The organism is Pseudomonas sp. PDM30 (genome assembly GCF_019218985.1).
GTDB classification, from domain to species: domain Bacteria; phylum Pseudomonadota; class Gammaproteobacteria; order Pseudomonadales; family Pseudomonadaceae; genus Aquipseudomonas; species Aquipseudomonas jessenii.
The window spans coordinates 228,874-343,620 of sequence record NZ_JAHUWM010000003.1 but is presented as its reverse complement, the minus strand read 5'-3'; the positions used below and the strand labels follow the sequence as shown (position 1 = coordinate 343,620).

The 114,747-nt window shown below is 60.1% G+C and carries 108 protein-coding genes, 1 tRNA gene and 1 pseudogene (2 of these 110 cut by a window edge); 36 read left to right on the top strand and 74 right to left on the bottom strand.

Going from position 1 to position 114,747, the window contains the following annotated elements; all coding sequences use genetic code 11:
* The 5 genes from rnc to lptF all read right to left on the bottom strand — a co-directional run.
* Nucleotides 1-510, bottom strand: partial view of a ribonuclease III gene (gene rnc, locus KW840_RS08975; RefSeq protein ID WP_008053221.1) — the 5' portion only. Its footprint begins 180 nt before the window's first position; 510 of the gene's 690 nt are visible here — the first part of the coding sequence; its start codon is at nt 508-510; its stop codon lies off the left edge, out of view.
* Nucleotides 511-694: 184 nt separating this feature from the next.
* Nucleotides 695-1,549, bottom strand: a complete 855-nt coding sequence (gene lepB, locus KW840_RS08970) for a signal peptidase I (protein WP_057716283.1) — start codon at nt 1,547-1,549, stop codon at nt 695-697.
* A gap of 5 nt (nt 1,550-1,554) precedes the next feature.
* Entirely contained in the window at nt 1,555-3,354 is a 1,800-nt protein-coding gene (gene lepA / locus KW840_RS08965) for a translation elongation factor 4 (RefSeq protein WP_008053223.1), read from the bottom strand.
* 171 nt (nt 3,355-3,525) lie between these two features.
* On the bottom strand, nt 3,526-4,587 hold the full coding sequence (gene lptG, locus KW840_RS08960) for an LPS export ABC transporter permease LptG (protein WP_057716284.1): 1,062 nt from the start codon (nt 4,585-4,587) through the stop codon (nt 3,526-3,528).
* Complete coding sequence (gene lptF, locus KW840_RS08955; protein ID WP_057716285.1) at nt 4,580-5,698, bottom strand: LPS export ABC transporter permease LptF; 1,119 nt, start codon at nt 5,696-5,698, stop codon at nt 4,580-4,582. The genes lptG and lptF overlap by 8 nt, the downstream gene beginning before the upstream one ends.
* Nucleotides 5,699-6,091: 393 nt before the next feature.
* Here lptF and KW840_RS08950 point away from each other — a divergent pair, with 393 nt between their 5' ends.
* The 3 genes from KW840_RS08950 to KW840_RS08940 are packed head-to-tail and all read left to right on the top strand — an operon-like array spanning nt 6,092 to nt 8,487.
* Nucleotides 6,092-7,582, top strand: a complete 1,491-nt coding sequence (locus KW840_RS08950) for a leucyl aminopeptidase (protein WP_090457748.1) — start codon at nt 6,092-6,094, stop codon at nt 7,580-7,582.
* A gap of 60 nt (nt 7,583-7,642) precedes the next feature.
* Entirely contained in the window at nt 7,643-8,071 is a 429-nt protein-coding gene (locus tag KW840_RS08945) for a DNA polymerase III subunit chi (protein WP_218494989.1), read from the top strand.
* 8 nt (nt 8,072-8,079) lie between these two features.
* Nucleotides 8,080-8,487 (top strand): DNA polymerase III subunit chi, encoded by a 408-nt coding sequence (locus tag KW840_RS08940; RefSeq protein ID WP_218494988.1) that lies wholly within the window; start codon nt 8,080-8,082, stop codon nt 8,485-8,487.
* A 140-nt stretch (nt 8,488-8,627) separates the two neighbouring features.
* On the opposite strand, the gene KW840_RS08935 is transcribed toward KW840_RS08940, so the two are convergent.
* Nucleotides 8,628-9,395, bottom strand: a complete 768-nt coding sequence (locus tag KW840_RS08935; protein ID WP_218494987.1) for a sulfite exporter TauE/SafE family protein — start codon at nt 9,393-9,395, stop codon at nt 8,628-8,630.
* 99 nt (nt 9,396-9,494) lie between these two features.
* Between KW840_RS08935 and KW840_RS08930 the strand changes: the two genes are divergently transcribed.
* The 4 genes from KW840_RS08930 (at nt 9,495) to leuA (ending at nt 14,764) form a co-directional block, all read left to right on the top strand.
* Nucleotides 9,495-10,385, top strand: coding sequence for a LysR family transcriptional regulator (locus KW840_RS08930; RefSeq protein ID WP_102670184.1), 891 nt, complete (start codon nt 9,495-9,497; stop codon nt 10,383-10,385).
* A 42-nt stretch (nt 10,386-10,427) separates the two neighbouring features.
* A complete protein-coding gene (gene xseA, locus KW840_RS08925) occupies nt 10,428-11,807 on the top strand; it encodes an exodeoxyribonuclease VII large subunit (RefSeq protein ID WP_218494986.1) in 1,380 nt (459 codons plus the stop codon).
* Nucleotides 11,808-11,810: 3 nt separating this feature from the next.
* The gene (locus KW840_RS08920) at nt 11,811-12,632 is read left to right on the top strand and encodes a peptidoglycan DD-metalloendopeptidase family protein (RefSeq protein ID WP_102670186.1); all 822 of its coding nucleotides are present in this window, start codon (nt 11,811-11,813) and stop codon (nt 12,630-12,632) included.
* A gap of 452 nt (nt 12,633-13,084) precedes the next feature.
* Entirely contained in the window at nt 13,085-14,764 is a 1,680-nt protein-coding gene (gene leuA / locus KW840_RS08915; RefSeq protein ID WP_057716291.1) for a 2-isopropylmalate synthase, read from the top strand.
* Nucleotides 14,765-14,950: 186 nt separating this feature from the next.
* On the opposite strand, the gene KW840_RS08910 is transcribed toward leuA, so the two are convergent.
* The 21 genes from KW840_RS08910 to trmJ all read right to left on the bottom strand — a co-directional run bounded on the left by KW840_RS08910 (nt 14,951) and on the right by trmJ (nt 34,040).
* Entirely contained in the window at nt 14,951-15,742 is a 792-nt protein-coding gene (locus tag KW840_RS08910; protein WP_057716292.1) for an amidohydrolase, read from the bottom strand.
* Nucleotides 15,730-16,878 (bottom strand): pyridoxal phosphate-dependent aminotransferase, encoded by a 1,149-nt coding sequence (locus KW840_RS08905; RefSeq protein ID WP_218494985.1) that lies wholly within the window; start codon nt 16,876-16,878, stop codon nt 15,730-15,732. The genes KW840_RS08910 and KW840_RS08905 overlap by 13 nt, the downstream gene beginning before the upstream one ends.
* A 291-nt stretch (nt 16,879-17,169) precedes the next feature.
* Nucleotides 17,170-18,639: a ribosome biogenesis GTPase Der gene (gene der, locus KW840_RS08900; RefSeq protein WP_057716294.1), complete on the bottom strand. Its 1,470-nt coding sequence runs from the start codon at nt 18,637-18,639 to the stop codon at nt 17,170-17,172.
* A gap of 240 nt (nt 18,640-18,879) precedes the next feature.
* A complete protein-coding gene (gene bamB, locus KW840_RS08895) occupies nt 18,880-20,031 on the bottom strand; it encodes an outer membrane protein assembly factor BamB (protein ID WP_057716296.1) in 1,152 nt (383 codons plus the stop codon).
* Nucleotides 20,024-20,665: a tetratricopeptide repeat protein gene (locus tag KW840_RS08890; RefSeq protein ID WP_057716297.1), complete on the bottom strand. Its 642-nt coding sequence runs from the start codon at nt 20,663-20,665 to the stop codon at nt 20,024-20,026. The genes bamB and KW840_RS08890 overlap by 8 nt, the downstream gene beginning before the upstream one ends.
* 41 nt (nt 20,666-20,706) lie before the next feature.
* Nucleotides 20,707-21,996: a histidine--tRNA ligase gene (gene hisS, locus KW840_RS08885; RefSeq protein ID WP_008053247.1), complete on the bottom strand. Its 1,290-nt coding sequence runs from the start codon at nt 21,994-21,996 to the stop codon at nt 20,707-20,709.
* Between the two features lie 38 nt (nt 21,997-22,034).
* Nucleotides 22,035-23,144 carry a flavodoxin-dependent (E)-4-hydroxy-3-methylbut-2-enyl-diphosphate synthase gene (gene ispG / locus KW840_RS08880; RefSeq protein WP_008057743.1) on the bottom strand — a complete coding sequence of 370 codons (1,110 nt, stop codon included), beginning with the start codon at nt 23,142-23,144 and terminating at the stop codon, nt 22,035-22,037.
* A 3-nt stretch (nt 23,145-23,147) separates the two neighbouring features.
* Nucleotides 23,148-24,170 (bottom strand): RodZ family helix-turn-helix domain-containing protein, encoded by a 1,023-nt coding sequence (locus tag KW840_RS08875; RefSeq protein ID WP_218494984.1) that lies wholly within the window; start codon nt 24,168-24,170, stop codon nt 23,148-23,150.
* Nucleotides 24,170-24,928: a type IV pilus biogenesis/stability protein PilW gene (gene pilW / locus KW840_RS08870; protein WP_218494983.1), complete on the bottom strand. Its 759-nt coding sequence runs from the start codon at nt 24,926-24,928 to the stop codon at nt 24,170-24,172. The genes KW840_RS08875 and pilW overlap by 1 nt, the downstream gene beginning before the upstream one ends.
* Before the next feature lie 16 nt (nt 24,929-24,944).
* Complete coding sequence (gene rlmN, locus KW840_RS08865) at nt 24,945-26,087, bottom strand: 23S rRNA (adenine(2503)-C(2))-methyltransferase RlmN (RefSeq protein WP_046040918.1); 1,143 nt, start codon at nt 26,085-26,087, stop codon at nt 24,945-24,947.
* A 28-nt stretch (nt 26,088-26,115) separates the two neighbouring features.
* Nucleotides 26,116-26,541 (bottom strand): nucleoside-diphosphate kinase, encoded by a 426-nt coding sequence (gene ndk / locus KW840_RS08860; RefSeq protein WP_007903599.1) that lies wholly within the window; start codon nt 26,539-26,541, stop codon nt 26,116-26,118.
* Nucleotides 26,542-26,630: 89 nt separating this feature from the next.
* Complete coding sequence (gene iscX, locus KW840_RS08855; RefSeq protein WP_008070969.1) at nt 26,631-26,831, bottom strand: Fe-S cluster assembly protein IscX; 201 nt, start codon at nt 26,829-26,831, stop codon at nt 26,631-26,633.
* Nucleotides 26,832-26,845: 14 nt separating this feature from the next.
* Nucleotides 26,846-27,187 carry an ISC system 2Fe-2S type ferredoxin gene (gene fdx, locus KW840_RS08850; RefSeq protein ID WP_007998670.1) on the bottom strand — a complete coding sequence of 114 codons (342 nt, stop codon included), beginning with the start codon at nt 27,185-27,187 and terminating at the stop codon, nt 26,846-26,848.
* A 2-nt stretch (nt 27,188-27,189) separates the two neighbouring features.
* The gene (gene hscA, locus KW840_RS08845; protein WP_057716301.1) at nt 27,190-29,052 is read right to left on the bottom strand and encodes a Fe-S protein assembly chaperone HscA; all 1,863 of its coding nucleotides are present in this window, start codon (nt 29,050-29,052) and stop codon (nt 27,190-27,192) included.
* A gap of 51 nt (nt 29,053-29,103) precedes the next feature.
* Nucleotides 29,104-29,625 (bottom strand): co-chaperone HscB, encoded by a 522-nt coding sequence (gene hscB / locus KW840_RS08840; RefSeq protein WP_057716302.1) that lies wholly within the window; start codon nt 29,623-29,625, stop codon nt 29,104-29,106.
* Between the two features lie 8 nt (nt 29,626-29,633).
* The gene (iscA, locus tag KW840_RS08835; protein ID WP_003227904.1) at nt 29,634-29,957 is read right to left on the bottom strand and encodes an iron-sulfur cluster assembly protein IscA; all 324 of its coding nucleotides are present in this window, start codon (nt 29,955-29,957) and stop codon (nt 29,634-29,636) included.
* 34 nt (nt 29,958-29,991) lie between these two features.
* Entirely contained in the window at nt 29,992-30,378 is a 387-nt protein-coding gene (gene iscU / locus KW840_RS08830; protein WP_028620148.1) for a Fe-S cluster assembly scaffold IscU, read from the bottom strand.
* A 101-nt stretch (nt 30,379-30,479) separates the two neighbouring features.
* Complete coding sequence (locus KW840_RS08825; RefSeq protein ID WP_057716303.1) at nt 30,480-31,694, bottom strand: IscS subfamily cysteine desulfurase; 1,215 nt, start codon at nt 31,692-31,694, stop codon at nt 30,480-30,482.
* A 50-nt stretch (nt 31,695-31,744) separates the two neighbouring features.
* On the bottom strand, nt 31,745-32,236 hold the full coding sequence (gene iscR / locus KW840_RS08820; RefSeq protein ID WP_007903581.1) for a Fe-S cluster assembly transcriptional regulator IscR: 492 nt from the start codon (nt 32,234-32,236) through the stop codon (nt 31,745-31,747).
* Nucleotides 32,237-32,490: 254 nt separating this feature from the next.
* Entirely contained in the window at nt 32,491-33,267 is a 777-nt protein-coding gene (gene cysE, locus KW840_RS08815; protein WP_007982740.1) for a serine O-acetyltransferase, read from the bottom strand.
* Between the two features lie 2 nt (nt 33,268-33,269).
* On the bottom strand, nt 33,270-34,040 hold the full coding sequence (gene trmJ, locus KW840_RS08810; protein WP_008053257.1) for a tRNA (cytosine(32)/uridine(32)-2'-O)-methyltransferase TrmJ: 771 nt from the start codon (nt 34,038-34,040) through the stop codon (nt 33,270-33,272).
* Between the two features lie 146 nt (nt 34,041-34,186).
* Here trmJ and suhB point away from each other — a divergent pair, with 146 nt between their 5' ends.
* Nucleotides 34,187-35,005, top strand: coding sequence for an inositol-phosphate phosphatase (suhB, locus tag KW840_RS08805; RefSeq protein WP_008053258.1), 819 nt, complete (start codon nt 34,187-34,189; stop codon nt 35,003-35,005).
* Between the two features lie 253 nt (nt 35,006-35,258).
* Here suhB and KW840_RS08800 read toward each other — a convergent pair whose 3' ends face one another.
* From KW840_RS08800 to queA, 6 genes are all read right to left on the bottom strand, one after another.
* Nucleotides 35,259-35,807 carry a glycine zipper 2TM domain-containing protein gene (locus KW840_RS08800; RefSeq protein WP_057716304.1) on the bottom strand — a complete coding sequence of 183 codons (549 nt, stop codon included), beginning with the start codon at nt 35,805-35,807 and terminating at the stop codon, nt 35,259-35,261.
* Nucleotides 35,808-35,928: 121 nt separating this feature from the next.
* The gene (secF, locus tag KW840_RS08795) at nt 35,929-36,843 is read right to left on the bottom strand and encodes a protein translocase subunit SecF (protein ID WP_218494982.1); all 915 of its coding nucleotides are present in this window, start codon (nt 36,841-36,843) and stop codon (nt 35,929-35,931) included.
* Between the two features lie 9 nt (nt 36,844-36,852).
* Nucleotides 36,853-38,721: a protein translocase subunit SecD gene (secD, locus tag KW840_RS08790; protein ID WP_057716306.1), complete on the bottom strand. Its 1,869-nt coding sequence runs from the start codon at nt 38,719-38,721 to the stop codon at nt 36,853-36,855.
* Between the two features lie 64 nt (nt 38,722-38,785).
* On the bottom strand, nt 38,786-39,121 hold the full coding sequence (yajC, locus tag KW840_RS08785; RefSeq protein WP_007956696.1) for a preprotein translocase subunit YajC: 336 nt from the start codon (nt 39,119-39,121) through the stop codon (nt 38,786-38,788).
* Nucleotides 39,122-39,164: 43 nt separating this feature from the next.
* Nucleotides 39,165-40,280 carry a tRNA guanosine(34) transglycosylase Tgt gene (tgt, locus tag KW840_RS08780; protein ID WP_162130301.1) on the bottom strand — a complete coding sequence of 372 codons (1,116 nt, stop codon included), beginning with the start codon at nt 40,278-40,280 and terminating at the stop codon, nt 39,165-39,167.
* Nucleotides 40,281-40,294: 14 nt separating this feature from the next.
* Nucleotides 40,295-41,359 (bottom strand): tRNA preQ1(34) S-adenosylmethionine ribosyltransferase-isomerase QueA, encoded by a 1,065-nt coding sequence (queA, locus tag KW840_RS08775; protein WP_056721282.1) that lies wholly within the window; start codon nt 41,357-41,359, stop codon nt 40,295-40,297.
* Between the two features lie 107 nt (nt 41,360-41,466).
* Between queA and KW840_RS08770 the strand changes: the two genes are divergently transcribed.
* From KW840_RS08770 to KW840_RS08740, 7 genes and pseudogenes are all read left to right on the top strand, one after another.
* Nucleotides 41,467-41,551: transfer RNA gene (locus KW840_RS08770), tRNA-Leu, on the top strand.
* Nucleotides 41,552-41,715: 164 nt separating this feature from the next.
* Nucleotides 41,716-42,957 (top strand): tyrosine-type recombinase/integrase, encoded by a 1,242-nt coding sequence (locus KW840_RS08765; RefSeq protein ID WP_218494981.1) that lies wholly within the window; start codon nt 41,716-41,718, stop codon nt 42,955-42,957.
* A gap of 93 nt (nt 42,958-43,050) precedes the next feature.
* Nucleotides 43,051-43,296: pseudogene (locus tag KW840_RS08760) on the top strand (DUF3077 domain-containing protein); the annotation flags it as partial.
* Nucleotides 43,297-44,044: 748 nt separating this feature from the next.
* Nucleotides 44,045-44,521, top strand: a complete 477-nt coding sequence (locus KW840_RS08755) for a formate dehydrogenase subunit gamma (RefSeq protein WP_218494980.1) — start codon at nt 44,045-44,047, stop codon at nt 44,519-44,521.
* Complete coding sequence (locus KW840_RS08750; protein WP_218494979.1) at nt 44,518-46,080, top strand: NADH-quinone oxidoreductase subunit NuoF; 1,563 nt, start codon at nt 44,518-44,520, stop codon at nt 46,078-46,080. The genes KW840_RS08755 and KW840_RS08750 overlap by 4 nt, the downstream gene beginning before the upstream one ends.
* Nucleotides 46,077-48,953: a formate dehydrogenase subunit alpha gene (fdhF, locus tag KW840_RS08745; protein ID WP_218494978.1), complete on the top strand. Its 2,877-nt coding sequence runs from the start codon at nt 46,077-46,079 to the stop codon at nt 48,951-48,953. The genes KW840_RS08750 and fdhF overlap by 4 nt, the downstream gene beginning before the upstream one ends.
* Nucleotides 48,950-49,171 carry a formate dehydrogenase subunit delta gene (locus KW840_RS08740; protein WP_057716316.1) on the top strand — a complete coding sequence of 74 codons (222 nt, stop codon included), beginning with the start codon at nt 48,950-48,952 and terminating at the stop codon, nt 49,169-49,171. Before fdhF ends, KW840_RS08740 begins: the two co-directional genes overlap by 4 nt.
* A 154-nt stretch (nt 49,172-49,325) precedes the next feature.
* Here KW840_RS08740 and KW840_RS08735 read toward each other — a convergent pair whose 3' ends face one another.
* The 8 genes from KW840_RS08735 to KW840_RS08700 form a co-directional block, all read right to left on the bottom strand.
* Nucleotides 49,326-49,667: a potassium channel family protein gene (locus tag KW840_RS08735; RefSeq protein WP_057716317.1), complete on the bottom strand. Its 342-nt coding sequence runs from the start codon at nt 49,665-49,667 to the stop codon at nt 49,326-49,328.
* Between the two features lie 293 nt (nt 49,668-49,960).
* The gene (locus tag KW840_RS08730) at nt 49,961-51,604 is read right to left on the bottom strand and encodes a fatty acid--CoA ligase (protein WP_218494977.1); all 1,644 of its coding nucleotides are present in this window, start codon (nt 51,602-51,604) and stop codon (nt 49,961-49,963) included.
* Between the two features lie 24 nt (nt 51,605-51,628).
* Nucleotides 51,629-53,407: an acyl-CoA dehydrogenase C-terminal domain-containing protein gene (locus KW840_RS08725; RefSeq protein ID WP_218494976.1), complete on the bottom strand. Its 1,779-nt coding sequence runs from the start codon at nt 53,405-53,407 to the stop codon at nt 51,629-51,631.
* Between the two features lie 6 nt (nt 53,408-53,413).
* Nucleotides 53,414-55,933: an RND family transporter gene (locus tag KW840_RS08720; RefSeq protein ID WP_218494975.1), complete on the bottom strand. Its 2,520-nt coding sequence runs from the start codon at nt 55,931-55,933 to the stop codon at nt 53,414-53,416.
* 16 nt (nt 55,934-55,949) lie between these two features.
* Nucleotides 55,950-57,041, bottom strand: a complete 1,092-nt coding sequence (locus KW840_RS08715; protein WP_218494974.1) for a YCF48-related protein — start codon at nt 57,039-57,041, stop codon at nt 55,950-55,952.
* A 247-nt stretch (nt 57,042-57,288) separates the two neighbouring features.
* Nucleotides 57,289-58,647, bottom strand: coding sequence for a DUF1329 domain-containing protein (locus KW840_RS08710; protein WP_218494973.1), 1,359 nt, complete (start codon nt 58,645-58,647; stop codon nt 57,289-57,291).
* A gap of 41 nt (nt 58,648-58,688) precedes the next feature.
* Nucleotides 58,689-60,692 (bottom strand): DUF1302 domain-containing protein, encoded by a 2,004-nt coding sequence (locus KW840_RS08705; RefSeq protein WP_102669165.1) that lies wholly within the window; start codon nt 60,690-60,692, stop codon nt 58,689-58,691.
* 124 nt (nt 60,693-60,816) lie between these two features.
* The gene (locus KW840_RS08700) at nt 60,817-61,383 is read right to left on the bottom strand and encodes an alpha/beta hydrolase (protein WP_057716669.1); all 567 of its coding nucleotides are present in this window, start codon (nt 61,381-61,383) and stop codon (nt 60,817-60,819) included.
* A gap of 356 nt (nt 61,384-61,739) precedes the next feature.
* Between KW840_RS08700 and KW840_RS08695 the strand changes: the two genes are divergently transcribed.
* A complete protein-coding gene (locus KW840_RS08695) occupies nt 61,740-62,756 on the top strand; it encodes an AraC family transcriptional regulator (RefSeq protein ID WP_150815013.1) in 1,017 nt (338 codons plus the stop codon).
* A gap of 179 nt (nt 62,757-62,935) precedes the next feature.
* Here the strand turns inward: KW840_RS08695 and KW840_RS08690 are convergent, their stop codons facing one another.
* The 7 genes from KW840_RS08690 to KW840_RS08660 all read right to left on the bottom strand — a co-directional run bounded on the left by KW840_RS08690 (nt 62,936) and on the right by KW840_RS08660 (nt 69,359).
* Entirely contained in the window at nt 62,936-63,946 is a 1,011-nt protein-coding gene (locus tag KW840_RS08690; RefSeq protein WP_057716325.1) for a YeiH family protein, read from the bottom strand.
* Nucleotides 63,943-64,269 carry a Rieske 2Fe-2S domain-containing protein gene (locus KW840_RS08685; protein ID WP_218494972.1) on the bottom strand — a complete coding sequence of 109 codons (327 nt, stop codon included), beginning with the start codon at nt 64,267-64,269 and terminating at the stop codon, nt 63,943-63,945. The genes KW840_RS08690 and KW840_RS08685 overlap by 4 nt, the downstream gene beginning before the upstream one ends.
* Nucleotides 64,266-64,928, bottom strand: coding sequence for a DsbA family oxidoreductase (locus tag KW840_RS08680; protein WP_218494971.1), 663 nt, complete (start codon nt 64,926-64,928; stop codon nt 64,266-64,268). Before KW840_RS08680 ends, KW840_RS08685 begins: the two co-directional genes overlap by 4 nt.
* Nucleotides 64,925-66,256: an MFS transporter gene (locus tag KW840_RS08675; protein ID WP_090453203.1), complete on the bottom strand. Its 1,332-nt coding sequence runs from the start codon at nt 66,254-66,256 to the stop codon at nt 64,925-64,927. Before KW840_RS08675 ends, KW840_RS08680 begins: the two co-directional genes overlap by 4 nt.
* Before the next feature lie 92 nt (nt 66,257-66,348).
* Entirely contained in the window at nt 66,349-67,401 is a 1,053-nt protein-coding gene (locus KW840_RS08670; RefSeq protein WP_090453201.1) for a 3-keto-5-aminohexanoate cleavage protein, read from the bottom strand.
* 115 nt (nt 67,402-67,516) lie between these two features.
* Nucleotides 67,517-68,365, bottom strand: a complete 849-nt coding sequence (locus KW840_RS08665) for a TauD/TfdA family dioxygenase (RefSeq protein WP_057716330.1) — start codon at nt 68,363-68,365, stop codon at nt 67,517-67,519.
* Nucleotides 68,366-68,378: 13 nt separating this feature from the next.
* A complete protein-coding gene (locus KW840_RS08660) occupies nt 68,379-69,359 on the bottom strand; it encodes a quinone oxidoreductase (RefSeq protein ID WP_008050013.1) in 981 nt (326 codons plus the stop codon).
* Between the two features lie 204 nt (nt 69,360-69,563).
* Between KW840_RS08660 and KW840_RS08655 the strand changes: the two genes are divergently transcribed.
* On the top strand, nt 69,564-71,486 hold the full coding sequence (locus tag KW840_RS08655; protein WP_218494970.1) for an alkaline phosphatase D family protein: 1,923 nt from the start codon (nt 69,564-69,566) through the stop codon (nt 71,484-71,486).
* A 209-nt stretch (nt 71,487-71,695) separates the two neighbouring features.
* Here the strand turns inward: KW840_RS08655 and KW840_RS08650 are convergent, their stop codons facing one another.
* Entirely contained in the window at nt 71,696-72,844 is a 1,149-nt protein-coding gene (locus KW840_RS08650; RefSeq protein WP_057716332.1) for a hypothetical protein, read from the bottom strand.
* A 469-nt stretch (nt 72,845-73,313) separates the two neighbouring features.
* Here KW840_RS08650 and KW840_RS08645 point away from each other — a divergent pair, with 469 nt between their 5' ends.
* The 4 genes from KW840_RS08645 to KW840_RS08630 all read left to right on the top strand — a co-directional run bounded on the left by KW840_RS08645 (nt 73,314) and on the right by KW840_RS08630 (nt 75,698).
* Entirely contained in the window at nt 73,314-74,240 is a 927-nt protein-coding gene (locus KW840_RS08645) for a hypothetical protein (RefSeq protein ID WP_218494969.1), read from the top strand.
* A gap of 252 nt (nt 74,241-74,492) precedes the next feature.
* Nucleotides 74,493-74,984, top strand: coding sequence for an adenylate kinase (locus KW840_RS08640; protein ID WP_218494968.1), 492 nt, complete (start codon nt 74,493-74,495; stop codon nt 74,982-74,984).
* Nucleotides 74,985-75,192: 208 nt separating this feature from the next.
* Nucleotides 75,193-75,447: a type II toxin-antitoxin system prevent-host-death family antitoxin gene (locus KW840_RS08635; protein WP_057716335.1), complete on the top strand. Its 255-nt coding sequence runs from the start codon at nt 75,193-75,195 to the stop codon at nt 75,445-75,447.
* The gene (locus KW840_RS08630) at nt 75,444-75,698 is read left to right on the top strand and encodes a Txe/YoeB family addiction module toxin (protein WP_057716336.1); all 255 of its coding nucleotides are present in this window, start codon (nt 75,444-75,446) and stop codon (nt 75,696-75,698) included. The genes KW840_RS08635 and KW840_RS08630 overlap by 4 nt, the downstream gene beginning before the upstream one ends.
* A gap of 8 nt (nt 75,699-75,706) precedes the next feature.
* Here KW840_RS08630 and KW840_RS08625 read toward each other — a convergent pair whose 3' ends face one another.
* Nucleotides 75,707-76,882 (bottom strand): aspartate aminotransferase family protein, encoded by a 1,176-nt coding sequence (locus tag KW840_RS08625; RefSeq protein ID WP_218494967.1) that lies wholly within the window; start codon nt 76,880-76,882, stop codon nt 75,707-75,709.
* Nucleotides 76,883-76,984: 102 nt separating this feature from the next.
* Here KW840_RS08625 and KW840_RS08620 point away from each other — a divergent pair, with 102 nt between their 5' ends.
* The gene (locus KW840_RS08620) at nt 76,985-77,890 is read left to right on the top strand and encodes a LysR family transcriptional regulator (RefSeq protein WP_154861652.1); all 906 of its coding nucleotides are present in this window, start codon (nt 76,985-76,987) and stop codon (nt 77,888-77,890) included.
* A 46-nt stretch (nt 77,891-77,936) separates the two neighbouring features.
* Here the strand turns inward: KW840_RS08620 and msrA are convergent, their stop codons facing one another.
* The 3 genes from msrA to msrB are packed head-to-tail and all read right to left on the bottom strand — an operon-like array spanning nt 77,937 to nt 81,002.
* On the bottom strand, nt 77,937-78,644 hold the full coding sequence (gene msrA / locus KW840_RS08615) for a peptide-methionine (S)-S-oxide reductase MsrA (RefSeq protein ID WP_218494966.1): 708 nt from the start codon (nt 78,642-78,644) through the stop codon (nt 77,937-77,939).
* A 30-nt stretch (nt 78,645-78,674) separates the two neighbouring features.
* Nucleotides 78,675-80,450 (bottom strand): cytochrome c biogenesis protein DipZ, encoded by a 1,776-nt coding sequence (locus tag KW840_RS08610; protein ID WP_218494965.1) that lies wholly within the window; start codon nt 80,448-80,450, stop codon nt 78,675-78,677.
* A gap of 33 nt (nt 80,451-80,483) precedes the next feature.
* Nucleotides 80,484-81,002 (bottom strand): peptide-methionine (R)-S-oxide reductase MsrB, encoded by a 519-nt coding sequence (gene msrB, locus KW840_RS08605; RefSeq protein ID WP_090453188.1) that lies wholly within the window; start codon nt 81,000-81,002, stop codon nt 80,484-80,486.
* A 298-nt stretch (nt 81,003-81,300) separates the two neighbouring features.
* Between msrB and KW840_RS08600 the strand changes: the two genes are divergently transcribed.
* From KW840_RS08600 to KW840_RS08585, 4 genes are all read left to right on the top strand, one after another.
* Nucleotides 81,301-82,020, top strand: a complete 720-nt coding sequence (locus tag KW840_RS08600) for a response regulator transcription factor (protein WP_090453186.1) — start codon at nt 81,301-81,303, stop codon at nt 82,018-82,020.
* Complete coding sequence (locus tag KW840_RS08595) at nt 82,017-83,537, top strand: HAMP domain-containing sensor histidine kinase (RefSeq protein ID WP_218494964.1); 1,521 nt, start codon at nt 82,017-82,019, stop codon at nt 83,535-83,537. The genes KW840_RS08600 and KW840_RS08595 overlap by 4 nt, the downstream gene beginning before the upstream one ends.
* Nucleotides 83,538-83,860: 323 nt before the next feature.
* Nucleotides 83,861-84,565 carry a hypothetical protein gene (locus KW840_RS08590; protein ID WP_057716344.1) on the top strand — a complete coding sequence of 235 codons (705 nt, stop codon included), beginning with the start codon at nt 83,861-83,863 and terminating at the stop codon, nt 84,563-84,565.
* A gap of 234 nt (nt 84,566-84,799) precedes the next feature.
* Nucleotides 84,800-86,230: a PLP-dependent aminotransferase family protein gene (locus KW840_RS08585; protein WP_218494963.1), complete on the top strand. Its 1,431-nt coding sequence runs from the start codon at nt 84,800-84,802 to the stop codon at nt 86,228-86,230.
* Nucleotides 86,231-86,344: 114 nt separating this feature from the next.
* Here the strand turns inward: KW840_RS08585 and KW840_RS08580 are convergent, their stop codons facing one another.
* From KW840_RS08580 to KW840_RS08535, 10 genes are all read right to left on the bottom strand, one after another.
* Nucleotides 86,345-87,145, bottom strand: coding sequence for an N-acyl homoserine lactonase family protein (locus KW840_RS08580; RefSeq protein WP_057716346.1), 801 nt, complete (start codon nt 87,143-87,145; stop codon nt 86,345-86,347).
* A 14-nt stretch (nt 87,146-87,159) separates the two neighbouring features.
* Nucleotides 87,160-88,119: a diiron oxygenase gene (locus KW840_RS08575; protein WP_218494962.1), complete on the bottom strand. Its 960-nt coding sequence runs from the start codon at nt 88,117-88,119 to the stop codon at nt 87,160-87,162.
* Nucleotides 88,120-88,186: 67 nt separating this feature from the next.
* Nucleotides 88,187-88,945 carry a TauD/TfdA family dioxygenase gene (locus KW840_RS08570; RefSeq protein ID WP_218494961.1) on the bottom strand — a complete coding sequence of 253 codons (759 nt, stop codon included), beginning with the start codon at nt 88,943-88,945 and terminating at the stop codon, nt 88,187-88,189.
* 18 nt (nt 88,946-88,963) lie between these two features.
* Nucleotides 88,964-89,839: a branched-chain amino acid aminotransferase gene (locus KW840_RS08565; protein WP_218494960.1), complete on the bottom strand. Its 876-nt coding sequence runs from the start codon at nt 89,837-89,839 to the stop codon at nt 88,964-88,966.
* Between the two features lie 31 nt (nt 89,840-89,870).
* Nucleotides 89,871-91,211 (bottom strand): KamA family radical SAM protein, encoded by a 1,341-nt coding sequence (locus KW840_RS08560; protein ID WP_057716349.1) that lies wholly within the window; start codon nt 91,209-91,211, stop codon nt 89,871-89,873.
* A gap of 32 nt (nt 91,212-91,243) precedes the next feature.
* Nucleotides 91,244-91,888, bottom strand: a complete 645-nt coding sequence (gene yfcF / locus KW840_RS08555) for a glutathione transferase (protein ID WP_218494959.1) — start codon at nt 91,886-91,888, stop codon at nt 91,244-91,246.
* Nucleotides 91,889-92,131: 243 nt separating this feature from the next.
* Nucleotides 92,132-92,617 carry a cupin domain-containing protein gene (locus KW840_RS08550; protein ID WP_218494958.1) on the bottom strand — a complete coding sequence of 162 codons (486 nt, stop codon included), beginning with the start codon at nt 92,615-92,617 and terminating at the stop codon, nt 92,132-92,134.
* A gap of 83 nt (nt 92,618-92,700) precedes the next feature.
* Nucleotides 92,701-93,195, bottom strand: coding sequence for a RidA family protein (locus tag KW840_RS08545; protein WP_046040191.1), 495 nt, complete (start codon nt 93,193-93,195; stop codon nt 92,701-92,703).
* A gap of 48 nt (nt 93,196-93,243) precedes the next feature.
* Entirely contained in the window at nt 93,244-94,524 is a 1,281-nt protein-coding gene (locus KW840_RS08540; RefSeq protein ID WP_218494957.1) for an acetyl-CoA carboxylase biotin carboxylase subunit family protein, read from the bottom strand.
* A 42-nt stretch (nt 94,525-94,566) separates the two neighbouring features.
* Nucleotides 94,567-95,667, bottom strand: coding sequence for a hypothetical protein (locus tag KW840_RS08535; RefSeq protein WP_057716353.1), 1,101 nt, complete (start codon nt 95,665-95,667; stop codon nt 94,567-94,569).
* 148 nt (nt 95,668-95,815) lie between these two features.
* On the opposite strand from KW840_RS08535, the gene KW840_RS08530 reads away from it, so the two are divergent.
* Nucleotides 95,816-97,234 carry a PLP-dependent aminotransferase family protein gene (locus tag KW840_RS08530; protein WP_218494956.1) on the top strand — a complete coding sequence of 473 codons (1,419 nt, stop codon included), beginning with the start codon at nt 95,816-95,818 and terminating at the stop codon, nt 97,232-97,234.
* 283 nt (nt 97,235-97,517) lie between these two features.
* On the opposite strand, the gene KW840_RS08525 is transcribed toward KW840_RS08530, so the two are convergent.
* From KW840_RS08525 to cyoA, 7 genes are all read right to left on the bottom strand, one after another.
* Nucleotides 97,518-97,970 (bottom strand): hypothetical protein, encoded by a 453-nt coding sequence (locus KW840_RS08525; RefSeq protein WP_090453165.1) that lies wholly within the window; start codon nt 97,968-97,970, stop codon nt 97,518-97,520.
* The gene (locus KW840_RS08520) at nt 97,954-98,592 is read right to left on the bottom strand and encodes a DUF6036 family nucleotidyltransferase (RefSeq protein WP_218494955.1); all 639 of its coding nucleotides are present in this window, start codon (nt 98,590-98,592) and stop codon (nt 97,954-97,956) included. Before KW840_RS08520 ends, KW840_RS08525 begins: the two co-directional genes overlap by 17 nt.
* Nucleotides 98,593-98,860: 268 nt before the next feature.
* The gene (gene cyoE, locus KW840_RS08515; RefSeq protein ID WP_057716357.1) at nt 98,861-99,748 is read right to left on the bottom strand and encodes a heme o synthase; all 888 of its coding nucleotides are present in this window, start codon (nt 99,746-99,748) and stop codon (nt 98,861-98,863) included.
* 11 nt (nt 99,749-99,759) lie between these two features.
* On the bottom strand, nt 99,760-100,101 hold the full coding sequence (gene cyoD, locus KW840_RS08510) for a cytochrome o ubiquinol oxidase subunit IV (RefSeq protein WP_090453161.1): 342 nt from the start codon (nt 100,099-100,101) through the stop codon (nt 99,760-99,762).
* The gene (locus KW840_RS08505; RefSeq protein WP_030128695.1) at nt 100,102-100,722 is read right to left on the bottom strand and encodes a cytochrome o ubiquinol oxidase subunit III; all 621 of its coding nucleotides are present in this window, start codon (nt 100,720-100,722) and stop codon (nt 100,102-100,104) included.
* Between the two features lie 3 nt (nt 100,723-100,725).
* Complete coding sequence (gene cyoB / locus KW840_RS08500) at nt 100,726-102,756, bottom strand: cytochrome o ubiquinol oxidase subunit I (RefSeq protein WP_015093557.1); 2,031 nt, start codon at nt 102,754-102,756, stop codon at nt 100,726-100,728.
* A 3-nt stretch (nt 102,757-102,759) separates the two neighbouring features.
* The gene (cyoA, locus tag KW840_RS08495) at nt 102,760-103,704 is read right to left on the bottom strand and encodes a ubiquinol oxidase subunit II (RefSeq protein WP_057716359.1); all 945 of its coding nucleotides are present in this window, start codon (nt 103,702-103,704) and stop codon (nt 102,760-102,762) included.
* A gap of 27 nt (nt 103,705-103,731) precedes the next feature.
* Here cyoA and KW840_RS08490 point away from each other — a divergent pair, with 27 nt between their 5' ends.
* On the top strand, nt 103,732-103,992 hold the full coding sequence (locus KW840_RS08490; RefSeq protein WP_057716360.1) for a hypothetical protein: 261 nt from the start codon (nt 103,732-103,734) through the stop codon (nt 103,990-103,992).
* Nucleotides 103,993-104,543: 551 nt separating this feature from the next.
* Here the strand turns inward: KW840_RS08490 and KW840_RS08485 are convergent.
* Both KW840_RS08485 and hmpA read right to left on the bottom strand, forming a co-directional pair.
* Nucleotides 104,544-105,053, bottom strand: coding sequence for a disulfide bond formation protein B (locus KW840_RS08485; RefSeq protein ID WP_057716361.1), 510 nt, complete (start codon nt 105,051-105,053; stop codon nt 104,544-104,546).
* Nucleotides 105,054-105,350: 297 nt separating this feature from the next.
* Nucleotides 105,351-106,532 carry an NO-inducible flavohemoprotein gene (gene hmpA / locus KW840_RS08480; protein ID WP_057716362.1) on the bottom strand — a complete coding sequence of 394 codons (1,182 nt, stop codon included), beginning with the start codon at nt 106,530-106,532 and terminating at the stop codon, nt 105,351-105,353.
* Nucleotides 106,533-106,688: 156 nt separating this feature from the next.
* Between hmpA and norR the strand changes: the two genes are divergently transcribed.
* The 5 genes from norR (at nt 106,689) to KW840_RS08455 (ending at nt 111,136) form a co-directional block, all read left to right on the top strand.
* Complete coding sequence (gene norR, locus KW840_RS08475; protein WP_150815167.1) at nt 106,689-108,239, top strand: nitric oxide reductase transcriptional regulator NorR; 1,551 nt, start codon at nt 106,689-106,691, stop codon at nt 108,237-108,239.
* 196 nt (nt 108,240-108,435) lie between these two features.
* Nucleotides 108,436-109,338: a chemotaxis protein CheV gene (locus KW840_RS08470; protein WP_218494954.1), complete on the top strand. Its 903-nt coding sequence runs from the start codon at nt 108,436-108,438 to the stop codon at nt 109,336-109,338.
* A 27-nt stretch (nt 109,339-109,365) separates the two neighbouring features.
* The gene (locus tag KW840_RS08465; RefSeq protein WP_191622249.1) at nt 109,366-109,824 is read left to right on the top strand and encodes a GNAT family N-acetyltransferase; all 459 of its coding nucleotides are present in this window, start codon (nt 109,366-109,368) and stop codon (nt 109,822-109,824) included.
* Nucleotides 109,825-109,976: 152 nt separating this feature from the next.
* Nucleotides 109,977-110,303 (top strand): hypothetical protein, encoded by a 327-nt coding sequence (locus KW840_RS08460; protein WP_057716365.1) that lies wholly within the window; start codon nt 109,977-109,979, stop codon nt 110,301-110,303.
* 83 nt (nt 110,304-110,386) lie between these two features.
* Entirely contained in the window at nt 110,387-111,136 is a 750-nt protein-coding gene (locus KW840_RS08455) for a YkgJ family cysteine cluster protein (RefSeq protein ID WP_218494953.1), read from the top strand.
* A 128-nt stretch (nt 111,137-111,264) separates the two neighbouring features.
* Here the strand turns inward: KW840_RS08455 and KW840_RS08450 are convergent, their stop codons facing one another.
* On the bottom strand, nt 111,265-111,522 hold the full coding sequence (locus tag KW840_RS08450; protein WP_090453154.1) for a hypothetical protein: 258 nt from the start codon (nt 111,520-111,522) through the stop codon (nt 111,265-111,267).
* Between the two features lie 195 nt (nt 111,523-111,717).
* Between KW840_RS08450 and KW840_RS08445 the strand changes: the two genes are divergently transcribed.
* Together KW840_RS08445 and KW840_RS08440 are read left to right on the top strand one after the other, a co-directional pair.
* The gene (locus tag KW840_RS08445; protein ID WP_218494952.1) at nt 111,718-112,692 is read left to right on the top strand and encodes a D-glycerate dehydrogenase; all 975 of its coding nucleotides are present in this window, start codon (nt 111,718-111,720) and stop codon (nt 112,690-112,692) included.
* Between the two features lie 187 nt (nt 112,693-112,879).
* On the top strand, nt 112,880-113,389 hold the full coding sequence (locus KW840_RS08440) for a DUF2165 domain-containing protein (RefSeq protein ID WP_057716369.1): 510 nt from the start codon (nt 112,880-112,882) through the stop codon (nt 113,387-113,389).
* A 27-nt stretch (nt 113,390-113,416) separates the two neighbouring features.
* On the opposite strand, the gene KW840_RS08435 is transcribed toward KW840_RS08440, so the two are convergent.
* Nucleotides 113,417-114,319 (bottom strand): DMT family transporter, encoded by a 903-nt coding sequence (locus tag KW840_RS08435; protein ID WP_218494951.1) that lies wholly within the window; start codon nt 114,317-114,319, stop codon nt 113,417-113,419.
* 151 nt (nt 114,320-114,470) lie between these two features.
* Between KW840_RS08435 and KW840_RS08430 the strand changes: the two genes are divergently transcribed.
* On the top strand, nt 114,471-114,747 hold the start of the coding sequence (locus KW840_RS08430; protein ID WP_218494950.1) for a helix-turn-helix domain-containing protein. The gene runs 599 nt beyond the window's last position; only the first 277 of its 876 coding nucleotides appear in the window; it begins with the start codon at nt 114,471-114,473; the stop codon falls past the right edge of the window.

The window sequence follows — 114,747 nt, the reverse complement described above, 5'->3', positions numbered from 1 at the left end:
CAGCTCACAACCACGGGACTGCAGGAACTCTTGCAGGCGGGTCTTTGGATCTTTGTTGGTGTCGACCAGCGTCAGGCCTTCGAACTCGCCGGCCAGCCAGGCGAGCACACGCTCGCGGGCCATTTCCATGCCAGCATCGAGGTAGATCGCACCGATCAGCGCTTCGAGGGCATCGGCCAGAATCGACTCGCGACGGAAACCGCCGCTTTTCAGCTCGCCCGAGCCCAGGCGCAGGTATTCGCCCAGATCGAAACCACGGGCCAGTACGGCCAGGGTCTCACCTTTGACCAGACGTGCGCGCAAACGCGACAACTGGCCTTCGCGAGCCAGCGGGAAGCGCTCGAACAACGCCTCGCCGGCGACGAAGTTGAGAATGGCGTCACCGAGGAATTCCAGGCGTTCGTTGTTACGCCCGGCAAAGCTGCGGTGAGTCAGGGCCAGGACCATCAGTTCCTGATCCTTGAAGGTGTAGCCGAGCTGACGCTCTAGACGGCTTAAGGAGACGCTCACGGTTTACCCACGCTGAGTTCGTGGCTGGATTCCACCGCCATCGCCGTAAGTTGGCGCAGGCTTGGGACAATTAAAGCTGTGTTCAAAAATAACGTCCTGAATATCATTGTTTTCATGCCTCTGGCGCCCATTGTGCCGGCTCCAGAAATGCATTCGGCGCTGTGTTCAACAGCGCCGTGTCTGATTACTTGATCAGGCCAACCCGCGAGAAATTCGGCAGGTGGCTGAGTTTGGGTTCCGGCCAGCTCATCCAGACCGCAAAGGCCTTGCCGACGATATTCTTGTCGGGAACCATGCCCAGCAGATCCTTGGGAATGTTCGGATCATCCCAGTAGCGACTGTCGTTCGAGTTGTCGCGGTTGTCGCCCATCATGAAGTAGTGCCCGGCCGGCACGGTCCACGAATGGTCCGGCATTGCGCGGTAGCGGCTCATTTCCTTGCGGATCATGTGCTCGGCCACACCGAGTTTTTCCTTGTAGAGCTCAGCGCTGCCCAGCGTGCCCGGCTCGGAGCCGACCAGTTGCTCGGCAATCGATTGACCGTTGACGAACAGGCGCTTGTCGGCGGTGTAGCGAACCGTGTCGCCCGGCAAACCAACCACACGCTTGATGTAGTTGACGTTCGGGTCGCTCGGGTAGCGGAACACCATCACATCGCCGCGCTGCGGATCACCGACTTCGATGACTTTCTTGTCGATCACCGGCAAGCGGATCCCGTAGGAAAACTTGCTCACCAGGATGAAGTCGCCGACATCCAGGGTTGGCTTCATCGAACCGGAAGGAATCTGGAACGGTTCCACCAGGAACGAACGCAGCACCAGCACGATGAACAACACCGGGAAGAACGACTTGCCGTATTCAACCAGCAGCGGCTCTTTGTTCAGCTTCTCGACCACGACCATGTCAGGCTGGCTGACGCTGCCCTGATAGGAAGCGATGGCGGCACGCCGACGCGGGGCCAGGATCAACAGATCGAGCAACGCCAACAGGCCGCAGACGAACACGGCAATGACCAGCAACAGCGGGAAATTTAGCGACATAGGACCTAACTATCCAACCTGAGCACTGCAAGGAAGGCTTCCTGTGGAATCTCCACGTTGCCGACCTGCTTCATGCGTTTCTTACCGGCCTTTTGCTTCTCCAGCAGTTTCTTCTTACGGCTGACGTCACCACCGTAGCATTTGGCCAATACGTTCTTTCTGAGCGCCTTGACGGTTGTCCGCGCCACAATCTGCCCGCCAATGGCGGCCTGGATTGCCACGTCGAACATCTGCCGCGGAATCAGTTCTTTCATCTTCTCGGTCAACTGGCGACCTTTGTAGTGCGAGTTGTCACGGTGCACGATCAGCGCCAGAGCGTCGACCTTGTCACCGTTGATCAGCACGTCCAGTTTCACCAGGCTAGCCGATTGATAACGATCGAAATGGTAGTCCAGCGAAGCATAGCCGCGGCTGGTGGATTTCAGGCGGTCGAAGAAGTCCAGCACCACTTCGTTCATCGGCAGGTCGTAGGTCACTTGTACCTGGGAGCCGAGGAACAGCATGTCAACCTGCACACCACGTTTTTCGATGCACAGGGTAATGACGTTGCCCAGGTGCTCTTGCGGCACAAGAATATTGGCCCGCACGATCGGCTCACGCATGTCTTCGATCGAGGACAGGTCCGGGAGCTTCGACGGGTTATCGACGTAGATCGTCTCGCCGGTCTTGAGCAGCAGCTCGAAGATTACCGTCGGCGCCGTGGTGATCAAGTCCAGGTTGTACTCGCGCTCCAGGCGCTCCTGGATGATTTCCATGTGCAGCATGCCGAGGAAGCCGCAACGGAAGCCGAAGCCCAGTGCGTCAGAGCTTTCCGGCGTGTATTGCAGCGACGAGTCGTTCAGGGTGAGCTTTTGCAGCGCTTCGCGGAAATCTTCGAAGTCGTCGGAGCTGACCGGGAACAGACCGGCGTAAACCTGCGGCTGAATACGTTTGAAGCCTGGCAGTACATCAACGTCCGGCGTCGAGCTCAAGGTCAGGGTGTCGCCCACTGGCGCACCGTGAATGTCCTTGATGCTGGCGATGATGAAGCCCACTTCACCGGCCTTGAGGTCAGCGGTAGGGGTGTGCTTCGGGTTGAAAACACCGACGCTGTCTACCAGGTGGATCTTGCCGGTGGACTTGACCAGGATCTTGTCGCCCTTCTTCACACGACCGTGGCGCACGCGTACCAGGGAAACAACACCCAGGTAGTTGTCGAACCAGGAGTCGATGATCAACGCTTGCAGCGGATCTTCGTAGTTGCCGGTCGGTGCAGGAATGGTGGCGACCAGGCGCTCGAGCACTTCGTCGACGCCCAGGCCGGTCTTGGCCGAACACTCGACCGCATCGGTGGCATCGATGCCGATGATTTTTTCGATTTCTTCTTTAACACGGTCCGGATCGGCCTGTGGCAGGTCGATCTTGTTCAGCACCGGCATCACTTCCAGGCCCTGCTCGATGGCCGTGTAGCAGTTGGCAACCGACTGTGCTTCAACGCCTTGACCGGCATCGACCACCAACAGCGCGCCTTCACAGGCAGCCAGCGAACGGCTCACCTCATAGGTGAAGTCAACGTGGCCGGGGGTATCAATGAAGTTCAGCTGGTAGTTGATACCGTCGCGAGCCTTGTAATACAGGGTGACGCTGTGCGCCTTGATGGTGATCCCGCGTTCACGCTCGAGGTCCATGGAGTCCAGGACCTGGGCTTCCATTTCGCGCTCGGCGAGGCCGCCACACATCTGGATGAAGCGATCGGCCAGCGTCGACTTGCCATGGTCAATGTGGGCGATGATGGAGAAATTGCGGATATGACTCAAATCACTCACGGATCAACACTCAAAAAGGCTGCAGGCATAGCCCGCCGAAAAATAGCCGGGAATTGTACCTGATCCACGGCGCAAGCGTCACGTTCGCAGGTCAGACGGCGCCTACAAAAACGCCCCGGTCTTGCGACAAGGGCGTTTTTTAACGTCAAAGCGGTCGGAAAATGCCCGCCATCAGCCAGCTCGACGCAACAGCCAGAGCCCCGCCACGGCACAAACGCCCGCCGGCACCAGCACCGAAAGCAACGGCGGGAAGCCGAACACCTGGCTCGAAGGCCCCAGCAGATCCTGAACGATGCGGAAGGTGAAGCCCACCAGCACGCCGGTGAACACCCGTTGACCCAGGGTCACCGAGCGCAGCGGACCAAAGATGAAGGAAATCGCCATCAACACCAGAGCGGCAGTCACCAGCGGCTGCAACACCTTGACCCAAAATGCCAGCCAGTAGCGGCCATTGTTCAGCCCCTGGTCCGCCAGATAGTGGATGTAACTCCACAGGCCACTGATCGACAGCGACTCGGGCACCATGATCACGGTGTTCAGCAACTGCGGACTCAACGCAACGTCCCAGCGCTCTTGCGGGGTCGAAACCACTTCGGTGCTGCGCTCGTGGAACAGCGTGGTCGTGACATCCGACAACTGCCAGTGATCGTTTTCGAAGTTGGCACGCTTGGCGAAACTCGCCGACAGCATGTGCCGCTCTTTGTCGAAGCGATAACGGGTCACGCCATACAGGATGCCGTTGGGTTGTACCGAGTTGACGTGAATGAACTCATCACCCTGGCGGTGCCACAAGCCGTGCCTGGCGCTTTGTGCATCACCGCTGCCCTGGGCCAGCGAGCGATTGGCCTGTGCGGCGGTTTCAGCGGGCGGAGCGACGTACTCGCCGACCAGCACGCCGGCCAGCATCAATACCAGCATCGGCTTCATGACCGCCCAGACGATCCGGCCGATCGACACACCGGCGGCGCGCATGATGGTCAGCTCACTGTTGCTGGCCAGGCTCCCCAGACCGATCAGGCAGCCGATCAGCGCAGCCATCGGCAGCATTTCGTACATCCGGCGCGGAGCGGTCAACAACACGTAACTCAGCACATCGACCAGGGTGTAGGTATCGCTGATTTCCCCCATCTCGTCGATGAAGGCAAACAGTGTCGCCAGACCAAGAATGATCCCGAGCACCGCCAGGATCGCCATGAACACACTGCTACCAATGTAGCGATCAAGCTTAACCACGGGCCACCTCCAGCGCGCTGCGGCGACTCGCCCTCTTCAAGCTCAAGGGTTCCCAGTAGAGCAAGCCCAGGCCGATGGACAGGAAAATCCCGTGCACCCACCACAAGCCAAACACCGCAGGGATCTTGCCCTTGTCGAGGGCACCGCGGGCGGCAATCAGAATGCTCAGGTAAGCCATATAAAGAAGAATCGCCGGCAGTAACTTGAGGAATCGGCCCTGACGCGGGTTGACCCGTGACAGCGGCACCGCCATCAAGGTCACGATGAACACCAGCAACGGCAGAGACATGCGCCATTGCAGCTCGGCGCGCATGCGAATGTCGTCACTGCCGATCAATGTACGGGTCGGCATTGCGTCACGGTCGGTGACTTCGTCACTGACTTCCGGTTTTGGCAGCAACACACCGTACTCGTCATACTTGATCGCCCGGTAGTCGGCCTGCCCCGGACTACCGTCATAGCGATAGCCGTTATCAAGAATCAGGTAGCGGTTGCCGTCCGGACGAATTTCCTGGCGCCCCTTTTCCGCCACCAGCACAGAAATCCCGCGATCCTTGTTATTGGAACTGATGTTTTTTTGCGAGATGAACACACCACCCAGATTGACGCGGTCATCGGACATGCTCTCGGTGTAGGTGACCCGGGTGCCGTCACGCAAAGCCTGGAAACGCCCTGGCTCCAGGGTATCGAATTCGGTCAGGGCATCCTGCTTGTTCAGCAGCAACTGAAACTGATTGGCCCCCTGTGGCGCCAGGCTCAGACTCAGCCACGCCACGACGAGCGCAACCAGGGTGGCCGGGAACAGCGTCATGCAAAACAGCCGCTGCTGGCTCATGCCCGTGGCCGAGAGCACGGTCATTTCGCTTTCGAGGTACAGGCGACCGTAGGACAACAGGATCCCGAGAAACAGCCCCAGCGGCAGGATCAGCTGGAGGAAGCCCGGCAGGCGATAGCCCATGATCAGGAACAACGACCCCGGATCCAGCAGGCCCGAAGCCGCCTGGGCGAGGTATTTGATGAAGCGACCGCTCATGATAATGACCAGCAGCACGGCACTGACGGCGCTCAAGGTCAACAGGACTTCGCGGGATAGATAACGGAAGACGATCAAACCAGACACTCCAGGGTTGTCAGGCTAAGGCGGCCAAACAAGCAAACGTATCGGACAGCCCGCAAGGCAGAGCCGCCGAAAAAAGATGGCGCATTATCCTGTGATTGGGTGCGCCTGTCACTGCGCAATGCATCCCCCCCTTGTAGGAGCGAGCCTGCTCGCGATGGTCGTCAACGATAACGCGGGGAGCCTGACACCCTGCGTCACTCTTGGGTTCTTCGCGAGCAGGCTCGCTCCTACATTCGTGCGGCCGAGGGTTGTCAGCCGCCGGTAGCGAGGTTCAAACTGCGGCCTTTGTCGCCGGTCGATCCTGGCGCCTTTCTGTTTATAAGCAATCGACGCACATAAGGTGTCGGGCGCATGCGTGATAACCATCAATTCAGGGACCTGGACATGGAACTGGTTGTAAAAAGCGTCAACCCCGAAACGTTGAAGACCGCCACTCTCGTGGTCTCCGTCGGCGAAGGCCGCAAGCTCGGCGGTGTTGCCAGACAACTCGACGAACTGAGCGGCGGCGCGATCAGCACTGTGCTCAAGCGCGGCGACCTGGCCGGCAAGGTCGGCCAGAGCCTGCTGCTGCACAGCCTGCCGAACCTCAAGGCCGAGCGTGTGCTGCTGGTGGGCGTTGGCAAGGACGACGAACTGGGTGACCGCCCGTTTCGCAAGATCATCGCCGGCATCCTCAATACCCTCAAAAGCCTGGGCGGCAGCGATGCAGTGCTGGCCCTGGATGAAGTGGTCGTCAAAGGCCGCGACAGTTATGGCAAGACCCGCCTGCTGGCGGAAACCCTGGTGGACGGCGAGTACAGCTTCGACCAGTTCAAGAGCCAGAAGGCCGAACCCCGCGCGCTGAAGAAAATCACCCTGCTGACCATCAAGGCCGCCCAGGCTGAAGTGCAACGCGCCGTGACCCACGCCACCGCCATCGCCAACGGCATGGCCTTCACCCGCAACCTGGGTAACCTGCCGCCGAACATCTGTCACCCGACCTTCCTCGGTGAGCAGGCCAAAGACCTGGGCAAAGAATTCAAGGACCTGAAAGTCGAAGTCCTCGACGAGAAGAAGATCAAGGCCCTGGGCATGGGCTCGTTCTACGCCGTCGGCCAGGGCAGCGCCCAGCCTCCGCGCCTGATCGTCATGCAATACAACGGTGGCAAGAAATCCGAGAAGCCGTACGCGCTGGTCGGCAAAGGCATCACCTTCGACACCGGCGGCATCAGCCTCAAGCCGGGTGCCGGCATGGATGAAATGAAGTACGACATGGGCGGCGCCGCCAGCGTGTTCGGTACCCTGCGTGCCGTGCTCGAGCTGAAGCTGCCGATCAACCTGGTGTGCATCCTGGCCTGCGCCGAAAACATGCCGAGCGGCAACGCTTCGCGCCCGGGGGACATCGTCACCACCATGAGCGGCCAGACCGTGGAAATCCTCAACACCGACGCCGAAGGCCGTCTGGTGCTGTGTGACGCCCTGACCTACTCCGAGCGCTTCAAGCCGCAAGCGGTCATCGACATCGCGACCCTGACCGGCGCCTGCGTGGTTGCCCTGGGTTCCCACACCTCGGGCCTGCTGGGCAACAATGACGAACTGATCGGCCAACTGCTGAGCGCCGGCAAGGCTGCCGACGACCGCGCCTGGCAACTGCCGCTGTTCGATGAGTACCAGGAACAGCTGGACAGCCCGTTCGCCGACATCGCCAACATTGGCGGCCCGAAAGCCGGCACCATCACTGCGGCCTGCTTCCTCTCGCGCTTCACCAAGAACCTGAACTGGGCGCACCTGGACATCGCCGGCACGGCCTGGACCAGCGGCGGCAAGGACAAGGGCGCCACTGGCCGTCCGGTTCCCCTGCTGACCCAATACCTGCTGGACCGCGCCAAAGCCTGAAACCGTTGATGGGCGGCGGCGTCACTTCCCGGTGACGCCGCTTGCCGCTCTGGAACCGCAATGACCAAAGTCGACTTCTATATCCTGCCCAGCGCCGATCCTTCGGCACGCCTGGACTTTGCCTGCAAGCTCACCGAGAAAGCCTGGCGCATGGGCCACCGCATCTACCTGCATTGCAGCGACGCGGCCCAGCGTGACGAACTCGATGCGCGGCTGTGGGCGTTCAAGGGCGAAAGCTTCGTGCCCCACGGCCCCGCCGACACCGAGCCTGAGGGTTTGATTGTCCTGGGGGTGGGCGATGACTGCGGTCAACATCAGGATTTGCTGGTCAATCTCGACCTGAAAGTCCCGGCCTTCGCCAACAGGTTCGCCCGGGTGGCGGAAGTGGTGGTGGAGGATCCGACGATCAGAGCGGCCGCGCGGGAGAGTTTCCGTTTCTACCGCGAACAGGGCTATCCTCTGCAAGATCACCGTTTACAGCGACTCTGAGCCTTCCAATGGACACTCCAAAACCGCTGCAACAGTCCGCGCACCTGCTGGACGACCTTGAGTCGATCCGCCAATTGCTCGGCGATGACAACCTGCAACCGCCTCTGCTGACCGACACGGTCGAGGAAGGTGATCAGGAACAGATTCCCATGTTGTTCGACGCCGTGAGCGAACCTTCGCCACCCGTCGTACCGACAACGCCTGCCCCGATCGTTGAACCCGTCACCGCGACGACGTCGGCGCCCGCCCCCAGCAAGAACCCGGATGACTTGCTGCACCTGGACAGCGAATTGCGCGCCGCCGCGCAATTGATCATGCAAGACGTGATCGACGATTTCGCCCCGCACATCGAGACCGAAATCAAACGCCGCCTCAGTGCGCGACTGGAGCGCTTGTTGAGCCAGTACAACGACTGAACAACTTGCAGTGGGGGGCTCTTCTGTGGGAGCGAGCTTGCTCGCGATGACGATCTGTCTGGCACATCAATGCTGAATTTGCTGACCCCATCGCGAGCAAGCTCGCTCCCACACAAAGCGTCTCGCCACAAGTTGAATCTTCAGGTACTGAGATAGCGTCCGATCAACGCAATCCCGCTGGCCAGCACCAGCCACGTCACCAGGCGCACAAACGCCTCGCGGGACAAGCGCATGGTCAGCCGTCGACCGAACCACAGCCCCAGCACCATCGTCGGCAACAGACAAACCGCCAACACCAGCAACGGCAAATCGGCATACACACCGGCGATAGCAAACAGGCTCAAACGCACCACCGTACTGCAACTGATCAGCGCACTCTGGGTGGCCCGGGCCGCCTCCTTGGGCAACCGGCTGTTCAAATAGATCGCATAGAGAAAGCCGCCGCTGCCAAACAACGCGCCAAACATTCCGCCCACCGTCCCCATCGGCAGCGCCCACGCGGCAGACAACTGCGCCGGGCGGACCTTTATCCACAGGCTGTAAATTGCATAGGCGCTGATAAACAGGCCCATCAACAGCAACAACAGGTCGGATTTCAGGTTCAGCAGGAATATCACGCCAAGTGTGCAGCCCACCGCCATGCACGGCAGCAACCGCAACAGCTCCGGCCTCGCCACATCGCGCCGCGAAGGCAACAGATTGCCGAATGCCGCGACAAAATCCAGCAACACCAGTAAAGGCACGATCTTCGACAGCGGCATGAACAGAATCAGAATCGGTCCCGCCACCAGCGCGGTGCCGAAACCGGCGATACCGAACACGATGTAGGCCAGGGCGATGCCAAAGCCAATCACCAGCCAATCCACTACGCCGAAAGGCCATTGGCTCAACAACGTCAATGCGCTCATTGCAGCGCTCCTCTATTTAAGTTCGCTGACTTTAGCCATCGCTGAGCGTTGCGACTAATATCATCAAAGCCACCAACCCATCTCAAAAAGGCATGCCTTGTGCTTTCAATCCGGCAACTGCGTTACTTCGTTGAAATCACTGAATGCGGCAGTTTCGGCGCCGCAGCCGAGCGCCTGTTCATCGCCCAGTCGGCCCTGAGCCGGCAAATCAAGGACATGGAAGTCCACTTGCAAACCCCACTTTTCGAACGTACTGCGCGGCGGCCCCAACTCACACCAGCGGGCGAGGCTTTTTTACCCCGTGCTAAAAACCTGTTGAGCGAGCTGATCAAGGCCAGCGACATGGCCACTAGGATCGGCAATGGTCAACACGGCACCTTACGTTTGAGCCATTCCAGCACTGTGCCCATGAGCGGCCGACTGCTGCGCAGCGTCGACCGTTATCTCGAACATCATCCCGGCGTGTCCATGGACATCGCTCAGTTGTCTTCCGAGGCGCAGCTGCAAGAGTTGGCAGACGGCCGACTGGACATCGGCCTATTGCGCCTGCCAGTGCTCCGTCAGTGTGAAGAGGTGCAGATCGACCCGCTCTACGACGAACCGTTGCTGGTGGCAGTCCCGCCCGATCACTGGCTGGCCGGGGACAAATCCGGGCGGCAGATCAACCTGGGGCAGCTACGCGACGAAGCGTTTATTTCCATCCCTCATCCCCAGCGAGGCGGTCTTAGCTACCTGTCTGCCGAGTTGTGCATGCGCCAGGGCTTCTTTCCCAAAGCAGCTCGGGTAATGTCGCGTAAAACCACGCAACTGCAACTGATCCAAGCGGGATTTGGCATCGCCCTCTTGCCGGAATCGATGCAGGACATTGCGCCACCCGACGTTCATTTCCTGCCTTTGGCAGACCCCGGCAGTCATAGCAGCGTCGCTCTGGCGTACCGCAAACACCCGACGGCACTGGTTCAACAGTTCCTCGAGCATTTGGTGATATAGGGGTCGTGCATTCACTTGAAGAATGCCTTTAAACTGCGCCCCATGATTAAAGATCCCTTTGCAAGACTCGGCCTGGACCGCGAAGTCCTGACCGTCAGCCAGCTCAACGGCCGCGCGCGGGTGTTGCTTGAAGACGTGTTCAGCAACATCTGGGTCGAAGGCGAAATCTCCAACCTCGCCCGCCCGGCTTCCGGCCACGTGTATTTCACCCTCAAGGACAGCGGCGCCCAAGTGCGTTGCGCGTTGTTCCGGCAGAACGCGGCACGGGTTCGCCAGGCCTTGAAAGACGGCCTGGCGGTCAAGGTGCGTGGCAAAGTCTCGCTGTTCGAAGGGCGCGGTGATTATCAACTGATCCTCGACACCGTGGAGCCGGCTGGCGATGGCGCGCTGCGCCTGGCCTTCGATGCCTTGAAGGAAAAGCTCAGCGCCGAAGGCCTGTTCAGTGCCGAGCGCAAGGTGCCGTTGCCGGCGCATCCGCAACGCATCGGCATCATCAGTTCGCCCACTGGGGCGGTGATCCGCGACATCATCAGCGTGTTCCGCCGTCGTGCACCGCAGGTGCAATTGACCCTGATCCCTACCGCCGTACAGGGCCGCGAAGCCACAGCGCAGATTGTCCGCGCCCTGAAACTGGCCGATGCCCGCGGTTTCGACGCACTGATCCTGGCCCGGGGCGGTGGCTCGCTGGAAGATCTCTGGTGCTTCAACGAAGAAGCCGTGGCCCGCGCCGTAGACGCTTGCGTGACGCCGATTGTCAGTGCGGTCGGCCATGAAACCGACGTGTCGATCAGCGACTTCGTGGCCGACGTGCGCGCGCCCACCCCTTCCGCCGCCGCCGAATTGCTGGCACCGGACTCCAGCGACCTGGTGCGTCGGGTTGAAAGCCTGCACCGACGGCTGGTGATGCGCATGCGTGACCGCTTGATGCGCGACCGCCTGCGCCTGGAAGGCATTTCCCGACGCCTGCGCCATCCCGGCGAGCGCCTGCGCCAGCAAGCGCAACGCCTGGATGACCTGGACATGCGCATGCGCCGCGCGTTCGAGCGCAGCCTCAACACCCGCCGCGAACGCTTGATCCGCCTGGAAACCCGTCTGGCTACACAACATCCGGGCCGGCAACTGGCAATGCTTCGCCAGCGCCTCGACAGCCTGGCCGAACGCCTGCCGCGCGCGATCCGCGAAGGGCTGAAGAGCCGTCGCCTGCAGTTGCACAGCCAGATGCAGACACTGCATGTGGTCAGCCCGTTGGCAACCCTCGGCCGTGGCTACAGCATCTTGCTGGACGAGCGCGGCAACGCCATCCGCAACGCCGCGCAAACCCATACCGGCCAGCGCCTGAAGGCCAAACTGGGCGAAGGCGAACTGCAAGTGCGGGTCGAAGACAATCACCTGACGCCCGTCACCCTTTCTTTACTGGATTGATCCATGCCGCGTTTCTTTGCTCCGTTGCTGTTGCTGCTCCTGACCTTCAACGCCCATGCCGACAGCTACATTACTCGCCAGTTGAACAAACCGGTGCCGGGAGGCGTTGCGGTGGTGGACCTGGGCACGTCCGCCCAGGCGCCAAAAGCCACTTATCAAGGCAAACCGGTGCTGGTAGTGAAGGAACAGAACAACTGGCTGGCCATTGTCGGCCTGCCGCTGACGGTCAAGCCGGGGGTTCAATCGGTCAGCAGCGGCGGCCGTAATCTGAATTTCACGGTTGGCAACAAGAAATACCCGGAACAGCGCATCACCCTGAAGAACACCCAACAGGTCAATCCGGACCCGGAAAATCTCAAGCGCATCGAGCGTGAACTGGCTGAGCAGATTACTGCCTACCGCACGTTCAGCCCCAACACCCCGAGCAACCTGCTGCTGGACAAACCGGTGAACGGGCCGCTGTCGAGCAAGTTCGGCGTGCGGCGCTTTTTCAACGGTGAAGAACGCAACCCCCACTCAGGCCTGGACTTCGCCGTACCCGGCGGTACGCCAATCAAGACCCCGGCCGCCGGCAAGGTGATCCTGATCGGCAACTACTTCTTCAATGGCAACACGGTGTTCGTCGACCATGGCCAGGGGTTTATCAGCATGTTCTGCCACATGTCGAAAATCGACGTGAAGGTGGGGCAGCCACTGGCCCGTGGTGACGTGGTCGGCAAAGTCGGCGCGACCGGCCGCGCGACCGGACCGCACATGCACTGGAACATCAGCCTGAACGATGCGCGGGTCGATCCGGCTATCTTCATTGGTGCGTTTCAGCCCTAGCTTTTTGTTGAGGCTGATGGCCTCATCGCGAGCAAGCTCGCTCCCACAGGGATTGCGCTGTACCTGTGGGAGCGAGCTTGCTCGCGATGGCAATATCACAGACACCGAAAGCAGTCCGGCAGTGTCACATCATCAATTGCGCACCACTCAAACCTCGCGCAAACAACAAAACAATCACTGCCAATCACAGCAATAAAATCTCGATAAATACCCGCCCACGAGTATTCCTCTCAATTTTTTTCGACTGCTTGCCATCTTTCCCCCCCAAGGTTAGGGTTGAAGGCATGAAAACCTCTCACACCCTCATTCAGCTCCGCCAACACCGCAGCCTGTGCCTCGTCAGTGCACGACTGCCGGGCTGAATCGTGGTGCCTCGTCCCAAGCGTTAGTCCAAGAACTTTTGATCCACCGGCAGGCCGCCTTTTTTCGGCCAACACAATAAGGATTTCCTGATGAGCATGCTCAAAGACCCGTCTTCGAAATACCGCGCGTTCCCGACCATCGACATTCCGGACCGCACCTGGCCGTCGAAAACCATCACCGCCGCGCCGATCTGGTGCAGCTCCGACCTGCGCGACGGCAACCAGTCGCTGATCGAACCGATGGACGCCGTCAAGAAGCTGCGTTTCTGGAAAACCCTGGTGCAGGTCGGCGTGAAGGAAATCGAAGCGTCGTTCCCGGCCGCCTCGCAAACCGACTTCGACTTCGTCCGCACCCTGATCGAAGGCAACCACATCCCGGACGACACCACCATCCAGGTGCTGACCCAGGGCCGTGAAGACCTGATCGAGCGCACCTTCGAATCCCTGCGCGGCGCGAAGAAAGCCATCGTTCACCTGTACAACGCGACCTCCCCTTCCTTCCGCCGCATTGTCTTCAACCAGGACAAGGACGGGGTCAAGGCCATCGCCGTGAACGCCGCCAAGCTGTTCGTCAAATACGCGGCCATGCAGCCGGACACCGAGTGGACCTTCGAATACTCGCCGGAAACCTTCAGCGCCACCGAAATGGAGTTCGCCAAGGAAGTCTGCGACGCGGTGATCGAAGTCTGGAACCCGACGCCCGAGCACAAGATGATCCTCAACCTGCCGGCCACGGTGGAATGCGCGACGCCGAACATCTATGCCGACCAGATCGAATGGTTTGGCCGTCACATCAACCGTCGTGACAGCGTGATCATCAGCCTGCACACCCACAACGACCGTGGCACCGGCGTTGCCGCCACCGAACTGGGCCTGATGGCTGGCGCCGACCGTGTCGAAGGCTGCCTGTTCGGCAACGGCGAGCGTACCGGTAACGTCGACCTCGTGACCGTGGCGTTGAACCTCTACACCCAGGGCGTGAACCCTGAGCTGGACTTCTCCGACATCGACGGCGTGCGCAAAGTCGTCGAAGAGTGCAACCAGATCCAGGTGCACCCGCGTCACCCGTACGTCGGCGACCTGGTGCATACCGCGTTCTCCGGCTCGCACCAGGATGCGATCCGCAAGGGCTTTGCCCAGCAGAAACCGGACGCACTGTGGGAAGTACCGTACCTGCCGATCGACCCGGCCGACATCGGCCGCAGCTACGAGGCGGTCATCCGCGTCAACAGCCAGTCGGGCAAGGGCGGTATCGCCTACCTGCTGGAACAGGAATACGGCATCAGCCTGCCGCGTCGCATGCAGATCGAGTTCAGCCAGGTCGTGCAGCGTGAAACCGACCGCCTGGGCCTGGAAATGACCGCCCAGCAGATCCACGCATTGCTGCACAGCGAGTACTTGCAGGCCAACACCCCGTACGCGCTGGTCAGCCATCGCCTGCAGGAAGAAAACGGTCACAGCGCCGTCGAAGTGGAAGTGGCCAGCCAAGGCCAGGGCGAGACTAACCTGCACTGGCGCGGCAAGGGCAACGGCGCCCTGGAGGCGCTGGTGGCCGGCTTGCCGGTACCGGTGGAAATCATGGATTACAACGAGCACGCCATCGGCGCTGGCACCAATGCCAAGGCTGCGGCCTACATTGAACTGCGAGTGAACGGCGAACGCGCGGTGCATGGCGTCGGCATCGACGAAAACATCACCACCGCCAGCTTCAAGGCCCTGTTCAGCGCACTGAACCGCTCGCTGAGCCAGCCGGAAGCGAAAGCGGCGTAACCCATCGCTGAAATGCAAAAGGCCTCAAGGTGCGAACCTTGGGGCCTTTTTGTTTGCCTGCCTGTTTTTGTGTTGCTTGTCCCGGCCCCATCGCGAGCAAGCTCGCTCCCACATTTGATCGGTGTGAACGCGGTCACTGTGGGAGCGAGCTTGCTCGCGATGAGGCCCTGTCAGACAGTAAAGATTTCAGGTGAACTCGAAGGTATCGGCATCCAGATTCGCCGGAAACCGCGTGCGATACGCCGCCAGTTCCGCCGCATCCAGCACCACCTTGAACACCCCGTCAGCCTCTCCGGCACTGAGCAGCGTCTCGCCCTGGAAATCCAGGACCTGGCTGTCACCGGTATACGCAAAACCTTTGCCATCCGTGCCAATACGGTTCACCGCCGCCACATAGCACAGGTTCTCGATCGCCCGCGCCGGCAGCAAGCGGTTCCAGTGCTGGCGCCGCGCACCGGGCCAGTTCGCCGTGTACAGCAGCAGGTCGGTGTCCTGGGCGTCGCGGCTCCACACCGGGAAGCGCAGGTCGTAGCAAATCAGCGGCCGTACTCGCCAGCCCTTGAGCTCGAACTGCACCTGGCGCTCGCCGGGGGTGTAGTGGTTATGCTCACCGGCCATGCGGAACAGATGACGCTTGTCGTAATGCCACACCTCGCCATCCGGGCGGGCCCACAACAGACGATTGCGATGACTGCCGTCGGCGGCCTGGACGATCACGCTACCGGTGATCACCGCATCAAGCCTCAAAGCCTGAGCCCGCAACCATTTACTGGTAGGCCCGTTTTCCGCTTCGGCGAGGGCTTCCGACTCCATGGAAAAACCGGTGGTGAACATCTCCGGCAGAATGATCAGGTCGGCGCCGCGAGCCTGCTCCAGCAACGGCTCGAAATGCTCAAGGTTGGCCTGGCGGTCGTGCCAGGCCAGGGACGTCTGGATCAGCGCAACGGTCAGTTTCGGCAATGCACTCAGATCACGCATAGTTTTTCCGCCGCTTCACGCAGGGTCTCCTCACGCTTGGCAAAGCACAGCCGCACCAGGCGCTGGCCGACCGGTGGCGTCTGGTAGAACACCGAGATCGGGATACTGGCCACGCCGTGCTCGCGAGTCATCCACAGGGCCATCTCGACGTCATTGAGGTCCGGGCGGATCTGCGAGTAATCGACCAACTGGAAATAGGTGCCGGTCACCCGGGTGAAACTGAAACGCGACGGCGCCAGCAGATCGCAGAACAGATCACGCTTGGCCTGATAGAAAGCAGGCAGCTCTTCGACGTGCTCGGGATGCTCGGCCATAAAATCGGCCAAGGCATATTGCAGCGGCGTCACACCACAGAAATTGACGTACTGGTGCACCTTGCGCAATTCCGCCGTCAGGGCCGGCGGTGCGATCACATAACCGGTTTTCCAGCCGGTGACGTGGTAGGTCTTGCCGAACGAACTGACGACGAATGCACGCTGATACAGCTCTTCATGGGCCAGCACGCTGACGTGAGGCACGCCGTCATACACCAGGTGCTCGTAGACTTCGTCGCTGATCACATAGATATCGCGATCACGGATTAACGTCGCCAACTGGTCGAGTTCGTCACGGCTGATCAACGCACCGCTAGGGTTGTGCGGGGTGTTGAGAATGATCATCCGCGTGCGCGGGCTCAGTGCCTGAGCAAGCTTCTCGAAGTCGATACTGAAATCGTTCAGGCCCAGTTGCACATGCACGCAACGGCCGCCTGCCAGCTCCACCGAAGGTTCGTAGCTGTCGTATGCCGGGTCAAACACAATGACTTCGTCACCGCTGTGGATAATCGCCTGAATGGCACAGAAAATCGCCTCGGTCGCGCCGGGGGTAACCGTCACTTCAGTATCCACATCCACCTGCACGCCATAACTGCGGGCGACCTTCGCCGCGATCTGCTGACGCAACACCGGCAGCCCGGTCATTGGCGAATACTGGTTATGGCCGCTGGCGATATGCCGGCCGACCGCATCGCACAGGGCCTGCGGGGCCGCGAAATCGGGAAAGCCCTGGGACAGATTGAGCGCGCCGGTCTGAGCCGCGAGCTGAGACATCTGAGTGAAGATAGTGATGCCGACATTCGGCAGCTTGCTGGTGATCATCGGTGGTTCCCTGCTCTACACCCGGCTCTACGGCGGCGCGGGGGAGTCCGAGGATAGCCCAAACGGCAGGCATGAAAAAGGGCGCCTTATAGACGCCCTTCTTCAATTGATCACCGCCGTACCCTGTGGCGAGCGGGCTTGCCCGCGTTGGGTCGCGAAGCGACCCCAATCCTGCAATCTCGGTGTGTCTGGCAGACCGCACTTGCAGGTATTGCGGCTGCTGCGCAACCGAACGGGGGCAAGCCCCCTCGCCACAACAAGCCCACCCCAAAAGAGTGAGCAAGCGCTGAATCAGCGCTTGTCGCGACGCTTCTTGTCGGCCTTCTTGTGGTGCGACATCAAGCGACGCTTCTTGTTGACCTGACGGTCGGTGAGCGTGTTCTTGTTGCCTTCGTACGGGTTCTCGCCACCCTTGAACTCGATGCGGATCGGCGTACCGACCAGCTTCAGCACACGGCGGTAGGTGTTTTCCAGGTAACGCACGTAGGACTTCGGCACCTTCTCGATCTGGTTGCCGTGGATCACGATGATCGGCGGATTCGCGCCACCAAGGTGAGCATAACGCAGCTTGATCCGGCGGCTGTTGACCATCGGCGGCTGGTGCTCGCTGACCGCGTCTTCCAGGATCTGGGTCAGGCGACTGGTCGGCCAGCGGGTAACCGCGGACTTGAACGAGTTCTGTACCGACGCGTAGAGGTTGCCCACGCCGGTGCCGTGCAGTGCCGAGATAAAGTGGATATCGGCAAACTCGACGAAAAACAGACGACGCTGCAACTCGATCTTGACGAAGTCGCGCTCGCTCGGCGTCATGCCGTCCCACTTGTTGATCGCGATGACCAATGCACGACCGGCCTCAAGGGCAAAGCCCAGCAGGTTGAGGTCGTGATCCACCACGCCTTCGCGTGCGTCCATCACGAAGATCACCACGTTGGCGTCTTTGATCGCTTGCAGGGTTTTGACCACGGAGAACTTTTCGACTTCTTCGTGGATCTTGCCGCGCTTGCGCACACCGGCGGTGTCGATCAGCGTGTACTTCTCGTCGTTACGCTCGAACGGGATGTAGATACTGTCGCGGGTGGTGCCGGGTTGGTCGTAGACGATTACCCGGTCTTCCCCGAGCATGCGGTTGACCAGGGTCGACTTGCCGACGTTCGGACGGCCGATGATGGCGATCTTGATCCCGTCTTTTTCGCTTGGGCCAGGAATGCGCTTGGCTTCCTCGCCTTCGGCTACATCTTCTTCCTCGCCTTCTTCCAGCTCGTCTTCGTCTTTCGGGAAGTCACTCAGTGCGATTTCCAGCAACTGGGTGATACCACGGCCGTGGGCACCGGCGATCGGGATCGCGTGGCCCATGCCCAACGGGGCGAATTCGGCGCGGGCCATTTCCGGGTCGATGTTGTCGACCTTGTTGGCCACGACGTGGGAACGCTTGTTACGTTTGCGCAAATGCTCGGCGATCATCTGGTCGGCGGCGGTGAAGCCGGCCTTGGCATCTACCAGGAACAGAACGACATCCGCTTCTTCAATGGCCAGCAGCGACTGCTCGGCCATTTTTTCGTCCATACCGTGCTCGTCACCGGAGATACCGCCGGTGTCGATCAGAATGTAGGAACGCCCTTGCCACTTGGCCTCACCGTACTGGCGATCACGGGTCAGACCGGACAAGTCGCCGACGATGGCGTCACGAGTCCTGGTCAGGCGGTTGAACAAGGTGGACTTGCCGACGTTCGGTCGGCCCACCAGGGCGATTACGGGAACCATGCGGCTCTCCACTTCGTTATTTCAGAAAATACAAAAGCCGCTGCGAGGCAGCGGCTGGTGCTCGGGGCAATCACCGTGTGTTTTTTTGCAGGAGCGAGCTTGCTCGCGAAAAACGCAAAGACACCGCGTTTAACCAGATTGCCAACGTAATCATTGACGTCCATCGCGAGCAAGCTCGCTCCTACACTCTTACAAACGGTGAAGCAGCCTGGGGGGTTAACCCCAAGCATAGTCAAACCTTTACTTAATGGTCAGGGCTTCCAGTTTGCCGCTGTTGCCATACACATAAATCGTGTCACCCACCACCAGCGGACGGGCACGCAGGCCGTCGCTGTCGATGCGCTCGCGGCCGACGAAACGACCGTCCACCTGACTCAGCAGGTGCAGGTAACCTTCCAGGTCACCGACTGCAACGTAGCTGGAGAACACTTCCGGAGCCGACAGTTGACGGCGGGCCAGCGAGTCGTTGCTCCACAAGGCTGTGGTGGAACGCTCGTCGACGCCTTCAACGGTGCCCGAAGACAGGGTCACATAAACGGTACCGAAACCCTGGGCGACACCGGCATAGCTGGAAGCATCACGCTGCCAGAGCTGACGGCCGCTTTGCAGGTCCAGAGCAGCAACGCGCCCCTGATAGCTGGCGACATACAGCGTCTCGCCCGACAGCAGCAAGCCACCGTCGATGTCGACCACACGCTCCAGCTCCGAACGACCTTGCGGGATCGCTACGCGCTGTTCCCACACCGGTACGCCGTTGGAGATGTCCACGGCAACCACTTTACCGGTCGACAGGCCAGCCACCGCGAGGCGGTTGGTCACGATCGGCGCACTGGTGCCACGCAGGGTCAGTACCGCAGGCGTGCTGTCATAGATCCAGCGACGGTCACCGGTGGAGGCATCCAGGCCGATCAGACGATCGTCCTGGGTCTGAACCACCACGACGTCACCGTTGTTGGCTGGCGGCGCCAGTACTTCGCTGGACACGCGAGCGCGCCACTTTTCTTCACCGTTGATCGCGTCCAGGGCAACGATTTCACCCTTGATCGTACCAATGGTGACCAGACCGTAACCTACGCCAACGGCGCCGGAAACAGGCAACTCGAGGTCTTTCTTCCATTTGACGTCGCCGGTGTTGCGGTCCATCGCCATCAACACGCCAGTGACGTCGGCGGCATAGATGGTATCGCCATCGATGGCCGGAACCAGCATGTTGTAGGTTTCGCCCTGACCGTCACCGATCGAACGACTCCACTGCTTGTGCAGAACCACTTCTTCCTTGAAGTCGACCAGTTCGGCCGGAGGCAGTTCTTTTTTGCTGTTGCTGCTGCAACCCGCGGCCAAAATGGCCAGGGCCAGCAATGCTGCATGTTTCCAACGAATCACGTCACGCATCCCCTTTGGCCAGGTCGTCCAGCTTGATTTGCAGGCCACCGACCGCCGCTTCATCCGACAGTGCCGCCTTGGCTTTTTGATACGCCGCGCTCGCCTCGTCGGTACGACCCAGCTGCACCAGCAGGTCACCCTTGAGCTCTTCGCGAGTGGCCAGGAATGCCTTGTCGGCATCGCCTTCGAGCAGCTTCAGTGCTTCGTCGGCCTTGTTCTGCGCGCCGAGTACCTGGGCCAGACGCTGACGGGCGATTTCGCCCAGCGCCGGGTTGGCCGGTTTGGCGACAATGGCCTTGAGCTCGGTGACCGCGTCGTCCAGCTTGCCGCTGTCGACCGCTACCTTGGCCACGAACAGGCTGCCGTACTGCGCATAGGCGCTGCCGCCGAACTCGCTGTTGAGCTTGCCGGCCAGGTCCGAAACACGGGCCGCATCAGGCTTGCCGTCAGGCGTCAGCGTGGTTTCGAGCAATTGCTGATAGAGAATCGAGGCGCCTTGCGACTGATTGCTCTGATACTTCTGGAACGCCTGCCAGCCGAACACGATGACCAGCGCCAACAGGCCGCCAGTGACCAGGGGCTTACCGTTGCGTGACCACCATTCCTTCAATTCCATCAAATGTTCGTCTTCGGTACTCGACACCCCAATACTCCTTAATCGCTAATTCGGCTGTTTAGACAGCTTCAACCCTGCACGACGCAGGTGGCCAGGTGTGCTGCAAGCGCATCCCAGGCAATGCTTTGTTGTTCGCCCTGGCCACGCAGGGGTTTGAAACCTACCACTTGCTGGGCCATTTCGTCGTCACCGAGGATCAGCGCGTACAGCGCGCCGCTCTTGTCGGCCTTCTTGAACTGGCTTTTGAAACTGCCGGCGCCGGCATTCACTTGCAGGCGCAGGTTGGGCAACTGGTCACGCACGCGCTCTGCGAGGGTCAGGCCGGCCAGTTCGGCGGCTTCACCGAAAGCGCAGAGGTAGACGTCGACCTGACGGGAGATCTCTTGCGGGATCTGCTCCAGGGTTTCGAGCAACAGCACCAGGCGTTCGATGCCCATGGCAAAGCCAACGCCAGCGGTCGGCTTGCCGCCCATCTGCTCCACCAGACCGTCGTAGCGGCCACCGGCACACACGGTGCCCTGGGCGCCAAGTTTGTCGGTGACCCATTCGAAAACGGTCTTGCTGTAGTAGTCCAGCCCGCGAACCAGCTTCGGGTTGATCACATAAGGAATACCGGCGGCGTCCAGACGAGCCTTGAGGCCCTCGAAATGCACGCGGGATTCTTCGTCGAGGTAGTCGGCCATTTTCGGCGCATCGACCAGAATCGCCTGCGTCTCGGCGTTCTTGGTGTCCAGGACCCGCAACGGGTTGGTCTTCAGGCGGCGCTGGCTGTCTTCGTCCAGCTTGTCCAGATGCCGGGACAGGAACTCGACCAGTGCCTCGCGATAACGACCGCGAGACTCGCTGGTGCCCAGGCTGTTGAGCTCGAGCTTGACCGCATCGCGGATGCCCAGTTCGCCCCACAGGCGCCAGGTCAGCACGATCAACTCGGCGTCGATGTCCGGACCGTCGAGGTTGAACACTTCGACACCGATCTGGTGGAACTGGCGATAACGGCCTTTTTGCGGACGCTCGTGGCGGAACATCGGACCGATGTACCAGAGTTTCTGAACCTGGCCGCCGCCAGTGATGCCGTGTTCCAGCACCGCGCGCACACAGGCCGCCGTGCCTTCAGGGCGCAGGGTCAGGGAGTCGCCGTTACGGTCGTCGAAGGTGTACATCTCTTTTTCGACGATGTCGGTCACTTCACCGATGGAACGCTTGAACAGTTCGGTGAACTCGACGATCGGCATGCGGATCTGCTTGTAACCGTAGTTATCCAGCAGGCGTGAAACGGTGCCTTCAAAATGACGCCACAGGGGAGTCTGTTCGGGCAGGATGTCGTTCATGCCACGAATGGCTTGCAGAGACTTGCTCACTTAAATTCCTTAATTCGTTCGGCTCTTTTTAGCCAGGCTTAGCCGCGCGCAATAACGGCAGCTTCAGCTTCGACCTTTTCGGCCGCTTTCTGGCGGATCAAGCGTTCAAGCTCATCCACCAGATTGTCATTCGTCAGCTTCTGCGACGGCTTGCCGTCGATGTAAATCAGGTTCGGCGTGCCGCCGGTCAAGCCGATATGGGCTTCCTTGGCTTCGCCCGGGCCATTGACCACGCAACCGATAACCGCGACATCCAGCGGCACCAGCAAATCCTCAAGGCGCCCTTCCAGCTCGTTCATGGTCTTGACCACATCGAAGTTCTGCCGCGAGCAGCTCGGGCAGGCGATGAAGTTGATGCCACGGGAACGCAGGTGCAGGGATTTGAGAATGTCGTAGCCGACTTTCACTTCCTCGACCGGGTCGGCCGCCAACGAGATGCGAATAGTATCGCCAATCCCTTCGGCGAGCAGCATACCGAGGCCCACGGCAGATTTCACCGTGCCGGAACGCAATCCACCGGCTTCGGTGATGCCCAGGTGCAGCGGCTGGACGATTTCCTTGGCCAGCAAGCGGTAGGCTTCGACGGCCATGAACACATCGGAGGCTTTCACGCTGACCTTGAAGTCCTGGAAGTTCAGGCGCTCAAGGTGCTCGACGTGGCGCAAGGCAGACTCGACCAGCGCTGCCGGGGTCGGCTCGCCGTATTTCTTTTGCAGGTCTTTTTCCAGGGAACCGGCGTTCACGCCGATACGGATCGGGATCCCGCGGTCACGGGCGGCATCCACCACCGCACGCACACGGTCTTCGCGACCGATGTTGCCCGGGTTGATCCGCAGGCAATCGACACCCAGTTCGGCTACGCGCAAAGCGATCCGGTAGTCGAAGTGAATGTCGGCAACCAAGGGTACTTTGACCAGCTGCTTGATCTTGCCGAAGGCTTCGGCGGCGTCCATGTCCGGTACGGAGACCCGCACGATATCGACGCCGGCCGCTTCCAGGCGATTGATCTGCGCGACGGTGGCCGCAACATCGTTGGTGTCGCTGTTGGTCATGCTCTGCACAGCGATAGGCGCATCGCCGCCAACAGGCACGTTACCGACCCAGATTTTGCGGGATTCGCGACGTTTGATTGGAGATTCGCCGTGCATGACTTATTGACCCAACTTCAGGCGAGCAGTCTCGCCACTGGTGAACGGAGCGACATCAACCGGCTGGCCGTTGTAGCTGACCTGAGCGCCACGGGCAAAGCCCAGACGCACGGCAAACGGTGGTTTGCCATTGATTGCCAGGCTGTCGCCTTTGCGTTTGAGACCGCTGAACAGCACCTTGCCGCTACCGTCGGTCACTTGTGTCCAGCAATCGGAGGTGAACTGCACCTGAACCTGGCCTTGGCCGGCCACCGGCGCGGCTGCCGCTGGAGCAGGAGCGACAGGGGCTACCGGTGCAGTCGCCACCGGAGCCGGGACGGCAGGAGCTGCCGGAGCCGGAGCTGCCGGAGAAACCGGCGCTGCGACAACGGGCGCGGGTGCGGCTGGCGTGGTCGGCGCTACCGGGGCGGCTGGCGCAGTCGCCTGAGCCTGCTCTGGTGCTTCAGCCGGAGCGTCGGCCTGTGGCAGCGCGAGGGCGGTTACGCCTTCGCTCTGACCTTCCACGACGGCCTGGTCTTCCGGCTCGTCCAGCGGGTGAATCTGTGTCGTACCGTCGGCGCCTTCGACTTCTACGTGCTCTGGTGCCAGACCGATCAGGTCCTTGGTGCGCATCGAGGTCTGATCCTGCCACCAGACGAAACCGCCACCGATCACCGCGACCAGCAACAGCAGGCTGACGATTCGCAAAATGGTGTGGGAAACCCGGACCGGCTCTTCAATACGGCCCAGGCTGTGAACATTGCTGCCCTGGGAGTCGGTACCGGTGGATTGATCGAATTGCTGGACCAGAACGGCCTGGTCCATGCCGAGCAATTTGGCATAGGCGCGAATGTAACCACGGGCAAAAGTATGCCCGGGCAGCTTGTCGAAGGCGCCGGCTTCCAGATTGCTCAGGGAAGTGGTGGTGAGGTTGAGCTTGAGGGCCACTTCGGCCAGCGACCAGCCATTGCTTTCGCGGGCCTGGCGCAAAGTCTCACCGGGGTTTACGCGATTCGCTGCTACAACTTCGGGATGCGCCGCTTTCATCATTGCTCCGACAGGTATTGCTGATATTCCGGCGTACCGGGATAGAGTCTTTTTAGTTGCAGGCCTGCACTTGCGGCCTTGTCGCGGTCTTCGAACACTTTTGCCAGCCGAACGCCGAGCAATAGACTACGTGCATTTTGCCCGGAGAGCTGGCTAAAACGGTCGTAATAGTCACGCGCAGGCACATAATGCCTGTCTTCGTAAGACAACTCAGCCATTTCCAGCAATGCACGTGGTTGTTGACGGTTCAGGCGCAGGGCTTTTTCCAGTTGCTGCCGTGCCATATCGCGCTGACCGAGCATCGCTGCGGTCATGCCCAGGTTCTCGAACACCCGAGAACGCTCAGGATACAGGGTATCGGCAGCGGCCTGTTCAAAGCGCTCGTAGGCTTCGTTGTAACGCTTCTGCTCGAACAGGAAACTGCCGTAGTTATTGAGGATTCGTGCATCGCCGGGACGGGAAGCCAGCGCCTTGCGAAAATGCTCGTCGGCAAGTTCCGGTTCCATCTCGGCCTGGAACACCAGCCCCAGCGCCGCGTTGGCATCAGGGTCGGAGCCATCCAGCTCCAATGCTTTCTTCAACGGAACCTTGGCGCGTTCGGTCATGCCTTGTTGCAAATACCCGATACCGAGTTGCACATAGGCCTCACGCGCTTCATCACGGCCCTTGCTGGTCTTCATCGGGTTGTAATCACCCGAAAGCACGCAGCCAGCACACAGGCTGGCCAACAGCAAAAGCAGCGCAAAGCGCAGGGACATAGAGATCCTCTCTTGGTTATTTCGCGGCGTCTTGCGCTACATCGTTGTCGGCGTTGAGTTCACGCACGGCGATATAACGTTCGCTGCGACGGGTGCGATCCAGCACCTGCCCTACCAGTTGACCACAGGCCGCATCGATGTCTTCACCACGGGTGGTGCGGACGGTGACGTTGAAACCGGCATGATGAAGCTGATCCTGGAAACGACGAATGGCGTTGTTGCTCGGGCGCTCGTAACCGGAGTGCGGGAACGGGTTGAACGGGATCAGGTTGATCTTGCACGGGATGTTCTTGAGCAGCTCGATCATCTCCACGGCGTGCTCGACCTTGTCGTTGATATCTTTGAGCAAGGTGTACTCGATGGTCAGCACGCGCTTTTCGCCGAGATTCGACATGTAGCGCTGGCACGACTCGAGGAGCATCTTAAGCGGATACTTCTTGTTGATCGGCACCAATTGGTTACGCAATGCGTCATTCGGTGCGTGCAGGGACAACGCCAGGGAGACGTCGATGTGCTTGGAGAGCTCATCGATCATCGGCACCACGCCGGAGGTCGACAGGGTCACACGGCGCTTGGAAATGCCGTAGCCCAGGTCGTCCATCATCAAATGCATGGCCGCGACGACGTTGTCGAAGTTCAGCAGCGGCTCACCCATGCCCATCATCACCACGTTGGTGATGGCACGGTCGACGGTTGCCGGGACGCTGCCAAAGGATTTGTTGGCAATCCACACCTGCCCGATGACTTCGGCGGCGGTGAGGTTGCTGTTGAAGCCTTGCTTGCCGGTGGAGCAGAAACTGCAATCCAGGGCACAGCCTGCCTGGGACGAAACGCACAAGGTGCCGCGCTTGCCCTGGGGGATGTAAACGGTCTCGACGCAGCTGCCGGACGCCACGCGCACCACCCATTTGCGGGTGCCGTCGCTGGAGATGTCCTCGCTGACCACTTCCGGACCACGGACCTCAGCAACAACCTTGAGCTTTTCGCGCAAGGCCTTGCTGACGTTCGTCATGGCATCGAAATCATCGACACCAAAGTGGTGAATCCATTTCATTACCTGACCGGCACGGAAACGCTTCTCCCCGATTGAGTCGAAGAATTTTTCCATTTCCAGCTGGGTCAGACCCAGCAGGTTAGTTTTTACAGTCGATGTAGTCATGGATTCACCTTCACTCTTAAGCCAATGCTTAGCGAGTGGTTACTTCAGTAGCTGCGAAGAAGTACGAGATTTCGCGAGCGGCAGCGGCTTCGGAGTCCGAACCGTGTACGGCGTTGGCGTCGATGGAATCAGCGAAGTCAGCGCGGATGGTGCCGGCAGCAGCTTCTTTAGGGTTGGTAGCGCCCATCAGCTCACGGTTCAGAGCGATAGCGTTTTCGCCTTCCAGAACCTGAACGACAACCGGACCGGAGATCATGAAAGCAACCAGGTCGTTGAAGAAACCACGAGCGCTGTGCTCAGCGTAGAAGCCTTCAGCTTCGGCTTTGGACAGTTGCTTCAGTTTCGAAGCTACAACGCGCAGGCCAGCTTTTTCGAAACGAGTGGTGATCTCGCCGATAACGTTTTTAGCAACGGCGTCAGGCTTGATGATGGAGAAAGTACGTTGAACAGCCATGGTGTAACTCCAGAAACGGTAATTTACGAAAAATTAAACCCGCGAATTATACGCGGGTTCTCGGGTATTGCCTAACCTGCTCGACAGACTCAGTCTGCCTCTTCGATCCAGGCGGCCTGAATGGCTTCAAGCACTTTCTCGCCGCCGCGGGTCGGATCATCGCTGAACTCCGGCAATGCCAGCACCCATTGGTGCAGATCGACGAAGTTCACGTAACGCGGGTCCACCTCAGGCTTGCTTTCAGCCAACTGGATCGCGATTTCCAGCACATCAACCCATTTCAGACTCATTTCAGATCCTTGAATCAGTGCGGTGCTTCGGCCGCATGGTTGAGCGAATACTTCGGAATCTCGACGGTCAGGTCTTCGGTACCGACCTTGGCCTGGCACCCCAGACGGGACTCGCGCTCAAGACCCCAAGCCTTATCAAGGTAGTCCTCTTCCAGCTCGTCAGCCTCTTCCAGCGAGTCGAAACCCTCGCGGATGATGCAGTGGCAAGTGGTGCAGGCACAAACGCCGCCACAGGCACTTTCCATCTCGATGTGGTGCTCGTGGGCCAGTTCGAGGATGGAAATACCCGTCTCAGCCTCAACAACCATGCCTTCGGGGCAAAACTTCTCGTGTGGCAGAAAAATGACCTGCGGCATCGTTATTCCTCAATCTCATTCAGGTTGCGCCCCGCCAGCGCGGCTTTCACCGTCGAGTCCAGGCGGCGGGCAGCAAAGGCGTCGGTCACTTGCGACAGACGCTTGGTCTGCTGCTCGATGGCGTAACCATCGGTACCTTTCATCAGTTCGGTCAGTTCCTGCACCTGCAGGTCGATGACCATGCGCTCGTCGGCGTCGAGCAGTCGGTCGCCGTCGGCCTCCAGAGCAGCCTGCACCGCTTCGATCAGGCGCTGGGCATCGACCTGCTGCTCACGCAGTACGCGGGCAACCTTGTCATCGTTGGCGTGCTGGAACGAATCCTTGAGCATCTTGGCGATTTCGCCGTCGGTCAGACCGTAGGACGGCTTGACCTGGATGCTGGCTTCCACGCCCGAACCCAGTTCGCGGGCGGACACACTGAGCAAGCCATCGGCATCGACCTGGAAGGTCACGCGAATCTTCGCTGCGCCGGCCACCATCGCTGGAATGCCACGCAGCTCAAAGCGCGCCAGGGAGCGGCAGTCGCTGATCAGCTCGCGCTCGCCCTGCAACACGTGGATGGCCATGGCCGACTGGCCGTCTTTGTAAGTGGTGAAGTCCTGGGCACGAGCGACGGGGATGGTGGTGTTGCGCGGAATCACCTTCTCCATCAGGCCGCCCATGGTTTCCAGCCCCAGTGACAACGGAATCACGTCGAGCAGCAGCAGTTCATCGCCATCGCGCTTGTTGCCCGCCAGGGTATCGGCCTGGATCGCAGCACCGATGGCCACCACTTGATCCGGATCGATTTCAGTCAGCGGCTGACGACCGAAGGCTTCGGCGACGGCTTCACGAACGCGAGGCACGCGAGTCGAACCACCGACCATGACCACGGCATGCACGTCTTCCAGTTCGACACCGGAATCACGCACCGCGCGGCGGCAGGCTTTCAGGCTGCGCGCGACCATCGGCTCGATCAGCGCATCAAAGGCTTCACGGGTCAGCTCGGCTTTCCAGGCGCCATGCGCCACTTCGACCGACGAGGCACTGGTCAGCGCTTCTTTGGCGGCACAGGCAGTCTGCAGCAGTTGACGCTGCGCGCCTGGATCAAGGTCGGCCGACAAACCGGCGCCCTCAATGATCCAGCCAGCAATCGCGTGGTCGAAGTCATCGCCACCCAGGGCGCTGTCGCCGCCGGTGGCCAACACTTCGAAGACACCGCCGGTCAGGCGCAGAATCGAAATATCGAAGGTGCCGCCGCCCAGGTCATAAATCGCGACCAAGCCTTCGGCGTGCTGGTCCAGACCGTAAGCCACGGCTGCCGCGGTCGGCTCATTGAGCAAGCGCAACACGTTCAGACCGGCCAGCTTGGCCGCGTCCTTGGTGGCTTGACGTTGAGCGTCGTCGAAATAGGCCGGAACGGTGATCACCGCGCCCACCAGCTCACCGCCCAGGGTCGCCTCGGCACGCTGACGCAGAACCTTGAGGATGTCGGCGGAGACTTCCACCGGGCTTTTCGGCCCCTGGATCGTCTCGATGAACGGCATGTGCGATTCGCCACCGACAAAGCGGTACGGCAGTTGATCGCCCAATTGCTTGACGTCGGACAGACCACGACCCATCAAGCGCTTGACCGACAGCACGGTGTTCAACGGATCGGTGGCGGCGGCCAGCTTGGCGGATTCGCCAACTTCGACGCGATCGGCATGGTAGCGCACGGCAGACGGCAGGATGACCCGCCCTTCTGCGTCAGCCAGAGGCTCGGAAAGTCCACTGCGCAATGCAGCGACCAGCGAATTGGTAGTGCCCAAGTCGATCCCCACAGCCAGACGACGCTGGTGCGGTTGAGGACTTTGGCCGGGTTCGGCGATCTGCAGTAGGGCCATCGTTATCAGGACTTATCTGTATATCAGGCGTGCGACCGGAGCGGCACTGGGTTAATCGTCGAGGCGCTCTTCTAACTGGCGCACTTCGTAGGTGAGCTTGTCGAGGAACTGCATGCGCCGCATCAGGCGTTCGGCCCGTTCACGGTGCGCGGCATCGTTCCAGCAAGCTGCGAAGCTTTGATTCAGTTCATCCTGGGCAGCCTTGAGGCGGCGCTTGAAGACGGCAACGCCATTCAGGTCGGCGCTGTCCTGCAGGTCTTCGAGCTCTTCGCGCAACTCCATCTGCTGCAGCAGGAACTCCGGATCATGCACCGTGACCTCCAGCGGCAGCTCGCCACCATTCAAGGCGAGCAGGTAACGCGCGCGCTTGGGTGGACTCTTGAGCGTCTGGTAGGCCTCGTTGAGGCTCGCGGATTGTTCCAGCGCCAACCGCTGCTCGCGCTCGGAAGCGTCAGCAAAGCGGTCCGGATGAACGCCGCGCGCCAACTCACGGTAGCGCGTAGCCAGCTGATCGAGATCCAGATCGAAACTCGGTTGCAGCTCAAATAAAGCGAAATGACAAGGAGTACCCACGACAAGCCTCAGATGTTGAAGCTTTCGCCGCAGCCACATTCACCGCGTACGTTGGGGTTGTTGAACTTGAAGCCTTCGTTCAACCCTTCCTTGACGAAATCGAGTTCGGTGCCGTCCAGGTAGGCCAGGCTCTTCGGGTCGATGATCACTTTCTCGCCGTGACTCTCGAACACCTGGTCCTCTGCAACCACCTCGTCGACAAACTCCAGCACGTAGGCAAGGCCGGAACAGCCCGTGGTGCGAACACCCAGACGAATCCCTTCACCTTTGCCGCGCCCGTCGAGGGAGCGCCGCACGTGTCGAGCAGCCGCTTCTGTCATGCTGATAGCCATCGGTGACTCCTTACTCGTCGCCAAAACTCGAAAATCAGATCAAGCCTTTCTTCTGCTTGTAATCGCGAACAGCCGCCTTGATGGCGTCTTCAGCGAGTACCGAGCAGTGGATTTTCACTGGCGGCAGGGCCAGTTCTTCAGCCAGCTGGGTGTTCTTGATGGTTTCCGCTTCGTCCAGGGTCTTGCCCTTCATCCACTCGGTGGCGAGGGAGCTGGAAGCGATAGCCGAACCGCAGCCGTAAGTCTTGAACTTGGCATCTTCGATGATGCCGGCTTCGTTGACCTTGATCTGCAGGCGCATCACGTCGCCGCACGCCGGAGCGCCGACCATGCCGGTGCCGACATCAGGATCTTCCGCGTCCATCTTGCCGACGTTGCGCGGGTTTTCGTAGTGGTCGATGACCTTTTCGCTGTAAGCCATGATTCTCAATCCTCACTCATCAGGGCCGCTCTTGAGACCCTGCAGTTACGCTGCATGTACCGCCGCGCTGCTACAGGACCCGTATCCGGCGGCTTCTTTGTTTAGTGTGCCGCCCACTCGATCTTCGAGATATCGACGCCGTCTTTGTACATGTCCCACAGCGGCGACAGAGCGCGCAGCTTGGTAACGGCCTCGCAAACTTTCTGCGCGGCGTAATCGATTTCTTCTTCGGTGGTGAAACGGCCGAAGGTGAAGCGGATCGAGCTGTGTGCCAGTTCGTCGTTGCGGCCCAGGGCGCGCAGTACGTACGAAGGCTCAAGGGACGCCGAGGTACAGGCCGAACCGGACGAAACCGCCAGATCCTTGAGCGCCATGATCAGCGACTCGCCTTCAACGTAGTTGAAGCTCAGGTTCAGGTTGTGCGGAACGCGGGCGGTCATGCTGCCGTTGACGTACAGCTCTTCCAGGTGCTCGACCTGCTTGTAGAAACGGTCGCTCAACGCCTTGATGCGCGCGTTCTCGGCAGCCATGTCTTCCTTGGCTACGCGGAAGGCCTCACCCATGCCGACGATCTGGTGGGTCGCCAGGGTGCCGGAACGCATGCCGCGCTCGTGACCGCCACCGTGCATGGTCGCTTCGATACGCACGCGCGGCTTGCGGCTTACGTACAGGGCGCCGATGCCTTTAGGACCGTAGGTCTTGTGGGCGGAGAACGACATCATGTCGACTTTCAGCTTCTGCAGGTCGATCTCGACCTTGCCGGTGGACTGAGCAGCGTCGACGTGGAACAGGATGCCCTTGGAACGGAGCAGTTCGCCGATCGCTGCGATGTCGTTGACGGTGCCGATTTCGTTGTTCACGTGCATGACCGAAACCAGGATGGTGTCGTCGCGCAGTTCGGCTTCGATCATCTCCGGGGTCACCAGGCCATCGGTACGAGGCTCGATGTAGGTCACTTCGAAGCCTTCACGCTCCAGTTGGCGCATGGTGTCCAGGACAGCCTTGTGCTCAATCTTGGTGGTGATCAGGTGCTTGCCTTTGGTGGCATAGAAATGTGCCGCACCCTTGATTGCCAGGTTGTCGGATTCGGTGGCACCGGAAGTCCAGACGATTTCGCGCGGGTCGGCGTTGACCAGGTCAGCGACCTGACGACGAGCGTTTTCAACGGACTCTTCAGCTTTCCAGCCGAACACGTGGGAACGGGACGCCGGGTTACCGAAGTTTCCGTCGACCAGCAGGCATTCACTCATTTTTTGCGCAACACGCGGATCAACCGGGGTGGTCGCAGAGTAATCAAGGTAAATCGGCAATTTCATGGACTATCTCCTAAATCAGGCTGGCTGGCGTGCCGCTAGCTCTTTGGCTGTCATTCGACGGCGGACGCTTCAATCTTGTCCAGGCGTGGCGCCTTGCTGTTGCAACGGCGCTGGTCCTGACGCTGGGCTACTTCTTGCACCTCACGGCGAGTCACAAGGTCAGCCAAGCTGATACCGCTCAGAAATTCGTGAATTTGCAGGCTCAGATCGCACCACAAGTGGTGGGTCAGACAGGTGTCGCCTTGATGGCAATCACCCTGGCCCTGGCATTTGGTTGCATCGACCGATTCGTTCACCGCATCGATCACCTGGGCGACCTGGATGCCCTGCATGTCGCGGGACAATTGGTAGCCACCACCCGGACCGCGCACGCTGGACACCAGATTGCTGCGGCGCAGCTTGGCGAAAAGCTGTTCGAGGTAGGACAGGGAGATGCCTTGGCGCTCGGAGATATCGGCCAGGGACACGGGCCCGTGCTGCGCGTGTAACGCCAGGTCAAGCATGGCGGTCACGGCGTATCGGCCTTTTGTAGTCAGTCGCATGGACAATTACCACGGAGTTCGGAATGAGGCGAGTATGCAATTCCCGAGTATTTAAGTCAACTATAAGACCTAGTACTTTAGTCAGGTTTACCCGCAAAAGAGCGGCAGCATCATAGCAAAGGCCGGCCATATACAGCCAGCAGTACCGCGTTATCGTTCATCGCGAGCAAGCTCGCTCCCACACTGGACCGCGTCAGCCTGTACAACTTGATCACCTGTGGGAGCGAGCTTGCTCGCGATGAATTCGACTCGGTTTAGCTGGCCTGACTCTGATCCTTGTCCTTCACACAGGCGAAATCTTCTTCGCGCAGCTCAGGCAGATCTTTCGCACAGTAATTGCTGCCCAGGTCCTTCAACGCCCCGCACATCCCCTCCAGACGACCATCGACCGCCTGCAGGTGATCGAGCAACTGGTTAATGGCGCGAGCCACCGGGTCAGGCATGTCTTCAGTCACACCGTAGGCATCGAAGCCGATTTTCTCGGCCATGGCCTTACGCTTGGCATCTTGCTCTTCGTCGGATTTGACGATGATCCGCCCCGGAATACCCACCACAGTGGCACCCGGCGGCACTTCCTTGGTCACGACAGCGTTGGAACCCACCTTGGCACCGGCACCGACTGTGAACGGGCCGAGCACCTTCGCGCCCGCCCCGACCACGACGCCATCACCCAGCGTCGGGTGACGCTTGCCCTTGTTCCAGCTGGTGCCGCCCAGGGTCACACCCTGATAAATAGTGACGTCATCGCCGATCTCGGCGGTTTCACCGATGACGATGCCCATGCCATGGTCAATGAAGAAACGACGACCGACCTTGGCCCCCGGATGGATCTCGATCCCGGTCAGCCAGCGGCCGAAGTTCGACACCAGCCGCGCCAGCCATTTCAGGTCCGCGCGCCACAGCATCGCCGACAAACGGTGGATCCAGATGGCGTGCATGCCCGGATAGCAAGTCAGGACTTCAAAAGCGTTACGCGCCGCCGGGTCTCGGTGGAATACGCTCTGGATATCTTCACGCAAACGCTCGAACATCATTAATCCTTCCGCTTAAGGAGCTCACCACGGGCCGCTTTTTGGGTTTCCGTGAGGATGCCACGCAAAATATTCATTTCCGCCCGGCTGACCGAGCTGCGTCCGTACAACCGGCGCAGGCGCGCCATCAAGTGCCGTGGCTTTTCCGGATCGAGGAATTCGATGGCCACCAGGGTCTGCTCCAGGTGCTCATAGAATCGCTCCAGTTCGTCCATGGTCGCCAGCTCAGCGCTTTTGACCGAGGCCACTTCTTCCTTCTCGACCTTGCTCGGCTGACCTTGGGCCGCCAGCCAGGACATGCGCACTTCATAACCCAACACCTGCACCGCCGCCCCAAGGTTCAACGAGCTGAACTCAGGGTCTGATGGAATGTGCACGTGATAATGACATCGCTGCAGCTCTTCGTTGGTCAGGCCGGAATCTTCACGACCGAACACCAGAGCGATTTCCGCACCCTGCCCCGCTTCCTCGACCACCTTCGTTCCGCATTCGCGGGGATCGAGCAGCGGCCAGGGAATGCGCCGGTCGCGAGCACTGGTACCAAGCACCAGGTTGCAACCAACCAAGGCATCTTCCAAGGTGGCGACGACTTGCGCGTTTTCAAGGATGTCCCCGGCACCGGAGGCACGGGCATCGGCCTCGTGATGCGGGAACACACGAGGCTCGACCAGCACCAGCCGCGACAGCCCCATGTTCTTCATGGCACGCGCAGCCCCGCCGATATTGCCCGGATGGCTGGTATTGACCAGGACGACACGAATGTTTTGCAGCAAGGGAGGCGCTCTCGAACACAATAATCGGGAGCAGAATCTTACAGCTCATCCTACCGTTAAGCCATGAAAGCGAACGTCGTCCTTCTCCTGTAGAAACTTTCTGATAGAATGCCCGGCTTTCTTTAACAACCTTAGGTGACACATCCATGCAGCCCATGCTGAATATCGCGCTGCGCGCCGCCCGCAGCGCCAGTGAATTGATCTTCCGCTCCATCGAGCGCCTGGATACCATCAAGGTCGACGAAAAAGACGCCAAGGATTACGTATCCGAGGTGGATCGCGCCGCCGAACAGAAAATCATCGATGCCCTGCGCAAGGCGTACCCGAATCACTCGATCCTGGGTGAAGAGACCGGCATGCACGCCGGCACCGGCATCGAAGGCGAAGAGTACCTGTGGATCATCGATCCGCTGGACGGCACCACCAACTTCCTGCGCGGCATTCCTCACTTCGCTGTCAGCATCGCCTGCAAATACCGCGGTCGTCTTGAGCACGCTGTTGTTCTGGACCCGGTTCGCCAGGAAGAATTCACCGCCAGCCGTGGTCGCGGCGCTCAACTGAACGGTCGTCGCCTGCGCGTCAGCGGTCGCACCAGCCTCGACGGCGCCCTGCTGGGTACCGGCTTCCCGTTCCGTGACGACCAGATGGACAACCTCGACAACTACCTGGGCATGTTCCGTGCCCTGGTTGGCCAGACCGCCGGCATCCGCCGCGCCGGCTCTGCAAGCCTGGACCTGGCCTACGTGGCCGCCGGCCGCTTCGACGCCTTCTGGGAGTCGGGCCTGTCCGAATGGGACATGGCGGCAGGCGCCCTGCTGATCCAGGAAGCTGGCGGCCTGGTGAGCGACTTCACCGGCGGTCACGACTTCCTTGAAAAAGGCCACGTCGTTGCCGGCAACACCAAGTGCTTCAAGGCAGTCCTGACGGCCATCCAGCCGCACCTGCCAGCCTCGCTGAAGCGCTAAGCTTCCAGCGACAGAAAAAGCACCCTTCGGGGTGCTTTTTTTATGCCTGGAATTTGCCCCCTCAAACACCACAAATCCAAATGTGGGAGCGAGCTTGCTCGCGAAGAGGCCGTGTCAGTCAATTGAGATGGCGACTGACACACCGCCTTCGCGAGCAAGCTCGCTCCCACAGGGGATTGGGGGTGACGCTTGAATCGCGAGCACAAAAAAAGCACCCCGCAGGGTGCTTCTTTTTTAATCCAGCATCAGCAGATCAGTGAGCCGTCTGATTCTCCGACAAGATCAACTTGCCTTCCTTATCCACCGGAATCTGGTTGCCTGGATCACGATCCATGCGCACCTTGCCTTCCTTGCCGTCCAGCGAATAACGCACGTCGTAACCTACAACCTTGTCACTGATGTCGTTAACCGTGTTACAGCGGGTCTGGGTGGTGGTGTAGGTATCACGCTCCTGCATGCCTTCCTGCACCTTGTTACCGGCGTAACCGCCACCGACAGCACCTGCGACCGTGGCGATCTTCTTACCGCTGCCGCCACCGATCTGGTTACCCAGCAAACCACCTGCCAATGCACCGACCACCGTACCGGCGATCTGATGTTGATCTTTCACCGGCGCCTGCCGGGTGACCGCTACATCCTTGCACACTTCACGTGGAGTCTTGATTTGTGTCTTGACCGGCTCAACGGCGAGTACTTGTGCGAACTCCGGGCCGCTTTTAACCAGGCTGTAGGTGGCCACAGCACCCCCGGCAGTCACACCGACAGCACCCAGTACAGCACCAACCAGCATCGACTTGTTCACATGAACCTCCTGGACCATCACATGCGGGATAAACCCGCGCTTCTCCCTGCCTTGGAGCACAAAAAAAGGCGCGAGTTCAACTCGCGCCTTTTTCGGACTACATCGCTGAAAGAAGCTTCCTTCAAGGACGGTCGTCGACTTCCTTCTCGGTATTGGCCGGAGGAATCAGGTCTTCCGTGCTCAGGTTCAGCCAGATCAGCACCACGTTCGCGATGTAGATCGACGAGTAAGTACCCGCCAGAACACCGATGAACAGGGCGATGGAGAAGCCGAACAGGTTGTCGCCACCGAAGAACAGCAGGGCCGCGATCGCCAGCAAGGTGGAAATCGAAGTCGCCATGGTCCGCAGCAGGGTTTGCGTGGTCGAGATGTTGATGTTCTCGATCAGGCTGGCCTTGCGCAGTACCCGGAAGTTCTCACGAACCCGGTCGAATACCACGATGGTGTCGTTGAGCGAGTAACCGATGATCGCCAGCACCGCCGCCAGTACCGTCAGGTCGAAGGTGATCTGGAAGAACGACAGGATACCGATGGTCACGATCACGTCGTGGATCAGGGACACGATCGCACCGACCGCAAACTTCCACTGAAAGCGGAACGCCAGGTAGATCAGGATGCCGCCCAGCGCCATCAGCATGCCGAGGCCGCCCTGGTCGCGCAGCTCTTCACCCACTTGCGGGCCGACGAACTCGACGCGCTTGACCGTCGCCGGGTTCTCGCCGCCCACCTTCTGCAAGGCTTCGGCCACCTGGTGACCCAGTTGCGGGTCTTCGCCAGGCATGCGCACCAGCAGGTCGGTGGTTGCACCGAAGTTCTGCACGATGGCTTCGTGATAACCCGCGGTCACCAGCTGCTCACGCACCTTGGTGACGTCGGCCGGACGCTCGTAGGTCAGCTCGATGAGCGTACCGCCGGTGAAGTCCAGGCCCCAGTTCATGCCCTTGGTGGCGACGCTGAACAAGGCCAGCACCGTAAGGAACAATGTGACGCCGAACGCAAAGTTGCGAACGCCCATGAAGTTGATTGTACGTAACATGGCAGCCCCTTAAATCCACAACTTCTTGAAGTCACGACCGCCGAAGATCAGGTTGACCATCGCGCGGGTCACCATGATGGCCGTGAACATCGAGGTAAAGATCCCGAGGGACATGGTCACTGCGAAGCCCTTGACCGGGCCGGTGCCCATGGCAAAGAGGATGCCGCCGACCAACAGTGTTGTCAGGTTGGCGTCGAGAATCGCGGTGAATGCCCGGCCGAAGCCTTCGTTGATTGCACGCTGCACGGTCATGCCGGCGGCGATCTCTTCACGGATCCGCGAGAAGATCAGCACGTTGGCGTCGACCGCCATACCCATGGTCAACACGATACCGGCGATACCCGGCAGGGTCAGCGTTGCACCCAGCAGAGACATCAAGGCCAGCAGCATCACCATGTTCACCGTCAGCGCGACGGTGGCGATAATGCCGAAGAAGCGGTAGATGGCGATGATGAACAGCGAGACGAACAGCATGCCCCACAGCGATGCATCGATACCCTTGGTGATGTTGTCGGCACCCAGGCTTGGACCGATGGTGCGTTCTTCAGCGAAGTACATCGGAGCGGCCAGACCACCGGCACGCAGCAGCAGCGCCAGTTCGGACGACTCGCCCTGGCCGTTCAGGCCAGTGATGCGGAACTGAGCACCCAGCGGCGACTGAATGGTCGCCAGGCTGATGATCTTCTTCTCTTCCTTGAAGGTCTGAACCGGCACGTCTTTCTCGACGCCGTTGACCACCTGCTTGGTGTAAGTGGTGACCGGACGCTGCTCGATGAAGATCACCGCCATGCTGCGACCGACGTTCGAACGGGTCGCACGGCTCATCAGCTCGCCGCCGTGGCCATCCAGACGGATATTCACTTCTGGCCGGCCGTGCTCGTCAAAGCCAGCCTTGGCGTCGGTTACCTGGTCACCGGTGATGATCAGGCCACGCTCGATCAGCGCAGGAGGACGGTTGCCCTCACGGAACTCGAAGGATTCGGAAGTGGCTTTCGAAGCACCCGGCTCAGCCGCCAGACGGAACTCAAGGTTGGCCGTCTTGCCGAGGATACGCTTGGCTTCGGCGGTGTCCTGCACGCCCGGCAGCTCAACCACGATGCGGTTGGCGCCCTGACGCTGGACGATCGGTTCGGCAACACCCAGCTCGTTGACGCGGTTACGTACCGTGGTCAAGTTCTGCTTGATGGAGTATTCACGGATTTCCGCCAGCTTGGCCGGGGTCATCGCCAGACGCAGCACCGGTTGACCGTTGAGGTCGGCCGGAACAATGTCGAAATCGTTGAAGTTCTTGCGGATCAGCGTACGGGCCTGTTCGCGGGCTGCTTCATCAGTGAAGCCCAGCTGAATGGCACCGCCCAGTTGCGGCAGACTGCGATAGCGCAGCTTCTCTTTACGCAGCAGGCTCTTGACGTCGCCTTCGTAGACTTTCAGGCGCGCGTCGAGGGCTTTGTCCATGTCCACTTCCAGCAGGAAGTGCACACCACCGGACAAGTCCAGACCCAGCTTCATCGGGTGCGCAGCGAGGTTGCGCAGCCATTGCGGGGTGGTTTGTGCCAGGTTCAGCGCGACGACGTAGTCATCACCCAATGCCTTGCGCACGACGTCCTTGGCCGGCAGCTGGTCTTCAGCCTTGGTCAGGCGAATCAGACCGCCCTTGCCGCCCTCTGCCAGCGTGGCAGCCTTGACGTTGATCCCGGATTCCTTGAGCGCAGCGCTCACGCGATCCAGATCAGCCTGATTGACTTGCAGCGCAGTGCTTGCACCGCTGACCTGAATGGCCGGGTCATCAGGATAAAGATTGGGAGCGGAATAAATCAGACCGACCGCCAGCACCGCCAGGATCAGAATGTATTTCCACAGAGGATATTTGTTCAGCATCACGCCGCCCGTTTATGACGCGGGGCGCCTTGCGCGCCCCGTCGATTGAAAATGAAGTTGAAACTTAGATCGCTTTGAGCGTGCCTTTTGGCAGCGTGGCGGCGATGGCGCCTTTCTGGAACTTCATTTCGACGGTGTCGGAAACTTCCAGAACGACGAAATCGTCGGCCACTTTAGTGATCTTGCCGGCGATGCCGCCGGTGGTCACAACTTCGTCGCCTTTCTGCAGGCTGCTCAGCAGGTTTTTCTGCTCTTTGGCGCGTTTGGCCTGTGGACGCCAGATCATCAGGTAGAAGATGACCAGGAAGCCGACCAGGAAAATCCACTCGAAACCGCCGCCCATAGGGGCTGCCGCAGGTGCAGCAGCGTCTGCCATGGCATTAGAGATAAAAAAGCTCATTTAGCACTCCAGTTGCAAATGTTGAATCTTGGGGTCAGTAAACTCAGTCCAAAGGCGGAACAGGCAACCCGCGTTTGGCGTAGAAGGCATCGACAAAGGCGGCCAATGTACCCTGTTGAATAGCCTCGCGCAAACCAGCCATAAGCACTTGATAATGGCGCAAGTTATGGATGGTATTGAGCATGCTTCCCAGCATTTCGCCGCACTTGTCCAGGTGATGCAGATAAGCGCGGGAGAAGTTCTGGCAGGTATAGCAATCGCAGGTCGGATCGAGCGGCGAATCATCATGGCGATGGAACGCGTTACGGATCTTCAGCACGCCGGTATCAATGAACAGATGCCCATTGCGGGCATTACGGGTTGGCATCACGCAATCGAACATGTCCACACCGCGGCGCACACCCTCAACCAAGTCTTCCGGTTTGCCAACGCCCATAAGGTAACGAGGTTTGTCAGCGGGCATCATGCCCGGCAAGTAATCCAGCACCTTGATCATCTCGTGCTTGGGCTCGCCCACCGACAGGCCGCCGATGGCCAGGCCGTCGAAGCCGATCTTGTCCAGGCCTTCCAGGGAGCGCATGCGCAGGTCCTGGTGCATGCCGCCCTGAACGATGCCGAACAGCGCCGCCGTGTTGTCGCCATGGGCTTCTTTCGAACGCTTGGCCCAACGCAGGGACAATTCCATGGAAATACGGGCAACGTCTTCGTCGGCCGGGTACGGCGTGCATTCGTCGAAAATCATCACGATGTCGGAGCCCAGGTCACGCTGGACCTGCATCGACTCTTCCGGGCCCATGAACACCTTGGCGCCGTCGACCGGAGAAGCGAAGGTCACGCCCTCCTCCTTGATCTTGCGCATGGCGCCCAGGCTGAACACCTGGAAACCGCCGGAGTCGGTCAGAATCGGGCCTTTCCACTGCATGAAATCGTGCAGGTCGCCGTGCTTCTTGATCACTTCCGTGCCCGGACGCAGCCACAGGTGGAAAGTGTTGCCCAGAATGATTTCAGCGCCCGTCGCCTCGATATCCCGTGGCAGCATGCCCTTGACCGTGCCGTAGGTGCCCACTGGCATGAAGGCCGGGGTCTCGACGGTACCGCGCGGGAAGGTCAAACGACCGCGACGAGCCTTGCCATCAGTGGCCAGCAGCTCGAAAGACATACGACAGGTGCGACTCATACAGTTTCCTCTGGGCCCGATTCTTTAGGGGCAGTCGGCGCAGGATTACGCGTGATGAACATCGCATCACCGTAGCTGAAAAAGCGGTAACCGTTGTCGACCGCGGCCTTATAGGCGGCCATGGTCTCGGGATAACCGGCGAACGCCGAAACCAGCATCAACAGCGTGGATTCAGGCAAATGGAAGTTGGTGACCAGGGCATCGACCACATGAAACGGCCGGCCCGGGTAGATGAAAATGTCGGTGTCGCCGCTGAACGGCTTGAGCACGCCATCGCGAGCGGCGCTTTCCAGGGAACGCACGCTGGTGGTCCCCACCGCCACCACACGACCACCGCGAGCGCGACAGGCGGCAACGGCATCGACCACGTCCTGGCCGACTTCCAGCCATTCGCTGTGCATGTGGTGGTCTTCGAGCTTCTCCACGCGCACCGGCTGGAACGTGCCGGCGCCAACGTGCAAGGTCACGAACGCAGTCTCGACGCCCTTGGCGGCAATCGCCTCCATCAGCACCTGATCGAAATGCAGCCCCGCCGTCGGCGCCGCCACCGCGCCCAAACGCTCGGCGTAGACGGTCTGGTAACGCTCGCGGTCGGCGCCTTCATCCGGGCGGTCTATATAAGGAGGCAGCGGCATGTGCCCGACACGGTCGAGCAGCGGCAACACCTCCTCGGCGAACCCCAGCTCGAACAACGCATCGTGACGCGCCAGCATCTCGGCCTCGCCACCGCCGTCGATGAGGATCTTCGACCCAGGCTTGGGCGACTTGCTGGACCGCACATGGGCCAGCACGCGATGACTGTCGAGCACCCGCTCCACCAGGATTTCCAGCTTGCCGCCGGAAGCCTTCTGGCCAAACAGCCGCGCCGGAATCACCCGGGTATTGTTGAACACCATCAAGTCGCCGGGGCGCAAATGCTCCAGCAAATCAGTGAATTGACGGTGTGCCAGGGCGCCGCTGACCCCATCAAGGGTCAACAGGCGACTATTGCGCCGCTCGGCCAGCGGATGGCGGGCGATCAGCGAATCAGGGAGCTCGAAGGTAAAGTCAGCAACGCGCATGATGGGGTTCGTCTAGCAGGGCCGGGAAGTCTAGCGGAATTATCAAAAATTCTCCATGTACCTGATTGACCAGCGGTTATCTCATCTCTATACTTCGCCGCCATTGAGCCCTGATGGCGGAATTGGTAGACGCGGCGGATTCAAAATCCGTTTTCGAAAGGAGTGGGAGTTCGAGTCTCCCTCGGGGCACCATATAGCAGTATCTGAGAGTCTCTACCAGCCTCTCAGACCCAGAAAAACCGGCCACTTGGCCGGTTTTTTTGTGCCTGTCTATCTATGCCTGTATCCCCTTATCCGTTGTATCCCTGTATCCCTGCTTGTATCCTGAGAAAAATACCGAACTTTGGGATACAAGGATGAAGCGCGCAGACATCAAGCGCCGCCCTCTCGCAGACACGACACTTGCGGGGCTGGAGCCGGAATCAAAGGAATACCGGGAGCTGGACGGAATCGGCCTCTACTTCAGGGTCAAACCCGATGGTGGTAAATCCTGGCAGCTCCGCTACAAACGTCCGGCTGGCAATTGGGCTTGGATGGGGCTCGGGGGTTACCCGGAAGTAAGTGGTGCGTTGGCACGGGACAAAGCTGCCGAACTACGCAAAGTAGTGAGTAGCGGTGCCGACCCCCTCGAGCAAAAGCGATCTGCGAAAGCTGCAATCGATGCGGCTAAAACTCGAACATTCCGAGCCGCTGCTGACGCCTGGCTAAAGGCAAAAGAAGAAAAGGGTCTTGCCCCTTCTACCCTCAATAAGATCCGGACGTACCTCGACAAGGACATCCTCCCAGCGCTGGGGGACAAACCTCTCGACGAAATTACCCGCACAGACTGCGCAGATCTCCAAGCATCCATAGAAGCAAGAGACGCTCACAACGTAGCGGAAAAGTGTCGCACCTGGATCAATCAGATCTTCGGTCGAGCCATTGGATTAGGTTTGACCGAAAACGACCCGGGAAGCCGTCTTCGCGATATCGCCGCCCAAGCACCAAAAACCCAACAGCATCCTCATTTGCTGGAACCGGAGCTTGGCGACTTTCTGACCGCGCTGAAAAACACCCCCAGCCGACTGACAGCACGAACTGCCGCATGGCTTTGCGTATGGACGGCATCGAGACCGGGAATGGTTCGCTTAGCTGAATGGAAAGAGTTCGATCTTGATAAAGCGATCTGGACGACACCTGCCGCCAAGATGAAGATGCGCAGGGATTTCGTGTGCCCACTCCCTAAACAGGCAATATCCGCTCTAAAAGAACTCCAGTGTCTCACTGGGCGCAGTCGATGGCTGTTCCCGGGAGTCGGCGCTAAGAACCCGACTATTAGCGAAAACACCATCAATAAAGTCTTTGCGACGGTTGGTTACAAGGGCCGGTTGGTTGGCCATGGCGCCCGCCACACCGCTAGCACTCTGCTCAGAGAACACGGTTGGCCGAAGGAGCATGTCGAAGCGCAGCTTGCTCACAAAGAAGAGGGAATCGCTGGTGTATACAACAAGGCTCAATACCTTGAGCACCGAGTGAAAATGATGCAGTGGTACGCCGATCACCTCGATGTGCTTGCAAGCGGAAAGGTTATCAAGGGGCAATTTGGAAAAGCGGTATGAGTGAGCCCATCCAGTCCCCCTCCAAAATCCATGTTACGTGTGTTACTCGTGTAACGACCTTCACCAAATGCCCGAATTTATTGGCTTTCGCACCTGTTTCATGTCACTCGGGGGATTCCTCTTGGTGATGCATTGTCCATGGCCTCCGATTTTCTGTTCCTGGCCAAGACGCTCACTGAAGATGCTGCTTATGCCAGAGATACCGACCGTCACGCTTGGGCTGCGCATTATCTGACTTCGATGAGCAAGGCGTTGGTGGATGATGCGGTGAAGGTGCTTACTCGGGATCGGGATAATGAGCTGGCGTCTAAGCGGACGGGGGCTAAGGCTGAGGGGTAGTGGGCGAGGCGCCAGGATAGTTTTTGGTTTCAAAAGTCAGGCGTGACGCTGTGAGAGCGGGCTTGGTTGCGGTGGCCGGGGTATTCAGCGGGACACGTGGATGCCTTGCGTTTTTCGCGAGCAGGCTCGCTTCCACAGGGGGTTGCGGTGGGCTGGCGGGCATTGTTTGGCCCCAGTGTGTGAGTGGGTTTGTGGTGCAATCTTCAGCATTGAGGGTGGTTGGGCTGGCGCTATCGCGAGCAAGCTCGCTCCCACAGGGGGGTTGTGTGGCGGGTGGTATTTCGGCTTGGCCTTGAGGTTTTTCGGGGCTTTTTGTGTTCGGTTCGGGGGATGGCTTTCGGTTTGTAGCGGAATGGATCGGCGGATCTGCTCCGTAGAATGCCCATGGTTCTGATGCTTCTTCTGCCCTGTAATGCTTGCTATACATCAGCCATCGACAAGCCCTTCGGGCATTAGGCCAGTGTGTGAACGCCCCTTGCGGCACTCATCTAGACTTAATGGATAGTCGTAGGCAGAACCGAGCACGTCGCTTTGGTGCAGGTCGATCAACAGCAGCGTGGCAAGCTGCCCTTTATGCCCAGTAGAGATGCGGCGAAGACCGCGCCGGGCACAACAAGATGCCCGCTCAGGGTGCCCTGGCCAACGGCCTGAAAATGCCACGATACCGTGACGTGGTGTGAGTGCCGCAGCCGACACTTTCGGACGACCGACGACCATCTGGTTTGTCCGTGACCGTGAGGATTGCTGAATGCCTGATGAGATGTTGCACCTGCCTGTGGTCAACAGTCTGCTGGAGCGCCACAAGGGCTCTGCGGGTGCGCTGTTGCCCATTCTTCATGATATTCAGGAACGCATCGGTTACGTCCCCGATGTCGCCGTCCCCGAGATTGCTCATGCCCTCAATCTGAGCCAGGCCGAGGTTCGTGGGGTGATCAGTTTTTACCATGACTTCCGTACCGCGCCGCCGGCCAAACATATCCTGCGGCTGTGCCGGGCTGAGTCGTGCAAGAGTCGTGGCGCCGAGGAGCTTGCCGCGCAGTTGCGCGATCGTCTGCAACTGGACGACCACGGCAGTAGCGCCGACGGCAGCATCAGTTTGCGTCCGGTTTATTGCCTGGGTGCGTGTGCCTGTTCGCCGGCCTTGGAGCTGGATGGTCGGGTGCATGCGCGGCTGAGCGCTGAGCGTCTGGATGCCTTGCTCGACGCTTGCCGGGAGGACGCATGATGCCGACTCTCTATCTGCCCTGTGATTCTCTTGCCCGTGCCGTGGGTGCCGATGAGGTATCCGTGGCCCTGATCTCTCAGGCCAAGGAACGCAATCTGCCGCTGGAGCTACAGCGCACCAGTTCGCGCGGCCTGTACTGGCTGGAGCCGCTGCTGGAAGTGGACAGCCCCCAAGGCCGGATCGGTTTCGGCCCATTGACCGCTGCCGATGTGCCGTCGGTGCTCGATGCGTTGCAAGGCGAGCCGTCCAGCCATCCACTGGCCTTGGGCCTGGTGGAAGAATTGTCTTATCTGAAGACTCAACAACGCCTGTTGTTCGCCCGTGCTGGTATTACCCGGCCGCTGTCCCTCGAGGATTACCGCGCTCATGGCGGTTTCGAGGGCTTGACCCAGGCCATCGCCCTTGGCGGCGAGCAGACCGCGACGGCAGTGTTCGATTCAGGCCTGCGTGGCCGTGGCGGCGCGGCCTTCCCCGCCGGGATCAAGTGGCGCACGGTGCGCGCTACCGAAGCTGTGCAGAAATACATCGTGTGCAACGCCGACGAAGGCGACTCCGGCACTTTCGCCGACCGCATGTTGATGGAAGGCGACCCCTTCCTGCTGATCGAAGGCATGGCCATTGCCGGTCTCTGCGTCGGCGCCACCTACGGCTACATCTATGTTCGCTCGGAATATCCCGATGCTGTGGCCACGCTACGTGCAGCGTTGAACATCGCCCGAGATGCCGGTTACCTCGGCGCCAATGTCGGCGGCAGCGGCCAGGCCTTCGATATGGAAGTGCGAGTCGGTGCCGGCGCTTACATCTGTGGTGAAGAAACCGCGCTGCTGGACTCCCTCGAAGGCAAGCGCGGGATCGTTCGCGCCAAGCCGCCAATTCCTGCCTTGAAGGGTCTGTTTGGCCTGCCGACGCTGGTGCACAACGTGCTGACTTTGGCCTCGGTGCCGCTGATTCTGGCCAAGGGTGCGCAGTTCTATCGTGATTACGGCATGGGCCGTTCTCTGGGCACCATGCCCTTCCAGTTGGCGGGCAATATTCGTCATGGCGGTCTGGTGGAACGGGCCTTTGGCCTGACCCTGCGGGAGCTGGTGGAAGACTACGGCGGCGGGACCGCCAGTGGCCGGCCGCTGAAGGCCGCACAGGTTGGCGGCCCCCTCGGCGCCTGGGTGCCACCTTCGCAATTCGATACACCGCTGGATTACGAGGCCTTCGCCGCCATTGGCGCGATGCTCGGTCACGGTGGTGTGGTGGTGGCTGACGACAGCCTGGACATGGCCCACATGGCGCGTTTCGCCATGCAGTTCTGCGCCGAGGAATCCTGTGGCAAATGCACGCCGTGCCGCATCGGGTCGACCCGTGGCGTTGAGGTGATCGACCGCCTGCTCGCCGCGCCTGACGCGAGCGGTCGCGATGAGCAGGTGATCATCCTCAAGGACCTGTGCGACACCCTGCAATACGGTTCGCTGTGCGCATTGGGCGGCATGGTTTCCTTCCCGGTCGCCAGCGCCCTCAAGCACTTCCCCGCCGACTTCGGCTTGCAGCCCTCGGAGGCCGAGCAATGATCACTCTCTTCGACCCGAAAACCGATATCGATCTGGGTACGCCGGCCCGCGACAACCAGGTGCAAGTCACCCTGAACATCGATGGCCGCAGCATCAGCGTGCCCGAAGGCACCTCGGTGATGCGCGCCGCCGCGCTGCTGGGCACCACCATTCCCAAACTCTGTGCCACCGACAGCCTGGAAGCCTTCGGCTCCTGCCGCATGTGCCTGGTGGAGATCGACGGCATGCGCGGCTACCCCGCGTCCTGCACCACGCCGGTCACTGAAGGCATGACCGTGCACACCCAGACGCCAAAGCTCGCGACCCTGCGCCGTAACGTCATGGAGTTGTACATCTCCGATCACCCGCTGGACTGCCTGACCTGCTCGGCCAACGGCAACTGCGAGCTGCAAACCGTCGCCGGTCAGGTTGGCCTGCGGGAAGTGCGTTATGGCTATGAAGGCGAGAACCATCTGGAGGACGTGAAAGACACCTCCAACCCCTACTTCGACTACGACCCAAGCAAGTGCATCGTCTGTAACCGTTGCGTGCGCGCCTGCGAAGAAACCCAGGGCACCTTCGCCCTGACCATTACCGGGCGCGGTTTTGAATCCCGCGTGGCTGCCGCCGGTGGCGAGAACTTCCTCGATTCGGAATGCGTGTCCTGCGGCGCCTGCGTGCAGGCCTGCCCCACCGCGACGCTGATGGAAAAAAGCGTGGTCGAACTCGGCCAGCCGGAACGCAGCGTGATCACTACCTGTGCCTATTGCGGGGTGGGCTGCTCGTTCCGCGCCGAGATGAAAGGCGACCAGTTGGTGCGTATGGTTCCGGACAAGAACGGCCAGGCCAACCATGGCCACTCTTGCGTCAAAGGGCGCTTTGCCTGGGGCTACGCCACCCACCCGGATCGCATCACCAAGCCGATGATCCGCAAGCACATCAGCGACCCCTGGCAGGAAGTCAGCTGGGATGAAGCAGTGACTTACGCCGCCAGCGAATTCCGCCGTCTGCAGCAAAAATATGGCCGCGATTCCATCGGTGGCATCACCTCCAGCCGTTGCACCAACGAAGAAACCTATCTGGTGCAGAAACTGGTGCGTGCGGCCTTCGGCAACAACAACGTCGACACCTGCGCACGGGTCTGCCACTCGCCGACCGGTTATGGCCTGAAGCAAACCCTGGGCGAGTCCGCCGGCACCCAGAGTTTCGACTCGGTGATGCAGGCCGACGTGATCCTGGTGATGGGCGCCAACCCCAGCGACGCCCACCCGGTGTTTGCCTCCCAGCTCAAACGCCGCCTGCGTGAAGGCGCGCGGCTGATCGTCATCGATCCGCGACGCATCGATCTGGTGGACACTGTGCACGCCCGCGCCGAATATCACTTGGCTCTGCGCCCTGGCACCAACGTCGCCATGCTCAATGCCTTGGCCCACGTGATCATCACTGAAGGCCTGCAAAACCAGGCCTTTATCGACGCCCGTTGCGAGGGTAGCGATTTCTCGATCTGGAGCGAGTTTGTCAGCCGCGCGGAAAACTCGCCGGAAGCCCTTGGCCCGATCTGCGGTGTACCCGCTGCCGACATCCGTGCCGCTGCGCGCCTGTATGCCACCGGTGGCAACGCGGCGATCTACTACGGTTTGGGCGTCACCGAACACAGTCAGGGCAGTACCTCGGTGATGGGCATTGCCAACCTGGCCATGGCCACCGGCAACATCGGCCGCGAAGGCGTGGGCGTGAACCCGCTGCGGGGGCAGAACAACGTTCAGGGCTCCTGCGACATGGGCTCCTTCCCCCATGAACTACCTGGCTACCGGCACATCTCCAACGAGGTGGTGCGGGCGCAGTTCGAACAGGCCTGGAACGTCACCCTGCAACCCGACCCGGGCCTGCGCATCCCCAACATGTTCGAGTCGGCCCTGGCCGGCAGTTTCAAGGGCCTGTATTGCCAGGGCGAAGACATCGCCCAGAGCGATCCGAATACCCAGCACGTCACCGCCGCTTTGTCGGCCATGGAGTGCGTGGTGGTGCAGGACATTTTCCTCAACGAAACCGCCAAGTTCGCCCATGTGTTCCTGCCGGGCAGTTCGTTCCTGGAAAAAGACGGCACCTTTACCAACGCCGAGCGGCGTATCTCGCGGGTACGTAAAGTCATGGACCCGCTGGGCGGCAAGGCCGACTGGGAAGGTACGGTGGCGCTGGCCAATGCGTTGGGCTACCCGATGAACTACACGCACCCGTCGCAAATCATGGATGAGATCGCCAGCCTGACGCCGACCTTCACCAACGTCAGCTACGCCGCGCTGGATAGCCACGGCAGCCTGCAATGGCCGTGCAACGCCGAGGCACCGGACGGCACGCCGACCATGCACATCGAAGAGTTCGTGCGCGGCAAGGGGCGCTTCATGCTCACCGGCTACGTGCCCACCGAGGAAAAGGTCAACAGTCGCTATCCGCTGCTACTGACCACCGGGCGCATCCTCAGCCAGTACAACGTCGGTGCTCAAACCCGGCGTACCGACAACGTCGCCTGGCATGACGAAGACCGCCTGGAAATCCACCCGACCGACGCCGAGAGCCGTGGCATCAACGAAGGTGACTGGGTCGGTATCGGCAGCCGCGCCGGGCAAACCGTGCTGCGTGCGCGGATCACCGAACGGGTCGCCCCGGGCGTGGTGTACACCACGTTCCACTTCCCGGAATCGGGCGCCAACGTGATCACCACCGACAACTCCGACTGGGCCACCAACTGTCCGGAGTACAAGGTCACCGCCGTGGAAGTCAGCCGCGTTTATCACCCTTCGGAGTGGCAAAAACGCTTCCAGGAATTCAGCGATGAACAGCATCGTCTGCTCAAGGACCGGGGCCGTGGCGCCAAAGCGGAGGTACGCCGATGAGCACGAACAACCTGATCAAGATGGCCAACCAGATCGCCCAGTACTTCGCCAGCCAGCCGGACCAGCAACAGGCGGTGCTGAGCGTGCGCAATCATATGCAGATGTACTGGGCGCCCAGCATGCGCAAGGAGTTGCTGGCCTGGCAGACGGAACATCAAGGAGCGGACTTGCACCCGCTGGTGCAGGCGGCGGTGACTGGGGCGGGTTGGGAGGCTTAGCCTGCTGGCTGCAAAAAACTGTGGGAGCGAGCTTGCTCGCGATGAGGGCTTAACATTCAGCATTTTTGCTGGCTGATACGCCGCTATCGCGAGCAAGCTCGCTCCCACAGGGGTTTTGTGTTGGGGTTTGGCTTTGGGTTGACCAGGCTACACCCTATTCCTCCTTCCTCGCCGCCGTCACCGTCACTTCAATGGCCCGGACACTGATCGCCGCGAATGTCGCGGTCATCAGCACGCCGTTGAAACCCAGCAGGATCGCCAGCACCCGCGACACACCCAGTTTGGGCACCAGCTCTCCATAGCCGATGGTCAGGCCAGTCACGAAGGCGAAGTAGATACCGTCTAACGGGCCCCAGCCTTCCAGGTGGGCGATGATGAGGCCGAACGCAATGATCACCAAAAGCAGTATCGAGAAGATCGGCCAGACCACTTTTAAATAGAACCAGACGGCTTTGTAGAACTCGTGGCGGACGTTTGATGCACGGGCGAGGTTCATGGCATGGGCTTCCTGGGGGTTGACTGGCCGACATTTGAATGCCCGGCGCTAATACCCCGTTCAGCTTGGCACAGGCGCTGAAAACTGCGACTAACGGGGCGTTATCTCTGACGAGGACTATGACAAAGATGACGCCCCGCAAACTATCCAGAAACCGCCCACTGTTGAATTCGTTGTAGGAGCGAGCTTGCTCGCGATGGTCGTTAACGATAACGCGTGTTTACAGGATAAACGCGACGCCCTTGAGTCCATCGCGAGCAAGCTCGCTCCTACAGTGTTCGGGTCAGTTCGTGTCAGTTCGCTTCAGTTTCCCGGATCAGCTTCTTGTTGATCTTGCCGACGCTGGTCTTGGGGATTTCGGCGACGAACTTGAACTGCTTGGGGATCGCCCATTTGTTGATGCGGCCGCCATCGACGAAGGCTTGCAAATGCACCTCCAGAATCTTGCGGTCGAGGTATTGCCCCGGCTCGCAAACGACCATGGCCATCGGGCGTTCGCCCCATTGTTCGTCGGCAATGCCCACCACGGCGACGGACATCACGCCCGGGTGTTCGCTGATCAGGCTTTCCAGTTCCAGGGAGCTGATCCACTCACCGCCCGTCTTGATCACGTCCTTGATGCGGTCCTTGATTTCCACGCCGCCCAGCTTGTCGATCGAGGCCATGTCGCCGGTGTGCAGCCAGCCGTTGTGCCACAGCTCCGCGCCTTTGTCCGGGGCTTTCAGATAGCCCTGGGTCAGCCACGGCGCGCGCACCACGATCTCGCCCAGGGACTCGCCGTCATGGGCCACATCGTTGCCCTCGGCGTCGATGATCTTCAGGTCGACCAATGGCACCGGGGTGCCGGTCTTGATGCGGATCGGCAGTTGCGCTTCGGCGGACAGCTGCAGGTCTTCATCGCGCAGGTACGTCAGGCACAGCAACGGGCAGGTCTCGGACATGCCATAGCCTGCGTGCACCACCATGCCTTTGGCATTGGCTTCGCTGGCCACGCCGAGGGTCAGCGCGCTGCCGCCCAGGAGCATTTTCCAGCCATCGAAACGGGTCGCCTTGCCTTCCTCGCAGTTGAGGATCATCTGCAGGATGGTCGGCACGCAGTGGGAGAAGGTCACCTTCTCTTCACGGTACAGCTTGACCAGGCTGTTGGGTTCGTAGCGGCCCGGGTAGACCTGCTTGATGCCCATCAGGGTCGCGACATACGGCACGCCCCAGGCATGCACATGGAACATCGGCGTGATCGGCATGTACACGTCGTCGGAGCGCAGCAGCGGCTGGCCCTGATAGACGCCCAGGGTGCCGACGGCGTTCAGGGTGTGCAGCACCAACTGGCGGTGGCTGAAGTACACGCCTTTCGGGTCGCCGGTAGTGCCGGTGGTGTAGAACAGCGTGGCGACCGAGTTCTCGTCGAAATCGGGGAAGTCGTACTGGTCCGAAGCCAGGGACAGCAGGTGCTCGTACTCGCCCAGCACCGGCAGCGAGGTCGTGGTCGCCTCGTCATCGGTGAGTTGCAGGTAGCCTTTAACGGTTTCCAGCCGACCGTGGATCTGCTCGACCAGGGGCAGGAAATCATCATGCACCAGCACCAGGTCATCCTCGGCGTGGTTCATGGTGAACAGCACCTGCTCCGGCGACAGGCGAATGTTCACCGTGTGCAGCACCGCGCCGATCATCGGCACGGCGAAGAAGCATTCCAGGTAGCGGTGGCTGTCCCAATCGAGCAGGGCCACGGTGTCACCGGCCTTGACCCCGGCCGCCGTCAGCGCATTGGCCAGGCGGCGAATACGCTTGTTGAGGGTCTGGTAGCTGTAGCGCAGCTTGTCGGCGTAGACGATTTCCCGGCCCGGCTCGTAGCGCACGCCGGACAGCAGCACTTGCTTGATCAGCAAGGGGTAGGCATAGGCGCCGTCGGCGGGCGGAATTATTTTTGTCGCCATCATGTTTAAGGTTCCTTGTTCTTTCGATCAGAACTGATCGGCTTGCAGCTCGTAGAGGCAGTCGCTGCCGGCCTTGGCCGATGCGCTCAACGAGTGGATACGCGGCAGTAACCGGGCGAAGTAGAAACGCGCGGTGGCCAGTTTGCTGGTGTAGAAATCGTCCTCGCCATCGCCGCTCATGACGGCCTTGGCCATGCGCGCCCACATGTAGGCGTAAGCGGTGTAGCCGAACACATGCAGGTACTCGACCGAGGCCGCGCCGATTTCGTTCGGGTTGTTTTGTGCCCGGTCCAGCAGCCACGCGGTCAGGTCGTCGAGAGTGTCGACGGCGGCGTTCAGCGGTTGGATGAACTCGGCAAGGTCAGCGCCAACGTTGGCGGTGAAGTTGCGGATTTCCGAAGCGAACAAGCGGTAGAGCGCCCCGCCGCTGCCAACGATCTTGCGCCCGGCCAGGTCCAGGGACTGGATGCCGTTGGTGCCTTCGTAGATCTGGGTGATGCGCACATCACGCACCAGTTGCTCCTGACCCCACTCGCGGATGTAGCCGTGGCCGCCGAAGATCTGCTGGCCATGGAGGGTGGTTTCCAGGCCCATGTCGGTGAGGAAGGCCTTGGCCACCGGGGTCAGCAGCGATACCAGATCCTGCGCGCGCTGGCGTGTCGGTGCGTCTTCGCTGTACTTGGCGATGTCCAGTTGCAGGGCCACGTAGCTGGAGAACGCACGGCCGCCTTCGTTCAAGGCTTTCATGGTCAACAGCATGCGGCGCACGTCCGGGTGCACGATGATCGGGTCGGCGGCCTTGTCCTTGAATTGCGCACCGGTTGGCGCACGGCTTTGCAGACGGTCACGGGCGTATTCGACGGCGTTCTGGTACGAGCGCTCGCCTTGGGCCAAGCCCTGGATGCCCACGCCCAGACGCTCGTAGTTCATCATGGTGAACATCGCCGCCAGGCCTTTGTTCGGTGCGTCGACGATCCAGCCGGTGGCGCCATCGAAGTTCATCACGCAGGTGGCGGACGCCTTGATGCCCATCTTGTGTTCGATGGAGCCGCAGGACAGCGCGTTGTTTTCACCCAGCGAACCGTCGGCGTTGACCAGCACTTTCGGTACCAGGAACAGCGAGATGCCTTTCGGGCCGGCCGGTGCATCGGGCAGCCGCGCCAGTACCAGATGGATAATGTTTTCCGTCAGGTCGTGCTCGCCACCGGTGATGAAAATCTTGCTGCCGCTGACCTTGTAGCTGCCATCGGCCTGGGGTTCGGCCTTGGTGCGGATCAGGCCCAGGTCGGTGCCGGAATGGGCTTCGGTCAGGCACATCGAACCGGTCCAGGTGCCGGCGTACATGTTCGGCAAGTAAGCCGCTTTCAGTTCTTCGCTGGCGTGGGCCTTGATCGACAGGCAGGCGCCGGCGGTCAGCATCGGGTACAGGCCGAACGACAGGCTGGCCGAGTTGACCATCTCTTCGACCTGGGCCGAAATAGCCTTCGGCATGCCCATGCCGCCGTACTGCGGATCACCGCCGACACCCACCCATCCGCCTTCGGCGAAGGCCTGATAGGCCTGGGCAAAACCGTCCGGGGCGGTGACCACGCCGTCGTTCCAGGTGCAGCCCTGTTCGTCGCTGGCGCGGTTCAGTGGCGCGATCACTTCGCCGCTGATCTTGCCGGCCTCTTCGAGGATGGCGGCGGCGGTCTCTTCATCGATCACGTCGGCCAGGCCGGGCAATTGTGCCCAGAGCCGGGACACCTGGAAAACCTCGTTGAGTACGAAGCGCATGTCGCGCAGGGGAGCTTTGTAATCAGACATCTTGGCTTACTCGGAAGTGGTCACGGCATGGGGCATGCCGGGACGTTCAGTGGATTCGGTGTTTTCGGTTGCCGCGACAGAACCGGGCTTGGGTGCCCGTTCGCGCAGCAGGAAGTACGACAGAGCGGGAATCAGGATCAGCGCGCCGAGCATGTTCCACAGGAACATGAAGGTCAGCAGGATGCCCATGTCGGCCTGGAACTTGATCGGCGACCAGACCCAGCACACCACACCGGCGGCGAGGGTGATGCCCACCAGCCCGACCACTCTGCCTGTGAAGGACACGGCGTTGCGATAGGCCTGGGACAGCGGCAAGCCCTGGCGCTGGAAGTGCAATTGCACGCTGAGCAGGTACAAGGCGTAGTCGACGCCGATGCCCACCCCGAGGGCGATCACCGGCAAGGTTGCGACTTTTACGCCGATACCCATGGCCACCATCAAGGCTTCGCAAAGGATCGAGGTCAGCACCAGCGGCAACAGGGCCACCAGTGTGGCGCGCCAGCTGCGGAAGGTGATCAGGCAGAACAGCGTCACCGCCGCATACACGTACAGCAGCATGGTGCGGTTGGCTTCGCGCACCACGATGTTGGTCGCGGCCTCGATCCCGGCGGTACCGGCGGCGAGCAGGAACTGGCGATCGTCGCTGCTGTTTTCCTTGGCGAACTTGTCGGCAATCGCCACCACGGCATCGAGGGTTTCAGCCTTGTGATCCTTGAGGAAGGTGATCACCGGCATCAGCGAGCAGTCGGTGTTGAACAACTCCGGCGAGTTGACCGAGGCTTGCTGGGCGGCGTAGTTGAGCACGTCCTGGTTGCGCTGGATGCTGTTGAGCTTGGGGTTGCCTTCATAAGTACCGGCAGTGATCTGCCGTACCGCGTTGACCAGGGACGCGGTCGCCTGCACGCCCGGATACTGTTGCAGCTCCCAGGCCAGGCGGTCGGCGAGCACCAGGGTCTTGTAGTTCAGGCAGCCTTCCGGCGCGGTCTTGATCATTACCGCGAACAGGTCGCTGGACAGCGCGTAGTGGCTGGTGATGTAGGCGTTGTCACGGTTGTAGCGCGAGTCGGCGCGCAGCTCCGGCGCCCCGCTTTCCAGGTCGCCGATCTTCAGGTTCAGGCTGACCATGAAACCGCCGATGCCCATCAACACTGCGACCAATACGGCACCGGTGGCCCACTTGCGCGTGGTGAAGCGGTCGAGCAGGTCCCACAGTTTGCCGAAGCCTTTGTGGTGTTCGGCGCGGTTGTCGATTTTCAGCGCACGCTCGGCGGCTTTCGCGCCCACACCGACATAGGACAGCGCCACCGGCATCAGCAACAGCGAGGTGAAGATCAGCACCGCAACGCCGATGCTGGCGGTGATCGCCAGGTCCTGGATCACCGGAATATCGATCAGCATCAACACGGCGAAGCCCACGGCATCGGCCAGCAGCGCGGTGACACCGGCGATGAACAGGCGGCGGAAGGTGTAGCGCGCAGCGATCAGTTTGTGGGTGCCGCGGGCGATGTCCTGCATGATGCCGTTCATCTTCTGCGCCGCGTGGGACACGCCGATGGCGAAGATCAGGAACGGCACCAGCACCGAGTACGGATCGATGGCGTAGCCGAGCCAGGCGACGATACCCAGTTGCCAGACCACCGCGACCAACGAGCAACCGACCACCAGCAGGGTGCTGCGCACGCAACGGGTGTAGGCGTAGATGATGATCAGCGATGTGACGACGGCCAGGCCGAAGAACATCATCACCTGGATCAGGCCGTCGATCAGGTCGCCCATGAGTTTGGCGAAGCCGATCACCCGCACCTTGTAATGCCCGGTGCCTTCGACCCCGGATTTACGCGCAGCGCTGTCACCGGCGTATTCGATCTTGTCGCGCAACTGCTCTTCGAGCATCTGCGAGAACGCGTGGTAATTGATGCGCTGTCCGCCGGCGGCGGCTTTGTCCATCAGCGGCACGATCAGCATGGTCGACTTGAAATCACTGGCTACCAGGCTACCCACCACACCGGCGCGGGAGATGTTCTGGCGCAACTGTTCGATTTGCTCAGGCTGCCCCGAATAGGTGTCGGGCATCACCGGGCCACCCTGGAAACCGTCCTCGGTGACTTCGGTCCAGCGCACGGCCGGGCTCCACAGCGACTTCATCCACGCGCGGTCGACGCCTTCGGTGAGGAACAGCTGGTCGTTGACCTGCTTGAGCACGTCCAGGTAATCGGGGTCGAAAATATCGCCCTGGGTGTTCTCGACCACCACGCGCACCGAGTTGCCCAGACCGCGCAGCGACTGGCGGTTTTCCAGGAAGTTCTGGATGTAGGGCTGGCTCTGGGGAATCATTTTTTCGAAGCTTGGGCGCAACTCCAGGCGAGTCACGGCCATGAAGCCCAGCACCACGGTGGCGAGCGCCATCAGCAGCATGAACAGCGGGCGGTAGTTGAACACCAGCCGCTCGAGGAGGTTGCCGGAGCGGTGGTCGAAATCCCGCAGTTCGCGGATCACCGGCATGGCGTCTTGTTTGATATTGCCCATGTCTGGGTTCTCGCTCTTAGGGTTCGAGGGCTGGATCGGCGGACAGCGTCCGGGCACCACGGCTGCCCGCCAGCACCAAGGCGCCATTGGCGGACTGGGTGGCGCCGGCGACCGGGGTCGGCGCCGGTTGCTGCTTCAGATGCAACTGCGCGCCCGTCCCTTGGCTGACCAGCATCTGCCCGCCCTGGGTGAACAAGCGATAATTGCCACGGGCATCGATCAGGCCTGCGGTGATGCTGACGTGCAGGCCGGTGTCCAGTGCGGTCCAGCTCTGGCCGCCGTCGGTGCTGCGCAGCACGTTGCCGCGCAGGCCATAGATCAGCACTTCGCCAGGCTTGCCGAGCACGCCGAAGAAGCTGCCTTGATAAGGCGTCGGTACCGCGTTGAAGCGTTGGGCGCTGTCGTCCCATTTGAGCAGCAGGCCTTGCTCGCCCGCGATGTACACACTGTCGCCGGTAGAGGCGATGGCGTTGAGATGGAAACCCTGGGGGTTGTCGGTGCGGTCCTGGAATGGCGTCCAGGTCAGGCCACCGTCGTCGGTGCGCAGGATCAGGTTGAATACTCCGACCACATAGCCGGTTTTGTCGTTGGCGAACCAGACGCCGAGCAGCGGTTTGTCCGCGCCCTGATCGGCTAGTCGTTGGCCTTCCATGGCCAACTGGGGCCATTGCTCATTGCCCGGTTCGGCGCTGGCCAGCGCCGTGTAATGCTTGACCAGCAAGGCGCCGATCTGACGACCGTCGAGCTGCTTTTGCCAAGTCGCGCCGGCGTCGCTGCTGTGCAGCACCACGCCGTCATTACCCACCGCCCAGCCTTGGGTGGTGGTCGGAAAATTCACCGCAGTGAGGTCGGCACTGGCCGGTACGGCGGCCTGTTGCCAGTGGTTTCCCGAATCATCGGAAAACAGAATATGGCCACGCTGGCCGACGGCAATCACACGCCCGCCGGCGCGGGTCATGCCGGACAACGGGCTGTTGATCGCCAAGGCACTGACTCTGGCGGGCAGGTCCAGTACATCGACGTAATCGGCCGCCTGGGCGATGCCCTGCGACAGGCCGAGCACAACGCCAAACGCCAGCTGCAAAATATTATTTTTATACGAACACATGCTGCGTCCTCTTCGGAAAACCGCGCCGGGACACACATCGGTGTGCCTGACGTTCAAACCTTGCGCCGTGCAGGTCATGTGGGAGCGAGCTGTGGCGAGGGGGCTTGCCCCCGTTTGAGTGCGCAGCACTCACAAGATCTTCGATACATCGGAAATTTTGGGGCTGCTTCGCAGCCCAACGGGGGCAAGCCCCCTCGCCACAGCTCGCTCCCACAGTGGATCGTGCGAGCGTCTGCTTGCGGTTGGCTTAGCGAATACCGGCGCCGGCCAGGGATTCCGAAGACCACTGGGCCTTGGAGAGCGGCTCGATGTACTTGATGCCGCCGTAAGGGCCGACTACGCCGTTGATGTTGTAGGAACCACCGACCAGGTCGTAGATCATGAACGGCGTGGAGTCCGGAACCTGCTTGTCATAGCTCTGGCTCAGGAAGGCGAAGGAACCGCGATAGAGCTGACCACGAGCGTCATATTGATCCGAGGCCAAAGCGGTCCAGCTGTCTTCGTCGAGGTAGAAGCGGCGCTTCTGGTAGATGTGACGAGCACCGGCCTTGAGGTTGCCTTCGACGACCCATACACGGTGTTTTTCCCAGCGTACGAAATCCGGTGACAGGTGATTGGCAGTGGTCAGCGATTTAGGGTCCTGGACGTAGGTCAGCTTGTAGGTGTTGTAGGGCACGATCATTTCCTGCTTGCCCACTAGCTTCCAGTCGTAGCGATCCAGCGCACCGTTGAAGACGAACACGTCATCGTAGGTGCCCGCACCGGCGGTACCCGGGTTTGGCGTGTCGTAAGCCAGGCTCGGAGCCAGTTTCACTCGACGCTGCCCCGGCAAGTACTGCCAGGCGCGACGCGGTTGCTGCAACGGGTTGGCGGCATCCTTGAGCATGATCGCCTCACCGGCGCGGCGCGCAGGGCCGGTGTATGCCAGCTTCATCTGGTAGTACACGTCGGCGCTGCTGATCGGCTGCGAGAGGTTTTCATAGATCGGGTAGGAGATGTTCGCTTGCCCGGTGGTCGCCAGGCTTGGAACGCCCGCGGAGTCAACGTTCCAGGAGTCGTACTTGGAACTGATGCTGACGCCTTGGTAGCGCAACAGGAAGTTCCACATCGCTTCGTTGCCCGACTGCGGAATCGGGAATGGAATGCCCGGCAGCACGTTGTCGATGGCCAGGCCACCTTCCAGGGACTTGGCGCCGCTGGCGTTCTTCACGCCGTTATCCAGGATCGCTTGAGGCAGCGAAACGGTGCGGTGCGTCGGGAACACGTCGACACGGAACGTCGGGAAACGCTTGGCCAGTTCTACCGTGGTCGCCGTGAGCATGCCCTTGTACTGATCGACGTTCTTGCCGTCGATCACCAGTACCGGCTTTTCACTGGCAAACGGGTCCGGGCGCATGCTGTCGCCGGCCTTGAAGCTGGCCGGCGGGGTGGTCAGGCCACCGTTGTAGGCAGGAATGGAACCATCAGCGTTCCCGGCTTTTTCAGCCCCTACCTGTGTCAGGCTGGTGCCCAGCTTGGCAGCTTCCTGAGTTGAAACAGCAGCCTGTGCCTGAGCGGCAAGGACCATGGCCAGCGAAGCGGCCAACACGGTTTTTACAAATTTCATCTTGTTATTCTCCTGCTTGCATTGAGCAAATCAGTGGTGAATCAGAATGTTGTTTTCATCGTCAGGTACACGGCGCCACGGTCCTCAGTCGTGGCACCACCTCCGGAGAAGGACGAGTAGCCACCGGCGTAACAGGCGTAGTTTTCGTTGCCGCTAAAGGCGTTCGGGGTCGAGCCGTCACCGCCCTTGGAGCCGGTGCTCACACCGCTGACGTTGCACTTGTCGGTTTCGCCAAAGGAGTCCACGTACTTCAGGTCGACAAAGTATTTGTTGTAGACAATGGCACCCACGCCCACGGCATAGTTGCCGGTGTCCTTGGCACCGCCACCGGAGACCGGCGACACACCGTCGAGACCGACGTTGACGGACATCGGCGCGTTGAGATCGACACCCGGGAAGACCTGGTACCAGGTCGGTGTGAAGTTGACCGCCAGACCCCAGTTGTCACGGGTCGGCGCGTCGATGCCGCGATAGCTGTCCTTACCCTTGTAGAGCGCTTCGTTCTTGCTATCGAGCTTGAGCAGGTTGCTGTAGTACAGCTCGGCAAGCACAGTCGCCTGATCGAACACCGGCGTTTTCGGCAGGGTCATCAGACCGTTGAGCGTCCAGTGCAGGGTGTCACCGGTGGCACTCATGCTGTCGCCACGGCTCGGGGTGTCATAGACCACACCGGTGGCGTCCGTACGTGCAGGCAGCAGGCCAAGCCCTTGCCCCAGGCCCAGCGGGCTGCGGGTACTGACGATCGCCGGGATACTGGCCAGCGGCATGTTGTGACGAACGTTCAGGTCCGAGCCCACGCTCACGCCACCCACGTCCTTGGACAAGCTCAGGCCAAGGATCTTGATGTTGTCGGCATAGGCCAGTTGATAGGTGGCGGTGTCCAGCGAATTGAGGGTGTTGATCACCGCTGGCACTTGCCCCGCCGGACGGGTGCCGTTCGGGTTGGCCGAGGTAATGCCCCTGGCGTCCAGATAGGCTTGGGGCAGGATTTCCGAGGTTTCGCGGTAGTAAACGCCGAGGGTGCCATCCAGCCAGGCCGGCGACCATTTGGCCATGACGCCCCAGTCACCGCTGTCATGCGGAGTCAGGTCCTTGCCACGACGCACATTGGTCAAGGCGTTGCACGGCGCCAGGCCACAACCTAGCGGGCTGCCCGGTACCACGGCGTTGGTGTTGCCCAACAGGAACGATTGCGCGCCGAAGCCGACCAGGTCGGAACCACCGTAATAGGTGCCCGCTTCCGGCAGACGCGCGGCATCCCAATTCAGGAAATACTGGGCACCCACGGTCAGCTCGGGATTGACGGTGAACGACATCGACAACTGGTTACGCGGAACGAACAGTTCCTTGGCCTCGGTACCCGGCGACGCGGCAAGCTTGGCCAGGTCGAGGCCGGACTGGCCATAGCTGACCGAGTGCACCGGGTTGAGAATGGTCTCGCCCCAGAACACGTTGTGCTGACCGGCCTTGGCGCTGAACATCGACTCCTCGCCCACTTCGGTGCTGTAGAACACGAAGGCATCGAGGATTTCGCCCGAAGGACCGCTGTAGTAGCGCTGGGCATAATTGCTCAGGTGCGAGCTGCCGTTGCCGACGTTGTCACGGGTGACCCCGGCCAGGCGCGGGTCATTGGCGATCAGGCCCGAGGTCGATCCATTGCCGTTGACGAACGGGTTGGAGTTGGAGCCGGTGTTGTCATAGGCCTTGTCGTACCAGCTGGCGGCGCTGACGCGAAAGCCCATGGCGTTCTTGTAGACCACGTCCATTTCGGTCAACAGATCGATACGGTTGGTGATGTTGGTCCCGGCCTTGCGGAAGTTGTAGTCGCCGTCGTTATTGTTCGGCGTTCCCAACATGCGTTTGTCGGCACTTTCGGTGCGCACGCCATAGTTGTACTTGATGGTGTTATCCACGCGGACGTTCCAGTCCGGATTCCCCGTCTCGATCTCGACCGCATGGGCCGCAGGTACCGTTGCCGCAAGAATGGCTGAGGCCAGCAAGGTGTAGCGTGGAGCGGTGAAGCCGTGACTCTTATTGTTGTGCATTGCGTTGTCTCCGCTTTTTTGTCTTTGTTTTAAGCGCAGCCGCCCTCGCGCAAACATTGATGGGTTTGCGTTTAAGGAATGAGGGCAAATGCCGGTTGGCGTACTGCCAGTCCAGCTCCTTGTACTAGCGATCGAGCTCCAGGATGAGTGCTTCAGCTTGCTGCCAGTGGCCAAATCCTGCGGCCGGATTGAGGTGGCCGACATCGCCCAGATTGAGCAATTCGGCGCCCCAGCCTTCTGCCATGCGGGTGACCGCAGGAAGGCTGGCCAAGTGATCGTTGGTGCTGCCGGCCACGATGCTGCGAAATGGCAGCGGGCCTTGTGGCAGAGGATTCCAGCCCTGGCTACGCAGGGTTTCGGAAGACGGATAGTTTGACGGCCAGACCGCATCGAGGTCCGGTGGCGCGGCCAGCAAAGCGCCCTTGATCGGACGGCTGTAGTGAGCAGCCCAGTGCGCGACCATCAGCACGCCGGCGCTGTGGGCCACCAGAATCACGGGGCCGTCGATTTGTTCGAGTTCGTGTTGAATCGCCCGCACACGGGCCATGCAATCGAGTTTGTCGGTCTCCAGCGGCGCAACACTGCGCACGTTGCTCAGCCTGGCGGCAAGCAATGTTTGCCAATGTTCGGCCACGTGCTCGCGCAGACCCGGAACGATCAGAATGGTGGCGGCAGTTTGCAGTTTGTCCACGGTCAACACCTTCGCTTTCTCGATAACTCGACTGGCTGTTTTCGCCAGGGGCTTTTTGTAGTGTCGACATTAAAGAGCGCCCACCCGAAGCGCTTTACATTGGACGTCATGCACTTTTCTTTTGATGACAAATTGTCCGACAGCAGGACAGTGCGACCACTGGTCGAAAATCCCCGCAGGTTGGCGCAAGGTCACTGTAATCAACGGATGAGCGCTGATGGCTCCATGCAGCGTAGAAGATTGGTGACCGTATGGCATGAAATCCATCAACGACATGACAACTGTTCAACTGTTGATACGCTGGATATAGTCGCCACGCTCACGCCAACCGCCATCGGCACAGGGAAGACTTTCGCATGACCAAGCTTGTTCGCGCCGCTGTCTTGACCAACTACCTGGAGGTCACCCAGTACCTGGGTTTCAACCCGCGCGACGTGCTGGCCGGTGTCGGCTTGAGCAGGGCCCAACTGCAAGCCCCTGAACACCGCATCCATATCGATGCCGCCGTCCGTTTGCTGGAAGACTCAGCCGCCGCCAGCGGCTGCCAGACCTTCGGCCTGAGCATGGCCGAATCGCGCCAGCTCTCGGACTTCGGCGTGGTCAGCCTGCTGCTCAGCCACCAGCGCACGCTGCGCGATGCCTTGCAGGTCGTAGTGGATTACCGGCACCTGATGAATGACTCGCTGGCCATCTTCATTGAGGAGGCCGGCAAGATGGTGATCATTCGCGAAGAGGTGGTCACCGAAACGCCGATGCCCAGCCGCCAGGCCACGGAGCTGGCCATCGGCGTAATGTTCCGGCTGTGCTCGGCCCTGCTGGGCTCACACTGGCATCCCTACAGCGTCAACTTCATGCACCAGCCACCGGACAACCTGCACCTGCATCGCCGCCTGTTCGGCTGCAACCTGGAGTTCGGCAGCGAGTTCAACGGCATCGTCTGCCCTGACATCAGCCTCGACATGACCAACCCCAACGCAGACCCGGCCATGGCCCGCTATGCCCAGGGCTACCTCGACTCGCTGCAGAACCACGAAGGCGCCTCGATGCTGTTCGAGGTGCGCAAGGCCATCTACCTGCTGTTGCCCATGGGGCGCGCCACCATTGAGCAGGTGGCCCAGAGCCAGGGCATGAACGTGCGCACCCTGCAACGCCGCCTCAAGGACGACGGCTGCGCCTTCAACGACGTGATCAACGACGTGCGCCGCGACCTGGTGCTGCGTTACCTGGACAACCCCAACTACTCCCTCAGCCGCATTGCCGACATGCTCGGCTACTCGATGGCGAGCTCGTTTACCCGCTGGTTCATCAGCCAGTTCGGCATGCCGCCGGCGACGTGGCGCGCGCAGAAACAGGCAGGGGCGAAACCGTCCTGACAGCAGGGCAAAAAAAACGGCGACTGCTGGTACAGTCGCCGAAAGCGCGCGATTGGAACTGCAATCCTTGTGGGAGCGAGCTCGCTCGCGATGGCGGTGTGTCAGCCACCATGAGTGTTGAATGTGAAACCGCTATCGCGAGCAAGCTCGCTCCCACAGGTTTTGTATCAACCTGACGATTAGAGCCCCCAGCGCAGCAACAACAGCACCAGCACGACCAGGAACACCGTCTCCCCCACCATCAGCAGAATCGGCTTGATCCCGACCGCTGCCAGTTCGCGCAAGCGGGTCTTCATGCCCAGGGCACTGATGGAAATCACCAGGCACCAGCGCGACAGTTCGTTGACCGATCCTTGCACCGCAGGCGCTATCCATCCGGTGCTGTTGATGCAGGCCAGGATCAGAAAGCCGACGGCGAACCACGGCAACAGCGGCGGGCGCTTGCCGGTCGGATCGGCGCCCTGCATGCGGGTGATCATCGCCGCAGTGACGATCACCGGCAGCAGCATCGCAACGCGCATCAGCTTGACCACCGTGGCCGTGTCGCCGGTCTCGGTCGACATGCTGTAGCCGGCGCCGACCACCTGGGCCACGTCGTGGATCGTGGCGCCAAGGAACACACCCGCCACCTGCGGCGACAACTGCAGCCAGTTGGCGATCATCGGATAGACAATCATCGCCAGAGTCGACAACGCCGAAACGCCAATGACGGTGAACAGGGTCGCCCGCTCTTTCTGCGGATGGTTCGGCAGCGCCGCTGCCAGCGCCAAGGCCGCCGAAGCGCCACAGATGGCCGTCGCGCCGCCGGTGAGCATGCCGAACAGGCGCTGGAAGCCCAGGGCCTTGGCGGCGATCACAGACACGCTGATGGTCACCACCACCAGGATCACCACCAGTGCAATCGGCTTCCAGCCCAGCGCGGCCATTTGCTCCAGGGTAATGCGCATGCCCAGCAGCGCCACGCCGATGCGCAGCACGGTGCGGGCGGTGAACTCGATACCGGCCTTGCAGGGGCCGTCATCGGCGAGAAAATTCAGGGCCATGCCCAACAGCAAGGCAAACAGCATGACCGGCGCACCGTAGTGCTCGGACAAGAACGACGCGGCGGCCGCGACAATCAGACTGACGATTAACCCAGGTGCCAGTTCGCGCGTGCGAGTGTGGATACGGGTAAGAGCAATGGCGCTCATGGCGCGGACTCCTCGGATGCGATGACGATAAACGCCTGGCCGTCGATGGTCTCGACCGGGTAGTTGGTGACTTTGACCTGCCTGGAGTTGAGCAGGTAGCCGCTGTGCAAATCGAAGCGCAAACCATGGGCGAGGCATTGAATCACCCGGCCTTCAAGACGCCCCCCGCATAGGGAAGAGCCCTGGTGCGGGCAGCTGTCGTCAATGGCAAACAACTGCCCGTCGACGTTGAACAGCGCCAGGCTTTTGTCTTCGAACTCGAACAGCGCCCGGCCACCGGCCTGCGGGTATTTGCCGGCTGGCACGGGAATGCGCCGGGTCATGCTGGCTGCCGCTCGCGATCACTTTCCTTGAGGGCTTCGGTCATGGCCGCGAGCAGCGCCTGAGCAGGTTGTGCGCCGATCACCGTCATGCGGTTGTCGAACTTGAAGCTCGGCACGCCACTGGTCGCCTCGGGGGATCCTTCAAACGGCGTGGCATCGCCCTTCAGGCAATCGAGCACCCCGTCCGGAGCGACGCCGCAGGAGCGGGCAATGGCAAGCAAGGTCTCACGGCAACCGAGGTTTTCACGCCTCAGGAAATAAGCGGCGAACAGTCGTTCGAGCAACATTTCACGCTGACTGGCATTGCCCAGTGCGCTGGCACGCTCGAACAAGCGATGGGCGTCCGCGGTGTTGGGCATCGTCTCGATACGGCTGAGGTCGATGGCCAGTCCAACTGCCCCGGCAGCCCGCTGTACCTGATTCTGACGCATGGTCATTGCGTCGGCATTGCCCAGGCGCTTGCGGTAGAACTCGGCGAAAGGTTCACCTTCTACCGGTATCTGGGGCAGCAACTGCACGCCATGCCACACCGTGGTGATCTGCACATCCGGGTGACGACTGCGAAACTGCACCTGCGCATGCTCCAGTTGGCGTTTGCCGATCAGGCACCAAGGGCAGATAAAATCGAAAAACACATCAATACGTAAACGACGACTCACAACTTCACCTCTATCCCGGCTGCACTGACGGGCTCAGGCACGCTCTGACCCTCAAGCCGGGCGATATCTTTTTGGTAATGACACTTGGCATAGAAGAACACCGCTGCCGCCGCGAGGCTGACCAGTGGCACTAATTGGAAAGCGGCATGCAGGCCGATGAGGTCGGACACACGGCCAGTCAGGAACGGCCCGGGTGCCAGCCCCAGCAGATTATTGGCCAGGGTCAGCGTGGCGAACGCCGTACCGTGGACGGAGTAATGGGTCAGGTTGGCAACCATCGCACCGGCGGGGCCGGTGGTGCCGGTGGCAATCGCCATGCCCAGACAGATCAGCGCCAATTGCACAGGCCCTGCCGACAATGCGAACGCTGCCGACAGCAACAGGCAACTGCCCAGGCAAAAACCAATGGCCAGGCTGACCTTGCGCTCCGGCGAGTTCCGACACAGGCGATCGCTGAGCATGCCGCACAGGATCATCCCCGCACCGCTGCACAACACGATGATTGCCGCCATGCCACCGGCCTTGTCGGTAGGCATGTCGTAGTAGCGGTTGAGGTAGCTGGGAATCCACACCATCACCGTACCGCCGACGAACAACTGCAAGCCGCTGGCGATGTAGGTCGACACCACCGAACGGCTGGACCACAGCGTGCGCAGCGGACGCTTGACCGCGGCAGCCGTCTTGTTCGCAATCTGCGCGGCACGTCGTGGCGCTATGCGCGCTTCCTTGACGATGAGCGGATAGAGCATCGCCAGCACCAGGCCAAACAGCGACATGCCGGCGAACGACCAGCGCCAGCCCAGCTTGGCGGCAATCGCACCGCCCAAAGCCATGCCCAACACCGAACCGAACATGCCGCCAGCCATGAAGGCACTGGCCAGGGTGGCCCGCATGTGTTTGGGGAACACCGAAATCACCACCGCGATGCCCACGCTGCCGTAGGCGGCTTCGCCGACGCCGACCATGAACCGCGCAATGAACATCTGCTGGTAGTCCTGAGCCAGTGCGCAACCCAGGGTCGCCACGCTCCACAGGAAAGCCATCAGCGCCAGGCTCTTGACCCGACCGAAGCGGTCGGCCATCAACGACAGGGGAAATGTCAGCAGGCCGACCATCAGGGCAACGATGCCGCTAAGCAGACCCAGTTGTCCGTCGCTCAACGCCCACTCAGTCTTGAGCAGAGGGAATACCGCGTTCAGTACCTGACGCGACATGTAATCGGAAATCAACAGACCGAACGTCAGGGCAAAGACGATCCAGGCATATTGGCGCGCAACGCCGACTCCGCAGGAGTCGTCATCGTCAGCGGCTATTGGGTGAAAGGCCATGCAGCCTCCTCAAGAGCTTTGTTTTATTTTTCTTATCAAGCGTGTAACGGTCAGGCGGACGAGAGGTCACGGCCTCTCGCCCCGACCCTAGGTCAACCGCGTTGCGGTACACCTTTCTGCCCAACCTTGCGGTTGGGGGCCATGCCGTTGGCCAACAGGGTTTCTTCGATGGTTTCGTACTGCACGCCGATGCGGTAGATCTCGCGGGCTTCTTTGCCGGTGGCGATTTCACGGCCCAGTTCATGGGCAATGCGCACGGTTTGCTGGATCTGTGCAACCGAGCCGAAACGATCGCCCTTGTGATCAATGATAGTGTCTTCATTGCCCACGCGCGGGTGCATGCCCATGGCCATCGACATGGTGTTGAACGGCATGACGTTCTTGAGCAGCGATTCGGAGGTCAGGGTGCAACCGTCCGGCGCGCGGTGGATGAAGTTGAAGAAGTTGAACGGGTTCGGGCCGTCGAAACCGCCGCCGATGCCGATCCAGGTCAGGTTCAGCGGGCCCTTGTAGATGCCCCTGCGCACCAGGCGCTCGAGGGTTTCCATGGCGTGCATGCCGGTCAACTGGAAGTGTGGCTGGATGCCGTTGTCCATCAGGCGCTTGAGGTGCTCGGCCACCCAGGCCGGCCCTGCCGGTACGGTCATTTCGCTGTAGGCGGCGTGGATCAACGGGTTGTCCAGGGAAGTGCCCTTCAGGTACTCCGGATACAACAGCTCCATGATGTTCATTTGCGTGGTGTTGATCGCGACCGTGACCTGATCCGGTTTCGGCGTCAGCTCGGCCAGCATGTGGCGAGTGTCGTCGGACAGCCACTTGGCCGCTTCGCCATCGCTTTCCGGAGCGAAGGAAATCGAGCCGCCGACCTGGATGATCATGTCTGGCACGGCTTCACGCACACCGGCGATCAGCTCGTTGAACTTCGACAGACGCTTGGAGCCCTTGCCGTCCAGTTCGCGCACATGCAGGTGCAGCACGGTGGCGCCGGCTTCATAGCATTCGACCGCTTTCTGGACTTGCTCATCCATGGTCAACGGGATGTCTTCCGGGAAGTCTTCCGGCATCCACTCCGGGCCGTACGGGGCCACGGTAATGACTACCTTTTCCATGTTTTCGGGGTGCAGGGAATCGTCGAAGAATTGCATGGTTAACTCCAGTTCTTATGCCAGTTCTTATGATTGTCTCGCCCACCCGGGGTCGTGCCGGGCAGACGTGTTTACGAGTGCGAATGCTGCGAGTGCGGATGCAGGTGGCGTTCGATCAGAACGTCTTGTCGCCGATAATCCCGGCACGCTCCATCTTGCGATGGCACGGCGGGTAATCCATGACGGCGTAATGCTGGGTACTGCGGTTGTCCCAGATGGCGATGCTGTTGGGCTTCCAGCGCCAGCGCACCTGATACTCAGGGATGTACGCCTGGCTGATCAGGTAACGCAGCAACTCGCCGGCGCCGGGGTTGGCGTCCTGGCCGAAGCGCACCCGCTCAGGGGTGTGGTAGTTGCTGAAGTGGGTGGTGAAAGCGTTGACGAACAGCACCTTCTCGCCGGTTTCCGGATGGGTGCGCACCACCGGGTGTTCGGCGTCCGGGTACATCGCCTTGAGCGCCAGGCGTTTTTCAATCGGCATGGCGGCACCGAAGCTCGCTTCGATGCTGTGGCGGGCACGCAGGTCGGCGATCTTGACCTTTACGTCTTCCGGCAAGTTCGCATAGGCCTGGACCATGTTGGCCCACATGGTGTCGCCGCCCACTGGCGGGCATTCCACGCAACGCAGCACGCAGCCCATCGGCGGTGCTTCGCGCCAGGTGGCGTCGGTGTGCCAGGCGTTTTCATAGCGGTCCATCGGCTGGTCAGGATTCTTGTAGATCTGCACCAGCCCCGGATGCTCCGGATCACTGCCGGCCACCGGATGATCCTCCAGCTCGCCGAAGCGCCGGGCGAAGGCCACGTGCTCGGCGCGGGTGATGTCCTGATCACGCAGGAACACCACGCGGTGCTTGAGCAACTGGGCACGAATCTCGGCAAACAGACCATCGTCATGCACCGCGTCGGCCAGGTTGACGCCGATCAGCTCGGCGCCAATGCTGCAGGTCAATTGTTCGACTTTCATGGCTGGCCGCTCCTTAAACGACGAAAATCGATGAGCCGGTAGTCTTGCGCGATTCAAGGTCGCGATGAGCCTGCACGGCGTCCTGCAGGGCGTAGTGCTGGTTGATCTCGATCTTGATCCGGCCGCTGCCGACATGGTCGAACAACTCGCCGGCCAGGGCGGCTTTTTCCGCAGGGTCGCTGATGTAGTTGGCCAGGGCAGGACGGGTCAGGTACAGCGAACCTTTCATCGCCAGCATCACCGGGTCGAACGCCGGGATCGGGCCGGATGCGGTACCCACGCAGACCATCAGGCCACGGGGTTTCAACGAGTCCAGCGACCCCATGAAGGTGTTCTTTCCAACGCTGTCGAACACCACGTTGACGCCCACACCGTCGGTCAGTTCGCGAACGCGAGCGGCGACGTCTTCATGGCTGTAATTGATCGTATGGTCGCAACCGTGAGCCCGGGCGATTTCCGCCTTTTGCTCGGTCGAAACCGTGCCGATCACGTTCAGGCCCAGCAACTTGGCCCACTGCGAAACGATCAGACCGACACCGCCAGCGGCGGCATGCAACAAGATGCTGTCGCCCGGTTTGAAGTCGTAGATGCGGCGCATCAGGTACGAGGACGTCAGGCCACGCATGGTCATCGCGGCAGCGGTCTCGAAGCTGATGGTTTCCGGCAGCTTGATGAGCGGCGCGGCCGGGATCAGGCGCTCGGTGCTGTAGGCGCCGAGGGTGTTGAGGAAACCGGTGTAGGTCACGCGATCACCGACCTCGACGTTGGTGACCCCTTCACCAACGGCCTGGACTACGCCAGAGGCCTCGACGCCCATGCCGTTGGGCATCGGAATCGGGTAGGTACCGTTACGGAAATAGGTGTCGGCATAGTTCAGGCCAACCGCCACATGACGAAGGCGAACCTGACCGGGACCGGGCTCGCCGACTTCGACGTCCTCATAACGTAGAACTTCGGGACCACCGGTTTCGTAGAAGCGTACGGCTTTGGCCATTTTTCTTATTCTCCAATCTGCATATGGGCGTGTTGCATCGAATTGCGCTGATTGGACTGTAGGACGAGGCCCTTTGAGACGCTTCTCATCAGACGACAATGGCTTTTCATTTGGTGACAGGCAGAAACGGGATCGTTCTAGCCGGTCCCGTCGTCACCTGCGCTATCATCGCCCGCCTCGATTCCCCAAGAGCCTTGACCCCGGATGTCCGAAGCACTGCCACTGTCCAACGATCACCTCGCCCTGCCGCCGGTCCTGGCCGGCCCGCTGTTGCGTCGTCTTGAGCCCATGCGGCTGGTGCTGTGGCTGGTGGGTTCCCGGGCGCTGGCGCTGACCTTGCGCTTGCAGGGCGTCGGCGATATCCGACTCGATGCCGGGCAATGCACCGTGATTGCGGTGGGGGCTCATGCCTTTGTGCACTTGATCGATGTGCAACTCGATTGCGCCCTGCCCCGGGATGAATCGATCGACTATGACCTGCTGATCGATGGCACAGAAAAAGGCATCGCCGACTGGGCACCGCACCTGCTGTATGGCGATGCCCATTGCCCGAACTTCGTCCTGCGCGCACGGGTCGATCAGTTGCTGCACGGTTCTTGCCGCAAACCTCATCACCCGGCGACAGACGGCTTGCTGTGTGTCGACCGGTTGCTGGCCCAGGAACACGTGGCAAAGGACCGCCCGGCACTGCTGATGATGACTGGCGATCAGGTCTACGCCGACGATGTCGCGGGGCCGATGTTGCGGGCGATTCACGCCTTGATCGAGCGCCTGGGCCTGTTCGGGGAGCACCTCGAAGGCGCGGTGGTCAGCGACAGCGCCAGGCTCTACGAGCATCCGGCCAGTTACTACCACCGTGCGGATCTGCTGCCGGCACTGCAAAGCAATGAAACCCTGCGCGAGCGATTTTTCGGTGGCGCGCGCAAGCCGATTTTCACCAGCAGCAGCGCCGACAATCACCTGGTGACCTTCGCCGAAGTCATGGCCATGTACTTGTTGGTCTGGTCGCCAGTGCCCTGGACCCTGATCGCGCCCCAGGCACCGACGCTGACGCCGCAAAGGCTCAAGCGCTACGCTCTTGAGCAGACGCGCATCGATGCCTTCAAGGCAGGCCTTGGCAACGTCGCGCGGGCACTGGCGCATCTGCCGACGCTGATGATTTTCGACGACCACGACATCACCGATGACTGGAACCTTTCCGCGCAATGGGAAGAAACGGCCTACGGCCATCCGTTCTCCCGGCGCATCATCGGCAACGCGCTGCTGGCGTATATGTTGTGCCAGGGCTGGGGCAACAACCCGGATGCGTTCACTACCCTGCTGGAAAAGTCCGGAGCCTTGAGCGACAGTGCACGCGACCTTCACCTCGACAGCACGGTTCAGGATGACTTGATCAGTGATCTGCTGAAGTTTCAGCACTGGCATTACGTGCTGCCGACCACCCCGGCCATGGTGGTGATCGACACCCGCACCCGGCGCTGGCGCAGCGAGATGAACCTCAAGCAGCCTTCCGGTTTGCTCGACTGGGAAGCCCTGAGCGAACTGCAACAGGAACTGCTGGACCACCCGAGTGCGATCATCGTTTCGCCGGCGCCGATCTTCGGCGTCAAACTGATTGAAACCGTGCAGCGGGTATTCAGCTGGTGCGGTTATCCACTGCTGGTGGACGCGGAAAACTGGATGGCCCATCGCGGCGCGGCACAGGTGATCCTGAACATTTTCCGCCACTCGCGCACCCCGGGTAACTACGTGGTGTTGTCGGGCGATGTGCACTATTCCTTCGTCTACGAAGTGCTGATCCGCCACCGCAAGGCCGGACCGCGCATCTGGCAGATCACCAGCAGCGGCATCAAGAATGAATTCCCGCCCAGCCTGCTCGAGTGGTTCGACCGCCTCAACCGCTGGCTGTACTCGCCACGCTCACCGTTGAACTGGCTGACCAAACGTCGACGCATGCGCATCGTGCCCCACGTGCCCGAACACGCCGAAGCGGGTGAGCGGCTATGGAACTCGGCGGGGATCGGCCAGGTGTATTTCAATGACCTGGGACAGCCGCAGACCATCTATCAGCACAATTCGAACGGCTCACCGAAGACCCGGATGATTGCGCCGGCAAGCGATGATTGAGGCAGAGAAGACACCACAAAAAACTGTGGAAGCGACGGTGCCGCGATCTGACCTGCTCCGGGCGGCGTACCGACGAATGCTGTCTGTCAGACTCTACAATTGTGACTGTCATACCGCCTTCGCAAGCAGGCTCGCACACACTGGATTTCTGGCGTATACACTTCTTGTGCTATTTCCAGATCCTGTGGGCCTGCTCGCGAAGAGGCCAGTTAAATATTGGGGGAATCCATTCTGTAACCCGCCCCCGGCGTACCTTCATGGAGTGCCACCTGAATTTTCGAATACAAGGCATTCGCCTCAGCAGTGGTGATTGATCGCGAACAATCACGCAGTACAACACGTAGTAGCACATTCTCCTGCCCCGGCAGCAATCCGAGGCGATCAATGGCCTGCAGAGGCAGTTCTGTGAACGCCCAGCGCCCTTTGATCTGCATTTCCTCGATCCAATCTGAACAATCGCCAGCTGCCTGCAACATCCTTTCAGTCAACACCTCCTCGCTCAGCCCCGGCGTTACCGCCAACGAAATATCTCGAGTAATCGAAGGCAACCGAGAGACGGCGCTCCACAGATTCAGATCATGCATCTGTGCCTGTACTCGTTCGTTCTGATCACGTAGCAAACGAATATCCGGGATGCCTTTGCGCAGCATGGTCAAGCGATCCAATCCCATTCCCAGCGCCAGTCCTCCATGACGCAAAGGATCGATCTTCAGTCGCTCCAATAATGATTTGGCAATTCGACCGCACTCCAGAACCTCTACCGGGACGCCGTCATTCAACAGGTTTACTTCGATCCCGCCCTCAGTGTAGTGATGCGGACTATCACTGTAGATCCAAGGCATATCTGGCACGGCAGATTTGAGGATATCGCCGACCAAGCAAAGTAAATGCTCATGCGTTGACAAATCAGGATCACCGAGCACCCAGATATCCATCTGATGGGGTTCCGCACAATGCCAACGATCCCGGCTGTCGCGACGAAAAGTGATACCAGGCGCGGCCAATAATATTGACTGCCCCGGTTGCCGTAGCTGGGCAGCTCGCTGAAGCGCTGCTGGAATTTGACTGGTGGTTTGCGTTCGCAGCAACGAACACTCATCGACCCAGCGGGTGTGTGCACTTCCGAGGGTGATTTCTGCTGGGTCATAACCGAGCAATCCGTAGTTTTCTTCAGCTGAGACAATTCTCGGCCCCGTCTGCACTTGCGCTTGTGGCCAGCCTTTATCCGTTAATCCTTGAAGGACCTCCTTGAGTAATAATCGAATGGCGTGATCGGGTGCAGCGGGTTCTGTTAGATCAGCCAGTAACAAGGCTTGGTGTACGGACGTATCCGTCAGATATTTCTTTGATTCCTGCACTAAACAACCCCCTTATTAACAATTGAATGTAGCCCCCCGTAAAAAGAGCCCCGTAGACCAACCTAACGATTTCAGATCGTCCATCACAACCAAACTCGGTGAAAAACTAAATTTTCAGAAGAGGACTACAGCCGCTACTTACACAAACAACCAAGAGTCTCTTACAAGACACCTCACAAGCTTCATTAGTTCTAAAAAAACCTCAAGCAACCTATTTAATACATCAAAAAAAATCTGTATTAATTATTTCGCCCCCTCAGGACCACCAGGGAGCACAAAACCAACAAAATGAAAAAAAGGACGATCAAATGAAAAAGAAAAATGTCGTTAAAGAAAAGCTCACCCGCATAACTTCCGGCCCGGAAAATTTTGGCTGGGCGCCGTTAGCTTGGGCTCATACTGAAGAGTAAATGATGAAAATGGGCGTCAAGATCGCTCTTGCCGCCCACCGACAAAAAAGGAGGTTCCAATGTTATCCAGAACGATGATAACAACGCTCTTTGGTCAAGAAGAGCCTTCCATAATTGCGGACTTTGGGGAGTTCCTCCAAGAGTGCTCTAATTTAGGATTCAAGACACTCAACATTTCTGACATCGACAGACTCCCCAAAAACAGCATCATCTTTTCATTCACTAATGATGCAGCGAAAAAGACATTTGAAATTGCGAAAAATACCAAACACAAAAAAAGCATCTTTTGTGCAACACAAGTATTCGAGCCTACTTTAAAAGCAGCACTTTATAGTTTGAATCTGTTATTGATAAGCGACTTTCAACGAGCGCTAAGCACACAAAGACGTGTACTGAACATGCTCAATTCACACAACTCATTTTTCTTGACCGGAAATGACGCTGACGCGCAAATAACGATAGCCCCTCACGCTCAGCCTTATGCTTTGATTACCGAGGATATAGAAAACGATTTCATTCAGTCCGTGGCGGAGTTTTTTGAAGTCCATTATGCTCACATGAAGCCACAAGAGCCGAGTCCGTTTTCCTTTCACGGAGCATTAAAAATATCCGGAATACTTACAGTTCTTAGAAGACCCAACCCAGCTTTACCAGAAGGCTTAAATATTTCTTTAAAATGGTTGAGTGATCGCATATCTGAAGAAGGCGCACTATTGACCATTGAAGACAACACAATCACCTCACTGAAAACAAATGGCAATGAACACATAAAACTATTGGATCTTGCAGCAGGACCTAGAGGCCTCAAGCTGACTGAGTTTGCTATTGGAGTAAACGAAACAATCGCAAATAGCATTGACTACAAAATCAACTCTCAATTAAACGAAGGAATTAATGGCGTTCATATAGCAATTGGGGACGGTTCCTCTGGCTATCACATAGATTTCCTGAGCCCAGCAGTAAAGGTAAGCCCAACTCACAACTGAGCCAACCTAATCGCTCTCACTACAACCACCCACATCACGGCGATGTCTAAAAACTGACACTATAAAAGGGCTTACAGAAATGATGAGCAGTGACGCACGGCAAGTTACCGATGGACCTCAAGGCGCACAGGCCGGCAGATTCTGGTGTACCTGCAGGCTTGCCCGCGATAAGACCAGCACATCCAGCATCAATGCTGACTGAAGCACCGCTTTCGCGAGCAGGTTCACACCCACAATTGATCGGTGTCTCTCATGAACCTCACCCGAACCTTGATCATCGGCAACTCCGGCTCGGGCAAGAGCTGGCTGGCGCAGCGGCTGGCCGAGCAATTGAGTGTGCCCTGGACCGATCTCGACCGGATTCACTGGCTGTCCGACGAACACAGCATCCCCCGCCCCCGAAATGAAGCGCTGGGAATGGCGCGGATCGCTGCCGATGAGGAGCGCTGGGTGATCGAAGGGGGTTACGGCTGGATCGTCAGTGAAATCCTGCCACGAGCGACTGCGCTGATCTGGCTGAGTGTAGGGGACGAGGAATGCGTGGCCAACATTCGACAACGCGAGGGCGGGCGCGATGAACAGGACCTGTTGCTTATCGCCTTGCTGGAGTGGGCGGGCAGTTATCGCCAGCGGCTGGGGTCCAGTGGGTTTGCGGCGCATCAGCAACTGTTCGAGGGGTTTTGCGGTGCGAAAATCCGGCTGGAAGACCGGGAGGAAATCACCGCACTAGCTCGTCACTCGTAAGTATCCGGAGCTGTGGTCTGACACAAACCTGATGGATGGCATGTAGCTCAGAATGGGATTACACCTGTCTCGGAAACGTCCTGAAGAACATTCGGCGATACTTGATACAAATGTGGATGCACTTTCTACGTAACAACCACTCGTAGGTATCGCCTTGCTAATATGTACTCATTTCTGTACGTTCTCTGCATCAAGCGAGGACAAACACATGGAAACCATCAACTACACCAACGCTCGGGCACATCTGGCGCAAACCATGGACCGGGTGAATGAAGATCGCGCCCCGCTACTGGTAACTCGTCAGAAAGGCGAGCCGGTAGTGATGATGTCATTGGCCGAATACAACGCTCTCGAAGAGACCGCCTATCTGCTCCGTTCCCCAGCCAATGCTGAACGCTTGATCAAATCAATCGGTAACCTGCGAGCCGGCAAAACCAAAGCCAGGCAACTGATTGAAGAATGAATATCGAGTTCACCCCTGAAGCCTGGGACGATTATCTCTGGTTCCAGCAGAACGATAAGGCAGGGCTCAAGCGTATCAACCTGTTGATCAAAGCTATCCAACGTGAGCCTTTCGACGGCCTTGGAAAACCCGAACCGCTCAAGCATAACTTGAGCGGGTTCTGGTCACGCCGGATTACGGCTGAGCATCGTCTGGTCTACGCCATTGAAGACGGAGAAATACACGTCGTGATGTGCAGATACCATTACTGAGCAGAACCTCAGCCAGCGTTCACGACCCGACACACCCCCCTGACAATCATCTCCACTTCCCGCTCATCGATGGTCAGCGGCGGCAGCAGGCGAATGGTTTTCCCCCGCGTGACATTGATCAGCAAGCCATGATCCCGGGCGGCGATCAGGCTCAGGTCGCGGATCGGTTGCTTGAGTTCGATGCCGATCATCAGGCCCTGGCCGCGTATTTGCGAGACGTTCGGGTTGCCCGCCAGTTCTGTGCGCAATCTTTCGAGCAGGCGCGCCCCCTGAAGCCGGGCGTTTTCCAGCAGCCCTTGTTCTTCGACGATCTCCAGCACGGTGCATCCGACCCGGCAGGCCAGCGGATTACCGCCGAACGTGCTGCCGTGGCTGCCCGGCGTGAACAGTTCGGCCGCCTTGCCACGGGCCAGGCAAGCGCCGATGGGCACGCCATTGCCCAGGCCTTTGGCCAAGGTCATGACGTCCGGGACGATGCCTTCGTGCTGGAACGCGAACCACTGGCCGGTGCGACCGATGCCGGTCTGGATCTCATCGAGCATCATCAGCCATGAGCGCCGGTTGCACAGTTCCCGCACGGCCTTGAGATAGCCCGGCGGCGCCAGTTGCACGCCGCTTTCGCCCTGGATCGGCTCCATCAGGATTGCCACGATCCGCGAGCCAAAGGCCTGTTGCACCTTGTCCAGCGCACTGAGGTCGCCGAACGGTACTTTGACGAAATCCCCCGGCAGCTTGTTGAAACCCAGGCGCACCGCCGGGCCATCGCTGGCAGACAGCGTGCCGAGGGTGCGGCCATGGAATGCGTTCTCCATGACCACCACCAGCGGCTGCTCGATGCCCTTGTGCCATCCATGCAGCCGGGCGATTTTCAGTGCGGTTTCGTTGGCTTCGGCCCCGGAGTTGTTGAAAAACGCCCGGTCCATGCCCGCCAGCTGCGTCAGTTTCTGCGCCAGCCGTTGCTGCCAGTCGATGCTGTAGAGGTTCGAGGTGTGCAGCAGCAACCCGGCCTGCTCGGTAATGGCGGCAACGATTTTCGGATGGGAGTGGCCGACGTTGGTCACCGCCACACCGGCGACCGCATCCAGGTATTCGCGACCGGCCTGATCCCACAGGCGAGTACCCAGGCCCTTGTTGAAACTCAAGGCCAGGGGTTGGTAAGTGCTCATCAGGCAGGCGGCGGTCATGACATCAAGCTCCAGCAAGGGTCGGTGTTTTTGCAGTATGGTTAGCCACCAGAGCTGGATAAACACCGTAAAACTTCAATCATTTAAAAGCAGAGCTTGATAATGGATTTATTCCAGGCAATGACCGTCTACGTGAAAGTGGTGGAGACCGGCAGCATGACCGCCGCCGCCTTGCAGTGTGAAATGTCCACGACCATGGTCGGCAATCACCTCAAGGCCCTGGAGCAACGGCTGGGTGTGCGTCTGCTCAACCGCACGACGCGGCGCCAGCGGCTGACCGAGTTCGGCGCCGCGTATTACCAGCGCTGCCTGGAAGTGCTGGGGTTGGTGGCCGATTCCGAGCGACTGGCCGAGCAGGCTCTGGACGAACCGAGCGGCACCTTGCGCATCACCGCGCCCCTGACCTTCGGCACTGAGCGCCTGGCCCCGGCATTGAGTGAGTTCAGCCGGCAAAACCCGCGGGTGAAACTTGACGTGGTGCTGACCAACCGACGCCCGGATCTGCTGGAGAACGGCCTCGATGTAGCGTTTCGCCTTGGGGCGCTGGAGCCCTCCAACCTGATCGCCCGCCCGCTGATCGACTACACCCTGACCATGTGTGCGTCACCGGACTACCTGGCCCGTCGCGGCACTCCGCAAACACCTGAAGACCTGCGCCATCACGACTGCCTGTCCTTTGCCTATCCGGCCGGAGATGACTGGCAATCGGTGCAAAAGGAATGGCGCCTGGCCGGTCCCGATGGCGAAGTCAGCGTGGGGGTCGGCGGGCCGATGCTGATCAACAGTTCCGCCGGACTGCATCAAGCGGCGCGCACCGGCATGGGCATCGTGATGATGCCCGACGCCTTGGTCGAGCAGGACCTCAAGGACGGAAAGCTGTTGGCCTTGATGCCCGATTACTGTCCGCCCAGCCGGCCGATGCACCTGGTCTATGCCCAGGATCGCCACCGTTTGCCGAAGTTGCGCCGTTTCGTCGAATTCGCCATGCAGCTGTGGGGCAAGCACTGATCCGCTGACCGACGATTCAGTGCCAGGGTCGTCGATTCCCCATTCACTACATCCCCGCCTTCACCAGCACCGGCTGTTCCTGATAACGGTCCGGGTACAGCTGTTTCAACTGCGCGACCTTCGGCAAATCGTTGATCACGATGTACGGATAGGTCGGATGTTCGGTCAGGAAATCCTGGTGTTCTTCCTCCGCCGGGTAGAAACCGTTGAAGGTTTCGAGTTTGGTCACGATCGGTTTGTCGAAGACTTGCGCGGCGTCGAGCTGGGTGATGTAGGCCTGTGCGACCCGCTGCTGCTCAGCGTTTTTGGTAAAGATCGCCGAGCGGTACTGGGTGCCGCTGTCCGGGCCCTGGCGGTTGAGCTCGGTCGGGTTGTGCGCCACTGAAAAGTAGATCTGCAGCAAGGTGCCGTAACTGACCTGGGCTGGATCGAACGTGACTTCGACCGACTCCGCATGGCCGGTATTGCCGTTGCTGACGCGCTCGTATTGCGCAGTATTGGCCGCCCCGCCCGCGTAGCCGGAGACGGCGTTCTTCACGCCTTTGACATGCTGGAACACACCTTGAACACCCCAGAAGCAGCCACCGGCGAACACCGCGGTTTCGCTGCGGGCCTGGGTGGTTTCATCAAGGGCCGGCGGTGGAAGGATGACCGCCTTTTCGGCACCGCCGAAAGAGAAGGCCGAGCATTGGCTGATGATGCCGGCAGCCGCCAGCCCCAGCAGGGTACGGCGCCAGGTAAAGAGTGTTTTCATGGGGCGAACTCCTGAAGCGTTGAACAGTTATCAGCCGAAAGTGAAGGCGTAAGCCGACGCCCCCGGATCAAGAAACTCGATACTGAAGGTCCGGTCGGTCACGCCGCCGCTCTGGCGTACCAGTTGATACAAACGCTGGTCCGTCACGGTGCCGCTGCCATCGGGTGCCACGTCCATGCCATGGGCATCGCCGGGGGCCTTGCCGTCGATCAGCACCTTGAAACGCACCGGTTTGCCATCGGCGCCAGGGCCGAGCACCAAATGCAAATCACGGGCGTGGAAGCGATAGACGATGCGGCTGGCCGGCGCGCTGGCGGTGGCCCGCTCCGGGCCGACATGCCACTGGCCGCCCAGGCTCCAGTCATTGAGGGCCAGTTGCGCCGGCGGGTTGTAGGCCGCGACCTTGTCCGGCACCAGCGCGGTTTCGGGCACGAAATGCTCAGCGCGCTGGTGGCCGACATAGGTTTCCGGCGACTGCACGGCGTCCTTGTCCGGGGCCATTTGCACGCCATCGGCCTTGGCACTGATCAGCCCGTCGGCGACCTTGGCCGCCCCCGCCTCGCGCAGCAATTGCTGGATGACCCGCTCCGATTCGGCGTACGCGCCTTCGCCGAAATGGTGATAACGAATGCGTCCCTGGGCGTCGGCAAAGTAATGCGCCGGCCAGTACTCGTTGTTGAAGGCGCGCCAGATCTTGAACTCGTTATCGATGGCCACCGGGTAGTTGATGCCCAGGTCTTTCATGGCCTTGGTGACGTTGCTGACATCGCGCTCGAAGGCAAACTCCAGCGCATGCACGCCGATCACCACCAGGCCTTGATCGCGATACTTCTCGGCCCAGGCTTTCACATAGGGCAGCGAGCGCAGGCAGTTGATGCAGGAGTAGGTCCAGAAGTCCACCAGCACGACCTTGCCTTTCAAGGCCTGGGCATCGAGGGGGGGCGAGTTGAGCCATTGCACGGCGCCCTCCAGTGACGGCAGGTTGCCTTCGACCGGCAAGGTGCCCGGGGTTTTGTCAGCCACTTGCACCGCGCCGGCGGAGGTCGAGTTTTGCGCCATCATCGCCCCGCTGTTACGCGGTAACTTGCCGGACAGTTTCTCCACCAGCGCTTGCTCGATACCACTGGTCGACGCCGTGGAAAACCGCGCCAGAATCCCCGTGTCCAGACCTAGGGCAATCGCTGCCACACCGGCCAGCATCGCCCCGCCAAGGCCGCGACGCAGCCATTCGCCCGCGCCAATCGAACGCTTCATCGCGGTGAAGACTTTGCCGCCCAGCAACAAAGCCAGCGCGAGGGAAGTGGCGGCACCGGCGGCGTACGCCAGCAGCAAAAAGGTGGTTTGAATGCTGGCGCCTTGCAGCGCCGCACCGGTCAGCAGCAGGCCCAGGATCGGCCCGGCGCACGGCGCCCACAGCAGGCCGGTGGCCACGCCGATCAGGAGCGAAGCACCAGGACGTGGCCGTGCATCGGCACCCGCCGCCTCCGACAAACGACTGCCCGCCGCCACCAGTGGCCGGGTCAGACGCTCGGCCAGTTGCGGCAGCAACAGCGTCAGACCGAACAACGCCACGAACACCAGCGCCAGCCAGCGCCCGTACTGATTGAGTTGCACCACCCAGCCGCCGCCCACCGCCGCCAACGTGGCGACCAGCGCGAAGGTCAGCGCCATGCCCACCAGCAGCGGCAACCCGCTTTTGACGAAGGGTTGCCCGGTGCGGGCGAAGACAAACGGCAATACCGGCAGAATGCACGGGCTGACAATCGTCAGCACACCACCGAGATAAGCGAGGACCAGCAGCCACATGGCGATTACCTGCAAAAAGTGAGTGGAATGGAATCACACCGTCTTGGGCACGAATTTCATCGCCAGGCCGTTCATGCAGTAACGCAGGCCGGTGGGTTTCGGGCCGTCGTCGAAGACATGCCCCAGATGCCCGCCACAGCGCCGGCAATGAACCTCTTCACGGACCATGCCGAACGCACGGTCCTGGCGGGTCGCCACGGCCTTGTCCAGCGGTGCCCAGAAACTTGGCCAACCGGTGCGGCTGTCGAATTTGGTCGCCGAGGAAAACAGCGGCAGCTCGCAACCGGCACAGACGAACGTGCCATCGCGGTGCTCGTTGTTCAGCGGGCTGCTGTAGGCTCGCTCGGTGCCCTCTTCGCGAAGGATTTCGTACTGCTCGTCGCTCAGAAGAGCGTGCCATTCGCTGTCGCTGTGGGTCACTTCGAATACCTCCGCTGCGCTGGCTTCACTGATCAAGGCCGAGCCTGTGGAAAACTTCGGCAACAGGCCGATCGCCAGGGCTGCCACCCCCAGCCCGCCGCTCGCTACAAGAAATTGCCGTCGTGAAAACATGTTCGTCTCCAAAAATCCAGGGGTGTTTCATAGAACACAGCCTAGGCTTTGGGTGATCGCCAAATCCTCACGGGAAGTTAAACAATTCGTGATAACTCGGGCGCCGAAAAACCCGCACAATGCATAACGCCAATTTTGAACAATGCATTTCCTGTGGGAGCGAGCTTGCTTGCGATGACGATTGCACAGTCAGCATCGTCGTTGACTGACATTGCGCCATCGCGAGCAAGCTCGCTCCCACAGTTTTTGCACCTTGACCGAGTGGCATTACGCACAATGCGCCGAAGGATTGAGCTGTATGGAACAGACCAAACGCGTCCTGGTGGTCGAGGACGATATGCATATCGCCGACCTGATCTGCCTGCATCTTCGCGACGAGCAGTTCGAGGTGGTGCACAGCGCCGATGGCAATGAAGGCATGCGCCTGCTGCAGCAAGGCAACTGGGACGCACTGGTCCTCGACCTGATGCTGCCCGGTGTCGACGGCCTGGAAATCTGCCGCCGCGCCCGCGCCATGGCCCGCTACACGCCGATCATCATCACCAGCGCGCGCTCCAGCGAAGTGCACCGGATTCTCGGCCTCGAACTGGGTGCCGACGACTATCTGGCCAAGCCCTTTTCCATGCTTGAACTGGTGGCCCGGGTCAAGGCGTTGCTGCGCCGGGTCGATGCCATGGCGCGCAACCTGAAGATGGACGCCGGCAGCCTGCTCACCGACGGCCTGGCCATCGACCCGATCACCCGCGAAGTGTCCCTCGATGGACGACGCCTGGACCTCACGCCCCGGGAGTTCGACTTGCTGTATTTCTTCGCCCGCCAGCCCGGCAAGGTGTTTTCGCGCATGGACCTGCTCAATGCCGTGTGGGGCTACAGCCACGAAGGCTACGAGCACACGGTCAACACCCACATCAACCGCCTGCGCGCCAAGATCGAGGCCGACCCGGCGCAACCGGTGCGCATCCTCACGGTCTGGGGGCGCGGCTACAAATTCGCCACCGGGGAGGAACCACGGCCATGAGGCTGACCCTGACGCAACGCCTGTCCCTGGTGTTCGCCGTGCTGCTGCTGGTGTGCTGCGGCACGTCGGCGTGGATGCAGGTGCGCTCCAACCAGATGCATGAGCAGGAAGTGGTGCAAGGCTTGTCCCGGGACCTGGCGCAGCACATCGCCCGCGACACGGTGTTGATGGACACACAGGGCCTGATGCCCAATGCCGTGCGTGACCTGTTCAGCAAGCTGATGCAGGTCAACCCGAGTGTCGAGGTGTACCTGCTGGACACCGAGGGCAAGATTGTCGGCAGCGCCGCGCCCGAAGGCCGGATCCGTCGTGAGCGGATCGACCTGGCGCCGATCCAGCGCCTGTTGCGGGGCGATGCCCTGCCGATTCTCGGCGACGACCCGCGCAGCGTCGATGCGCGCAAGGTGTTCAGTGCTGCGCCGCTGAAGGTCGACGGCAAGCCGGCCGGTTATCTCTACGTGGTGTTGCTCGGTGAAGACCACGACCGCCTGGCCGAACGCGGCGCGACCAGTGCAGCGCTCAACACCGCGCTGTTATCCATCGGGCTGGTGGCGTTGCTGTGCCTGATTGCCGGTCTCACCGCATTTGCCCTGATCACCCGGCCGTTACGCCGCTTGACCGAAACCGTCAGCCAGTTCGACATCGATGGGGTGCCGGTCACACCGGCTCTGCCCGTCGCGGTGGAGAAAGCCGCGAGTCACGATGAAATCGCCGTACTCGATGCGGCGTTCCGACAGATGCAGACACGCCTGGGCGAGCAATGGCGCTCGTTGACCCGCCAGGATCAGGAGCGCCGCGAACTGGTGGCGAACATCTCCCACGACTTGCGCACGCCGCTGGCCTCGTTGCACGGTTATCTGGAAACCCTGTCGCTCAAGGACGCCACGCTGTCCCCTGCCGACCGCCGTCGCTATCTGGGCATTGCGCTGGACCAGAGCCGCAAGGTAGGTGGTCTGGCGCAGTCGCTGCTGGAACTGGTGCGGCTGGAACATGGCTTCGTACAGCCGGTGCTGGAACGCTTTTCCCTGACTGACCTGGCCCAGGACATCTTCCAGAAATTCGAACTCACCGCCGAAGCGCGTCAAGTCGAGTTGAAGGCCACTTTTGCCGCCAACGTCTCGGCGGCCTGCGCCGACCTTGGGCTAATCGAGCGGGTGCTGACCAACCTGTTCGACAACGCCCTGCGCCATACCCCGGCCGGTGGCGAGGTCGAACTGGGCCTGCGCCCGCAAGGCTCATTCATCGAAGTCACGGTCAGCGATACCGGCCCCGGCATCGCCCCGGAACTGCGCGAAGGGTTGTTCCTGCGGCCGTTCAATATCGGCGGCGCACGCCGTGATGGCGGGTTGGGGTTGCGGATCGTACATCGCATCCTGCAATTGCACGGGCGCGAGATTCAATTGATCGATGTGCCGGGGCGGGGTGCGACGTTCCGGTTTTCGCTGCCGATCGATGAGGAGACCGCTTCGGCTTTGGCGGAGCGGTCGATGAACCTCAATACACCGAGGCAGGCCTGAAAAACTTTGGTGCCTGACAAGGCCCCATCGCGAGCAAGCTCGCTCCCACAGTTTTTTCGGGTGCTTACAGATTTTGCGTACCCCCACTAACCCTGTGGGAGCGAGCTTGCTCGCGATGGTCTCAAGGGCACCGCGTACACCCGGAATGAACGCGTTTTCGTTAACGTCCATCGCGAGCAGGCTCGCTCCTACAGGGGAGCAAAAACATGACCGGCCGCCTGTTGATCCGTGACAACGCCGCCCCGGTCCAATAGATTAGGCCCCCTGAAAAAGCCCCCGGGCTTTCTCGCCCCAATTCAAGTTATAGAAGTAGTGAAATTTCAATGTCCGATTCCAATACCGCTGAAACCGTAGTCACCTTGTCGTCCAAAGCGGAATACGAAAACTCCATCAATCTTTCACAACACGTGCCTCAGGCCAAGACCATCAGCGAGATGGTGCTGGACGCGTTCCAGTCCACCCGCGAAAGCGACCAGATCCGCGAACTGCGCGCCGCGATCCGCCAGGCCCACGACAGCTTCGATGACGATAAAGCCTACGAACTGATGGGCCAGCTCAAGCAGCTCAAGGACGCCGAGGCCGCCGATATCGCCGCCCTCGAAGACCTGAGCGGCAAATTCCCGATCAGCCGCATCCTGTCCAGCTTCAAGGACGATCCGGCGTTCCAGGAAATCGTCTACGGCCTGGCCCTGAAGGTGCTGAACCAGACCCACCAGGCCATCAGCAACCCGAGCGGCGGCAAGAGCAAAGCCGCCAAGGCGAAGAAAGAAGTCGAAGTGTTCACCATCAGCAAGGACGGCATCAGCGTCACCCTGCCGCTGCGCACCCCGCGCTCGCGCCTGAGCGTCGACCGTGAAGCCCTGGAATTCCTCGGCCTCACCTTCGTTGGCGAAGGCGAAGAGGCGGAACTGGAAAGCGAGACGTTCCTGGACAACAGCGGCGCCGAGCAAGCGGTCAACCGCAAGAACATCATCACCGCCCTGCAGCAGCAGACCGCGTTCGACGGGTACAGCATCGCCGCTCAGTAATACCTATTGTTGTGGCAAGCCCTCTCGCCACACGGTCCTGAGCGACCGACTCAAGAGCCCCGCCATCAGTGCGGGGCTTTTTATTGCCCGTGATTCGGGCAAAACCGCGATTACTCTTCCAGTATCGACGCAGAACACCACTTCCCTTCACCCATGAGCACCACGGGTCCGCCTGCGGGGAGCGTCAACTCACTTTCCAGCCCAGACCTCAGTAGTGCAACTGCCGAGGTCATCATGAACACGCCCCCCTTATATCGCCAACTGGCCAACCACTACCTGGACGCTATCCGCAGCGGCACCCTGAAAACCGGTGAACGCCTGCCCTCGATTCGGTTGATGATGGAAAAACACGCCGTCAGCCTGTCGACCGCCGTGCAGGTGTGCCGGGAGCTGGAAGACTATGGCGTGCTGGAAGCCCGGCCACGCTCCGGCAACTACATTCGCCAGCCCGACGCCCTGCCCAGGCCCGCCCCGACGACCTCGGCGCCAGCGCTGGATGCCCGCGCGTATGTCGGCATTCATGAACAGGTCTGCGCGGTGCTCAAGGCCAGTCAGCGCGCGACGATCAAGGTCAATTTCGCCAGCGCCTACTGCGCGCCGCAGCTTTACCCACTGAAGACCTTGCAAGACAACATGATCAAGGCGCTGCGCTACGACGCCTGCCTGCTCGGCACCGCGGGCGGCGCCTGCGGCAACAGCGCATTGCGCAACATCCTGGCCCGGCGGGCACTGGCCAGCAAGACCCACCTGGCCCCCGAGCGGATCGTGATCACCAACGGCGCCACCGAGGCGATCAATCTGGCCTTGCGTGCGGTCACCCGCCCCGGCGACACCGTGGCCGTGGAGTCGCCGACCTTCTACGGTCTGCTGCAAATTCTCGAAAGCCTGAACCTGCGCGTGCTGGAAGTCCCGGCCTCGGCCCATACCGGGCTCAATCTGCAGGCCCTGCAACGGCTGCTGCAAGGCCCCGAACGGGTCAAGGCGCTGATCGTCATCCCCAACCTGCAAAACCCGTTGGGCAGCATCATGCCCGACGCCAACAAGGCACGGCTGGTGAAACTGTGTGCAGAGCACGGCACCGTGCTGATCGAGGACGACACCTACGGCGACCTGGTGGACACCGAGCAGCCGCTGTCCACGCTCAAACATTGGGATAGCACCGACAACGTGATCTATTGCGCCTCGCTGAACAAAACCCTGGCACCGGGCATGCGCCTTGGCTGGATCAGCGCCGGCAAATGGCACGACCGCGTGGAGATGCTCAAGCATACGCAGTCGCGCGGGTGCGAGGCGTTATCGCAACTGGCGGCCAGTGCGTTCATGAAGACCCCGTCCTACGAACGTTACCTGCGGCGGTTGAGGAAAACCCTGACCGTACAACGCGAGCAGATGAGCGCAGCGATCACCCGCTATTTTCCCATCGGCACCAGCGTGACCCACCCGCAAGGCGGCACGCTGTTATGGGTGGAACTGCCTCGCCGGCATTCATCGATGACGTTTTTTCACGACGCGTTGAAGGCCGGCATCCAGATTTCACCTGGGGATATCTTTTCCAATGCCCGGCGTTTCGATCACTTTGTGCGCATTGGCTGTGGCGCGCCGTATTCGCCGCGGGTTGATGAGGCACTGCAGACGTTGGGACGTATCCTGAAAAATCAGGGTTGACCGCGACCCTGTGGGAGCGAGCTTGCTCGCGATGGCGGTGTGTCAGACACATCAATTTTGAATGTACTGACGCCTTCGCGAGCAAGCTCGCTCCCACAGGGTTGAAGGTGATCTTCAGAGCGGATTCTGGTGCAGGCAAATGATATGCGGGTCGTCATTCCAGTGCGGAAAACGCTCGGCGATCAGCGGGTCGTGGCCGGGGATGACATGATCTTCGCTGTCGGCCAGACGGTCGATCTCGGTGAAGGCTTCAAGGGTTTGCGCCAGGTCATCGAGGATCGGAAACGGACTTCGCCCGCGAATGTTGGCCCACAAATGCGCCGCATCCGAGGCCAGCACAATCCAGCCGCGCTCGGTCGCTACCCGCACCACCTGACTGCCCGGTGTATGTCCGCCTACCGGATGCAGGGTCACGCCCGGAACGACCTCGACAACTCCGTCGTGCAAACGCATCCGCCCTTCGAACAGCGGCGGCAACGCCGACATCACGTCCTCGACTTCGTAGGTTTTGTTCACCGTGCGATGGACCATTTTCGGCCCGGTGCAGAAACGCAACTCCGCGTCCTGCAAATGCACGGTCGCCTTGGGGAACAACCCGAGGTTGCCGGCATGATCCCAATGCAAATGGGTAAGGATCAGGTGCTCGACCCGGGCCGGATCGATGTCCAGTTGCCGCAGGGATTCTTCCGGCAGGCGATACATCTGGCGATTGCGCCGGTGCGCCGTGGCCGGCTGGAAACAGGTGTCGACCACGATCACCTGCTGTTCGTTGCGGATGACCCAGAAGTAGTAGTCCAGCGGCATCGGCGCATTCGGATCACCGCAACAGGCGTCGTAGAGAAAATTCTCCCTGGCAGTGCGCTGGGCGTTTGCACCGACACGGATGGCGAACACTTCGTACACAGGCGTGGACATAAGCACCTCCGGGTTCAGGCGACCGCCGTGGTTTTGAGGGTCGGACGAAAGTCGAAATCGATCTGGTCGCTGATGCCCAGGTCATGGGCCAATTTATGCAGGCCACTGTAGTCACGCATGATGGTCGCGTTCCTGTTGCTCTCGCGGGTGTCGGCAATGATCAGCGCCGCCTCCTCGACCCCGAGCTGCGTCAGAATCGCCTCCCACATGGAGTAGTCCTGAGCGATAAAAGCACTCAGCGCCACTGACAGGTTGCGTGCGAAAAATTCCCGTTGAGTGGGCTGCATGTTGGCGTACATGACCTTCGCCACTTCGGCCAGCACCTTGCTGTGGGCGTACTCGTCGCGGTTGTGCAGTTCGGCCACCCGGCGGTTCTGCGGCTGGATGGTCTGGTCGTCCGCCAGCAAGTCCAGATAGGCGTTGACGCTGATCTCGGCCACCACCGCAAAAGTGATCGCCGCCAGATCCCGCTGCCATTGCTCTGGCAGTTCTGCATGCAGGGCCTTCAGGCGCAGGTAAGTGACGGACGGCGGCAGATCCAGATCCTGCTCCAGCGCCCGGTCCAGTTTGGTCCGCTCGATGGCGCGCAGGTGCATCAGCGTGTGGTAGTGCTCGTCGATCAGGGTTTGTTGCATGGCCTCGCGAAAATGCCAGTCATCCTTGCCCAGGTACTGATTGGCGATGACACTGAGTGCCGGGTTGACCACGTGTTCTTCGGCGGTGACGGTGCGCAGGTTGTAGCCGATCCAGCCCCAGGTCACCACGCTGCTTTTGAGCTCGTCGCTCAAGGCCTGGAATTTCGGATGATGGAAGAACGGCACCATGCACTCCGGGTAGTCCGGCCGCGCGGGGTCGAACACTTCCTCCACCTGGCCCCTGTCCGGCGAACACACCGTGGCGCGCTTGGTCCAGGCCTGGTTGAGCCGCACGATCAGTTGATGATCGACCTGGGCGATCTCGATTGCTGTTTGCATGACGCGATACCTGTAAGGCGCGTACCCGCCAGGGGGTACGCCAAAAGAATGTAGGGCGACGGAAAAATCAGGCCAGCCAATAGCGGGTCAGGTTGCGCGCCGGGTCAGTGTAACGACTGCGGGCGTGAATCATCCGCCAGTTGTCCCAAATCAGCAGGCATCCGTCGGGAATCAACACCGGAACGTTGTGCTCGACGAAGTACGCTTCGCCGAGCACGGCAAACCTGGCCAGCGGCGAGGTGTTGTTGGTCACCAGTGATTGCTGCAACGCTTCCTTGGACGGGTTCACGTCGCCGTAGTGAAACTGGTTGTAGCTGAAGCGGAAAATATCCCCGTCTTCCGTAGGCGTGAGGATGTACTCCTTGACCCGCCGCTGTCCTGGTTCACCCGGTTTGGCGGTGGCGACAAATTCTACCGGCGTGTCATCCAGCCACTCACGCAGTTCCGGTTCACTGCGCTCCAGGGACTTGAGAAATTCGTAGCCGTCCACCAACCCGGTGTGCCCGCCACCGCACCTGGCCTGTTTATGGCAATGCAACGCCAGATAGCGTGGCGGCGGCCCGTACACCGGCGCTTCAGTGTGCGGGCCGATGCCGTTCATGCTCTGGGAATACGGCAAGTCTTCGTAACCCGGCTTCCGGGTAATGGCAAAGGCCGTCTGGCCGTTGAACTGCGGAATGATCCGACCGAACTCGCACAAGGTGCCTACGACATCATCAGCAAATTCGTCCGGTGTCAGCACCGTCCAGCCCAACGTCGACAGCTCTTCGTGACGATGGCCGAGCGAAATGCAAGGTTGAGACGCAACAATCCCTTGGTCTGACATGGTGAGATTCCTGGCGGGTTATCCGGCGTTGACGGTTGAGGTGTAAGCGGCGATGAAGTCGCGGCAGGCGTCACCCGGTCGATAGTGCTGCTCATCGATGCTCTGCACCGGGGTGATTTCGGCGGCGGTGCCGGTGAGAAAACACTCATCGAAGTCGCCAAGCTCTGTAGGCAAAATCGTGCGTTCGACCACCTGGTAGTCCAGCGCTTTGGCCAGTTCGATCACGGTCTGGCGGGTGATGCCGTTGAGGAAGCAATCCGGCAGCGGGGTGTGCAGCGTCCGGTCTTTGACGAAAAACACATTAGCGCTGGTGGCTTCGGCAACATGGCCGCGCCAGTCGAGCATCAGCGCGTCGTGGTAACCCGTGTTCTCGGCGTCGTGCTTGCTCAGTGTGGCGATCTGGTAATGCCCGGATGCCTTGGCCTGGAACGGGCTGCTGCTCGGTGGCGGGCGGCGCCAGCTCGCGGTCTTCAAGCGGATACCAGCCATGCGCGCCGCCGGGTCGAAATAGCTCGGCCACTGCCAGCAAGCGATGGCCACATGCACACGGTTGAAACGTGCCGAGGTGGAGATCATCTCGCTGCCACGCCAGGCCACCGGGCGCAGGTAGCCGTCGACAACCTTGTTGCGTTGCAGCAGTTCATGGCTCGCCGCTTCCAGTTCAGCCATCTCATAGGGGATGGCAAAGTCCATCCATTGCGCCGAGCGATACAAGCGCTCGCTGTGTTCGCGCAGCTTGAAAATCCTGCCGTTGTAGACCCGCTCGCCTTCATACACGGTGCTCGCGTAATGCAGGCCATGGGTCAGCACATGCAACTGCGCCCGGGACCACTCGACGAACTCGCCGTCGAGCCAGATAACGCCCTCGCGCTGATCAAACGGGATACTGCTCATATCCATATCTCCCCATTGTTCGTGAATTTTCCTACGCCGTTTCCAGCAACACGGGTATCAATTCCGGCACGGCAGTGAGCTCGGTCTGAAAGAAGAACGCACGCTCGCCGAAGGCCGGTTGCAAGTCGTCGAACCAGGTCACTTGCGGATCGAAGCGCGCGTAGAACGTGCGCAACACCCATTGCGGATTGCGTGCCTGGAGGAACTGCAAGACGAAGACCTTTTCCCCGGCGACGGTCTCGATGCCGTTGATCAACACCTTGCCGTAGAAGGTGCTCATGGACGGCCCGCGCACCGTTCGCGCCAGCCCCGATACCGTGCGGTACGCCGCCTGGAAGATCTCGAAGGCCCGGGCCAGCGGCATCTCGAAGTAGTGGCTGGGCCCGGTGTCACGCTCGACGAACATGTAATAAGGCACCGCCCCGAGCCGCACCCCTTCGGTCCACAACGCCGCCCAGTCAGCGGGGTTTTCGTTGACGTGGCGGATCACCGGCGCCTGCATGCGCACCGTCGCGCCCGTCGAGCGAATACGCTCGATGGCCTGGCGGGCGATGACCTGGCGGATCTCCACCGGGTGGTTGTAGTGGCCCATGATCGACAGGTTTTTCCCCGCCGCGACGATGCGCTGGAACAGCTCCAGCAGCTCAGGTGCATCCTTGTCGCTGACAAAACGCTGCGGCCAGTACGCCACGGACTTGGTGCCGATGCGGATGTTCTTCAGGTGTGGCAAATCCAGCAGCGGCTCGATGTAACCGGCCAGGGAGCGGGTGTTCATGATCATCGGGTCGCCGCCGGTAATCAGCACGTCGGTCACTTCGGTGTGCACCCTCAGGTAACTGACCAGCTCCTGGGACTCACGGGCGTTGAACTTGAGTTCTTCCTCGCCGATGAACTGCGCCCAGCGGAAACAGAAGGTGCAGTACGCGTGACAGGTCTGACCGGCGCCGGGGAAAAACAGCACGGTCTCGCGGTACTTGTGCTGGATGCCCGGCAGGACCTTGCCGTTGAGGGTGACTCCGTTGTGGGTCAACTGCCCGGCCGGATGCGGGTTCATGCGCCGCCAGATCGCCTCGATCCGACGCTTGATCGCCGCGCTGTCATCCTGCTCGATCAGTTGTTTGAGCGAGGCATATTCCTCCGCCAGCAACATGTCCTTGTGGGGAAAAGTCATGCGCAAAACCGGATCGTCCGGAATGTTGTTCCAGTCGATCAGCGTGCCCAGCACGTATTCGTTGGTGCGAAACGGCATGACCCTGGCCACCACGGTCATGGCCTCCTGCAACGCCGGCGTCAGCTTGTGCCAGTACGGTGTGTCGCGGATGGTGCGTGAGTTATAGGGTTTGTAGCGTTCGTGCTCCGACAGTCCTTGCATGGCCGCGCTCCTGGTGATTGCCCTGAGTGTTGTTACGCGATGGCCGGCGCTTTGCGCTCTATGTCCATCCACGCCCGAACGCTGTCGCGATCCCACTGGCGACGCACATACGCTTCGAGCCGTGCTGGCACCGGATCGCCGTTGGCAACCAGTCGGTTGAGCATGATTGCCAGGTCGGTGTCGGCAATGCTCCAGTCACCGAACAGATGCTCGGCGCCCTCTTCCAGCAAATACCCGGCGACGAAGAACAGGCGCTCGACGGCGGCTTGGGCCTCGTCGGACAGCACGGTGTTTTTCTTGCCGAAGTACACCAGGTCAAACGGGCGCTCCTTGCGCACCAACAACAAGTCACTGCGCAACCAGGCCTGCAATTGACGGGCACGGGCGCGCTGGCGAATGTCCTGCGGATAGAGTTTTTTATGCCCCGGGGAGAGTTCATCAAGGTATTCGGCAATCGCCGATGATTCCGACAAGGCAAAATCGTCGTGAACCAGCGTTGGAATCTTGCAGGTCAGCGAAAGATTGCGATAAGTCGCCAGATAGTTTTCGAGTGCTTTTAGATCGACAGTAATAAGTTCAAATGAAAGTTGCTTTTCCTTGAGCGCCACAAAAGCCGACATCGCAAAAGCGCTGACATGATCGGCGCCGACATACAGTTTTAGCTTCCTGTTATCCATAGAACACTCCATTCACTGACTGCAGGGATTAACGTGCATTGGAAGTGATCGTAGTTAGTTGGATGAAGGCTGGATAGATACAGAATTTGCCTGTTTCAATCGATACAGAAAGTTGTTTTTCACCGACAGATACGCAGCGAAAATCCCGGCAATAGCGCTGTAAAAGGCGATACCGGTGGCAGGTCTGAAAAACAAAAAAGGGAGCCAACGATGGTTGGCTCCCTTGGCTGATGCGCTGGGAAATTACGGCTGGGTGGTGATCAGGCCATGGCTGTCGGCAAAGTTCGAAAGCAGTGCCATTTGCGGCATATTGCTGATGTTCAGCATCGCCAAAGGCTCGTGTTTACTGGTGTTGACGAAGCCGTGTCTGGTCCACGCCGGTACCAGTAGCACATCGCCGTTGCTGACGTTGACCCCGTCGGCATCGCCTAGGGTCAACACGCCGCTGCCGCACTGGATGACAAACAGATGCCACCAGGAATGGGCATGACCGTTGAGCGTCACACCGGGGTTGAGCCATTGCATGGCGATCGCCATGCCAGGCGTCACTTCACAGCCTTCAATGCTCTTTTCATGAGCCAACGCGACAATATCAACGTCGCTGGCTTCAAGGGTCTGGCGCATATCCGTCAGTTCAGTGCCTTTCCATACCTTGGGACTTGGCGCTCGATGGTGCAGGCTTTGACGAAAGTCCTTATATGAAAAAAACGCACCTTGAAAGTTATCCATTCGCACGTCCTTTCTTATTATTTCCCATACTTTAGCGCTAAACCTTAAGTTAACGGCTCAGCGCTGTAAAGTCTGGAAAAAACTTATAAAACCGATGGGCGCAAGGCGGCAATCATGTCCACTTCTATCGCGGCATTCTTGGGTAACTGATAAACACCGACCGTGGTGCGGGTATGTTTGCCGGCATCGCCCAGTACATGGCTGAACACATCCGAGGCGCCGTTGGCCACTTCGCTCAAATCGACAAAGTCCGCCGTGGACTTCACATACACCGTTACCCGGATCAGTGACTTGATCTTGTCCAGCGAACCAATGGCATCGACGATCAACGCCAACCCCCGCATCGCACTGATGCTGGCGGCTGCTTGCGCATCGGCCATGCTGAGGTCCAGCCCGACGCGGCCGGGGTAATGGATCTTGCCGTTCATGCGCGGCACCAGGCCGCTGATGTACAGCTCATCGTGATGACGGATCAGCGGCGCGTAATGCCCGCCTGCGGTGTTTTCGCCGTAAATGTCATAACCAAACTCTTTGGCCAGGGCGATGAAGCGTTCATCGCAGGTCATGTGCTGGATCATTGATCGAACCCTCTTGATCAGTAATGCAAAAAACGGGTGCTTGCTGGCTCAACACACGGCGCGAGTGACCGGTGCCAGGCAAGTCACCTCGATGCGTGACTCAATCACCTCGGCCAGACGCAACAGGTCGTTGCTCAGTTGCCCGTAGTGTTCGTTGAACAACACGATGTGGCCGATGAATGAGAAGTTGTCCTTGACCTGCGCGCTGACCGAGTCACCGATGCGCTTGGCGTACTGGCCTTCCACCAGTTCAATGCGCAGCGAACGGGCCACGGTGGCGATGTCGGGCGTTGCCCGCAGGATGCCGCCGGCCGGCGCCCGCAGCAGGCGAATGCCGCAGTAGCCGCGGGCCACTGGCTCATGCTGTTCGGTCTTGCCTTCCACCGCCCAGCGCACCCAGCGTTCCCACGGATCGAAATTGACGAAGGCGCGTTTGGCCAGGTCCCAGATGTGCATGCCGCCGGGGCGCATGTTGGTTTCCACGGCCGAGGTCAGGTTGTCGCTGCGCAGGAACACTTCGTTGTGCCAGGCACCGTTGTCCTGGGAGACCAGCGCCGACATGTGCTGGCCAGCCGCCATCAGCCGCGCCTGCACGTCCACCGACAACGGCGCTGGCACCACTTGCTGGATCTCGGCGCGGTAGGCGCCTTCGGTGGTGGTTTTTTCCGTCACCCAGGTGCTGCCGGCCACACAATCCCAGCTGTATTCACGGGCGTTCTGCACCAGCGCTTCAAGGACGATGCCACCTTCGCGGTAAGGCTTCAGGGCCAGCCAGGCGTCATCGCATTCCGACGGGTGATGGATGACGCGACAGCCCCGGCTCGCACCTTCGCAGGCCGGTTTGATGAAGGCCTTGCCGCCCAGTTCGACGACGCGCTGGCGCAGTTCCGACAGGTTATCGACCCGCGCGGAAAACACCGGCCGGTAATCTCCGGGGGAGGTGCTGGCCGCCGCTTCGAGCCGACGGAAGATCTGCTTGTCCAGGCCCGCCCGCGATTCTTCCGGGGTAATGCCCGGCAGGCCGAAGTGAGTGGCCAGCGCTGCACCGAGCAGCACGCCGCGATCGGAGAACGGCAGTATGCCGATCAGCTTCCAGCTGTCGGCATTCAGGCACCCCACCACCAGTTCAAGGGACGCCGCCACATCTTCTTCCGCCAGCGAAGTGCTGCAGACGTGATCGGCCACCTGGTCGTCATGGGGCTGGATTTTCTCGACCAGCAGGATGAGCCTGGCGTTGTAGAGCGACTTGCACAGCTCGCGCAGTTTCTGGATGTCGTGCACCCGATTGCCGTTGTAACCGACCACTACTACACATGAAGTCGTATTCATAATGCCCCTGACCTGCAAAGTGAAAACCGCAACGGCAATGACTCAGTCATGCAACGACGCATTGGATTTACGGTTGAGCCAGTACCAGGCCAGGATCCCTGCGGCACCGATGGCGGCCAGCACCAGCGCGTTGTACGGCGCCGGCACCACCCGCATGATCAACACGGTCAGCCCGGCCCCGACGCCCAGGGACACTTCCTTGACGAACATGTTGTTCTGTTTGACGGAGAAGTAATCGAGGTAGCTGAAGGCGCATTCGGCAATGGACAGCAGCGCCACCCAGACCAGCGCCCCGGCGAGGGTTTCGACGTGGAACGCGGCAGGCGAAGACAGCACCGCAAAACCGCCGACGATGATCCCGATCACCGCCACGACCTTGTAGCGCCCGGTGCGCTCGATCAGCTTCATCACCGGCACTTGGGCGAAGACCACCACGGCGCTGTTGAGGATCAGCATCAAGCCGTACCAGGCCGGCAACTCGCCGGTCTTGAGCAGGATTGCCTGTGGCAGGATCGAGAACACCCCGAACAGCTTGATGCCCATGATGATCCCGGCGATCACCCAGGGCAGTTTGTTGCCCCAGTTGCTGCCGACCTGAGTGGCCGGGCGGGCTACCACCGGCTCGGTGGTGAATGTCGCGCCGAGGGCGATCGGCAGGCACAGCAACACGAACGCCGCCGCACCGAGGAAAAACATCGTAGGCGTGAGAAGCGGCGACAGCAGGATCAAACCGGCCACCAGGCTGCCCATGTTCATGGCCACGCGGTTGTAGGCCGCGCCTTCCTTGGTCTGGGCCGCTTCGCTCTTGATCAGGTAACCGGCAATGGCAATGCCGTAGGCAAACAACGCGGCAGCAAACATCACCATGCCTTGATTGCTGGTCAACGCCAGCAGTACCAGGCCAAGGCCGGCACACAGCAGCGTGACGCTCAGGGAACGACGGCCAAGTACCAGTAAAGTCAGGGGCAACAGCAGCAACAAGGCGCGATATCCAAGGGCCAGGATGCTGTTGGTGGCCGTGTCGAGCCAGACGTTGGCCTTGCCCAGTACCGCGAACAGCGAGACGGCGGTGATGATCCGGATCGTGAATAACCGCAGGTTAATGACCGGTTTAGCCACCGCGACCGTTGTTTCGACACTCATGCAGCACCTCAGGAACCGGGTGAATGCCCGCCGACAACGGTGGACATTCAGAAAAGTCTGTAAGGGCATGGTAGAGAGAGAGGCGTGTCCTGATCAGGGCAAGTTCGTATAGAATCCAACGAACTTTACTGCCGGAGAGACCAGTAAAATGCAGGTTCAACGTGCAGTCATTGCCGCCATTGAATTCCAGCCCGGCGCGCCGCTGGTGCAGCAGATCGTCGATCAACTGACGCATGCCATCAGCACCGGTGGCCTGCCCCACGGCGCCAAGCTGCCGCCGATTCGCGAACTCTCCGACTTGATGAACGTGGGCAAGTCCACGGTGGTCGATGCACTGGACCGCATGCGGGCCAAAGGGCTGGTGGTGTCGCGCCAGGGCTCCGGGCATTACGTGCATCGCTCCGAAGCGGCGCTGAAAAGCGGCACCGGTCCGGACCTGCAACCCCAGGACACCCTCAGCGTGATTCGTCGCGCCTTGCTGCTGGACAACGGCGCACTGCGCCCCGGCTGCGGTTTTCTGCCGACCTCGTGGCTACCCGCCGAAGAATTGCAGAAAGCCGTGCGCAGTACCCTGCGAGCAACGTCGTTGCGCATGGGCGAATACGGCGTGGCCGGCGGTTACTTGCCGTTGCGCCAGGCCCTGCGGGTGAAACTGGCGACCTTCGGCATCGAAGCGCCGGTGGACCAGATCATCACCACCGCCAACACCATGCAGGCCATCGACCTGCTGATGCGCCTGCTGGTCAAACCCGGCGACACCGTACTGCTCGACGACCCCTGCTACTTCAACATGCACGCCAACCTGGCGCTGCACGGGGCCAAAGTCATCACCATCGCCCGGGATTGCGACGGCATGGACCTCGACGCGTTCGAGCAACTGCTGATCGCCCACAAACCCGTGCTGTACATGACCAACAGCACGCTGCATAACCCCACCGGCCACTCGTTCACCCCGGCCCAGGTTTACCGCTTGCTGGAACTGAGCCACCGCCATGGCTTCCACATCGTCGAAGACGACCTGTACTGCGACATCCAGCAACGCCGCACCCCGCGCCTGGCCGCCAGCGGGCTGGACAACGTGAGTTATGTCTCCGGCTTCTCCAAGACCCTGACCGCCAACAGCCGGGTCAGCTACACCGTACTCTCGCCACAATTGGCGGCGCGGATGGTCGCGTTGAAAATGGCCTGCGGTGGCGTGACCTCGGAACTGGCGGAGCAGATCACCTGCACCATGCTCAGCGACGGCAGCTATGCCAAGCATGCGCGGCGCACGGTGGATCGGCTGTATGAATCGAACAGTCGTGTGGCCAGTTGGTTGGCGGAGGCCGGGTGTTCGCTTTCCTCGCTTCCCGGGGAAGGGGTGTTTATATGGGCGCGGTTGCCGGACGGCCTGCATGCCGAAAACCTGGCTCGCCAAGGGCTGGAGAACAATATGGTATTGGCGCCGGGCACCTTGCTGAGCAAAGGGCCGGATGCCAGCCAGTTCCTGCGCTTCAATGTGGCGCACAGTGACAGCTTGCAGGTGCGCGAGCGGTATTTCCGGTTGCTTGATAAGCAAAGCAAGTAACCGACGACCACCGACCCTGTGGGAGCGAGCTTGCTCGCGATGAGGCCGTCACATTCAAAATTGATGTTGCCTGACACGCCGCCATCGCGAGCAAGCTCGCTCCCACAAGGGTTCAGCGTCGTACCCGATATCAGCGATAACGTGGTGAAGGTGCTCGATACCCCCTGTAACAACCGCGCATGAATGAAAAAGCCCCACCGTTCTCTCGAAAGGAGGGGCTTTGCGCTGCAGGCCGTTTCAATTTTTGGGCCAAACGATGCAGCCTCTTCGCTGCAACCAGAGCTCAGGAAAACATGGCGCGCTGCTCAGCTTCGTAATGCCGGGTCTGAAAAGGCATGAGGGCTTGGGCTTTTAGGCCGAGGCCCTCACTCAACCCCCAAGAGACAGCGAGTTCATCACGGCGTCGACGCAATGGCGTGACGGTTTGTAGCATCACGGCTTGCACGGAAGTCGAATGTGCAAAAAGCTCGAGGACATTGAGCGTTTCCGACACCCGGAGATCGGACAAGCAAGCAAATCGAGTGAATCGCTCGAGCAGATAGCCGGCGCGCCGGACCTCCACTTCGTCAGTGTGACGATTCAAAAAAGCGGTTACCTCGCTTTCAAGATTTGAGTCCGAGTACCAGACAGCTTTGGCGGCGCTCACGAGAGCAGCGTCATCCGCTTGATTTAAAGGTCTTTTTACCAGCGTGTCCAAGGCGGATGAGAGGACGTGGCCGCTATGGGGCTTCGTCATCTGTGCTCTCCAGATAATCATGCAAAATATTAGTGAGAACGGAGATTGGTGGCTCCTTGTTGCCAACATATACATCAATTGCCTGCAATGCCAGTCGACGGAACTCGGTAGTCAAGATGAAACCAGCCCTGAGAAGTGCCTTGATATCACCAATGTCCTGATCGGTCGCTCTGCCCAGTTTGGAGATGGCAATGTCGACAGGTGCTGCGATATGAACGTGCAGCGGGGACTCTATCGGAAACGCTTCAATAGGAAGGCTCCGCTCCCAATAGTCCTCATGTATTGGCCCAAAACTGGTGTTGTATTGCAGGTCGTAGTTCAGCTCCATCAATCGACCGGATCGCTCATCAACAAACTGTTCGGGTATCTCTGCGAGCATGGTTTGCAGGTGTAAACCTTCGGGAACATGAGCCTCATAAATCTCGGCATCGACGTCGGTGGAAACGCGATGATGGGTATAAAGGTGAACAGCGCAGCCACCGAAAACGATAATTTTGACTGCCCCTGGTCCTGCGTTCTCTAGCTCCAGTTCCGCTTCGACAGATTTGAATATTGAAATCAAAGCCTGCCCCAACGCTGTTTCCGTATTAACACGCGGGGTGATTACCTCTGGTAGCTCCATCGTAGATCCTCTGGGATGCTCGTAATAACGGCTCCCGAGGCTAGATAGGCGACTTCCGACCCTCAACCTGAAAAACCCGTGGGAAAGTTCAGGCAAATCCGTAAGCATTTTTGCCGGTCAGGCCCCCTATCGTAAGAGGCCTGTCAGTCCGCGTCGCGGCCATAGCAAGCAGGCTCGCGATGGCGGCAACGCGGTCCCGCAGAAAGCACCCAACAAAAAGCCCCGCTCTTCTCTCGAAGGCGGGGCTTTTCTTTACAGCATCCGACGCTTAAGGCGCGTACGTCAGCAACAACTCCGCCGGCACTTTGAAGTCCAGGGACATCATCACGCTCAACGCGGTAATGGTGAAGATCGAGAACACGAACAGCTTGCGTGCCCAGACCGTGTCATCCACTGCCTTGTAGCCGGTCCAGGCCATGTACAGCCAGTACATGCCCATGGCCGCGGCGACGGCGAGGTAGCTCATGCCGGCGTAGCCGCTGAAGGTCAGCATCAAGGTCGCCACGAGGAACGCCAGGATGTAGAGCAGGATGTGCTTCTTGGCCACCTGGATGCCGCGCTTCACCGGCAGCACCGGAATCGATGCGGCCAGGTAATCGTTGAAGCGGAAGATCGCGATGGCGTAGGAATGCGGCATCTGCCACAGGCTGAACATCACCAGCAGGGTCAGCGCGGCCATGTCGAAGGTGTTGCTGACTGCGACGTAGCCAATCACCGGCGGCATGGCGCCCGACAGACTGCCCACCAGCGTGCCGTGAACCGACTTGCGCTTGAGGTACAGGCTGTAGAAGCCGACGTAGATCACGAAGCCGATGACTGCGAACAACGCAGCCAACGGGTTGGCCACCTTGTACAACAGCGCAACGCCGGCGACACCCAGGACGGTCGCGTAGATCAGGGCCAGTTTCAGGGAGATCAAGCCCTGGACCAGCACCCGGTTCTTGGTGCGTTCCATCTTCAGGTCGATGTCGCGGTCGATGCAGTTGTTGAACACGCAACCGGAGGCAACCACCAGGGACGTGCCGATCATGGCGGCCAGGAAGATGGCCAGATCGACATGCCCTTTGGAGGCCAGGAAAAATCCGCCTGCCACAGAAAGCACGTTACCGAAAATGATCCCCGGTTTGGTGATTTGGATAAAGTGCTTGAGGGACATGCGGACTTACCTCACTTCGCCATCATGAACGTGTGGATGCTGAACATGATCCACAGCGACAGGCCAACCAGCAGGACAATCACGATCGCGGCGAAGACAAACGCAATCACGTTGTTTCGCTGCGCGGCCGAACGGTCCAGGTGCAGGAAGTACACCAGGTGCACCAGCACCTGGACGATCGCGAACGCCAGGACGATCAACAGGGTGATCGACTTCGGCAGTGTCGGGTACATCACCAGACCGAAAGGAATGGCGGTCAGGATCACCGACAGGATGAAGCCGATGACGTACGACTTGTAGCTGCCGTGACCGGCGTCGTCGTGGCCATGGTGGGAATGAGCTGGGTTAGCCATTTACATAGTCCCCATCAGATAAACAACGGTGAATACGCAGATCCAGACGACGTCCAGGAAGTGCCAGAACAGGCTCAGGCAGCTCAGACGGGTCTTGTTGGTCGAGGTCAGGCCATGCTTGTTGACCTGATACATCATGATCGCCATCCAGATCAGACCGCTGGTCACGTGCAGACCGTGGGTACCGACCAGGGTGAAGAACCCGGACAGGAAGCCGGAACGGCTAGGGCCGTAGCCTTCGGAGATCAAGATGTGGAACTCGTTGATCTCCATGCCGATGAAGCCCAGGCCGAACAGGAAGGTCATGGCCAACCAGCCCAGGACCTGCTTCTTGTTGCCCCGGTAGAACGCCAGCATGGCGAAGCCGTAGGTGATCGAACTGAACAACAGCAGAGCGGTTTCGCCCAGCACGTATGGCAGTTCGAAGATGTCGTGGCCCGACGGACCACCCGCTACGTTGTTAACCAGTACCGCGTACACCGCGAAGATCGACGCAAACAGAATGCAGTCGGTCATCAGGTAGAGCCAGAAACCGTATACGGTCATCTCGCCCGAGTCGTGGTGGTCATCGTGCCCATGGTCACCATGGGCGTGTCCAACATTGGTCACTAAATTCGACATGGTTTAAGCCTGTTCCAACGAGGTTTCAACACGGGTGGCGGTGGCCGGGATTTTCCCTGCCGCTACCAGGCGCTTGTGCTGCTCGGCTTCGATGCGCTCGATCACGTCGACCGGCACCATATAGCCTTGATCATCACGGGCCGCGTGGATCACGAAGTAGATCACGGTGCCGGCCAGGCTAGCGATTGCCAGCCACCAGATGTGCCAGATCATCGCGAAACCGAACACGGTCAACAGCGCGCCCATGACCACACCGGTGGCGGTGTTGTTAGGCATGTGGATCGGCTGGTACTTGGCCGGAGCCTTGTACGCGGTGCCGTTTTCCTTGGCTTCGGTGAACGGGTCGATGCAGTCGGCTTTCGGCAGCACGGCAAAGTTGTAGAACGGTGGTGGCGACGAGGTCGACCATTCCAGGGTGTGGGCATTCCACGGGTCGCCGTGTTCGCACATGTTTTCCGGCTTGTTGCGGTCACGCACGCTGACGTAGAGCTGGATCAGCTGGCAAGCGATACCCACGGCGATCATCACCGCACCGAACATGGCGACGTACAGGTACGGCACCCACTCAGGGTTGGTGGTGGCGTTCAGACGACGGGTCATGCCCATGAAGCCCAGCGCGTAGAGCGGCATGAACGCGACGAAGAAGCCCGAGATCCAGAACCAGAACGCTGCCTTGCCCCAGCCTTCGTGCAGCTTGAAGCCGAACGCTTTAGGGAAGTAGAACGCGAAACCTGCGATGTAACCGAATACCGCACCGCCGATGATCACGTTATGGAAGTGCGCGATCACGAACAGGCTGTTGTGCAGAACGAAGTCAGCACCCGGGATGGCCAGCAGTACGCCGGTCATGCCGCCGATGGCGAAGGTCACCATGAAGCCCAGGGTCCACAGAACCTGGCTGGTGAAACGCAGACGGCCCTGGTAGATGGTGAACAGCCAGTTGAACAGCTTCACACCCGTCGGGATGGAAATCAGCATCGTCGCCAGACCGAAGAAGGCGTTGACGCTGGCACCCGAACCCATGGTGAAGAAGTGGTGCAGCCAAACCATGAAGCCCAGGATCGAGATCGCGCCCGATGCGTAGACCATCGAGTGGTGGCCGAACAGTTTCTTGCCGGTGAAGGTCGAGATGACTTCGGAGAAGATACCGAACGCTGGCAGGATCAGGATGTACACCTCAGGGTGACCCCATGCCCAGAACAGGTTCACGTACATCATCGGATTGCCACCAAGTTCATTGGTGAAAATGTGGAAATCCATGTAACGGTCAAGCGTCAGCAGAGCCAGGGTAGCGGTCAGGATCGGGAACGAAGCCACGATCAGGACGTTGGCCCAGGTGCAGGTCCAGGTGAAGATCGGCATGTCCATCAGCTTCATGCCAGGGGTACGCATTTTCAGCACGGTGGCCAGGAAGTTGACCCCCGTCAGCGTCGTACCCAGGCCGGATAGCTGTAGCGCCCAGATGTAGTAATCCATCCCCACGCCAGGGCTGTATTGCAGACCCGACAGCGGCGGATAGGCAACCCAGCCGGTCTTGGCGAATTCGCCGACGCCCAGGGACAGGTTGATCAGCACCACACCGGAAACCAGCAGCCAGAAGCTCAGGGAGTTCAGGAACGGGTAGGCAACGTCACGCGCGCCGATCTGCAGCGGCACTGCAAGGTTCATCAGGCCGGTGAAGAATGGCATCGCCATGAAGATGATCATGATCACACCGTGGGCGGTGAAGATCTGGTCATAGTGTTCAGGTGGCAGGTAGCCAGGCGAACCCTCGGTGGCCATGGCCAGCTGGGTACGCATCATGATGGCGTCGGCAAAGCCGCGCAGCAGCATGACCATGGCGACGATGATGTACATCACGCCGATTTTCTTGTGGTCGACCGACGTCAGCCACTCGGTCCACAGGTAGGTCCACTTCTTGAAGTAGGTGATTGCAGCGAACAGCGCCAGACCACCGAGCGCGATCATGGCGATGGTCACCATTACGATCGGCTCGTGGAACGGGACTGCTTCCCAACTTAATTTACCAAACATCGTTTACTCCTCTGCCCCGGCAGCTGAATGCGAGTTCATGTCCATTCCTTGCGTAGCGGCCACTTCTTTCTCTTCTTTCTCGTGCTTCACTTTCGGACCCGGTTTCATGCCTTCGTACTTGTCGACGATGGTCTGGAACAGGTTCGGCGTCACCGAGGAGTAGAGCTCGACTGGGTTGTTCTGGCTTTGCTTGGCAAGGGCTGCGTATTCAGCTTGTTCAAGCTGCTTAGGTGCCTTTTTGACTTCACTTACCCAGGCGTCGAAATCTTCCTGGGAAGTTGCGATCGCTTTGAATTTCATACCGGTGAAACCCGCGCCGCTGTAGTTGGCGGAGATACCGTCCATCTCGGCGTTCTCGTTGGCGATCAGGTGCAGCTTGGTCTGCATGCCCGCCATCGCGTAGATCTGGCCGCCCAGCGCAGGGATGAAGAACGAGTTCATCACGGCGTCGGAAGTGATCTTGAAGTTGATCGGGGTGTGCGCCGGGAACACGATCTTGTTGACCGTGGCGATGCCTTGTTCCGGGTAGATGAACAGCCACTTCCAGTCCAGCGCGACCACTTCGATGGTCACAGGCTTGACGTCGGATTCCAGCGGCTTGTACGGGTCAAGGGCGTGGGTCGACTTGTAGGTGACGTAACCCAGGGCAATGATGATCAGCACTGGAACAGCCCACACCGCGATCTCGATCTTGGTGGAGTGGTTCCATTTCGGGGTGTAGGTAGCGTTGGTGTTGGACGCGCGGTATTTCCAGGCGAACAGGAAGGTCATGATGATGACCGGAACGACGACCAACAGCATCAGCAGCGTTGCGGTGATGATCAGGTTTCGCTCATCCAGACCAACCTGGCCCTTGGGATTGAGCAAGGTCATGTTGCAGCCTGACAGCAACAACGTGCCGATCAGCGGCAATAAGCCTAGTAGTCTGGGGTACCTGTTTTTACTCATCTCACGACCTCTAAAGCAGCTTGCGCAATGCAGTTGGGTTTTGATCGCCAACACTTCACCCTGCCAAGGGTTGGCATTTTTCTTGGATTGAATAAGGGCATGCCCGTCGTGCGTCAGACGCTGTACGACAAATCCCGGGCCTGCGGTGAGTTCTTATTCGAATACGTGGTCAAAGGCCTTGTTACAGACCAATTCCATTTGGTGCGGGTAATTGGAGGCTCCGACACCTGGGAATCGCATGAAGCCACCAGACCTCTCGACACCCTGTTTCTGCTCACCCCTGGTTAAGATTTGAGCAGTGCCGGGAATTCAGTGCGGGCGATTGTAGATATGTAACGTTCCATAAACCATGTCTCATCCCGAAATAATTTTTATCCGAACCGGCAACAATCATTAACCGTTTTCGCAAAAGTGGCGCATCTTATCGAAATTAATTCTCAACAAAAACACCAAAATAAGTAGGTCTTCCACCCACGGTTCAGACAGTATCGTGTCCCTCTTCTCGGCCCTTGACCTTGCCCAAGGCCCGATATGACGGGGGCTCTGGCCATTCGCCAGAGCCTGTTAAAACTGCCTGTTCGTGCCCGTAATGGAAAAAACCGGAAGCCTGCAAAACAAGCCAATTTCGTTACGTTTCCATGCACCAATCCGGCCTTCTCGAACGCCCTGCGGCGCTCACTCTGTGACAACATGTCGCACACGTGTCGCACCCTTGATTGCCACCCGTCACAGTCTTTTTACCCGGCCTCTGAAATGTGCTCTGCAAGACAAAAAAAACCCCGGCCCTCTCTTCGAGGACCGGGGCTTTTTTGTCCGACAATAGGAGGCGGCAGTTGACCTCAGCGCAGGGTTTTGCGGTTACGCGAAGTCAGCAACGGCACCAGCACCACGATCAGCACGAAGGCAACCAGCGCCCACTGCGCCAGCGACAGACCGAGGATCGGCGGGTATGGCGTGGAGCAGAAACCATCGACCTGGAAACCCAGCGGGAAGATCTTCGCCAGCGGCAAGTCATCGACAATCGGTTGCAGCACATCGATGCCGCAGCTGACCGCCGGATAGAACTGCGTATAGACGTGATGCCCGGCAACGCCTGCACCTGCCACTGCACAAATCACCACCAGGGTTTCAAACACCGTGATGCTGCGACGGCCGCGCATGGCCGCGCCGATGAAGGCAAAGATCGCGATCAGCAGCAACGCGTAACGTTGCAGGATGCACAACGGGCAAGGGGCCTCGCCCAGAACAATTTGCATGTACAGCGCGCCGCCGATCAGCGCCAGGCAAATGATGCCCAAAAACACCAGGTAGCGCCGTTCACGCCCCAACCGCATGGATTCATCGCTCATCGCGTTTCCCTTCAATATTTCGATTGCCCGTCAGTCTACACGCTGGCCCGGACCTTTGAGAGTCTGGCGCATGTGAGGGGGATTCGGGGGGAATAGACGATAAGGCGGTTAAGAAGGGATTAACTTTCTGACTTTTTTCAGTTCAGGACCGAGGTGAAGCAATCGCGGGCAAGCCACGCTCCCACGGGGGGGTTGTGTCGTTCACATCAATCCGGATCGACACAAATCCCTGTGGGAGCGTGGCTTGCCCGCGATGAAGGCGACGCGGTGAGCCTGCTGACCCACCGCGCCAACCCCTTACTCCAGCGCCGCTGCCGGCCCGAAGAATTCATAACGGCTTTGCTTCTCCGGCACACCCAATGCTTTGAGGTGGCGTTTGATCGCGACCATGAAGCCTTTTGGCCCCAGGAAGTAGGCATCCAGATCGCGCTCTTGCGGCAGCCATTGATGCAACTGCTGCTGGCTCAACAACCCCATCTTGTGCGCCGCCGGGCTCACGCCGTCGTCCTCGGAATAGCAGTAAAAGCGTTTGAGTTGCGGATGACGCTCAGCCAGGCCATCGATCCAGTCGCGGAAGGCATGGACGCTGCCGTTGCGCGCGCAGTGGATGAAATGCACCGGCCGCTGGGTTTCCAGCGCCGCTTCGAGCATCGCCAGGGTCGGGGTGATGCCCACGCCACCACTGATCAGAACCAGTGGCTTGTCGCTGGCGGTCAGGACGAACTCGCCCGATGGCGGGAACAACTGGATGCTGGCGCCGACATGCAACTGGTCGTGCAGGAAGTTGGAAGCGCGGCCACCGGCCTCGCGTTTGACGCTGATGCGGTACTGGCCTTTGTTTGCCAGTGCCGACAGCGAGTAGTTACGACGGATCTCTTCACCGTCGAGGATCAGTTTCATGCCGATGTACTGGCCGGGTTCTGCCAGCAGGATCGGGCCTTTGTCCGCGGGTTCGAAGTAGAACGAAGTGATCTCGGCGCTCTCCTCGACCTTGTCTGCCACGATGAATTCCCGCGCCCCGCGCCAACCGCCCGGTGCCTGTTCCTTCTGGTCGTAGATGCTGGTTTCGGCACCGATCAGGATGTCCGCCAGTTGACCGTAGGCCGCGCCCCAGGCCGCGATCACTTCAGGAGTGGCGATCTCTTCGCCCAATACTTCGGCGATGGCCCGCAGCAGGCAGCTGCCGACAATCGGATAGTGCTCCGGGAGGATCTGCAGGGCCACGTGCTTGTTGATGATCTTGGCCACCAGGTCGCCCAACTGGTCGAGCTGGTCGATATGGCGCGCATACATCAATACGCCGTTGGCCAGGGCACGCGGCTGATCACCGCTGGCCTGGTGGGCCTGGTTGAACAGCGGGCGGACTTGCGGATATTCGGAGAGCATCATGCGGTAGAAGTGCGTGATCAGCGCCTCACCACCGCTTTCGAGCAGCGGCACGGTGGATTTGACGATGGCACGGTCTTGAGCGCTCAGCATAAGGTGACTCCTGGTCTTCTTGGGTTGCTAACGGACTACCCTATGCTTATCAGCTTTCGTGCCAACTATTTAATCGTTATAAATCAATGGCTTAATAACTAAATAGTCATTTAGACACTTCCTGATTTATAGTCATACCGACTACACGGAGTCACTATGACTGCAAAACCCCTGCTCACTGCTCTGCTGCCCCTGGTCGCCGACCTGTCTCGCGAACTGCCCGAGGGTGAGCGTTATCGCCGCCTGTTGGAAGCCATGCGCGCCCTGCTCCCGTGCGACGCCGCCGCCCTGCTGCGCCTTGATGGTGAATGGCTGGTGCCGCTGGCCGTCGACGGCTTGAGTACCGACACCCTCGGCCGGCGCTTCAAGGTCAGCGAGCACCCGCGTTTCGAAGCGCTGCTCAGCGGCCCCGGCCCGACCCGTTTCGCTGCCGACAGCGACTTGCCTGACCCCTATGACGGCCTGGTCGATGGCCTGGATGATCATCTGGAAGTCCACGACTGCATGGGTTGCCCGTTGTTCATCGACGAGCGCCCATGGGGCCTGCTGACCCTCGATGCCCTCGACCCGGAGCGGTTCGAACCGATCGAACTGGATGCCCTGCAAGCCTTCGCCAGCCTCGCGGCCGCTACGGTCAACGCCGCCGAGCGCATCGAGCGGTTGAACAACCGGGTCGAAGATGAGCATCAGCGCGCCGAGGTCTACCGCCAGGCCAGCGGCCAGCAGAATCGCGAGATGATTGGCCAGAGCAAGGCCCACAAGCGCCTGGTCGAAGAAATCAGCTTGGTAGGCGGCAGCGACCTGACCGTGTTGATCACCGGCGAAACCGGGGTCGGCAAGGAGTTGGTGGCCCAAGCCATCCATGCCGCCTCGCCCCGCGCCGACAAACCAATCATCAGCCTCAACTGCGCCGCGCTGCCCGACACCCTGGTGGAAAGCGAGTTGTTCGGCCATGTTCGCGGCGCCTTCACCGGGGCAATGAACGACCGCCGTGGCAAGTTCGAACTGGCCAATGGCGGCACGCTGTTCCTTGATGAAGTCGGCGAGTTGTCGCTGACCGTGCAGGCCAAGTTGCTGCGGGTGCTGCAAAGCGGTCAACTGCAGCGACTGGGTTCGGACCAGGAGCATCAGGTCGACGTGCGCCTGATCGCGGCGACCAACCGCGACCTCGCCGAAGAAGTACGCAGCGGCCGTTACCGCGCCGACTTCTACCATCGCCTCAGCGTGTATCCGCTGCTGGTGCCGGCCCTGCGCGATCGCGGGCGCGATGTGCTGCTGCTCAGCGGTTACTTCCTGGAGCAGAACCGCTCGCGCATGGGACTCAACAGCCTGCGCCTGAACAGCGACGCCCAGGCCGCGTTATTGGCCTACGACTGGCCCGGCAATGTGCGCGAGCTTGAACATTTGATCGGCCGCAGCGCCTTGAAAGCCCTGGGCAATTGCAAGGAGCGGCCAAAGATTCTCAGCTTGAGCGCAGCCGACCTCGACTTGCCCAGCGCCAGCGTTGAAACCGCTGCCGAGCAACCCGCCATCGCCGCTGTGGCGTTGGTAGCAGGTGATTTGCGCGAGGCGACCGAAAACTATCAGCGCCAGTTGATCGGTGCCTGCCTGGAGCGGCACAACAACAACTGGGCAAGCGCGGCCCGTGAGCTAGGCTTGGATCGGGCGAATCTTGGGCGGATGGCCAAAAGGCTCGGCATGAAGTGATGACCCCATCGCGAGCAAGCTCGCTCCCACAGGATATGTGAACGACGACGATCCAATGTGGGAGCGAGCTTGCTCGCGATGGCGTCTTACTGTTCACCGCAATTGTTAAAGCCTGCCCCAAACAAGTCGATAACCCGGCATCGAAGTCATTGGCGATCCCTGGATTGCCCGTCACCTTTTTCCAGAGAAGGTTTATATGTCCTCCACCAAAGCCCGCGCAGACTCACTTTCGCTTCTGCTGTTTACCTTGCGCAGCGGCAAGCTGATGGCGATCAACCTGCTCAAGGTCAGTGAAATCATTCCCTGCCCGCCGCTGACCAGGCTGCCGGAGTCACATCCCCACGTCAAAGGCATCGCCACCCTGCGCGGTGCCTCGCTGTCGGTGATCGACCTCAGCCGTGCCATTGGCGAGCTTCCGCTGGAAGACCCCAACGGCGGCTGCCTGATCGTCACCGACGTCAGCCGCTCCAAGCAGGGCCTGCACGTACAGGCCGTGAGCAAGATCGTCCATTGCCTGACCACCGACATCCGCCCGCCGCCCTTCGGCTCCGGTGGTTCGCGTGCCTACATCACTGGCGTGACGTCGGTTGATGGCACCCTAGTACAAGTGCTGGACATCGAAAAAGTCATCCATGGCATCGCCCCGGCACAAATCGAAATGGCGCCGACCGAACTGAGCATGGAAGACGCCGAACTGCTCGGCAACGCGCGCATCCTGGTGGTCGATGACAGCCAGGTCGCCTTGCAGCAATCGGTGCACACCCTGCGTAACCTCGGCCTGCAGTGCCATACGGCCCGCAGTGCCAAGGAAGCCATCGACTGCCTGCTGGACCTGCAAGGCACCGCGCAGCAGATCAACCTGATCGTCTCGGACATCGAGATGTCGGAGATGGACGGTTACGCCTTCACCCGCACCCTGCGGGAAACCCCGGATTTCGCGCATCTTTATGTACTGCTGCACACCTCGCTGGACAGTGCGATGAACGCCGAGAAAGCACGACTGGCGGGCGCGAACGCGGTGCTGACCAAGTTTTCTTCGCCGGAATTGACCCAGTGCCTGATCACCGCGGCCAAGGCTGTCGCCGAACAGGGTTATTGAGTGTTGACCGAAGAATTCTGCTGGCTGATGCGGCGCGACCTCTCTGTCGTCGTGCCTCCCCCTGATTGGCCAACCGGCCTGCAACTGAGCGAATACCGCCCCGAACTGGGCGCCGCCGTGCACCGGTTGATGGAGTTCGGTTATCTCGACGGCGGTGGTCGCGTAGCCGCGCTGGACATGTGGCAACGGCAGTTCGAAACCGATCCGGAATATGACCCGGCCCTGTGCTTCATTGCCCTGGATGCCGAGGAAGTGGTCGGCGTTTGCCAGTGCTGGACCAGTGCCTATATCAAGAACCTGGTGGTGCACCCGCGGTTTCAGGGTCGGGGGTTGGGGCGTGCGCTGTTGTTGCAGGCGTTCAAGGTGTTCCAGCAGCGGCATGAAGGTTTCGTGGACCTGAAGGTACGTGAAGACAACCTTCGTGCGCGGCGCTTGTATGAAAACGTCGGGATGCGCGCGATCCGCCGGGAGCCGGTTCCGCTCTGATGCCGCCATCGCGAGCAGGCTCGCTCCCACAGTTGATGTGTGTACACCGTCCTATGTGGGAGCGGGCTTGCTCGCGAAGAGGTCAGCAAAGTCTCCATCTACCTTTCAGGCATACTCCTGCCTTGGCCACTCAGCCCAAGGAAGCCTGAACCATGAAAGCTGCGCCCCTGATTCTGTTCTGCCTCACCGCCCTCGCCTCCCAGGCCCACGCCTCCAGCCCCGACGCCTGGGCCACCTACGACAAAGCCGTACTCACCAGTTGCACCAAGGCCAGTGGCCTGAAGGACAGCAAACCGGTCGGCAACGCCGCGCAGTTCGATGACCGGGTCGGCTACACCGCGCTCCTGCTCCAGGGCCAGTACCCGCAAAAGCACATGAAAGGCGCACAAGGCACCGAGTTGTGCCTGTACAACAAAAAGAGCAAAACCGCGTACGTCACCGAATGGGACTCCATCCGCCCGGCCGGCAAGGCAAACTGACTGGCGCATAATTTGCTTCGATAGCGGCTTTTGCGGCGGCATTCTGTCGCCGCTTCATGCCCTGTGACGCGAACGAACGCTCGATGAATACAACATTTTCCTGTGTAGGCTGCGGCAAATGCTGTAACGACCACCATGTGCCCCTGACCCTGGGCGAAGCCCGGATGTGGGCAGCCGATGGCGGTCAGGTGATCGTGCTGGTGGAGGCGTTTCTGGGCAATGGCCTGGGTCTGCCGGTGCACCAACGGGAACACGCCGAACGCCGTTCGGCGGCAGTGCGCAGCGGTGAATCCGAGGCGTACGTGGCTATCACCTTCGCCGCCTACAATGTCGGCCCCTGCCGAAATCTTGACGAAGACAACCTCTGTCGCATCTACGAACGCCGGCCGCTGGTGTGCCGTATCTATCCGATGGAAATCAATCCGCACATACCTCTGAACACCGCCATGAAGGAATGTCCGCCTGAGTCGTGGGAAAAAGGACCGGAGCTGATTGTCGGCGGTGAGCTGGTCGACCGGGAATTGTCGGAACTGATCCAGCGCTCCCGTCAGGCGGATCGTGATGACATTCTGATGAAGGATGCAATTTGTGCGTTGCTGGGGATTCGCACCACGGCCCTGAAGGGCGACGGGTTTACCGCTTATCTGCCGGATATGGCGGAATTTGCCGCGATCATCGACGACCTGGCCGGGCAAACGTTGCCGCAGTGGGGCAGTGAATGGCGGTTTCATGTGTCGGGGGATGATATTGCCGGGCAAGTGCTGGCCGCAGGTGCGCAAGTGACGGCGGATGCGCTGACGAATTACTCGTTTATTTCGTTGCGGGCGACTTGATCCGGGATTTGCAGTGTTTGTGCCGGCCCCTTCGCGAGCAAGCCCGCTCCCACTGGAGGAATGCATTCCAAATGTGGGAGCGGGCTTGCTCGCGAAGACGGCAGACCAGTCACCGCAGACTTAAGAACTCAGCGCTTACCCATCGACCGGCGAGTCCCCGGCGGTGCCATGCCCGGCGTCTTGGTGTGGCCGTTCTTGGCGCCGTTCTTGTACCACGGCTGGTTGGAACCCTTGGCGGCCGCCAGCTCACCCGGCTTGAACGGGAATTTGAAGGCCGGGATCCCGGCTTTGGATTCGCTGTCGGCGCTGGAGTCGACGCTGTCTGGCAGCTCTGCCTGCACGTCGTTCAGGGCGTCGGCGACCGGCGGTTGTTTCGGGGAAGTCATGAAAGCTCCGGGTGGTGCATGAAATGTCGGGCCCGGTGAGCGGGCCGCATGCCACAGTATAAGAAGTGCGGCAGTATAACTGGATGGAGCACGACAAGCTGCAAGCTTGCATAGACCGCCTGACGACTCGCACAAATCCCGCGAAGAATGTTAGCGTGCTCATCATTCTTCACCGCCCGACGAGCCCGCCCACCCATGAAAAAGACCGTCCTTGCATTCAGCCGCGTCACGCCACCAATGATCGAACGTCTGCAACAGGATTTCGACGTCATCGTGCCGAATCCGAAAAACGGCGACATCAACGCCCAATTCAACGAAGCCCTGCCCCACGCCCACGGCTTGATCGGCGTCGGTCGCAAACTCGGCCGCGCTCAATTGGAATACGCCACCACGCTGGAGGTGGTATCCAGTGTCTCGGTGGGCTACGACAACTATGACCTGGCCTACTTCAACGAACGCGGGATCATGCTGACCAACACGCCGGATGTGCTCACCGAAAGCACCGCCGACCTAGCGTTTGCCCTGTTGATGAGCAGCGCGCGCCGCGTCGCCGAACTGGATGCCTGGACCAAGGCCGGGCAATGGCAGGCCACTGTCGGTGCGCAGCTGTTCGGTTGCGATGTGCATGGCAAGACGCTGGGCATTGTCGGCATGGGCAATATCGGTGCGGCCATCGCCCGACGCGGTCGCCTGGGGTTCAACATGCCGGTCATCTACAGCGGCAACAGCCGCAAGACCGAACTGGAACAGGAACTCGGCGCGCAGTACCGCAGCCTCGATCAATTGCTGGCCGAAGCTGATTTCGTGTGCCTGGTGGTGCCGCTCAGCGAGAAAACCAAACACTTGATCAGCCATCGCGAACTGGCGCTGATGAAACCAAGCGCCATCCTGGTGAACATTGCCCGCGGCCCGGTGGTGGATGAGCCGGCGCTGATCGAAGCGCTGCAAAACAACCGCATTCGTGGTGCCGGGCTGGACGTTTACGAAAAAGAACCGCTGGCCGAGTCCCCACTGTTCCAGTTGAAAAATGCCGTGACCTTGCCGCACATTGGCTCGGCCACCCATGAGACCCGCGATGCCATGGCCAACCGTGCCCTGGCCAACCTGCGCAGTGCGCTGTTGGGGGAACGCCCACAGGACCTGGTCAACCCGCAAGTCTGGAAGGGTTGAAAAAAGGGCAGGCGTTAAAAGCGCCTGCCCTTAAATGCAAAAAATAAAAACAATATCACTCTAAACCTGTAAAAAAACTGTCTGAATACACACCCTGCAATTCAGTCAATAAACAAATAACAAAACCACCCGCTAGACTCTCCTTACTTTTCCAGACACAACGGAAACAACAAAGGAGATCACCACCTTGAATCAACTTACGACAAATCAAGTCATACGCTTCAGCAAAGCCACACTAATGTTATTCATAAGTATTTTTGGATTGCTGGTGATGTACAGCAACGTTACGGACTACGCAACCAACTACGAAAACATCAGTAACATCCTGAGCATGGAGACCACAGATGACGACGAGAAGTACACCTACAGGGCCATTACCTCGCAGATACTCCATCACCGCATCTACTGGCTCATCATTACACTCGAGGTTATCTACACGCTCTTCTTCATGATCGGAACCTGTTATCTTTATAAAAACATGAGTAGCAGCGCTGAAGAGTTTCACGAGGCCAAAAAGCCCGCGATCATAGGATTACTCATTGCGCTCTTGCTTTACTATGTCGGCTTTCAAGTTATCGGCGTGGAATGGTTCAACATGGACCAATCACAAGCCTGGAATTACAAAGACTGGACCCGGCATATTGTCGACTTCATACTACCGCTGCTGATTTATATTGCGATCAAAGTCGAGCGCTGAGGACTTCAGCGCTCGATGAACGTCATCTCAAGCGAGCTTGCTACTCCCTTGTACCAAGCGTGGTTTGGGCTTGCGAAACACCAGTACGTTACCCGACATCACCAATACCAGCCCCAACAGCGCCGGCATCGTCCACTGATAACCCTCGGCGAACGCTGACACGTTGAGTGCCACCACCGGAAACAGCACTGTGCAGTACGCAGCCCGCTCTGGCCCCATGCGGCCGACCAGGGTCAGGTAGGCGGTGAAACCGATCACCGATCCCGGAATCACCAGGTACAACAGTGACCCGATGTAACGCGCGCTCATCTCCATGTCGAAGGGAATGCCTTTGACCAGGCACCACACGGTTAGCATCGCCGCCCCGTAAGCCATGCCCCAGGCATTGGTGGTCAGCGGTTTGAGACCGGCCTTCTGTTGCAGGCTCGAAAGCATGTTGCCCGCCGAGAAACACAAGGTGCCACACAGGGCCAGACCGAGGCCGAGCAAGGTTTCCGGGCTGGCGGTATGCCCGGCAAGCTCCGGCCAGAACAACAGTCCCAGCCCAAGCAGGCCCAACGCACCGCCCATCAGCACATTGCGGGCAATTCTCTGACCGAAGAACACCCGCGCGTTGAGGGCATTCCACAGGGTGGCGGTGGAAAACACCACGGCCACCAGACCGCTGGGGATCCACTGGCTCGCGGTGAGGAAGCACATGAAGTTGACGCAGAACAGGCACAAGCCCTGAGCCAGGCAGATCAGGTGCCCGCGACGGTTCATCACTTGCAGGCGTCGGCTGAGCAGCAGGATCACGAACAGCACCAGTGCGGCGAGGCCGAAGCGATACACGATCGACACGGGAATGGCCACCACGCCCAGTTGCCATTTCAAGGCAATCCAGGTGGTACCCCAGATCAGCACAGTCAGCAGGTACAAAGAAAGGTTCATGACTAAGGCTCCTCGCTAGGTGCCCAGTGTCTGGCGCCACGCCTGGGCGCACTTGCATAAACTTGCGCTTTTGTCTGAGGACAGGCTGGCAGGCGCACGTCTACGGAGTAGGATGCAAGCCGTTGGATGCAGGTGTTAGAGAGCAACGATCATGGCTGCACTGGATACCCTACAAGTCTTTCAAGCCCTCAACCGCTCGCCGAATGCTCGCCTTGAGCACAGCGCCGAGCTCGGTGACGGCTTGTCTGCAGCCTTGTGGAGCAATCACCACGACGCTCAGGAATACGAAGCGCCCAGCCACCACACGTTGTCCTGTTACCTTGCCGGCGGCACCGGCACCTTTCGCCGCGACCAGCCCGGCAACAAGGGTGGTCCGGACAAACTGTGCATCCTCCCCGCCGATCACCAGTCAGGATGGGTGATCAATG

Bases quoted from the DNA above. Each gene is read 5' to 3' on its own strand.
- KW840_RS08950 (WP_090457748.1), top strand. From the start codon at position 6,092: ATGGAACTGGTTGTAAAAAGCGTCAACCCCGAAACGTTGAAGACCGCC.
- KW840_RS08710 (WP_218494973.1), bottom strand. From the start codon at position 58,647: ATGAAATTTGTAAAAACCGTGTTGGCCGCTTCGCTGGCCATGGTCCTT.
- KW840_RS08485 (WP_057716361.1), bottom strand. From the start codon at position 105,053: ATGAGCGATGAATCCATGCGGTTGGGGCGTGAACGGCGCTACCTGGTG.
- KW840_RS08470 (WP_218494954.1), top strand. From the start codon at position 108,436: ATGTCCTCCACCAAAGCCCGCGCAGACTCACTTTCGCTTCTGCTGTTT.
- KW840_RS08465 (WP_191622249.1), top strand. From the start codon at position 109,366: ATGCGGCGCGACCTCTCTGTCGTCGTGCCTCCCCCTGATTGGCCAACC.
- KW840_RS08550 (WP_218494958.1), bottom strand. From the start codon at position 92,617: ATGGATAACTTTCAAGGTGCGTTTTTTTCATATAAGGACTTTCGTCAA.
- KW840_RS08665 (WP_057716330.1), bottom strand. From the start codon at position 68,365: ATGAAAGTCGAACAATTGACCTGCAGCATTGGCGCCGAGCTGATCGGC.
- KW840_RS08685 (WP_218494972.1), bottom strand. From the start codon at position 64,269: ATGACCCGGCGCATTCCCGTGCCAGCCGGCAAATACCCGCAGGCCGGT.
- KW840_RS08690 (WP_057716325.1), bottom strand. From the start codon at position 63,946: ATGAGCGCCATTGCTCTTACCCGTATCCACACTCGCACGCGCGAACTG.
- hscA (WP_057716301.1), bottom strand. From the start codon at position 29,052: ATGGCCCTACTGCAGATCGCCGAACCCGGCCAAAGTCCTCAACCGCAC.
- KW840_RS08575 (WP_218494962.1), bottom strand. From the start codon at position 88,119: ATGCAAACAGCAATCGAGATCGCCCAGGTCGATCATCAACTGATCGTG.
- KW840_RS08490 (WP_057716360.1), top strand. From the start codon at position 103,732: ATGCAGTTGGGTTTTGATCGCCAACACTTCACCCTGCCAAGGGTTGGC.
- KW840_RS08435 (WP_218494951.1), bottom strand. From the start codon at position 114,319: ATGAACCTTTCTTTGTACCTGCTGACTGTGCTGATCTGGGGTACCACC.
- KW840_RS08455 (WP_218494953.1), top strand. From the start codon at position 110,387: ATGAATACAACATTTTCCTGTGTAGGCTGCGGCAAATGCTGTAACGAC.
- leuA (WP_057716291.1), top strand. From the start codon at position 13,085: ATGAGCATGCTCAAAGACCCGTCTTCGAAATACCGCGCGTTCCCGACC.
- fdx (WP_007998670.1), bottom strand. From the start codon at position 27,187: ATGCCGCAGGTCATTTTTCTGCCACACGAGAAGTTTTGCCCCGAAGGC.
- KW840_RS08445 (WP_218494952.1), top strand. From the start codon at position 111,718: ATGAAAAAGACCGTCCTTGCATTCAGCCGCGTCACGCCACCAATGATC.
- KW840_RS08730 (WP_218494977.1), bottom strand. From the start codon at position 51,604: ATGATGGCGACAAAAATAATTCCGCCCGCCGACGGCGCCTATGCCTAC.
- KW840_RS08525 (WP_090453165.1), bottom strand. From the start codon at position 97,970: ATGACGAAGCCCCATAGCGGCCACGTCCTCTCATCCGCCTTGGACACG.
- KW840_RS08695 (WP_150815013.1), top strand. From the start codon at position 61,740: ATGACCAAGCTTGTTCGCGCCGCTGTCTTGACCAACTACCTGGAGGTC.
- KW840_RS08825 (WP_057716303.1), bottom strand. From the start codon at position 31,694: ATGAAATTGCCGATTTACCTTGATTACTCTGCGACCACCCCGGTTGAT.
- iscR (WP_007903581.1), bottom strand. From the start codon at position 32,236: ATGCGACTGACTACAAAAGGCCGATACGCCGTGACCGCCATGCTTGAC.
- KW840_RS08540 (WP_218494957.1), bottom strand. From the start codon at position 94,524: ATGAATACGACTTCATGTGTAGTAGTGGTCGGTTACAACGGCAATCGG.
- cysE (WP_007982740.1), bottom strand. From the start codon at position 33,267: ATGTTCGAGCGTTTGCGTGAAGATATCCAGAGCGTATTCCACCGAGAC.
- KW840_RS08520 (WP_218494955.1), bottom strand. From the start codon at position 98,592: ATGGAGCTACCAGAGGTAATCACCCCGCGTGTTAATACGGAAACAGCG.
- KW840_RS08590 (WP_057716344.1), top strand. From the start codon at position 83,861: ATGTCCGATTCCAATACCGCTGAAACCGTAGTCACCTTGTCGTCCAAA.
- KW840_RS08565 (WP_218494960.1), bottom strand. From the start codon at position 89,839: ATGAGCAGTATCCCGTTTGATCAGCGCGAGGGCGTTATCTGGCTCGAC.
- KW840_RS08595 (WP_218494964.1), top strand. From the start codon at position 82,017: ATGAGGCTGACCCTGACGCAACGCCTGTCCCTGGTGTTCGCCGTGCTG.
- KW840_RS08505 (WP_030128695.1), bottom strand. From the start codon at position 100,722: ATGTCGAATTTAGTGACCAATGTTGGACACGCCCATGGTGACCATGGG.
- KW840_RS08545 (WP_046040191.1), bottom strand. From the start codon at position 93,195: ATGATCCAGCACATGACCTGCGATGAACGCTTCATCGCCCTGGCCAAA.
- cyoA (WP_057716359.1), bottom strand. From the start codon at position 103,704: ATGAGTAAAAACAGGTACCCCAGACTACTAGGCTTATTGCCGCTGATC.
- iscU (WP_028620148.1), bottom strand. From the start codon at position 30,378: ATGGCTTACAGCGAAAAGGTCATCGACCACTACGAAAACCCGCGCAAC.
- bamB (WP_057716296.1), bottom strand. From the start codon at position 20,031: ATGCGTGACGTGATTCGTTGGAAACATGCAGCATTGCTGGCCCTGGCC.
- KW840_RS08600 (WP_090453186.1), top strand. From the start codon at position 81,301: ATGGAACAGACCAAACGCGTCCTGGTGGTCGAGGACGATATGCATATC.
- KW840_RS08670 (WP_090453201.1), bottom strand. From the start codon at position 67,401: ATGCAATTCTTCGACGATTCCCTGCACCCCGAAAACATGGAAAAGGTA.
- KW840_RS08630 (WP_057716336.1), top strand. From the start codon at position 75,444: ATGAATATCGAGTTCACCCCTGAAGCCTGGGACGATTATCTCTGGTTC.
- KW840_RS08875 (WP_218494984.1), bottom strand. From the start codon at position 24,170: ATGAAAGCGGCGCATCCCGAAGTTGTAGCAGCGAATCGCGTAAACCCC.
- secD (WP_057716306.1), bottom strand. From the start codon at position 38,721: ATGCTGAACAAATATCCTCTGTGGAAATACATTCTGATCCTGGCGGTG.
- ispG (WP_008057743.1), bottom strand. From the start codon at position 23,144: ATGCACGGCGAATCTCCAATCAAACGTCGCGAATCCCGCAAAATCTGG.
- pilW (WP_218494983.1), bottom strand. From the start codon at position 24,928: ATGTCCCTGCGCTTTGCGCTGCTTTTGCTGTTGGCCAGCCTGTGTGCT.
- KW840_RS08945 (WP_218494989.1), top strand. From the start codon at position 7,643: ATGACCAAAGTCGACTTCTATATCCTGCCCAGCGCCGATCCTTCGGCA.
- KW840_RS08530 (WP_218494956.1), top strand. From the start codon at position 95,816: ATGCAGGTTCAACGTGCAGTCATTGCCGCCATTGAATTCCAGCCCGGC.
- KW840_RS08450 (WP_090453154.1), bottom strand. From the start codon at position 111,522: ATGACTTCCCCGAAACAACCGCCGGTCGCCGACGCCCTGAACGACGTG.
- KW840_RS08645 (WP_218494969.1), top strand. From the start codon at position 73,314: ATGTTATCCAGAACGATGATAACAACGCTCTTTGGTCAAGAAGAGCCT.
- KW840_RS08935 (WP_218494987.1), bottom strand. From the start codon at position 9,395: ATGAGCGCATTGACGTTGTTGAGCCAATGGCCTTTCGGCGTAGTGGAT.
- lepB (WP_057716283.1), bottom strand. From the start codon at position 1,549: ATGTCGCTAAATTTCCCGCTGTTGCTGGTCATTGCCGTGTTCGTCTGC.
- ndk (WP_007903599.1), bottom strand. From the start codon at position 26,541: ATGGCTGTTCAACGTACTTTCTCCATCATCAAGCCTGACGCCGTTGCT.
- hmpA (WP_057716362.1), bottom strand. From the start codon at position 106,532: ATGCTGAGCGCTCAAGACCGTGCCATCGTCAAATCCACCGTGCCGCTG.
- KW840_RS08675 (WP_090453203.1), bottom strand. From the start codon at position 66,256: ATGGCCTTTCACCCAATAGCCGCTGACGATGACGACTCCTGCGGAGTC.
- norR (WP_150815167.1), top strand. From the start codon at position 106,689: ATGACTGCAAAACCCCTGCTCACTGCTCTGCTGCCCCTGGTCGCCGAC.
- msrB (WP_090453188.1), bottom strand. From the start codon at position 81,002: ATGTTTTCACGACGGCAATTTCTTGTAGCGAGCGGCGGGCTGGGGGTG.
- yfcF (WP_218494959.1), bottom strand. From the start codon at position 91,888: ATGGATAACAGGAAGCTAAAACTGTATGTCGGCGCCGATCATGTCAGC.
- KW840_RS08560 (WP_057716349.1), bottom strand. From the start codon at position 91,211: ATGCAAGGACTGTCGGAGCACGAACGCTACAAACCCTATAACTCACGC.
- KW840_RS08910 (WP_057716292.1), bottom strand. From the start codon at position 15,742: ATGCGTGATCTGAGTGCATTGCCGAAACTGACCGTTGCGCTGATCCAG.
- KW840_RS08765 (WP_218494981.1), top strand. From the start codon at position 41,716: ATGAAGCGCGCAGACATCAAGCGCCGCCCTCTCGCAGACACGACACTT.
- KW840_RS08635 (WP_057716335.1), top strand. From the start codon at position 75,193: ATGGAAACCATCAACTACACCAACGCTCGGGCACATCTGGCGCAAACC.
- msrA (WP_218494966.1), bottom strand. From the start codon at position 78,644: ATGAAAACACTCTTTACCTGGCGCCGTACCCTGCTGGGGCTGGCGGCT.
- tgt (WP_162130301.1), bottom strand. From the start codon at position 40,280: ATGTCTTTCGAGCTGCTGGCCACTGATGGCAAGGCTCGTCGCGGTCGT.
- KW840_RS08920 (WP_102670186.1), top strand. From the start codon at position 11,811: ATGCCGCGTTTCTTTGCTCCGTTGCTGTTGCTGCTCCTGACCTTCAAC.
- fdhF (WP_218494978.1), top strand. From the start codon at position 46,077: ATGATCACTCTCTTCGACCCGAAAACCGATATCGATCTGGGTACGCCG.
- cyoE (WP_057716357.1), bottom strand. From the start codon at position 99,748: ATGTCCCTCAAGCACTTTATCCAAATCACCAAACCGGGGATCATTTTC.
- KW840_RS08655 (WP_218494970.1), top strand. From the start codon at position 69,564: ATGTCCGAAGCACTGCCACTGTCCAACGATCACCTCGCCCTGCCGCCG.
- KW840_RS08705 (WP_102669165.1), bottom strand. From the start codon at position 60,692: ATGCACAACAATAAGAGTCACGGCTTCACCGCTCCACGCTACACCTTG.
- suhB (WP_008053258.1), top strand. From the start codon at position 34,187: ATGCAGCCCATGCTGAATATCGCGCTGCGCGCCGCCCGCAGCGCCAGT.
- KW840_RS08460 (WP_057716365.1), top strand. From the start codon at position 109,977: ATGAAAGCTGCGCCCCTGATTCTGTTCTGCCTCACCGCCCTCGCCTCC.
- KW840_RS08715 (WP_218494974.1), bottom strand. From the start codon at position 57,041: ATGTGTTCGTATAAAAATAATATTTTGCAGCTGGCGTTTGGCGTTGTG.
- cyoB (WP_015093557.1), bottom strand. From the start codon at position 102,756: ATGTTTGGTAAATTAAGTTGGGAAGCAGTCCCGTTCCACGAGCCGATC.
- secF (WP_218494982.1), bottom strand. From the start codon at position 36,843: ATGTTACGTACAATCAACTTCATGGGCGTTCGCAACTTTGCGTTCGGC.
- KW840_RS08535 (WP_057716353.1), bottom strand. From the start codon at position 95,667: ATGAGTGTCGAAACAACGGTCGCGGTGGCTAAACCGGTCATTAACCTG.
- KW840_RS08735 (WP_057716317.1), bottom strand. From the start codon at position 49,667: ATGAACCTCGCCCGTGCATCAAACGTCCGCCACGAGTTCTACAAAGCC.
- KW840_RS08750 (WP_218494979.1), top strand. From the start codon at position 44,518: ATGATGCCGACTCTCTATCTGCCCTGTGATTCTCTTGCCCGTGCCGTG.
- KW840_RS08660 (WP_008050013.1), bottom strand. From the start codon at position 69,359: ATGGCCAAAGCCGTACGCTTCTACGAAACCGGTGGTCCCGAAGTTCTA.
- KW840_RS08940 (WP_218494988.1), top strand. From the start codon at position 8,080: ATGGACACTCCAAAACCGCTGCAACAGTCCGCGCACCTGCTGGACGAC.
- der (WP_057716294.1), bottom strand. From the start codon at position 18,639: ATGGTTCCCGTAATCGCCCTGGTGGGCCGACCGAACGTCGGCAAGTCC.
- KW840_RS08725 (WP_218494976.1), bottom strand. From the start codon at position 53,407: ATGTCTGATTACAAAGCTCCCCTGCGCGACATGCGCTTCGTACTCAAC.
- KW840_RS08740 (WP_057716316.1), top strand. From the start codon at position 48,950: ATGAGCACGAACAACCTGATCAAGATGGCCAACCAGATCGCCCAGTAC.
- KW840_RS08640 (WP_218494968.1), top strand. From the start codon at position 74,493: ATGAACCTCACCCGAACCTTGATCATCGGCAACTCCGGCTCGGGCAAG.
- KW840_RS08625 (WP_218494967.1), bottom strand. From the start codon at position 76,882: ATGACCGCCGCCTGCCTGATGAGCACTTACCAACCCCTGGCCTTGAGT.
- xseA (WP_218494986.1), top strand. From the start codon at position 10,428: ATGATTAAAGATCCCTTTGCAAGACTCGGCCTGGACCGCGAAGTCCTG.
- cyoD (WP_090453161.1), bottom strand. From the start codon at position 100,101: ATGGCTAACCCAGCTCATTCCCACCATGGCCACGACGACGCCGGTCAC.
- KW840_RS08580 (WP_057716346.1), bottom strand. From the start codon at position 87,145: ATGTCCACGCCTGTGTACGAAGTGTTCGCCATCCGTGTCGGTGCAAAC.
- iscA (WP_003227904.1), bottom strand. From the start codon at position 29,957: ATGGCTATCAGCATGACAGAAGCGGCTGCTCGACACGTGCGGCGCTCC.
- KW840_RS08610 (WP_218494965.1), bottom strand. From the start codon at position 80,450: ATGTGGCTGCTGGTCCTCGCTTATCTCGGTGGTGTGCTGACGATTGTC.
- KW840_RS08570 (WP_218494961.1), bottom strand. From the start codon at position 88,945: ATGTCAGACCAAGGGATTGTTGCGTCTCAACCTTGCATTTCGCTCGGC.
- yajC (WP_007956696.1), bottom strand. From the start codon at position 39,121: ATGAGCTTTTTTATCTCTAATGCCATGGCAGACGCTGCTGCACCTGCG.
- rlmN (WP_046040918.1), bottom strand. From the start codon at position 26,087: ATGACTACATCGACTGTAAAAACTAACCTGCTGGGTCTGACCCAGCTG.
- iscX (WP_008070969.1), bottom strand. From the start codon at position 26,831: ATGAGTCTGAAATGGGTTGATGTGCTGGAAATCGCGATCCAGTTGGCT.
- KW840_RS08905 (WP_218494985.1), bottom strand. From the start codon at position 16,878: ATGATCACCAGCAAGCTGCCGAATGTCGGCATCACTATCTTCACTCAG.
- KW840_RS08720 (WP_218494975.1), bottom strand. From the start codon at position 55,933: ATGGGCAATATCAAACAAGACGCCATGCCGGTGATCCGCGAACTGCGG.
- KW840_RS08585 (WP_218494963.1), top strand. From the start codon at position 84,800: ATGAACACGCCCCCCTTATATCGCCAACTGGCCAACCACTACCTGGAC.
- queA (WP_056721282.1), bottom strand. From the start codon at position 41,359: ATGCGCGTTGCTGACTTTACCTTCGAGCTCCCTGATTCGCTGATCGCC.
- KW840_RS08620 (WP_154861652.1), top strand. From the start codon at position 76,985: ATGGATTTATTCCAGGCAATGACCGTCTACGTGAAAGTGGTGGAGACC.
- KW840_RS08755 (WP_218494980.1), top strand. From the start codon at position 44,045: ATGCCTGATGAGATGTTGCACCTGCCTGTGGTCAACAGTCTGCTGGAG.